This window comes from Planctomyces sp. SH-PL62 (assembly GCF_001610895.1).
GTDB lineage: Bacteria > Planctomycetota > Planctomycetia > Isosphaerales > Isosphaeraceae > Paludisphaera.
Genome location: NZ_CP011273.1, coordinates 4,840,070 through 4,955,021, shown reverse-complemented (window position 1 = coordinate 4,955,021; position 114,952 = coordinate 4,840,070). Strand labels below are relative to the sequence as shown.

General features: G+C 68.3%; 96 protein-coding genes, 2 tRNA genes and 2 pseudogenes (2 of these 100 cut by a window edge). 54 read left to right on the top strand and 46 right to left on the bottom strand.

Annotated elements, in window-relative coordinates; translation table 11 throughout:
- The 6 genes from VT85_RS19105 to VT85_RS19085 all read right to left on the bottom strand — a co-directional run.
- Window positions 1-467 carry the 5' portion of an LptF/LptG family permease gene (locus tag VT85_RS19105; RefSeq protein WP_068418963.1) on the bottom strand. 706 nt of this gene lie to the left of the window's left edge, so the window shows 467 of its 1,173 coding nt (coding positions 1-467); the start codon lies at window positions 465-467; its stop codon lies beyond the left edge, outside the window.
- Window positions 468-497: 30 nt separating this feature from the next.
- Complete coding sequence (locus tag VT85_RS19100) at window positions 498-1,715, bottom strand: LptF/LptG family permease (protein ID WP_197490881.1); 1,218 nt, start codon at window positions 1,713-1,715, stop codon at window positions 498-500.
- Between the two features lie 125 nt (window positions 1,716-1,840).
- Window positions 1,841-3,142 carry a PLP-dependent aminotransferase family protein gene (locus VT85_RS19095; protein ID WP_068422310.1) on the bottom strand — a complete coding sequence of 434 codons (1,302 nt, stop codon included), beginning with the start codon at window positions 3,140-3,142 and terminating at the stop codon, window positions 1,841-1,843.
- Window positions 3,143-3,299: 157 nt separating this feature from the next.
- On the bottom strand, window positions 3,300-3,650 hold the full coding sequence (locus tag VT85_RS28660) for a hypothetical protein (RefSeq protein WP_197490880.1): 351 nt from the start codon (window positions 3,648-3,650) through the stop codon (window positions 3,300-3,302).
- Window positions 3,632-4,222 (bottom strand): hypothetical protein, encoded by a 591-nt coding sequence (locus VT85_RS28655; RefSeq protein WP_197490879.1) that lies wholly within the window; start codon window positions 4,220-4,222, stop codon window positions 3,632-3,634. The genes VT85_RS28660 and VT85_RS28655 overlap by 19 nt, the downstream gene beginning before the upstream one ends.
- 131 nt (window positions 4,223-4,353) lie before the next feature.
- Window positions 4,354-5,613, bottom strand: coding sequence for a beta-ketoacyl-[acyl-carrier-protein] synthase family protein (locus VT85_RS19085; RefSeq protein ID WP_068418956.1), 1,260 nt, complete (start codon window positions 5,611-5,613; stop codon window positions 4,354-4,356).
- A gap of 152 nt (window positions 5,614-5,765) precedes the next feature.
- On the opposite strand from VT85_RS19085, the gene VT85_RS19080 reads away from it, so the two are divergent.
- The gene (locus tag VT85_RS19080; RefSeq protein WP_068418950.1) at window positions 5,766-6,635 is read left to right on the top strand and encodes a fumarylacetoacetate hydrolase family protein; all 870 of its coding nucleotides are present in this window, start codon (window positions 5,766-5,768) and stop codon (window positions 6,633-6,635) included.
- Between the two features lie 105 nt (window positions 6,636-6,740).
- On the opposite strand, the gene VT85_RS28650 is transcribed toward VT85_RS19080, so the two are convergent.
- A complete protein-coding gene (locus tag VT85_RS28650; RefSeq protein WP_068418945.1) occupies window positions 6,741-7,034 on the bottom strand; it encodes a hypothetical protein in 294 nt (97 codons plus the stop codon).
- A gap of 376 nt (window positions 7,035-7,410) precedes the next feature.
- On the opposite strand from VT85_RS28650, the gene VT85_RS19070 reads away from it, so the two are divergent.
- The 4 genes from VT85_RS19070 to VT85_RS19055 all read left to right on the top strand — a co-directional run bounded on the left by VT85_RS19070 (window position 7,411) and on the right by VT85_RS19055 (window position 11,490).
- Window positions 7,411-7,689 carry an acyl carrier protein gene (locus VT85_RS19070; protein WP_068418942.1) on the top strand — a complete coding sequence of 93 codons (279 nt, stop codon included), beginning with the start codon at window positions 7,411-7,413 and terminating at the stop codon, window positions 7,687-7,689.
- A 698-nt stretch (window positions 7,690-8,387) separates the two neighbouring features.
- Window positions 8,388-9,554, top strand: a complete 1,167-nt coding sequence (locus tag VT85_RS28645; protein WP_197490878.1) for a hypothetical protein — start codon at window positions 8,388-8,390, stop codon at window positions 9,552-9,554.
- A 242-nt stretch (window positions 9,555-9,796) separates the two neighbouring features.
- Window positions 9,797-10,483, top strand: coding sequence for a lysophospholipid acyltransferase family protein (locus tag VT85_RS19060; RefSeq protein ID WP_197490877.1), 687 nt, complete (start codon window positions 9,797-9,799; stop codon window positions 10,481-10,483).
- Complete coding sequence (locus tag VT85_RS19055) at window positions 10,480-11,490, top strand: aminoglycoside phosphotransferase family protein (protein ID WP_068418935.1); 1,011 nt, start codon at window positions 10,480-10,482, stop codon at window positions 11,488-11,490. Before VT85_RS19060 ends, VT85_RS19055 begins: the two co-directional genes overlap by 4 nt.
- A 1-nt stretch (window position 11,491) precedes the next feature.
- On the opposite strand, the gene VT85_RS19050 is transcribed toward VT85_RS19055, so the two are convergent.
- Window positions 11,492-12,382: a YmdB family metallophosphoesterase gene (locus VT85_RS19050; RefSeq protein WP_068418932.1), complete on the bottom strand. Its 891-nt coding sequence runs from the start codon at window positions 12,380-12,382 to the stop codon at window positions 11,492-11,494.
- A gap of 168 nt (window positions 12,383-12,550) precedes the next feature.
- Here VT85_RS19050 and VT85_RS28640 point away from each other — a divergent pair, with 168 nt between their 5' ends.
- Window positions 12,551-12,814, top strand: a complete 264-nt coding sequence (locus tag VT85_RS28640) for a hypothetical protein (protein ID WP_197490876.1) — start codon at window positions 12,551-12,553, stop codon at window positions 12,812-12,814.
- Here VT85_RS28640 and rny read toward each other — a convergent pair.
- The 3 genes from rny to VT85_RS19030 form a co-directional block, all read right to left on the bottom strand.
- On the bottom strand, window positions 12,771-14,315 hold the full coding sequence (rny, locus tag VT85_RS19040) for a ribonuclease Y (protein ID WP_068418927.1): 1,545 nt from the start codon (window positions 14,313-14,315) through the stop codon (window positions 12,771-12,773). The genes VT85_RS28640 and rny overlap by 44 nt on opposite strands.
- Before the next feature lie 312 nt (window positions 14,316-14,627).
- The gene (locus VT85_RS19035) at window positions 14,628-15,194 is read right to left on the bottom strand and encodes a DUF1579 domain-containing protein (protein ID WP_068418924.1); all 567 of its coding nucleotides are present in this window, start codon (window positions 15,192-15,194) and stop codon (window positions 14,628-14,630) included.
- Window positions 15,195-15,344: 150 nt separating this feature from the next.
- Window positions 15,345-17,300, bottom strand: a complete 1,956-nt coding sequence (locus VT85_RS19030; protein WP_068418921.1) for an esterase/lipase family protein — start codon at window positions 17,298-17,300, stop codon at window positions 15,345-15,347.
- Window positions 17,301-18,285: 985 nt separating this feature from the next.
- On the opposite strand from VT85_RS19030, the gene VT85_RS19025 reads away from it, so the two are divergent.
- The 3 genes from VT85_RS19025 (at window position 18,286) to VT85_RS19015 (ending at window position 23,477) form a co-directional block, all read left to right on the top strand.
- Window positions 18,286-19,467, top strand: coding sequence for an HlyD family efflux transporter periplasmic adaptor subunit (locus tag VT85_RS19025; RefSeq protein ID WP_082858726.1), 1,182 nt, complete (start codon window positions 18,286-18,288; stop codon window positions 19,465-19,467).
- Window positions 19,468-19,497: 30 nt separating this feature from the next.
- A complete protein-coding gene (rbbA, locus tag VT85_RS19020) occupies window positions 19,498-22,260 on the top strand; it encodes a ribosome-associated ATPase/putative transporter RbbA (protein ID WP_068418919.1) in 2,763 nt (920 codons plus the stop codon).
- Window positions 22,261-22,352: 92 nt separating this feature from the next.
- The gene (locus VT85_RS19015) at window positions 22,353-23,477 is read left to right on the top strand and encodes an ABC transporter permease (RefSeq protein WP_068418915.1); all 1,125 of its coding nucleotides are present in this window, start codon (window positions 22,353-22,355) and stop codon (window positions 23,475-23,477) included.
- Here the strand turns inward: VT85_RS19015 and VT85_RS19010 are convergent.
- From VT85_RS19010 to VT85_RS18995, 4 genes are all read right to left on the bottom strand, one after another.
- The gene (locus VT85_RS19010; RefSeq protein ID WP_197490875.1) at window positions 23,467-24,255 is read right to left on the bottom strand and encodes an ABC transporter ATP-binding protein; all 789 of its coding nucleotides are present in this window, start codon (window positions 24,253-24,255) and stop codon (window positions 23,467-23,469) included. The genes VT85_RS19015 and VT85_RS19010 overlap by 11 nt on opposite strands.
- 40 nt (window positions 24,256-24,295) lie before the next feature.
- A complete protein-coding gene (locus VT85_RS19005; protein ID WP_082859011.1) occupies window positions 24,296-25,171 on the bottom strand; it encodes an ABC transporter permease in 876 nt (291 codons plus the stop codon).
- Window positions 25,172-25,323: 152 nt separating this feature from the next.
- On the bottom strand, window positions 25,324-27,195 hold the full coding sequence (locus tag VT85_RS19000; protein ID WP_068418907.1) for a thiamine pyrophosphate-binding protein: 1,872 nt from the start codon (window positions 27,193-27,195) through the stop codon (window positions 25,324-25,326).
- 172 nt (window positions 27,196-27,367) lie between these two features.
- Window positions 27,368-28,198, bottom strand: a complete 831-nt coding sequence (locus tag VT85_RS18995; protein WP_068418904.1) for a sugar phosphate isomerase/epimerase family protein — start codon at window positions 28,196-28,198, stop codon at window positions 27,368-27,370.
- 249 nt (window positions 28,199-28,447) lie between these two features.
- On the opposite strand from VT85_RS18995, the gene VT85_RS18990 reads away from it, so the two are divergent.
- Window positions 28,448-28,945 (top strand): 3-hydroxyacyl-ACP dehydratase FabZ family protein, encoded by a 498-nt coding sequence (locus VT85_RS18990; RefSeq protein ID WP_068418901.1) that lies wholly within the window; start codon window positions 28,448-28,450, stop codon window positions 28,943-28,945.
- Window positions 28,946-28,986: 41 nt separating this feature from the next.
- Window positions 28,987-29,619 carry a tRNA (guanosine(46)-N7)-methyltransferase TrmB gene (gene trmB / locus VT85_RS18985; RefSeq protein WP_068418898.1) on the top strand — a complete coding sequence of 211 codons (633 nt, stop codon included), beginning with the start codon at window positions 28,987-28,989 and terminating at the stop codon, window positions 29,617-29,619.
- A 146-nt stretch (window positions 29,620-29,765) separates the two neighbouring features.
- On the opposite strand, the gene VT85_RS18980 is transcribed toward trmB, so the two are convergent.
- Entirely contained in the window at window positions 29,766-31,361 is a 1,596-nt protein-coding gene (locus tag VT85_RS18980) for an amidophosphoribosyltransferase (RefSeq protein ID WP_068418894.1), read from the bottom strand.
- Window positions 31,362-31,695: 334 nt separating this feature from the next.
- Here VT85_RS18980 and proB point away from each other — a divergent pair, with 334 nt between their 5' ends.
- The 16 genes from proB (at window position 31,696) to VT85_RS18900 (ending at window position 49,869) form a co-directional block, all read left to right on the top strand.
- A complete protein-coding gene (gene proB / locus VT85_RS18975) occupies window positions 31,696-32,883 on the top strand; it encodes a glutamate 5-kinase (protein ID WP_068422307.1) in 1,188 nt (395 codons plus the stop codon).
- Window positions 32,884-33,131: 248 nt separating this feature from the next.
- Window positions 33,132-33,911, top strand: a complete 780-nt coding sequence (locus VT85_RS18970; RefSeq protein ID WP_068418888.1) for a hypothetical protein — start codon at window positions 33,132-33,134, stop codon at window positions 33,909-33,911.
- A gap of 331 nt (window positions 33,912-34,242) precedes the next feature.
- A complete protein-coding gene (locus VT85_RS18965) occupies window positions 34,243-34,671 on the top strand; it encodes an NADH-quinone oxidoreductase subunit A (RefSeq protein ID WP_068418884.1) in 429 nt (142 codons plus the stop codon).
- Window positions 34,672-34,769: 98 nt separating this feature from the next.
- The gene (locus VT85_RS29310; RefSeq protein ID WP_409999951.1) at window positions 34,770-35,360 is read left to right on the top strand and encodes an NADH-quinone oxidoreductase subunit B; all 591 of its coding nucleotides are present in this window, start codon (window positions 34,770-34,772) and stop codon (window positions 35,358-35,360) included.
- Window positions 35,357-35,890 (top strand): NADH-quinone oxidoreductase subunit C, encoded by a 534-nt coding sequence (locus VT85_RS18955; RefSeq protein ID WP_068418878.1) that lies wholly within the window; start codon window positions 35,357-35,359, stop codon window positions 35,888-35,890. The genes VT85_RS29310 and VT85_RS18955 overlap by 4 nt, the downstream gene beginning before the upstream one ends.
- A gap of 72 nt (window positions 35,891-35,962) precedes the next feature.
- Window positions 35,963-37,183: an NADH dehydrogenase (quinone) subunit D gene (nuoD, locus tag VT85_RS18950; RefSeq protein ID WP_068418876.1), complete on the top strand. Its 1,221-nt coding sequence runs from the start codon at window positions 35,963-35,965 to the stop codon at window positions 37,181-37,183.
- Between the two features lie 74 nt (window positions 37,184-37,257).
- Window positions 37,258-37,797, top strand: coding sequence for a complex I 24 kDa subunit family protein (locus tag VT85_RS18945; protein ID WP_068418873.1), 540 nt, complete (start codon window positions 37,258-37,260; stop codon window positions 37,795-37,797).
- 68 nt (window positions 37,798-37,865) lie between these two features.
- The gene (nuoF, locus tag VT85_RS18940) at window positions 37,866-39,269 is read left to right on the top strand and encodes an NADH-quinone oxidoreductase subunit NuoF (protein ID WP_068422304.1); all 1,404 of its coding nucleotides are present in this window, start codon (window positions 37,866-37,868) and stop codon (window positions 39,267-39,269) included.
- A gap of 56 nt (window positions 39,270-39,325) precedes the next feature.
- Window positions 39,326-41,071: a molybdopterin-dependent oxidoreductase gene (locus VT85_RS18935; protein ID WP_068418870.1), complete on the top strand. Its 1,746-nt coding sequence runs from the start codon at window positions 39,326-39,328 to the stop codon at window positions 41,069-41,071.
- A gap of 75 nt (window positions 41,072-41,146) precedes the next feature.
- A complete protein-coding gene (gene nuoH / locus VT85_RS18930) occupies window positions 41,147-42,199 on the top strand; it encodes an NADH-quinone oxidoreductase subunit NuoH (RefSeq protein ID WP_068418869.1) in 1,053 nt (350 codons plus the stop codon).
- Between the two features lie 69 nt (window positions 42,200-42,268).
- Window positions 42,269-42,859: a NuoI/complex I 23 kDa subunit family protein gene (locus tag VT85_RS18925; RefSeq protein ID WP_068418866.1), complete on the top strand. Its 591-nt coding sequence runs from the start codon at window positions 42,269-42,271 to the stop codon at window positions 42,857-42,859.
- Window positions 42,860-42,936: 77 nt separating this feature from the next.
- Window positions 42,937-43,815, top strand: coding sequence for an NADH-quinone oxidoreductase subunit J (locus tag VT85_RS18920; protein ID WP_068418863.1), 879 nt, complete (start codon window positions 42,937-42,939; stop codon window positions 43,813-43,815).
- 76 nt (window positions 43,816-43,891) lie between these two features.
- Window positions 43,892-44,359: an NADH-quinone oxidoreductase subunit NuoK gene (nuoK, locus tag VT85_RS18915; RefSeq protein WP_068418859.1), complete on the top strand. Its 468-nt coding sequence runs from the start codon at window positions 43,892-43,894 to the stop codon at window positions 44,357-44,359.
- 68 nt (window positions 44,360-44,427) lie between these two features.
- Window positions 44,428-46,452, top strand: a complete 2,025-nt coding sequence (gene nuoL, locus VT85_RS18910; RefSeq protein ID WP_068418856.1) for an NADH-quinone oxidoreductase subunit L — start codon at window positions 44,428-44,430, stop codon at window positions 46,450-46,452.
- 62 nt (window positions 46,453-46,514) lie between these two features.
- Window positions 46,515-48,218: a NuoM family protein gene (locus VT85_RS18905; RefSeq protein ID WP_068418853.1), complete on the top strand. Its 1,704-nt coding sequence runs from the start codon at window positions 46,515-46,517 to the stop codon at window positions 48,216-48,218.
- 40 nt (window positions 48,219-48,258) lie between these two features.
- Window positions 48,259-49,869, top strand: coding sequence for an NADH-quinone oxidoreductase subunit N (locus tag VT85_RS18900; RefSeq protein ID WP_082858725.1), 1,611 nt, complete (start codon window positions 48,259-48,261; stop codon window positions 49,867-49,869).
- An 84-nt stretch (window positions 49,870-49,953) separates the two neighbouring features.
- Here the strand turns inward: VT85_RS18900 and VT85_RS18895 are convergent, their stop codons facing one another.
- Entirely contained in the window at window positions 49,954-50,352 is a 399-nt protein-coding gene (locus VT85_RS18895; protein WP_068418850.1) for a VanZ family protein, read from the bottom strand.
- Between the two features lie 320 nt (window positions 50,353-50,672).
- On the opposite strand from VT85_RS18895, the gene VT85_RS18890 reads away from it, so the two are divergent.
- The 4 genes from VT85_RS18890 to VT85_RS18875 all read left to right on the top strand — a co-directional run bounded on the left by VT85_RS18890 (window position 50,673) and on the right by VT85_RS18875 (window position 55,829).
- On the top strand, window positions 50,673-52,445 hold the full coding sequence (locus VT85_RS18890) for a S26 family signal peptidase (RefSeq protein ID WP_068418847.1): 1,773 nt from the start codon (window positions 50,673-50,675) through the stop codon (window positions 52,443-52,445).
- A gap of 217 nt (window positions 52,446-52,662) precedes the next feature.
- Window positions 52,663-53,244 (top strand): RNA polymerase sigma factor, encoded by a 582-nt coding sequence (locus VT85_RS18885; protein ID WP_197490874.1) that lies wholly within the window; start codon window positions 52,663-52,665, stop codon window positions 53,242-53,244.
- 4 nt (window positions 53,245-53,248) lie between these two features.
- Window positions 53,249-54,220 carry a hypothetical protein gene (locus VT85_RS18880; protein ID WP_068418841.1) on the top strand — a complete coding sequence of 324 codons (972 nt, stop codon included), beginning with the start codon at window positions 53,249-53,251 and terminating at the stop codon, window positions 54,218-54,220.
- 187 nt (window positions 54,221-54,407) lie between these two features.
- Window positions 54,408-55,829, top strand: coding sequence for an arylsulfatase (locus tag VT85_RS18875; RefSeq protein WP_068418838.1), 1,422 nt, complete (start codon window positions 54,408-54,410; stop codon window positions 55,827-55,829).
- On the opposite strand, the gene VT85_RS18870 is transcribed toward VT85_RS18875, so the two are convergent.
- The 6 genes from VT85_RS18870 to lysS form a co-directional block, all read right to left on the bottom strand.
- On the bottom strand, window positions 55,826-56,365 hold the full coding sequence (locus tag VT85_RS18870) for an NUDIX hydrolase (protein WP_068418834.1): 540 nt from the start codon (window positions 56,363-56,365) through the stop codon (window positions 55,826-55,828). The genes VT85_RS18875 and VT85_RS18870 overlap by 4 nt on opposite strands.
- 1 nt (window position 56,366) lies before the next feature.
- A complete protein-coding gene (locus VT85_RS18865; RefSeq protein WP_068418831.1) occupies window positions 56,367-56,828 on the bottom strand; it encodes a universal stress protein in 462 nt (153 codons plus the stop codon).
- A 27-nt stretch (window positions 56,829-56,855) separates the two neighbouring features.
- Window positions 56,856-57,722 carry a branched-chain-amino-acid transaminase gene (gene ilvE, locus VT85_RS18860; protein WP_068418828.1) on the bottom strand — a complete coding sequence of 289 codons (867 nt, stop codon included), beginning with the start codon at window positions 57,720-57,722 and terminating at the stop codon, window positions 56,856-56,858.
- Between the two features lie 63 nt (window positions 57,723-57,785).
- Window positions 57,786-58,496 carry an ABC transporter ATP-binding protein gene (locus VT85_RS18855; RefSeq protein WP_068418825.1) on the bottom strand — a complete coding sequence of 237 codons (711 nt, stop codon included), beginning with the start codon at window positions 58,494-58,496 and terminating at the stop codon, window positions 57,786-57,788.
- A 74-nt stretch (window positions 58,497-58,570) separates the two neighbouring features.
- Window positions 58,571-59,989, bottom strand: coding sequence for an ABC transporter permease (locus VT85_RS18850; RefSeq protein ID WP_068418822.1), 1,419 nt, complete (start codon window positions 59,987-59,989; stop codon window positions 58,571-58,573).
- Between the two features lie 93 nt (window positions 59,990-60,082).
- Complete coding sequence (gene lysS, locus VT85_RS18845; protein WP_068418819.1) at window positions 60,083-61,615, bottom strand: lysine--tRNA ligase; 1,533 nt, start codon at window positions 61,613-61,615, stop codon at window positions 60,083-60,085.
- A gap of 241 nt (window positions 61,616-61,856) precedes the next feature.
- On the opposite strand from lysS, the gene VT85_RS18840 reads away from it, so the two are divergent.
- Both VT85_RS18840 and VT85_RS18835 read left to right on the top strand, forming a co-directional pair.
- Window positions 61,857-64,943, top strand: coding sequence for a PVC-type heme-binding CxxCH protein (locus VT85_RS18840; protein ID WP_197490873.1), 3,087 nt, complete (start codon window positions 61,857-61,859; stop codon window positions 64,941-64,943).
- Between the two features lie 176 nt (window positions 64,944-65,119).
- Window positions 65,120-66,136 carry an aldo/keto reductase gene (locus tag VT85_RS18835; protein ID WP_068422300.1) on the top strand — a complete coding sequence of 339 codons (1,017 nt, stop codon included), beginning with the start codon at window positions 65,120-65,122 and terminating at the stop codon, window positions 66,134-66,136.
- 34 nt (window positions 66,137-66,170) lie between these two features.
- Here VT85_RS18835 and VT85_RS18830 read toward each other — a convergent pair whose 3' ends face one another.
- From VT85_RS18830 to VT85_RS18820, 3 genes are read right to left on the bottom strand one after another with little or no spacing between them, the layout of a single operon-like run.
- Entirely contained in the window at window positions 66,171-67,631 is a 1,461-nt protein-coding gene (locus VT85_RS18830) for a DUF1501 domain-containing protein (protein ID WP_082858724.1), read from the bottom strand.
- Window positions 67,632-67,642: 11 nt separating this feature from the next.
- Window positions 67,643-68,320, bottom strand: coding sequence for a Uma2 family endonuclease (locus tag VT85_RS18825; protein ID WP_068418815.1), 678 nt, complete (start codon window positions 68,318-68,320; stop codon window positions 67,643-67,645).
- Between the two features lie 52 nt (window positions 68,321-68,372).
- The gene (locus VT85_RS18820; RefSeq protein ID WP_068418812.1) at window positions 68,373-70,679 is read right to left on the bottom strand and encodes a DUF1549 and DUF1553 domain-containing protein; all 2,307 of its coding nucleotides are present in this window, start codon (window positions 70,677-70,679) and stop codon (window positions 68,373-68,375) included.
- Between the two features lie 135 nt (window positions 70,680-70,814).
- Here VT85_RS18820 and VT85_RS27795 point away from each other — a divergent pair, with 135 nt between their 5' ends.
- Complete coding sequence (locus VT85_RS27795) at window positions 70,815-71,918, top strand: ABC transporter ATP-binding protein (protein ID WP_068418809.1); 1,104 nt, start codon at window positions 70,815-70,817, stop codon at window positions 71,916-71,918.
- A 24-nt stretch (window positions 71,919-71,942) separates the two neighbouring features.
- Here VT85_RS27795 and VT85_RS18810 read toward each other — a convergent pair whose 3' ends face one another.
- The 3 genes from VT85_RS18810 to VT85_RS18800 are packed head-to-tail and all read right to left on the bottom strand — an operon-like array spanning window position 71,943 to window position 74,919.
- Entirely contained in the window at window positions 71,943-73,058 is a 1,116-nt protein-coding gene (locus tag VT85_RS18810; protein ID WP_068418806.1) for a glycoside hydrolase family 18 protein, read from the bottom strand.
- Window positions 73,059-73,095: 37 nt separating this feature from the next.
- A complete protein-coding gene (locus tag VT85_RS18805; RefSeq protein WP_068418803.1) occupies window positions 73,096-73,956 on the bottom strand; it encodes a rhomboid family intramembrane serine protease in 861 nt (286 codons plus the stop codon).
- Between the two features lie 27 nt (window positions 73,957-73,983).
- Window positions 73,984-74,919, bottom strand: coding sequence for a phage holin family protein (locus VT85_RS18800; RefSeq protein WP_156512952.1), 936 nt, complete (start codon window positions 74,917-74,919; stop codon window positions 73,984-73,986).
- Window positions 74,920-75,101: 182 nt separating this feature from the next.
- Here VT85_RS18800 and VT85_RS18795 point away from each other — a divergent pair, with 182 nt between their 5' ends.
- From VT85_RS18795 to moaA, 4 genes are all read left to right on the top strand, one after another.
- Window positions 75,102-75,962, top strand: coding sequence for a hypothetical protein (locus VT85_RS18795; protein WP_156512951.1), 861 nt, complete (start codon window positions 75,102-75,104; stop codon window positions 75,960-75,962).
- A gap of 499 nt (window positions 75,963-76,461) precedes the next feature.
- The gene (locus VT85_RS18790; protein WP_082858722.1) at window positions 76,462-77,346 is read left to right on the top strand and encodes an NTP transferase domain-containing protein; all 885 of its coding nucleotides are present in this window, start codon (window positions 76,462-76,464) and stop codon (window positions 77,344-77,346) included.
- 28 nt (window positions 77,347-77,374) lie between these two features.
- Window positions 77,375-77,791, top strand: a complete 417-nt coding sequence (locus VT85_RS18785; protein WP_068418796.1) for a molybdenum cofactor biosynthesis protein MoaE — start codon at window positions 77,375-77,377, stop codon at window positions 77,789-77,791.
- Between the two features lie 73 nt (window positions 77,792-77,864).
- Window positions 77,865-78,866 (top strand): GTP 3',8-cyclase MoaA, encoded by a 1,002-nt coding sequence (gene moaA / locus VT85_RS18780; RefSeq protein ID WP_068422293.1) that lies wholly within the window; start codon window positions 77,865-77,867, stop codon window positions 78,864-78,866.
- Window positions 78,867-78,898: 32 nt separating this feature from the next.
- Here the strand turns inward: moaA and VT85_RS18775 are convergent, their stop codons facing one another.
- Together VT85_RS18775 and menC are read right to left on the bottom strand one after the other, a co-directional pair.
- Window positions 78,899-79,837, bottom strand: coding sequence for an amidohydrolase family protein (locus tag VT85_RS18775; protein WP_068418793.1), 939 nt, complete (start codon window positions 79,835-79,837; stop codon window positions 78,899-78,901).
- A 24-nt stretch (window positions 79,838-79,861) separates the two neighbouring features.
- Window positions 79,862-81,007: an o-succinylbenzoate synthase gene (gene menC, locus VT85_RS18770; protein ID WP_197490872.1), complete on the bottom strand. Its 1,146-nt coding sequence runs from the start codon at window positions 81,005-81,007 to the stop codon at window positions 79,862-79,864.
- A gap of 193 nt (window positions 81,008-81,200) precedes the next feature.
- Between menC and VT85_RS18765 the strand changes: the two genes are divergently transcribed.
- The 4 genes from VT85_RS18765 (at window position 81,201) to VT85_RS18750 (ending at window position 83,198) form a co-directional block, all read left to right on the top strand.
- Complete coding sequence (locus VT85_RS18765; RefSeq protein WP_068418790.1) at window positions 81,201-81,626, top strand: YkgJ family cysteine cluster protein; 426 nt, start codon at window positions 81,201-81,203, stop codon at window positions 81,624-81,626.
- Window positions 81,623-82,108 (top strand): hypothetical protein, encoded by a 486-nt coding sequence (locus VT85_RS18760; RefSeq protein WP_197490871.1) that lies wholly within the window; start codon window positions 81,623-81,625, stop codon window positions 82,106-82,108. The genes VT85_RS18765 and VT85_RS18760 overlap by 4 nt, the downstream gene beginning before the upstream one ends.
- Before the next feature lie 197 nt (window positions 82,109-82,305).
- Window positions 82,306-82,689: an HU family DNA-binding protein gene (locus tag VT85_RS18755; protein WP_068422285.1), complete on the top strand. Its 384-nt coding sequence runs from the start codon at window positions 82,306-82,308 to the stop codon at window positions 82,687-82,689.
- 275 nt (window positions 82,690-82,964) lie between these two features.
- On the top strand, window positions 82,965-83,198 hold the full coding sequence (locus tag VT85_RS18750; RefSeq protein ID WP_068418787.1) for a hypothetical protein: 234 nt from the start codon (window positions 82,965-82,967) through the stop codon (window positions 83,196-83,198).
- 135 nt (window positions 83,199-83,333) lie between these two features.
- On the opposite strand, the gene VT85_RS18745 is transcribed toward VT85_RS18750, so the two are convergent.
- Complete coding sequence (locus tag VT85_RS18745) at window positions 83,334-84,236, bottom strand: alpha/beta hydrolase (RefSeq protein WP_068418784.1); 903 nt, start codon at window positions 84,234-84,236, stop codon at window positions 83,334-83,336.
- A 287-nt stretch (window positions 84,237-84,523) separates the two neighbouring features.
- Between VT85_RS18745 and lpxA the strand changes: the two genes are divergently transcribed.
- Window positions 84,524-85,348, top strand: coding sequence for an acyl-ACP--UDP-N-acetylglucosamine O-acyltransferase (gene lpxA, locus VT85_RS18740; RefSeq protein ID WP_068418781.1), 825 nt, complete (start codon window positions 84,524-84,526; stop codon window positions 85,346-85,348).
- 34 nt (window positions 85,349-85,382) lie between these two features.
- On the opposite strand, the gene VT85_RS18735 is transcribed toward lpxA, so the two are convergent.
- Window positions 85,383-85,658: a hypothetical protein gene (locus VT85_RS18735; protein ID WP_068418778.1), complete on the bottom strand. Its 276-nt coding sequence runs from the start codon at window positions 85,656-85,658 to the stop codon at window positions 85,383-85,385.
- Between the two features lie 223 nt (window positions 85,659-85,881).
- Here VT85_RS18735 and VT85_RS27790 point away from each other — a divergent pair, with 223 nt between their 5' ends.
- The 6 genes from VT85_RS27790 (at window position 85,882) to VT85_RS18705 (ending at window position 90,243) form a co-directional block, all read left to right on the top strand.
- The gene (locus VT85_RS27790; protein WP_068418775.1) at window positions 85,882-86,454 is read left to right on the top strand and encodes a hypothetical protein; all 573 of its coding nucleotides are present in this window, start codon (window positions 85,882-85,884) and stop codon (window positions 86,452-86,454) included.
- 75 nt (window positions 86,455-86,529) lie between these two features.
- On the top strand, window positions 86,530-87,030 hold the full coding sequence (locus VT85_RS18725) for an anti-sigma factor family protein (RefSeq protein WP_068418773.1): 501 nt from the start codon (window positions 86,530-86,532) through the stop codon (window positions 87,028-87,030).
- Window positions 87,031-87,043: 13 nt separating this feature from the next.
- On the top strand, window positions 87,044-88,111 hold the full coding sequence (locus VT85_RS18720) for a hypothetical protein (RefSeq protein ID WP_068418771.1): 1,068 nt from the start codon (window positions 87,044-87,046) through the stop codon (window positions 88,109-88,111).
- A 13-nt stretch (window positions 88,112-88,124) separates the two neighbouring features.
- A complete protein-coding gene (gene ribD, locus VT85_RS18715) occupies window positions 88,125-89,312 on the top strand; it encodes a bifunctional diaminohydroxyphosphoribosylaminopyrimidine deaminase/5-amino-6-(5-phosphoribosylamino)uracil reductase RibD (protein WP_231871410.1) in 1,188 nt (395 codons plus the stop codon).
- 90 nt (window positions 89,313-89,402) lie between these two features.
- Window positions 89,403-90,077, top strand: coding sequence for a redox-sensing transcriptional repressor Rex (locus tag VT85_RS18710; RefSeq protein ID WP_197490870.1), 675 nt, complete (start codon window positions 89,403-89,405; stop codon window positions 90,075-90,077).
- A gap of 95 nt (window positions 90,078-90,172) precedes the next feature.
- Window positions 90,173-90,243: transfer RNA gene (locus VT85_RS18705), tRNA-Gln, on the top strand.
- A 156-nt stretch (window positions 90,244-90,399) separates the two neighbouring features.
- Here VT85_RS18705 and VT85_RS18700 read toward each other — a convergent pair.
- The 8 genes and pseudogenes from VT85_RS18700 to VT85_RS18665 all read right to left on the bottom strand — a co-directional run.
- Window positions 90,400-91,899, bottom strand: a pseudogene (locus tag VT85_RS18700) (response regulator); the annotation flags it as partial.
- Window positions 91,896-92,474, bottom strand: coding sequence for a chemotaxis protein CheB (locus VT85_RS18695; RefSeq protein WP_068418765.1), 579 nt, complete (start codon window positions 92,472-92,474; stop codon window positions 91,896-91,898). The gene VT85_RS18695 and the pseudogene VT85_RS18700, both read right to left, overlap by 4 nt.
- The gene (locus VT85_RS18690; protein WP_068418762.1) at window positions 92,471-93,298 is read right to left on the bottom strand and encodes a CheR family methyltransferase; all 828 of its coding nucleotides are present in this window, start codon (window positions 93,296-93,298) and stop codon (window positions 92,471-92,473) included. The genes VT85_RS18695 and VT85_RS18690 overlap by 4 nt, the downstream gene beginning before the upstream one ends.
- An 18-nt stretch (window positions 93,299-93,316) precedes the next feature.
- Window positions 93,317-96,421, bottom strand: coding sequence for a response regulator (locus VT85_RS18685; protein WP_068422280.1), 3,105 nt, complete (start codon window positions 96,419-96,421; stop codon window positions 93,317-93,319).
- Between the two features lie 333 nt (window positions 96,422-96,754).
- Window positions 96,755-97,936, bottom strand: a complete 1,182-nt coding sequence (locus VT85_RS18680; protein WP_068418759.1) for a M24 family metallopeptidase — start codon at window positions 97,934-97,936, stop codon at window positions 96,755-96,757.
- Window positions 97,937-98,116: 180 nt separating this feature from the next.
- The gene (locus VT85_RS18675; protein ID WP_156512950.1) at window positions 98,117-98,968 is read right to left on the bottom strand and encodes a hypothetical protein; all 852 of its coding nucleotides are present in this window, start codon (window positions 98,966-98,968) and stop codon (window positions 98,117-98,119) included.
- Between the two features lie 282 nt (window positions 98,969-99,250).
- Window positions 99,251-99,832 carry a PEP-CTERM sorting domain-containing protein gene (locus tag VT85_RS28635; RefSeq protein WP_068418753.1) on the bottom strand — a complete coding sequence of 194 codons (582 nt, stop codon included), beginning with the start codon at window positions 99,830-99,832 and terminating at the stop codon, window positions 99,251-99,253.
- A 589-nt stretch (window positions 99,833-100,421) separates the two neighbouring features.
- Window positions 100,422-100,495, bottom strand: a tRNA-Met gene (locus tag VT85_RS18665).
- Between the two features lie 188 nt (window positions 100,496-100,683).
- Between VT85_RS18665 and ettA the strand changes: the two genes are divergently transcribed.
- Window positions 100,684-102,357 (top strand): energy-dependent translational throttle protein EttA, encoded by a 1,674-nt coding sequence (ettA, locus tag VT85_RS18660; protein WP_068422277.1) that lies wholly within the window; start codon window positions 100,684-100,686, stop codon window positions 102,355-102,357.
- A 74-nt stretch (window positions 102,358-102,431) separates the two neighbouring features.
- Here ettA and VT85_RS18655 read toward each other — a convergent pair whose 3' ends face one another.
- Window positions 102,432-103,277 carry a methyltransferase domain-containing protein gene (locus VT85_RS18655; protein WP_156512949.1) on the bottom strand — a complete coding sequence of 282 codons (846 nt, stop codon included), beginning with the start codon at window positions 103,275-103,277 and terminating at the stop codon, window positions 102,432-102,434.
- Between the two features lie 369 nt (window positions 103,278-103,646).
- Here VT85_RS18655 and VT85_RS18650 point away from each other — a divergent pair, with 369 nt between their 5' ends.
- A complete protein-coding gene (locus tag VT85_RS18650; protein ID WP_068418747.1) occupies window positions 103,647-104,693 on the top strand; it encodes a YsnF/AvaK domain-containing protein in 1,047 nt (348 codons plus the stop codon).
- Window positions 104,694-104,903: 210 nt separating this feature from the next.
- Here VT85_RS18650 and VT85_RS18645 read toward each other — a convergent pair whose 3' ends face one another.
- Window positions 104,904-106,373: a RecQ family ATP-dependent DNA helicase gene (locus VT85_RS18645; protein WP_068418744.1), complete on the bottom strand. Its 1,470-nt coding sequence runs from the start codon at window positions 106,371-106,373 to the stop codon at window positions 104,904-104,906.
- A gap of 589 nt (window positions 106,374-106,962) precedes the next feature.
- Here VT85_RS18645 and VT85_RS18640 point away from each other — a divergent pair.
- The 3 genes and pseudogenes from VT85_RS18640 to VT85_RS30070 all read left to right on the top strand — a co-directional run bounded on the left by VT85_RS18640 (window position 106,963) and on the right by VT85_RS30070 (window position 110,786).
- A complete protein-coding gene (locus VT85_RS18640) occupies window positions 106,963-107,817 on the top strand; it encodes an EF-hand domain-containing protein (protein ID WP_068418742.1) in 855 nt (284 codons plus the stop codon).
- A gap of 288 nt (window positions 107,818-108,105) precedes the next feature.
- Window positions 108,106-109,764: an FAD-dependent oxidoreductase gene (locus VT85_RS18635; RefSeq protein ID WP_068418739.1), complete on the top strand. Its 1,659-nt coding sequence runs from the start codon at window positions 108,106-108,108 to the stop codon at window positions 109,762-109,764.
- A 123-nt stretch (window positions 109,765-109,887) separates the two neighbouring features.
- A pseudogene (locus VT85_RS30070) lies at window positions 109,888-110,786 on the top strand (alpha/beta hydrolase).
- Here the strand turns inward: VT85_RS30070 and VT85_RS18625 are convergent.
- The 3 genes from VT85_RS18625 to VT85_RS18615 form a co-directional block, all read right to left on the bottom strand.
- The gene (locus VT85_RS18625) at window positions 110,749-113,151 is read right to left on the bottom strand and encodes a hypothetical protein (RefSeq protein WP_156512948.1); all 2,403 of its coding nucleotides are present in this window, start codon (window positions 113,149-113,151) and stop codon (window positions 110,749-110,751) included. The pseudogene VT85_RS30070 and the gene VT85_RS18625 sit on opposite strands and share 38 nt — an antisense overlap.
- 152 nt (window positions 113,152-113,303) lie before the next feature.
- Window positions 113,304-114,698 (bottom strand): MFS transporter, encoded by a 1,395-nt coding sequence (locus tag VT85_RS18620; RefSeq protein ID WP_068418733.1) that lies wholly within the window; start codon window positions 114,696-114,698, stop codon window positions 113,304-113,306.
- A 129-nt stretch (window positions 114,699-114,827) separates the two neighbouring features.
- On the bottom strand, window positions 114,828-114,952 hold the end of the coding sequence (locus tag VT85_RS18615) for a glycosyltransferase (RefSeq protein WP_068418730.1). It continues 1,033 nt past the right edge of the window; 125 of the gene's 1,158 nt are visible here — the last part of the coding sequence; the start codon falls outside the window, past its right edge; it ends in the stop codon at window positions 114,828-114,830.

The following is a 114,952-nucleotide window of genomic DNA, read 5'->3' as shown; positions in this document are numbered from 1 at the left end:
CCGCGCGAGTCGTAGGGCGTCGACAGCACGGCGATCGTGCTGGTGCCGTCGTCGGCGTGCGACTTCTGCAACTCCTCGGCGTAACGGGGGATGATCAGCTCCTGATTGGCGATGGACAGGAAGCTCACGAGGATCGAGCAGACGACCACCGGCCGGATGATCCGGTTCGTGCTGATCCCCGCCGCGAGCATCGCGATCTGCTCGTTGGCGCGCTGCATCCAGGTGACCGTGAAGATCGCCGCCATCATGCTGATGACGCCGCCGAGCTTGTCGAAGTACTCGGCCTGACGGATCAGGTAGTACCGGCCCATCGCCGACATCAGCTGGCCGAAGCCGACGGTCCGCTTCGTGAACTCATCGACGTTCGAGAACGCGTCGAGCACGATCCAGAGGCCGACGAACGAGATGTAGCAGGTGATGTAGGCCTTCCCGAAGGCCCAGAACCGCTGTCGATCCAGGATTCGCACGACGCGTCCCTCCCTCCCGGCGGAAGCCGATCAATACTTGATGATCCGCGGATACACCCAGCCGGCCAGGAGCGCCAGGACGAGGTTGCTGATCCAGAGCGCCTTGTACGGGGCCATCGTCCCCTCCTTCCCCATGTTGATGCCCAGGAGCATCAGCGGGTAATAGAGGCCGATGATCGGCAGGAAGCAGGTCATGAAGGCGCTTAGGAAGTCCCGCTTGGCGAACCGGATCCCGATCGGCGCGCCCAGGACGACGAACAGGAGGCTGCCGAAGGCCATCGACGTGCGGAGCTGCTTCTCGGTCTCCAGCTCGTCGCACTTCTTCTTCCAGTGGAGGTTTTTGGCGAAGACCTCGTGGACGTCCCCCCACTTGACGTCGCCCATCTTGCCGGCGGCGAACAGCAGGCCGACGCCGATCGCCTCGCGTCTGCGGTCGTTCGCGAGGTGCTCGCGGGCGTTCGCCAACTCCTCGTTCAGCTCGGCGTTGGTGTGCTCCTGGATCGACTTCACCGCGAACTCCCCCTTCTTCTCGGGGAACGGGATCTCGAAGGTGTGGCCGCTCTCGGGGAGGAGCGTCACCTCCTGGGCGCCGCCGTGGTTCTGCGCCTCCGCCCCCTCCAGGTAGACGACGACGACCTTGCGATCCAGGTCGAACCGGAGCCGGGCCGTCTTGGCCTGGATGGTCCCCGTGTAGGTGTAGCCGCCGTCCGGCAGCGGCTTCTTCTGCTTGAAGGTGGGCTGGATCAGCACCCGGTCCTCCACGTCGAGGACCTTGATGAAGAACGGGCTCCCCGGCAGCGAGAACTGCTTGTCGCGCTTGAGGAACTTGTAGACGACATCTTCCAGGTCGCGGAAGAGGACCATCTTGGCCTGGTGGGCGCTGGCGGGGATCCAGGTCCGGCTGAGCTGCCAGAGGCTGACGCTGACCACGGCGCCGAGCAGGATAGTGGGCCAGATCACGGTCATGACGCTGAGGCCCGCGGTCTTGACCGCGATGATCTCGTTGTCGCCGGCGATCCGCCCGTAGACCACGGTCACCGCGAACAGCAGCGAGACCGGCGTGGTGTAGGGGAGGGTGCTCGGGATGATGAAGGGGACCAGGTGGAGGATGTCTCGCGGGGAGAGCATGTGGCTGTTCATGGCCTCGGCGGCGACCATGAAGAGGACGAAGATGCCCGTCATCGTGATCAGCGCCATGGCGAAGGCGCGGAAGACCTCTCCCCAGACGTAGCGTTGAAGGATACCCAAGTCGAGACCTCCCGGTTCAGCGTCCATGCCCCCTGGGGATGGGCTCGTTCTGCTCCACGGCTCGCGTCTTCCGACGGCCTCCGCATCCGGGCGGGGGCCGATTCGGGCGAGCCTCCGTCCGTCGCTCAGGCCGGCCCTTCGGGCGAATCGAGCGTCTCGCGGACGGCCTCGGCGAGCCGCCGGGCGCCTTCCGCCAGCGCGGCCTCGTCGGGGACGCCGTAAGTCAGCCTCAGGTGGTTGCGAGGCGGCGCGGACGGTTCCGGGGCGAAGGCGAACTCCCCGGGCACGTAGATCACGTCTTGCTCGAGGCAGCGTCGGAACAGCGGCCCGTCGAATCCGGTATCGACCGACTCCGGCAGCGTCATCCAGACGTAGAGCCCGCCGTGGGGCCGCGTCCAGCTCACGCGGTCGCGAATCGGCTCGAAGTGGCGTTCCAGGGCCTCCAGGAAGACGTCCCGCTTCCGGGCGTAGACGCCCTTCAACCGCTCGACCTGGCGGTCGTACTCGCCGTTGGCGAGGACCAGACGGATCAGCTTCTGGATGAAGTTCGAAGTCCCGAAATCGTGGTTCCCCTTGAGCGTGAGGACGGGATCCACCAGGCCGCCGGGGAGCACGCCGTAGCCCAGCTTCATCCCCGGGCTGTACGTCTTGCTGAAGGTCCGGGCCAGGATCACCGTCTCCCCCTCGGAGTCGAGGCTCCAGAGGCTGTCGGCCTCCTTCGAGTCGTAGGAGAGTCCGTGGTAGGCGGAGTCCTCCAGGAGATAGATGCGGTGGCCCGCCTCGTCCGACCAGCGCCGGACCAGGTCCACCAGCGGCTTGCGACGCTCGGCGGCCAGGCTGATCCCCGTGGGGTTCGAGTGCTCGGGGATCGTGTAGACGAGTTTGACCTTGTCGAGCGAGCCCTCGGCGCGGAGCCGCTCGAAGGTCGCTTCCAGGGCGTCGATCCGGAGCCCCTGGCCGTCGATGGGCGTGCGGATCGCGCGGGCCCCTCGGGTCTCCAGGGGGCCGAGGAAGACGAAGTAGGTCGGCGCCTCGACGATCACGACGTCGCCGGGGTCGAGGAGCGCCTCGCCGACGAGGTAGATGAGCTGGGCGGACCCGGTGGTCAGGATCGTCCGATCCACGGCCCGCCGGTAACTGCCGGGGGGGACCCCGTGCTGGACCTCCAGCCGTTCGATCAGGATCGCCCGCAGGGCCTCGTCGCCAATCGTCGTTCCGTATTGCAGCGCGGCACGCCCCGCCGGCGCGTCTCCCAAAATCTGGGCCGCGGCGAGGGCCGTGGTCTCGACCGGGAGCGACTGCTGGTCGACGAATCCCGCCGCCAGGGACACGATCTGCGGACGCTCCAGCGCGAGCTTGATCAGGCTGCTGATCGAGGGGGCGCTGGTCCGGGCGGTCGCCGCGCTGAGATGGATGGGTCGTGTCATCTTGGATCGAATCGGCTTCAAAGGGGCGGTCGGGACGGGTTCGAGGGTACTCTACCGGCGGGCGAGGGCCTGTCAAGCTCGCCTGCACTCGCGGCGGCCTGGACCGGGTCCTCGCCGATCGGACACGCCCGAGCGGCCGTGGGTTCGTCCGCAGGCGTCAGGCCGCGGCCTCCTCCCCATCCCAGAAGAGATACTCGTTGCTGTCCGCCGGGTGACGCCGGATCTGTTCCTGAAGGAGTTCCAGGAAGCCCTGCACGTGGGCGCCCGCCTGGTATTCGTCCTGGGCGTCGCGCGGCAGGACGAAATGGGGACGGAATTCGATGTGGTAGCGGGAGTCTTCCCCCATCCGGCAGAAGACCACGACGATCGGCGCCTGGGTCATCGCCCCCAGGCTGATCCAGGTCGTCGAGAAGCGGTAGGGGCGGTCCATGAACCGGGCCTCGGCCGTGAGCTGGCCGCTCCAGCGGACGTCCCCGGCGAGGAAGAGCATCAGGCCCGACTTGAGCACGCGGGCCGCCCGCAGGATGCTGCTGGCGGAGTCGGTCGGGCCGCTCTTGCGGGAGATGAACAGCTTGTCCTGGCTGAGCGGCCCTCGCGTTCGAATCGCGAGGCCATGAACCGCGACAGGCTTCGCGGCCGCTCCATGTACAGGCGGAGCGGATAATCGTTGCGATAGAGCCAGTGGGCCGGCAGCATGTGCGCGCCGAAGTGGCTGGTCAGGACGATGCAGCCCTTGCCGAGCGCCCGGGCGGCGTCCAGATGCTCGCGGCCCTCGACGTCGAACATGGCCAGGGCGCGGGAGTCGGACGCCACGTCGACGAGCAGGTCGCGGGACCGCCAGAGGATGTGATTCCCCGCGAGTCGGTTGCTCACGGCGGGGACGTCCCAATCGCAGCCCAGCACTCGCCCCCCGCGCTCGACGGCCTCGTCGAACCGGACTCGCAGGCCCTTGTTCCACCGATGCTCGAAACGCCCGATCCCCGAGACGATCCGGGCCGCCGTGGGGAGGGGGAGCAGCCGGACGACCGGCAGCGCCCCTCGCAGGAACCTCTTTCGGATCTTGACTCCGCGTCGATCCATCGACGTCACCTCGTCCTTGGCCGCGCAGGGCCGCCGCGCGACGTCGCCGTGACGTCCCGAGCCGACCGGGCAGCGCCGGAGTTTGTCACGCCTCGCCCTCGCTGGCAACGCCAAAATCCTGGGGCCGTCGCTCAGTCGCGAGGGCGGCGGAGCACCAGGACGTTGTTGGTCCCCCCGAATCCGAACGAGGCGCTCATCACCGTGTCCAGGCGCACCGCCCGAGCCTGGTTCGGGACGTAGTCGAGGTCAAGCTCCGGGTCGGGCAGGTGGTTGGCCGTGGGCGGGACGATCTGATCGCGGAGGGCGCGGAGGCAGACGGCGGCCTCCACGGCTGAAGCCGCGCCGAGGGTGTGGCCGATCGCCCCCTTGATCGAGCTGACCGGCAGCCGTCGCGCGTGGTCGCCGAAGACCTCCTTCAAGACGCCTGTCTCGACCTGATCATTGATCGTGGTGCTGGTGCCGTGGGCGTTGTAGTAGTCGACCTCCCCGGGCGCGACCTCGGCCTTCTCCAGCCCGAGCGTGAGGCAACGTCGGATGCGGTCGGGGCTGGGGGTCGCCATGTGGAAGCCGTCGGAGTTGACGGCGTAGCCCGCGAGTTCGGCCTGCGGGGTCAATCCCAGCCGATCCAGGGCCCGCCTCGTGGCGAGGACGACCATCCCCGCCCCCTCCGACATGACGAACCCCGCGCGGTCCCGGCTGAAGGGTCGGCTGGCCTGGGAGGGGTCCGCCTCGGCGCGGTCGCCCGGTTTGGGGCTGAACAGGGCCTTCATGGTCGAGAAGCCGTTGACGATCGCCGGCGTGAACGCGCTTTCCGCCGCGCCGCAGAGGGCCAGGTCGGCGTCGCCCGCCTTGAGCATCATCGCGCCCAGGATGATCGCGTGGGCGCCCGACGCGCAGGCGTTCGCCGGCGCGACGCCCGGCCCATACAGCTTCAACTGCTGGGAGATCTGCCCGCCCGCCTGATTGATCAGCAGGCCGGGGACCAGGAACGGGCTCACCGACAGGTCGGTCCGCTTCCGCATCCGGGCCTGCTGGGCTTCGAGGAAATCCATCCCGCCGAACGCCGAGCCGACGGCCACCGCGACCCGCTCGCGGTCGATGCGGTCCTCGACTCCCGGCATCCCGGCGTCGGCCCAGGCCGCGCGGGCCGCCGTCATCGCCAGCGACAGGAACCGGGCCGAGAGCCTCGCGAACTCCCGGTCCTCGGTTCGCGAGGCCGGCCCCAGGTCCTCGACCAGGCCGGCGACGTCCTGGAGATACTGCCCGCGATCGAGCGAGGCGTGCCGACGAATCCCCGACTCGCCGGCGATCAGCGCCCGCCAGGTGGCGTCCATGTCCTTGCCCAGGCAGGTGATCGCGCCATGCCCCACCACGTAGACCCGTTCCGCCATCGTCGTCTCGCTCCCTCGACCGATTCGATCCCCGACGTCCCGTCGCCTCGGCCCGCCGGCTTGCTGATTTCCCGTCCCCGATGATCGTATGATGGCGGCGTCGTCCGCAAGCCGATCCCCTTGCCGCCTCTCCCGTCCGAGGGACCCGAGCCATGCATCTCGTCAAATTCGCGACCGACGCCGATCCGACGCCCCGAGTGGGCCTGTTGCAAGCCGGAGAGGTGGCCCCGCTCGGGGCCGGGCCCTCCCGTTTATCGGAAATCCTCCACGGCGTCGACCCGGCCGCCACGGTCGCAGGGCTGGCCGACCGGGCCGTCGACCGCTTGAAGCTCGACTCGATCCGGCTGCTCCCGCCGATGGACCGTCAGGAGGTCTGGGGGGCGGGCGTGACCTATGAACGGAGCAAAACGGCCCGCGAGGAGGAATCGCGCCAGGCCGCGACGTTCTACGATCTGGTCTACCGCGCCGAGCGGCCGGAGTTGTTTTTCAAGGCGACGCCCCATCGGGTCGTCGGGCCTGGGGAACCGATCCGCATCCGTCGCGACGCCCGCTGGACCGTCCCCGAGCCCGAGCTGGCGCTCGTCCTGTCGCCGAAGCTCGAACTGGTCGGCTTCACGATCGGGAACGACGTCAGCTCGCGGGACATCGAGGGGGAGAACCCGCTCTATCTGCCCCAGGCGAAAGTCTATGACGGCTGCTGCGCCCTGGGACCGGCGATCATCCTGGCGGCGTCGATCGCCGATCCGAGCGACCTGGAAATCCGCCTGGAGATCCGACGGTCGGGCGAGATCGCGTTCGAGGGGAAGACCTCGACGTCACGGATGGCTCGACGATACGAAGACCTGATCGCCTGGCTCGGTCGGGATCAATCATTCCCCGAGGGGGTGATCCTGCTGACCGGGACCGGAATCATCCCGCCCGACGAATTCGCCCTGAGATCGGGCGACGTGGTGCGGATCGAGATCGAGGGGCTCGGCAGGCTCGAGAATCCTGCTCTGGCCTGCGGCGAGGCCACCAGCTGAGATTCGCGAGGCCCCCGCCCGGGTCGGGCCTTGAGATGGAATTCGGGGGTCGGAACGACCCCCGAACGGTTTTGATTCTTCGCGGACCGAGTCCGACGCCCAAGCTCAGGGGGTCTTGGGCTCTTCGGCCTTCGGCTCCTCGACCTTCGGCGCTTCCGCCGGGGGAGCTTCGACCTTGGGCTCCTCGACCTTCGGCTCCTCGACCTTCGGCGTCTCCGCCGGGGGAGCTTCGACGACCGGCGGCACGTCGACCTTGGGGGTCTCGGCCGGCGCGGTGGCGGCGGGCGGGGTGGCCGGCGGCGTGACGACGGGCGGGACCTCTTCGGTGTTGCAGCCGGTGATCGCGAGGCAGAGACCGAACGTCGAGGCCGAAAGAAGAACCTTCAATCCCATCTTCATCGTGATCTCACTCCTACGTTGGGGGGGTGGCGGTCGAGGACGTCGATCATCGACGTGGCCGGAACCTTGCGGCGCCCGCTCGCCACGAGTGCGTGACGGCCTCGATTCGCCTTAAGCCGGGTCCATTCTAGTGAGCCCTCGGAGGCCCTTCAACGACCTACCGACCTTTCGAAAGAAGTCTCTTTTTCAAGGGTTGCATCGGGTTGCGACCGACGCCTCAGCCTCCCCGGCGGCGCCTCCTCGGGATCCCGACCGCCCGTCGGGCTCGCCGAGTTGGCTTCAAGATCGGGCCTCGGCGGTTCCGATAACCAGCGATGCGTTTCTCGATGGAGTCGCAGGTGTTTCGACGGTCGCCCTTGTGGGCAGGAGGTCTCTCGTGATCCAATCGCTGGCAGCCGCGAACACATTCGAGGGGGCGATGGCGACCGTGTCGGACCTGATCCGATCGGTCTCCGAGAAGGCGCGGTCCAAGGTGATCACCGCCGACACCCTCCTCCTCGAAGACCTGGCGCTCGACTCGCTCGACGTGGTGCGGGTCGTCATGCTGATCGAGGATCGCCACGGCGTGAGCATCGATCTCGACGTCGTGGCCGACATGAAGTCCGTCGCGGACCTCGCCCGCGGGCTGGTCCAGGAATCCAGGTCGGCGGCCTGAAGCCGTGACCGGCGGCGTGACCCCCCGGTAGAACGGACGCGCCGCCCCCCCCACCGCCCCTTAGCCATATCTGGCGGAATTCCGGCGCGACGTCGGTCGCGTCGACCTCTTCCTCCCTTCCCACCATCCTGCCCTGGGGCTCGATCGCATCCCCCCATGCGAGAGCCTGCGAATCTCGACGTGTCGGCCTTCCCCGACGGTCCGTGTCGAGTCCTCTCGAACGGGCGAAATCCACGACTCGTCGCGATCGGCTGAGCCGTCTCTAGGGCCGTCGATGACGACGGTCGTGCGGATTGTCGGCCGCGTGTCGATTGTTTCAATTACATGGCCGATTGTAAAAACCTCCCTGTGAGGCTAGGCCAGGCTCAGATCGGGATCGCGGATGATTTTGAGTTTTGACCGTGAGCGTCGATGGACGTAAACAGCTTGACGAAAGGAGTTTCCGGACTCGTTCGGAAAGCTGGTTCTTGGGTTTGGCCGAAAATCAGCTCGTCTCCCGGCGTTTCGGCCCGCTCGTTGCTAGAAGAGAGGAATGTCCTGCGGAACGGCACGACGAGGACGTCGGTGCGAGGCTTCCGCCGGAACGGCCATCAAAGCACCCGGGGTCGGCGATAAGGCCAGCGGCGAATGGCTGATAGCAAACAGATCGGTCGAGCCGTTCATGGATGACGGCTTGAAGGCTGAACAGGGAGGTTCGCATGAATGGAATCAGGACGCTGACAGGTGGGATCGCGGCATGGGTGGCCCTGTCCTGCTCGGCTGCGGCTGCGCCGTTGTCCTGGTTCGATTCTCAAGCCACGTTGACCGCCTGGTATGCCAATCAGTTGAGTACCGCGGGCAACATCTACGCCCCGCCGACCTCCGCCAACGCGATCACGAATCTGCCGGCGAGCTTTTACTATCGCCCGACAAGCCCCCCCGTCGCGGCACCGGTCGCCGCGCCCGTCCCCGTCTCCGCGGCTTTGATTCCGGTCGCCGCCCCCGCGATCCCGAACGTGGACAAGCCGGTGATCTCGGCCGCCGCGGTCTCCTCGACGATCAACGCCACGCCGGCCGCCCTCACGTACACCCGACAGCCGACCTTCGGGGCCACGACCTCCACGGCTGACGCGTTCATCAACCTGGGGGGCCAGCCCTACGCCGAGGCCTCCTCGCTGACCGTGGGCGACCCGAAGCCGTGGTATCAGAGCCCGGCCGCGATCGCGGCGTTCGGCGGCACGCCCACGGCGGACCAGCAGGCGGGCTTCGCGAACGACGTTCTCAGCAAGGTGGAGCGGACGTTCCAGCTCAGCGGGATCGACGTCAAGCTGACGAGCGACCCGGGCGTTCCCGCCTCGCACATGATGAGCGTCGTCTCGGGGGCCTCGTACAGCGCCAACCCCGACGCGATCGGCATCACCAGCGTCGGCGACGACGGCTTCAGCTTCATCGACAAGCTCAACTACGCCAGCAACGCCGACCAGCTCTCCTGGGCCGTAGCCCACAACGTGGCGCACGAGCTGATGCACGCCTTCGGCGTCGGCGACCATCCCGACCAGACCGGCGACTACATCGACGCGGCGGTCGCCAACTGGAATCTGCTGACCGACCCTAACACCAAGTTCAGCCCCGCGGCCGTATCGCTGATGAAGACCCTGAGCAACGGCGCCAGCTCGGAGACGGTCGGGGCGGAGCTGCTCAAGACCGGCCTCCTGGCGGCCCAGTGCGGCTGTGGGTTCTGCGACTCCATGACGGGGTTCGGCATCGACGGCGCCCAGGTCCTGGCCTCGGCCGTTCCGGAGCCCTCCACCGTGGCCGTCTGGATCCTGGCCGGGCTTGGCGGGGGGCTGACCCTCCGGCGTCACGGTCGTCGGCAGGCCGCCTGATCTGCATACCCCTCGTCACCGGCCGGCTTCGCCCTCGTCCGGCTCTTGACCCAGGCCCCTGGAAGATGGTCCGATGAGGGACGTCCATAATATGGAACGTCCCTTGTCACGTTTATCCAACCGGCTGTGCCGTCATGAGCGTCTGGGTCCCGATCGGTCTGACCATCGTACTCCTCCTGATTCCCGCCTTGTTGAGCCCCGGCCGACGTCCGTCGCCTCGCGTCTCGAGGCCGGGTGAGATCGTGCCGAGCCTCCTGCCCATCTGGTGGCTGACCCGCTTCTACACCCGATCCTTGCACCGCCTGCGATCCAACGGCTGGGCCCCGCTCCCCGAACGCGGGGCGGCCATCCTGATCGCCAACCATACCTGCTGCATCGACCATCTCCTTCTGCAATCGCGATGCCGTCGGGTCCTGGGATTCATGATCGCCAAGGAAATGTACGATCTACCGATCGTCCATTCGTTCTGCCTCCTGACGGAATGCATCCCGGTGAATCGCGACGGCCGGGACATCCAGGCGACCCGCGCCGCCCTGCGGACGTTGGCGGAGGGGAAGGTCCTGCCGATCTTCCCTGAAGGTCGGATCACGCCCGAGTCGGGCCGAAGGCTCGGGCCGATGAGGGCGGGGGCGGCGTTCATCGCGGTCCGGTCGGGGGTTCCGGTCGTCCCCGCGTTCATCTCGGGGACGCCGGCGACGATCGACATCGGCCCGGCGCTCTGGTCGCCGTCGCGCTCTCGCGTCATGTTCGGCGAGCCGCTCGACCTCTCCGACTTCCACCCGTCCCAGGCCGCCGATAAAGACGTTCTCGCGCGCGTCTGCGAGCGGTTCGATCAGGCCCTCCGCGATCTCCAGGAGCGGAGCTTCCGCGAGTTCGGCGGGGTCCCGGCGCGGATCGAGGAGCCTGCCGGGATGGGGCCGGTCGAGTGACCCCCCTCGGACTCGTCGACCTGTTCGACCGCTATCCTCCCTCCGAACGCCCCCTCGAATCGCCCACTGCGCTGAGCGCCGCCGGCGGCCTCAGCGGCTCGCTCCTCTGGCGTTACCGATCGACGAACGGCGACCGCCTGGCCCGCGCCTGGCCGCCGACGACCGGGCTCGATCGCGTCGAGAGGATCCACGCCTGGCTTCGCCTGCTCGCCGATCTCCCGTTCGTCCCCCGGCCGATCCACATGCTCCTCGGGGAGACGGCGGTCTCGCTGAGGGGCTGTTGCTGGGAGGTGGTCCCCTGGCTTCCCGGCGCCGCCGTCGCCGGATCGCTCCCTACCGCCGCCAGGGTCCGCGCCGCCTTCGGGGCGCTGGCGGAAGTCCATGTACGGATCGCGCGGGTCGACGCCCGTCACGGCGAGAGTCCCGGCCTGGCCGTCCGTCGGGACGAGCTGGACCGCCTGGCGCGGGGGGGCTTCGAAGCGATCGCAAGGGCCCTGGAAGCGCGATCGGACGACTCGCTTGCGGGGCCTGCGTCCACCTGGCTGGAGCTGGCGCGTCGTGTCGCGCCGGTGGTTTTGGCGTCGACGTGGAAGGCGAGTCGGGCCGCGCTCCCGTTGCAGCCTTGCCTCCGCGACGCCCGTCCGGAGCACTTCCTCTTCGTCGGCGACGCCCTGACCGGCCTCGTCGATTACGGGGCGATGGACGTGGAGTCCGTCGCGGCCGACCTGGCCCGGCTCTGGGGGGAGTGGCTCCCCGGCGGCGAGGGCGAGGCGTTGCGCGCCGAGGGGCTCGCGGAGTATCGGCGGATTCGGCCCGTGGGAGCGGCGGAGCTTGAGGCGGCCGTCGCGTTCGAGGAGCTGGCCGACGTGCTCATCGCCGAGCGCTGGATTCGCTGGCGGTATCTCGAAGGCCGTCGATTCGACGACGAACGGGCGTTCGACGACGGGATCGCCCGAGGGCTCTCGCGGCTTCGAGGGCTCGCCGGCCGACGCGGCCTGGGAGCCTGATTCAGCCGCGAGGCCCTATCGGTCCCGAGCCGGAAGGGTCGGCGAGTTGGTCGGCCGCGCCGGTGAGGATCCGCCGCGCCTCGTCCTGATTGATGCTCACGCGCTGGATCGCCAGGGCGCGGCCGCTCTCGGGGTCGATCGAGATCAGGGCGCCGTTCAGCCGAGGGTCGCCGGTGGCCACGTCGAAATGGGTCGGGACGGAGGAGAGCGTCGCGGCCAGGACTCGGTCGTAACGTCGGCCCAAAATCCCGTCGTGAGGCCCACTCATGCCGACGTCGCTCTGGAAGGCCGTGCCGCCGGGGAGGACCTGCTCGTCCGCCGTGGCGACGTGGGTGTGGGTGCCCAGGACGGCCGAGACGCGGCCGTCGAGGTAGCGACCCAGGAGTTGCTTGTCGCTGGTGGCCTCGGCGTGGAAGTCGACGAAGACGACCCGGACGCCGGGGCCGATCTGGTCCAGGAGCCGGTCGGCGGCGCGGAAGGGACAGTCGACGGGCTTCATGAAGGTCCGCCCCAGCAACGAGAAGACGGCCACCGTCGTGCCGTCGCGGGCCTCGACGATCGCGAGGTCCGGGCCGGGGGCCTCGGGGGGCAGATTGGCGGGCTTGAGGACCCGGTCCGATCGGTCGAAGACCTGATGGATCTCATCCTTGCGGTAGACGTGGTCCCCCATCGTCAGGACGTCGGCCCCCGCCTCGGTCAACTCCTCGAAGCAGCGCAGGGTGAGCCCCGAGCCCCCCGCCGAGTTCTCGGCGTTGCAGACCACCAGTCCGATCCCCCATCGCGGGATCAGCCTGGGGAGCAACTGCGCGACGATCTTGCGACCCGGGGCCCCGACGACGTCGCCGATGAACAGGATCTTCAGGGGGGACTTGCGTGCCGGATCGGTCGCCATGGGAACCTTCTCGATCGATGAAGACGAGGCCTCTGGAGTCGGTTTCGGATGTTGCTCTTTGGATGCCTTGACCTGTCGGACGATCCGTCGCGCGTCGGGATCTCGAACCGTCGATCATCGCATGACGAGGCCCGGCCGGGAAGCGTCGTGCAGGCGCGGAACCGAGCGATGACGAGGTCCGTCCAACAGGAGGCCAGGCTCCGACGGCGGGCCGACCGACGGCGGGCCGACGTGTACGTCTCGACCCTCCGGCGGTACGTCGAGGCGATGGGGGGGAAGCTCTCCATCACGGCCGAGTTCCCGGACGGTCCGCCCGTCCGGGTCAAGCAGTTCGGCGACTGGCGCCGAGAGCCGGACGAGGGCGGCCCCGAGCCTGTCGGGGGGGCGTTCAGCGGGCGTATTCGACGTTTCGGGTCTCGCGGAGGACGGTGACCTTGACCTCGCCGGGGTAGGTCAACTGGGACTGGATGGCCTTGGCGATCTCGCGGCAGAGGGTCGCGGCGGAGGGGTCGTCGACCTGTCGGCTGTCGACCATGACGCGGACTTCGCGGCCGGCCTGGATGGCGTAGGCCTGCTCGACGCCGGGGAATCCCAGGGCGAGCGATTCCAGCTCCTCCAGGCGGCGGACGTACTTCTCCAGCGTCTCCCGGCGGGCTCCGGGCCGGCTGGCGCTGACGGCGTCGGCGGCGGCGACGAGCACGGTGTAGGGGGCGTCGACGCGGAGGTCGTCGTGGTGGCCGAGGGCGGCATGGGTGACCTCCTTGCCCTCGCCGTAGCGCCTGAGAAGCTCGGCGCCCACGGCGGGGTGGCCCCCTTCCATCTCGTGATCGGCCGCCTTGCCGAGGTCGTGCAGGAGGCCGCAGCGGCGGCCGAGGGCGCCGTCGAGGCCGATCTCCTCGGCCATCATGCCGGCGAGGAAGGCCACCTCGATCGAGTGCCGCAGGACGTTCTGCGAGTAGCTGGTGCGGAACTTGAGCTTGCCCAGGTAGTCCAGGATCTTGTCGTGGAGGCCCACGACGTCCACCTCGCGGGCGGCGTCGCGGCCGACCTTGCGAATGTGCTCGTCCATCTCGTCGTGGGTGTCCTTGACGATCTCCTCGATGCGGGAGGGGTGGATGCGGCCGTCCTGGATGAGCCGTTCCAGGGCGAGCTTGGCGACCTCCCGGCGGACGTTGTCGAAGCCGGTGACGATCACGACGCCGGGGGTGTCGTCCACGATCACGTCGACGCCGGTCGCCTTTTCGAAGGCCCGGATGTTGCGGCCCTCGCGGCCGATGATCCGGCCCTTCATCTCGTCGTTGGGGATGTCGACGGTGCTGACGGTGATCTCGGCGGTGTGGGACGCCGCGAAGCGCTGGATGGCCACGGCCAGGATCTCGACCGCACGCTCCCTGGAGGTCTCCCGCACCTTGGCCTCGTGCCGGAGGATCCGTTCGCCCGCTTCGCCCCGCAGGTCTTCCTCGACCCGGGCCAGCAGCAGCTGACGGGCCTCCTCGGGCGCGAGGCCGCCGATCCGTTGCAATTCCTCCAGGCGTCGGGCTTCGAGCCGATCCGTGGCGAGCCGACGCTCCTGGATCTCGGATTCCTGATCGGCCTGGCGGCGGCGGACGTCTTCGAGCTGCCGTTCCTTGTCGTTGAGGAGGTCGAGCCGCTGGTCCAGCAGGTCTCCACGCTTTTCCAGCCGGCGTTCCTGCTCGCGGAGGTCGCGCCGGGTCTCCTCCATCTCCGCTTCCAGGGCGTGGCGGTGGCGGAGCGCGTCCTCCTTGGAGGCGAGGTCCGCCTGCATCCGGATGGTCTCGGCTTCGCGGTGGGCGTTGCTGAGGATCTGTTCGACGAGCCCTCGGGCGGTCGTCGCCCGGTGCCGGGCCGAAACGTAGAAGGCGGCCCAGGCGCCAAGGACTCCCAGGATCAGCCCGATCAGGCCTCCAGTCATCTGTCCGTACACGCCGGCCGGCCTTTCCAGGTCTGATTCGCGACGACTTCCGTCCGGTCGAGCCGGCGTCCGGTCACCCTTCGGGCCCGACCTTCGATGGAGGTCTCGCTGAAGGGACGGGAGGGGGCGAGCCCTGGGCGAACCACGGGGCGAGTCCGACTCCGCAAGCGCGGAAGGCTCGGACGCGCGTCTGCGCGGAACGACCCCCGCGTCTGATCGACGCCCGAGGCCCGGCCTCTACTTTATCAGAAGGGCGGGGCGGGTCAATCGCCCGCCGATCCGCCCCCGCCCCCTGCCTCGCGGGGGTCGCGGTCATTTGGCCCTGCGACGATAGGTCATCTGGAGGATCTTGAGATACTCCCCCTGGGTCTCGTCGTTCTTCAGGAGGAACGTGAATTCCCGCTCGTCGTCCCCCTTGAGGACGGTCACGGTCTTCACGTCGTAGGGTTTGCCGGTGCGGGGGTCTGTCGACTTGCCGAAGCTCGTGAGGGTCTTCGCGGCCTGGTCGTAATCCCCCTCCAGGATCATCATGTGAGGGTCCGTCGAGTCGACCCAGACGTCGATGAATTTCTTCTTGTCCGGGTCGTATCCGCTGATGCCCCGCCCGGTGAAGGAGTGGCCCGCCATCTCGCCCTCGAACTTGCTGAGGATCCAGAGGCCGCCGGGCATCAGCGTGATCTCCTCCACGCCCTTCGAGGTCTCGGGGGGGCCGTCGGGCCCCTGGGTCCAGACCTTGACTTCGGCGTCCCACACGCCGACCTCCTTGGCCATTTCGCGATGCTCGGCGGTCGGCTTCGCGGCCTCCTGCGCCTCGATCGTCCCCGCCATGGCAGCCAGCCCCAGGAGCGTCCCCGAGAGCATCCGCAGCGTCGTCTTCATGCTTTCCCCTCGTGAGTGGTGTTCGCAAGAACAGATGACACGGAGGGGACTATGCGGTCCGCCTGACGATTTGTCCAGTCGGTTCCGCCCCCGCCCGTCGTTTTCCCGGAAAGAGGTTCGACGGGGAGGGGGGATTCTTGAGGCGCGGCGTCAGCGGGGCAGGGCGGGGAGATCCGAGAGGGCGTCCGCGGCCGAGGCCGGGGAGGCGACGGCCGGCGGTTCGGCCGGGTCGCGGGAGTCGGCGGGGTCCGCGAGGCCCAGGTGCTCCTGAAGAATCCGCCGGACCTCGCGGATCGCCAGGGCGTCTTTCTGGACGCCGTGGTCGGACCGGACGATCTTCTCGGAGGCCGCCCCTTCCAGGTGGGAGCTGCGATAGGGGACGACGCCGTCGGTGGTCTGGCGGCGGTCGTCGGGCCGGATCGAGCCGATGATGGAGTGGAAGACGACGCCGGCGGCCGGCTGCATGTCGAGGATCGCCATCAGGATGGGGGAGTCGGTCGCCAGGGTCTCGATGCTGGATGGGAACCGTCGGAAGCGGCGGTTGAAGGCGTCCGGGTTGTCCTTCACAAGCTGGCTGAGGAGCTTGTGGATGTAGTCCGGGTCCGAGATCAGGTTCGTGCTGACCCGGCCGATCACGCTCCGCGAGAGGTCCGAGCCCCGGTGGGGAGTGGCCAGGAAGACGACCCGTTTGACGAACGGCAGGGGCTCGAAGAAGAGGAGCTTGCGGAGCTGGGCGAGGACGTCGGGCGGCCCGAGGATGTCGTCGAAGGTCTGGTCGGAGTTGAGCTGCCAGAGTTGTTCGCCGCTGGAGACGACCATGCAGTGGCTGAGCAGCCCGCCCATCGAGTGTCCGAGGAGGACCATGCGGTCGAAGGCCGGGTCGCGGCCGTCGGGGTCGTAGGTCGCCTTGGCTTGCGCCAGGGCGTCGCGGAGATTGGCCGCGGCGATCGGCAGGGGGACGCCGGTGGGGTACATGTAGAGGAAGAACTGGTAGCGGTCCCGGATGTCCGGGTCGCGCTGAAGCTCGTTCAGCATGGGGATCCAGGCGAGCGGGCTGCTGATGAGGCCGTGGACCATGACGACCGGGATCTTGCCCGGCTCATAGGGGCGGATCATCAGGAGGTTGGCCCGCTCCAGGAGTTGCTCGGGACGAATCAAGCCCGACCAGCGGAAGCGTTCCAGGTCGGTGTTGGACCACATGTAGGCCAGCGGGGTGGTCAGGTCGATCTCCAGCGCGATCTGGTTTCCGGGCTCGCCGACGACCTGGTACTGGATCGGGTCGACGAGCTGGAGGGTGCACTGGCGGACCTGATCGACGGCCTCGCCGGGCTCGCGGAGTCGCGAGTCGGGGACGAGGAACGCCGTCAAGGGGAAGGCCATCTCGGCCGGATAGAACTGCTCGTTCGCCGGGCGGTCGGCCTGCTTCGGGTCGCTCTCGCGGACCGCGATCAAGGGGACGCCGATGCCGTACTGGTTCCGGCTGGTCGCCAGGCCGCCGACCTCGTAGTCGCTGGTGGGCAGGAGTTTGTGGATGTCCGCGGCCTTCCAGGGGGAGTCTCGGAGCGAGACCTGCAACTCCTGCTCGCGGTCGCCGGCCTTCAGCTTGATCTTGCCCTGAGGGTCGATCGGGTTCTTGGACTGGGCGGCCCGGATGATCCGTTCGAGGCCCGCGTTGTAGATCTCGCAGGCGAGCCGGTAGCGGGGGTCGGCGGGGGCCCGGCCGCCGGCCAGTTCGGGGTCGAACAGGTAGTCGTACGCGTAGGCGACGGCGTCCTGGTAGCGTCCCACGGCCACGGCCTTGCGCCAGCGGTCGTTCTTGCAGCCGTCGAGCCAGGAGAGCTCGGCCAGGGCGTAGACGATCTCGGCGCTGGGCTGGGCGCGGGCGAGCTTCTCCAGGCTGAGGAGCGTGTGCTCGACGTCCTTCCGGTAGCGTTTCTCAAGGTCATAGCGGCGGAGGGTTTCCAGCGTACGAGGGCTGGGCCGGTCAATCCCGGCGACGCTCTGCTGGAACGCGGTGAGCCCGCGATCTCCGCGAGCGGCCTGGATCGTGATGTCCGACCATCCCAAGAGCGTGGAAGCCGTCAGAACGAGATGGGCGATCGACATGTCGGGTCACTCCCTCGACCCCTGCGGCGGCTCTATTCGGGCGGCAAGCCGGCGACCGTTGCACCGGGGCGGACTCGCCGGTCCCGGAAGGCGGATCATGCCCGGCGGCCCGGTCGCGGTCAATGTCAGGTCGAGAAGCCGGAATCGCCCCCCGGCTCCCCCGCGATCCCGACGTCTGGCTTCGATTGGGTTCGTTTTCGGTGCGGCGCCTCCTGTCGGGACTCGTGGAGTCCCGGTTACCAGGCCCTCGCGGGGGCCGGCGATTGGGTTCGTTCGGTCGTTTTCGTCGGCGGGCCTCCTCCCTGCGTCCGGTCCGGTTTTGCGACGATTCCCGCCCCCGTCGTCGACGGCCGTCGACGACGGAATGGGTTCGATTGCAAGTCGGAATCGGCCCATTATTCGGCGGAAACTGTTTGTGGCAAGAGGCTTTCGGGATTTGGTCGATTGGCTTCGTTCGGCGGATTCGGGTCTCTCGTCGCGCGTTTCGGGGCGATCGCGTGGACGCCGTCTCCCCGGCGGGTCCGCACGTCGACCCAGGATCGATTGGGTTTGATCGCGCCTCGATTCTCGACGGGCCGAAATTCCGGGCCGAGTTTTGGAAACGGGGAGTACGGTGGAGTAGATTGGGTTCGTTCGGCGGATTTTCAATGGTCGGGGAGTGCCGCGCCCGAGGGCGGACTCTCGGGCGGTCACGAAACGGCGAATTGCCAAGGAGCGTCGGCGGCGTGCGCGCACGCCTCCCTTCCTTGACATTACGACCGATCCGCCGATTAGCGAGAACTCCCTCGGATCGGCCCTGGGTGGGACGTCGACAGCCTTCGGCGCGCCTCCGGGACGGGCGGCGGGGCGGTTGCGATTTTCAAGGCGCGGTTGCACAATTCAAGGTCGACTCGTCCGGACGTCGGGCGTGGCGGGTGGTCGGGTCCACTCGCCGTGGGACGTCGAATCGACGTCGGCCTGCCGACAGACGGGATGAAGGTCGCTCATGCGTAGGATGCTGGTTCGAACGCTGATCGTGGCGGCCCTGGTCGCGGTCGGGACGGCGGCCTGGTACGCCTACCAGGCGCAGCTCCGGAAGAAGCTGCCGGCGGGCATCGTCTCGGGGAACGGCCGCGTCGAATCGGTCCAGGTGGACGTGTCGGCCAAGTACCCCGGTCGCGTCGTCCGGATCTTCGCCGAGGAGGGCGACCTGGTCCGCAAGGGCCAGGTCCTCGCCCAGATGGACACGGACGAGCTGGAGGCCAAGCTGGCGAGCGGCAAGGCCAAGATCGCCGAGGCCCAGGAGAACGAGAACCAGATCAAGGCCGAAATCGTGGAGCGGGAGGCCATCGTCCGCTATCAGAACCAGGAGTTCGCCCGCAACCGGGAGCTTTTCAGCCGTCGCGTCGTTTCACGCGAGGAGATGGAGAAGTCGCAGACCAAGCGCGACATCAGCGTCGCCGCGGTCGACTCGGTGAAGGCCAAGCTGCAGGTGAACATGCGGACGATCGAGGCCGCCACGGCCGATCTCCAGGACGTTCGCGCCAAGCTCGCCGATTCCACGCTCCTCTCCCCCGTCAACGGCCGCGTCCTCTATCGACTGGCGCAAGAGCGCGAAGTCCTCGGGGCGGGGGGCAAGGTCTTGACCCTCGTCAACCTCGACGACGTCTACATGGAGATCTTCCTCCCCTCGGACGAGGCTGCGCGGATCGAGATCGGGGCCGAGGCGCGGATCAGGCTCGACGCCTACCCGGACTACTCGGCGCGGGCCAACGTCACCTTCGTCTCCCCGGAGGCCCAGTTCACCCCCAAGCAGGTGGAGACCCGAACCGAGCGCGACAAGCTGATGTTCCGCGTGAAGCTCAAGGTCCCGGAGGAGCTGATCCTCCCCTACATCGAGAAGATCAAGACGGGCGTCCGAGGCGTCGGCTACGTCAAGCTCGACCCCGCGACCCCCTGGCCGGCGAACCTCGACCGCCGCTTCCCGCAGGTCGTGGCGGACGAGGCGGCCAAGGCGAAAACCGCGCCCGAGCCGGCCCCGAAGCCCAAGACGGAACCGACCCCGGTCGAACCGCCGAAGCCGGTCGACGCCCCCAAGGAGGGCGGACCCGAGGCGAAGCCGTCGGCTCCGGAACCGGCGCCGGCATCGGCACCGGCTCCGACCTCGGAACCGAAACCCTCGATCTAGCCTGACTAGCCCCGGAGGAGGGGACCGCTGATGGCAATCGGGGAGGCACCCGTCGCGACGGTCGACTCGGTCGTCCACGCCTACGATCGTTCGACGCGGGCGCTCGACGGCGTGACGGTCGAGTTCCCGTCGGGCTGCATGATCGGGCTGATCGGGCCGGACGGCGTCGGCAAGTCGACGCTCATGGGCCTGGTGGCCGGTTCGAAGCGGATCCAGGGGGGGCGGATCGTCGTGCTCGGCGGCGACATGGCGGACGTCGGGCATCGTCGCGACGTCTGCACCCGGATCGCTTACATGCCGCAGGGGCTCGGCAAGAATCTCTATCCCGAGCTGAGCGTCTACGAGAACATCGACTTCTTCGCCAGGCTGTTCGGCCTGTCGTCGGCGGAGCGTCGGGCGCGGATCCCCGCGTTGCTCCAGGCGACGGGGCTGGGGCCGTTCCCCGACCGCCCCGCGGGCAAGCTCTCCGGGGGGATGAAGCAGAAGGTGAGCCTCTGCGCCTCGCTGATCCACGATCCCGACTTGCTGATCCTCGACGAGCCCACGACGGGGGTGGACCCGCTCTCGCGCCGCCAGTTCTGGAGCCTGATCGACGCCATCCGCGAGTCGCGCCCGACGATGAGCGTGCTGGTCTCGACGGCCTACATGGACGAGGCCCAGCAGTTCGACTGGCTGATCGCGATGGACGCCGGCCGGATCCTGGCGACGGGGACCGTCGCCCAGATCCTGGAGCGCACCGGGACCGAGGATCTCGAGGAGGCGTTCGTCGAGTTGCTCCCCGAGTCGGTGCGCGGCGACCGGAAGCGGCTGACGATTCCGCCGCGGGTCGAGGTCGAGGGGCCGCCGGCCATCGTGGCGAAGGGGCTCACGAAGAAGTTCGGCGACTTCACGGCCGTGGACGCCGTCACCTTCACGATCCCGAAGGGGGAGATCTTCGGCTTCCTCGGCTCGAACGGCTGCGGCAAGTCGACCACGATGAAGATGCTGACCGGCCTCCTGCCGGCGACGTCCGGCGAGGCCTTTCTGTTCGGCGAGCCGGTCGACGCGGGGAGCCTGGAGGTCCGCAGGCGCGTCGGCTACATGTCGCAGGCGTTCTCGCTTTACGGCGAACTGACCGTCTCGCAGAACCTCTGGCTGCACGCGAGGCTGTTCCACCTCCCCCCCGGCGAGGTCCCCGGACGGATCGACGGCCTGGTCGAACGCTTCGGCCTCCGGCCCTACCTCCACCACTCGTCGGAGGAGCTGCCGCTGGGGCTTCGCCAGCGGCTCTCGCTGGCCGTGGCCGTGATCCACGAACCCGAGATCCTGATCCTGGACGAGCCGACCTCGGGCGTCGACCCGATCGCGCGCGACGGCTTCTGGGAGCTGCTGATCGATCTTTCGCGGCGGGAGTCGATCACGATCTTCATCACGACCCACTTCATGAGCGAGGCGCTCCGGTGCGACCGGATCTCGCTGATGCACGCGGGGAAGGTGCTGGCGTGCGACGCCCCGGTGAAGCTGATCGAGGCCGTCGACGCCCCCGACCTGGAGTCGGCGTTCATCACCTACATGGAAATGGCCATCGGCGAGGGCGCCGGATCGGGCCAGGACGAGGAAGCGCGCGCGGCGCTCGCCTCGGCCGTCGCGGGCGATGCGAGCGCCGCTCACGCGACCGGGAACGCCTACCTCAGCCCGCGACGGCTCCTCGCGTACAGCCGTCGCGAGACCCTGGAGATCCTCCGCGACCCGGTCCGCCTGGCGTTCGCGTTCGTCGGCTCGATGCTCCTGATGGTGATCTTCGGCTACGGCATCACGACCGACGTGGAGGACGTCCGCTACGCGCTGCTCGACGACGATCAGACCCCCGCGAGCCGGGGCCTTGACGAGGCCTTCGGCGCGTCGCGGTCCTTCCTCCGGCTCCCCCCCGTCCAGTCCCCCGACTCGGGCGACGAACGGCTGAGGTCCAACGACCTCTCCCTGGTTCTGGAGGTCATGCCCAACTTCGGCCGCAACCTGAAGCGAGGCCAGGAAGCCGAGGCCCGCGCCATCATCGACGGCTCCAGCCCCTTTCGCGCCGAGACCATCAAGCAGTACGCCGAGGCCACCCACCTGACCCACATGGAGGAGGTCTATCGCACCGAGTTCGCCGGCGAGACGTTCGCCGCCACGTCGAGCGTGCAGGGGCGTTACCGCTACAATCCGACCTTCGAGAGCATCTACGCCATGGCGCCGAGCGTGCCGCCGATGCTCCTGATCCTGATCCCGGCGATCCTCATGGCGGTGAGCGTGGCGCGCGAGAAGGAGCTGGGCTCGATCGTCAACTTCTACGTCTCGCCGACCTCCCGGCTCGACTTCCTGATCGGCAAGCAGCTCCCGTACATCGCGATCGGGATGATCAATTTCGTCCTGCTGTCCGCGGTGGCGGTCCTCCTCTTCGGCGTGCCGATCAAGGGGAGCGCCGCCGCGCTCATGCTCTGCTCGCTCCTGTACGTCACGGCGACGACGGCGCTGGGGCTGGTGATCTCGGGGATCACGCGATCGCAGGTCGCCGCCGTGTTCGTCACGACGATCGTCACGATGGTCCCGACCGTCCAGTTCTCGGGGATGCTCCAGCCGGTCTCCACGCTCGTGGGATCGGCGCGGGTCATCGGCTCGGTCTGGCCGACCACGTACTACATGCACGCCAGCGTCGGGGCCTTCACGAAGGGCCTGGGCCCGAGGCTGCTCCTGTACGACGCCCTGGTGCTGGCGGCCTTCGTCCCGGTCCTGATGCTGGTCGCCCTCGCCGCGCTGCGCCCCCAGGAGGAGTAGGCCGTCGAAGCGGAACAGGTCCCTCGAAAGGTCGTCCGGCCGAACCGGCGAGGGTCGAGATCGAAGCCCATTAACCCAGGTCAGGCCGCAACGTGGAATCGCTCGCCAACATCTTCTGGCTCGGCGTCAAGGAGCTGCGGAGCCTTCGCAGCGACAAGGTGCTCGTCCTGTTCGTGATCTACGCCTTCACGGCGTCGATCTACACGCAGGCGCGGGGGACCTCGTCGGAGGTCTACAACGCCTCGATCGGGTTCGTCGACGAGGACGGCTCGGCGCTCTCTCGCAAGCTGTTCCAGGCGTTCTACCCGCCCCGATTCCAGAAGCCCGTCCTGATCCGCTCGGACGAGGTGGACGAGGCGATGGACTCGGGCCGGTTGATGTTCGTGGTCGAGATCCCGCCCCGGTATGAGCAGGACCTGAGGGCGGGTCGGCAGGCCGAGGTGCTGGTCGTCGTCGACGCGACGGCCATGCTCCAGGCGAGCATCGGCGCGTCCTACATCCAGAACATCATCTCCGGCCAGGTGGCCGAGTTCCTGTCCCGATCCGACCCGAATTTCCGCTACCCCTCGCGACTCGTCGTCCGCAAGGCGTTCAACCCCAACGGCGACACCTCGTGGTTCAACAGCATCGTCGCCATGATCAATCAGGTGACGCTCCTGACCACGGTGCTGACGGGCGCGGCGCTGATCCGGGAGCGCGAGCACGGGACGATCGAACACCTGCTGGTGATGCCGCTGACCGCCTTCGAGATCGCCGCGGCCAAGATCTGGTCGAACGCGCTGGTGATCCTCGCGGCGGTGTGGGCGTCCCTGCTGATCGTGATCCGGGGGGTGCTCCAGGTGCCGATCGCGGGGTCGCCGTGGCTGTTCCTGGGGGGGGTGATCCTCTACCTGTTCTTCGCCACGGCGCTGGGGGTGTTCCTGGGGACCGTCGCCCGGACGATGGCCCAGTTCGCGCTTTTGATCATCCTGATCCTGATCGTGCTGCAACTCCTCTCGGGGGGCTCGACGCCGGTCGAGAGCCAGCCGGAGGCGCTCCAGCGGATCACGTATCTCCTCCCGTCGCGGCACTTCGTCGCCTTCTCGCAGTCGATCATCTACCGGGGGGCGGGGATCGGGGCGGTCTGGCCGGACTTCCTGGTCGTCACGCTGGTCGGCGCGGGGTTCCTGGCGTTCAGCCTGCAACGGTTCCGGCGGTCGATCGCGGTCAGCCGCTGACCTCGGCGGCCGGGGCGGCGGCGGCGGGCTCGGGGGCGCTCACGGATTCGAGGTAGGCGTCGAGGATCTCGTCGATCGGTCCGTCGCCGACGAGTCGGCCCTTGTGCATCCAGAGGCCGCGGTCGCAGAGCTCGCGCAGGGTGCTCAGCTCGTGGGAGACCAGGATGACCGCGTGGGAGCGTTCCATGACGCCCCGGATGCGTTCCTTGGCCTTCTCGCGGAACGTGGCGTCGCCGACGCCCAGGGACTCGTCGACCAGCAGGATCTCGGGGTCGATCTCGGTGGCCACCCCGAACGCCAGGCGGGCGTACATGCCGCTGGAGTAATACTTGAGCGGGAGGTCGGCGAACTCGCGGAGGCCGGTGAACTCGTGGATGCCGTCGACCTTCGCCAGCATCTGCTTGCGCGAGAATCCGAGCATGGCTCCGTTGAGCAGGATGTTGTCGAAGCCGGAGAGCTCGGGGTTGAAGCCCGCCCCCATCTCGATGAGCGGGGCGACCATCCCCCGGACTTCGAGGAGGCCGCTGGTGGGGGGGTAGATCTTCGCCAGCAGGCGCAGCAGGGTGCTCTTGCCCGCGCCGTTGGAGCCGACGACGCCGATCCGCTCGCCGCGACGGATGCGCAGGTCGATGTCGCGCAGCGCCCAGAACTCGGAGTTGGGGACCTGGCGCTCGCGGCGCAGGAGCAGCTCCAGGAAGGCGCGCTTGAGGGTGTAGGTCTTGTCGGAGTAGTTGACGAACTTGAGGGAGACGCCTCGGAGCTCGATCAGGGGGTCCACGGCTTTGATCCGATCCTTCCGAAGACCCCGGCTCCGGCCCTCAGAGTCGGAAAACCATCTTGTCTTCGTTGGACTTGAACGTGGCATAGCCGATCCCCAGACTGGCGGTCGCCAGGGCGGCGGCGGTCAGCACCAGGCTGAGCTGCGGCCAGGCCCCGTCGCACAGGATGTCGTGGAAAATCTCGATGAAATAGAAGGCCGGGTTGAGCCAGAACCGCCACTGGAGCGACTCCTTGAAGTCGCCCGCGCGGTAGATGATCGGGGTGGCGAAGTACCAGGCCTGGATGAAGACGCCGACCAGATGGCCGCAGTCGCGGAAGAAGGTGTTGGCCGTCGCCACCAGCAGGCTCAGCCCGAGCGTGAAGGCGAAGTAGAGCGCGATCGCCACCGGCAGGAAGATCATCGAGATCGACGGCCGCGCGCCCAGGGGCACCATGATCAGGAAGAGCGCGACCAGCGAGAGGACGCTCGTCACCAGGTTGATCAGCACCCGGACCAGCGGGAAGACCAGCTTGGGGATGTAGATCTTCCGGATCAACACCTCGTTCATGATGATGCAGACGGCCGACTCGCCGATCGACCCGGCCATGAAGGTCCAGGGGACCATCCCGGCCAGGAGGTAGAGGCTGTAGCTGCCGCTCCCCGGCGGGGGGGCCGGCATCAGGTTCGAGAAGACGACCGAGAGGACCGCCATCATCAGGAGCGGGTTGATGAGCGTCCAGAGGAAGCCCATGAACGACCGCTGATAGCGGACCCGAAGCTCCTGGACGACCATGTTCTGGACGACCGGCCAGAACCGGACGAGCTCGCCCCGGTCGTTGTCCAGGCGGCGGCGCCAGACCTGGGACCATCGCACCGACGGGGGCGCGGGGAAGGACTCCCCGGCCTCGGTCGTCGTTTCGTTGCAGACGTCCATGTTCACGAGACAACCGTCTCCCTGCCTCGGACCGCGACGAGGCCCGTTCGTCCCCTGGCCCGACCGGGCGGATCTTACGAGGAAGCCGGACTTCGCGGAAGAGCAACCGTCGGGGCCCGGCCGACCTTCCGCGAGCCGGTCGATCCGCGCGGTCAGTCGTTGTCGTCGCGAGGGGTGACGGCCCGGACGCCGACGCGGGCGGCCAGGCGGACCTTCTCGCGGTTGGGCATGTCGCCGATGTACTTGGCGCGGAGGGCGTTCAGCCAGCGGATCTCGCGGCCGTCGTAGCTCACGAGGACGTGGGTTAGGGTCGGCCCGGCCAGCCCGAACGCACGCTGGATGCCGGGGACGACGTCGGCGTTGGTGGCGATCTGGTTGTAGCCGACGCCGACCGCGGCGGCGAACGCCGCGTAGTCGATCCGCGCGATCTCGGTCGCGGTGGTGCGGCGGTAGAGCGGCTCCTGGAGCATCTGCATGTAGTGGTAGGCGCCGTCGTCGAAGACGAAGAACTTCACCGGCAGCCCCATCCGGGCGGCCGTGGACATCTCCATCGCCGACATCAGGAAGCAGCCGTCGCCGGTGACGCAGACGACCCGCCGGTCCGGCCGGACGCGCTGCGCGCCGATCGACGCCGGGATCGCCCAGCCCATGCTCTGGTTGTCCGCCGGGGTGAAGTACCGGCGAGTCCCCTGGACCTCGACCGCCTCGGAGGCCCAATGGGTCGACGCGGTGACGTCGACGAACACCAGTTCCTCGGGGCCGAGGACGCAGCGCATCTGGCTGAGGAAGAACATCGGGTCGACGCACTGGGTGATCTGCTGGGTGCGGGCGACGCAGCGGTCGACCTTCCGCAGCCTGTCGATCTTGCCCCAGAGCGCCGGGTCGGGGGGCCTCCGGACGGCCGCGGCGTCGCCCAGGAGCCGATCGAGGAAGACGCGGGAGTCCGACGCCAGGCAGTGGCTGGTCGCCATGTTCTTCCCCAGGTTCTGGGGATTGACGTCCACATGAACGACGTCGATCTTGGGGAGGGCGTAGTTCGCCGTCGAGACCTCGCTGTAGCGGACGCCGACGGCCAGGACGAGGTCCACGTCCTTGAACGCCTTCTCGGCGGCGCGGGTCCCTTGCTTGCCGTAGCCCCAGCCCACGGCCAGGGGGTGGGCGTCGGCGATGACTCCCTTGCCGCTGACCGAGGTGGCCACCGGCGCCTGGAGCATCTCGGCGACGGCGGTCAGCGACGGCCCGGCGTCCACGCAGCCGAGCCCGGCGTAGATCCCGATCCGCTTCTTCCTGTCCTGAAGGTGGCCGACGATCCGCCGATACGCCGCCTCGTCGAACGGCGACGGCATCGGGGGAGGGGGGGCCTGGTCGTAGTCCCAGACCTCGCTGAAGAAGGGGTAGGGGATCACGACGCCGACCGGGCCGGGCTCGCCCGCCTGGGAGAGCCGGAAGGCGTGGAAGATCGTCCCGGGGATCTCGGCCTGGTGGCGGACGACGAAATGGGCCTTCACCACCGGCCGCAGCAGGGCCTCGTTCGCCAGGCCGTGGACCTGCCCGATGGGGGCGTCGGCCGAGCGGTCGATGTCGGTGATGATCGCCACCAGCGGGATTCCGTCGTAAAGGGCCTCGCCGAGCCCCGTCAGGCAGTTCGTGAGGCCGGGGCCGGGCACGACCGAGAAGGCGCCGGGGACCCCGGTGGCGCGGGCCGCGGCGTCGGCCATGACGCTGGCGGACGCCTCATGCGCGACCAGCATGTACGGGACTTCATAGGCCTTGAAGGCGTCCCAAAGCTCGTTGTTCTGCGCGCCGGGGATGCCGAAGACGCAGGGGACGCCCTGGCATCGGATGGCGGCGGCGGCCGCCTGGGCGCCGGTCATGCGGCCCCGGACGCCGTCGCGATGGGCCTGGCGGCCCAGCTCCACGCGGCCGGCCGCGGAGGCTTCGGGCGTCTGGGTCGCGGCCGCGACCGCCCCCGCCGCCACGGCCGCAGTCCCCATCGCCTGGCGACGGTTGAGCTTCGGCGTCATGTTCCGACTCCCTTCGGATAGTTCCGTCCTTGTCGAGACGCGCCCCGATTCCACGGGACGTACGCCTCGCGCATCCCTGCAAGGGATTTATCGACTCGATCGGGCCGCCGGCTCGTCTCGGGCCGCACCGGTTTCGCGGGCCCCGGCGCACGATCCGCACGACCGGCCCAGGTTACCGGGGCGCGGGGCGGACGAACGGCGCGAGGACTTCGGGTCGATACTGCGAGCGGTCCTCGCGGATTCGCCGGATGCACTCCAGGACGATCGGGCCCCGGTAGCCGATCGCGTCGAGGGCGCTGAACCAGGAGGGCCAGTCGATCGTGCCGTGACCGGGGGGATGATGGGAGTCCTTGCCGCCGTCGTTGTCATGGACGTGGGTGGTCGTCAGGAGGTCGGCGGCGGCCAGAGTCTCGCCGACGGCGTCGGCCGAAAGATGGGCGTGGGCCACGTCGAGGGTCAGGCCCAGCTCGACGCGGGACAGCTCGCGGACGAGCCGGGCGAGATCCCCCATGCGGCTTCCGGGATGGACCCCCGGCGGCATGTTCTCGACGGCGACGACCAGGCCCGTCCCCCTCGCGTGGTCGGCCAGCGCGGAGAGCCCGCGGGCGAGGGCGTCGCGGCGGGGCTCGCGGTCGGCCTCGTCGGAGAGCCCGCCGGGATGGACCACCAGCGTCCGGCCCCCGGCGGCGGCCAGCCAGTCGAGACAGCGCCTGAGGTCGTCGACGGACGCCTCATGGACGCTCGGCTCCGGCGAGCCCAGGTCGACCCGATCGGCCCGGATCGACTGGCCTCCCCAGCATCCATGGGCGCTGTGGAGCGTGAGACCGCGATCCGCGACCTGGTCGCGGAGGAGCGTCGGGTCGGGCTCGACCTTCCAGAGCGGGAGGATCTCCAGGACCTCGGCGCCGATCCAGGCGGCGAGGTCGAGTTCGGCGGCGAATGGGGCTCTCGGGTAGCCGTAAACGACCATCGTCCCCAGCACGCGACGGACCACTTTCACCATCCTTCGCCATCGTTCGGGCCGGCCGCTCGGGGGTGGTGATACCTCTTGTCGAACCGTCTCCCGCGAGTCATGATAGCAGCGAAATGGCTCCCGACCATCGCTTTGCTTTTTGCCGACCACGCCGAATGGGGCTGGAGGGGCCTTCGACCGACCCGCAGAGGGCCGATGCGCCCGGCGATCCCGGCCTCGCGTCGGTTTTGCTCGCCTCGGGTCGACGTTGCGTAGAGCTAGAGAAAGGAAACCCGCGTAATGCCTCCCGCGCCCCTGCTCGACCCTGAATCGATCGACACCGCGAAGGTCCTGCTCGACAGGGACCAACTACGCGAGGTCAACCCCCAGCGGTTCGAGATGGAGCAGCTCACGGCGATCGTGCTCATCGACGAGGCGGAAAAGCTGATCGTCGGCTATAAAGACGTCCTGCCCGACGAGTTCTGGGTCCGCGGCCACATGCCCGGCTATCCGCTCCTCCCCGGCGTGCTGATGTGCGAGGCTGCTGCGCAGCTCGCGAGCTGCTATTGCGTGAGCACCCACCTGATCAAGGAAGGTTTCGTCGGCTTCGGCGGGATGGAAGACGTCCGATTTCGAGGGCAGGTGCGGCCTGGAGACCGCCTGCTCCTCATCGGCAAGGCGACCCGCCTGCACCGCCGCCAGACCATCTTCGACGTCCAGGGTTTCGTGGGGGGCAACATGGTCTTCCACGGCCGGATGATCGGAGTCAACATGTCGCAGCAAGACTCCGCGAGCTGACCGCCCCCGCCCGTCCCTCCCGTCGCCGAAGATTGCCCCTCATGACACGCCCTCGCGCCGATCTCGACGTCTCTTCCGTGCTCCTCGACCCCCAGGGCTTCCCCGGCGACGAGCCGTTGCGCTGGGCCGAACTCTTCGGCGACGACCGCCCCGTCGTGCTGGAGATCGGCTCGGGGAAGGGACTCTTCCTGGCGAACGCGGCGTCGAAGCGCCCCGACCACGGCTTCTTCGGGATCGAGATCGCCAAGAAGTACGCCCGGCTCGCCGCCGAGCGGGTCGTGAAGGCGGGCCTGACCAACGTCCGCATGTGGCCCGGAGACGCCGGCGCCCTGATGGCGCGGCGGACCCTCGCCGCGAGCCTGAGCGAGGTCCACGTCTACTTCCCGGACCCCTGGTGGAAGAAGCGGCACAAGAAGCGCCGGGTCTTCAACGAGACTCTCCTCGGCTCGATCGCCAGGGCCCTCCGGCCCCAGGGCGAGCTGCACGTCGCGACCGACGTGGAGGAGTACTTCGGCGTGATCCGCGAACTGGTGGCGGGCGACGCCCGGTTCGTGGAGATCGACCCCCCGCCGCTCGGCGAGCCCGAGAGCGACAGCGACTACCTCACCAACTTCGAGCGCAAGTATCGCATCGAGGGGCGGCCGGTCTATCGGTCGAGCTACCGCCTGGCGTGATACCAAAAGGCTTCGGACGGACACGGGTTCGGGGACGAATTCGTGGCACCCGAGCGTCGCGACGCCGGCGCGACGGCGAAACGCGAAGGCCCCGGGAAATCCCGGGGCCTCGCTCGCTGTTCGGGTTCGCGGGATGATCCGCGTCGTCAGGAGGTCGCGACGGCCGTCTCGTAGGCCCGCTTGCGGGCGGAGGCGCCGGCGGCGTCCGGGTTGCATTCGATCTGGTAGAGGTCGCGGCCAGTCTCGGTGGGATAATCGCCGGTGATGCAGGCGCGGCAGAGGCGGTCCGGGGCCAGGCTGACCGAGCGGGCGATCGAGTCGACGGGGAGATAGCGGAGGCTGTCGGCCCCGAGTTCGCGGGCCATCTCGGCCTGCGCCTCCTCGGAGACGATGTAGCGTTCGCCGTCGAACTCGGCGTACTTGGTGGCGAACAGCTCGTTCCGCGTGGACATGTCGATGCCGTAATAACACGGCGCGATGATCGGCGGGCAGGCGACGCGGAGGTGGATTTCGCGGGCGCGGCCGCGGTCGCGGATCTCGTGGACCAGGGCCCGCATCGTCGTGGAGCGGACGATGCTGTCCTCGACCAGCAGGACCCGCTTGCCGGCGAGGACCTCGGGCAGGGGGGTGTACTTGAGGCGGGCCTTGGCGGCGCGGTCGGCCGTCCCCTCGATGAACGTCCGGCCGACGTAGCGGTTGCGCATCAGGCCCTCGACCGAGGGGAGCCCCAGAGCGAAGGCCATCGCGTCGGCCGCGGCCTTGGCGGTGTCGGGGACCGGGACCACGATGGTCCCCTCGTCGAGCGGAACCGTCTCCAGCCGCGCCATCTCCTTGCCCAGGCCGGCCCGGCTGAGGTAGACCGAGCGGTCGTCGAGCGTGCTGGCGACGTTGGCGAAGTAGATCCACTCGAAGAAGCAGTGCGCCTGGCGGGGCGAGGGGGCGTAGCGCTCGATCCGGAGGCCGGACGCGTTGGCGATGGCGATCGTGCCGGGCTCCAGCGAGTGGATCTTCTGAAATCCCAGGTTGGCCAGCGGGGAACTCTCGCTGGCGACGGCGAACAGGGGGCCGTTCTCGGCGATGCAGAGGGGGCGGAACCCCAGCGGGTCGCGGGCGACGACCAGCTCGCCGTGGGCGGTGATCAGGACGATGTTGTACGCCCCGTCGAACCATTCCGAGAGCCTCCGGAAGATGCCGACCCAGTCGGGGTCGACGTCCTCGTTCTGCAGCTCGTAGGCCAGGGCGTGCATGATGATTTCGGTGTCGGTGTCCCGCTTGAGGTGGTAGTCCCCCTTGGAGAGCAGCTCTTCCTTCAGCGTCTTGTAGTTGGCGAGCTGGCCGTTGAAGGCGAAGGCGAACCACTTGGTCCGGCGGCCGTGGTCGCGCTCGAACGGCTGGGCGTTGTACCGGTCGTCGCCGCCGCAGGTGGCGTAGCGGACGTGGCCGATGGCGATCGGGCCGTCGACGCCGGTCATGATCGATTCGAATTCGGACTTGTGATTGAGGCGGAAGGCCTCGGCCACCGTACCCAGTTCCTTGTGGACCCGGATCAGGGCGTTCCGGTCGGGCCGGAAGCTGGCCATTCCGGCGGCGAGCTGGCCGCGGTTCTGCATGTCCAGGAGCATCCTCGGCACCAGCCGGGCGACGCTGTTGACGTCGCCGGGAATGGGGCACAGCGGCGAGGCGGCCGCTCCCGGAGCATGAAACACCGCCGCAACGCCGCACTCATGGTGAAGCTCACCCATATGAGGTGGGATCCCTGATTCGGCCCCCGGAGGGCGGGACCGTCGAGTTGTAGTGGTGGAGAGACGACGTCCGAGGAGGAGACGCGGGCCCGGTTTCATCTAGGCCGCCGCCGACCCGTGATTATAATAGTGACGGCGGCTTCCGACAACCTTCACCAACAGGGTCGTTGGGAATTCAGGCGGCACGACGAGGGGAAACGGACGACTCCTCCCAGCCTGTCGATCGAAGCCGCGGTCCCGTTGCCAGGACGCACCGTCGACGGTGCGGAATGAGAGCCTACCCTTGAAGACGAAGACCGACGCCGGGCGGCCGTCCCGGCCCTGGACCACGCGCATGGTCGACGAAGCCGCCGCGATCCCGTCCCCGACGCCGAGCACGCCGCCGGTCCGCGACCTGGTGCGCGACGAGGTGGTCCTGTCGGCCCAGACCTGGGTGGTCAAGGTGGGGACGAGCGTCCTGGCGGGGCGAGACGGGCGCCTCGACCTGGACCGGATCGACCACCTGGCCGAGCAGATCTGCAAGATCCTCGACACCGGACGGAAGGTCGCCCTGGTCAGCTCGGGAGCCGTCGGCGCGGGGATCGGCCGGCTGGGGCTCAAGGGGAGGCCGGACAACCTCCGCCAGCTCCAGGCCGCCGCCGCCATCGGCCAGTCCTACCTCATGCGTTGCTACGACGAGGGGATGCGTCGGCGGGGGCGCAACGCCGCCCAGGTCCTCCTCACGCACGAGGACTTCGACGGCCGGGCGCGCTATCTGAACATGCGGAACACGCTCCACGCCCTCTTCGAATGGAACGCGGTCCCGATCATCAACGAGAACGACACGATCAGCGTGGACGAGATCAAGTTCGGCGACAACGACCGCCTCGCCGCGATGGTCGCCAACCTGATCCAGGCCCAGCTCCTCGTCATCCTGAGCGTGGTCGACGGCCTTTACCTGACCGATCCCGCCAAGCCGGGCCCGGCCGAGGTCGTCTCGTGCGTCCCCCAGATCGGCGACGAGGTCATGGCCCTCGCCTGCGGGGGCCGCAGCGCCCTGGGGACCGGCGGGATGCAGAGCAAGCTGGCGTCCGCCAGGCTCGTCACCCAGGCCGGCGGCTCGGTCGTCATCGCGTCCGGGACCCGCCCCGAGCCCCTGACCCGAATCCTGGCCGGCGAGGAGGTCGGCACGCTGTTCCTCGCGCACGGCAGCAACCACCCCGCCCGCAAGCGCTGGATCGGCCTGACGGCGCGGCCCCGAGGCCGGATCGTCGTCGACGCCGGCGCCCGCAAGGCGCTGGAGACCGGGATGCGAAGCCTGCTGGCGATCGGCGTCGTCGAGGTCGTCGGCGAGTTCGAGAAGGGGGACGTGGTCGCGGTCTGCGACCCGGAAGGCTGCGAGTTCGCCCGCGGCCTCTCGAACTACGACGCCAAGGACGCCCGCGCCGTCCAGGGCCGACACTCGCTCGAGGCTCGGGCCTTGCTCGGCCCGTCGATCTATGACGAAGTCGTCCACCGCGACAACCTGCTGCTGATCCTCTGACCCGATCGAGCGACCCTCCCCGGCGGAACGACCGGCCGGACCGGGCCTCCCGGCGCCGCATTCGCGAAAGAGCCGTACACCCCGACGGGGAGAGCGGCCGATGTTCAGGGCGAGTCGGGATCGGCTTCCGCGCGAGAAGCCGTCGCGCACGACGGCTTCTCGCAGGAGTCGGCGACGCGTACAATCCAAGGGACGCGTCGATTCGACCCAGCCCGTCCCCGGCGAACCGATCGGTGGTGAGGCCCGTCATGATCTCGACACGACTGTACGAACTCGTCCGCCGGCATCTCCCGACGCTCCTCGCGCCGGCCGCGCTGCTGCTCCTTTCGGCCCTCCCCGGGAACGCCTCCGGCCAGGGATTCGGGCCCGACCCGTTCCGGCCCTACAACTCCCAGTACGACCCCTACGTCTTCGGGGTCGCGCCCGGGGCCTACGACGCCGGCGGCAACGCCACCCTCAACCGCGCCGGCGTGCGCAACGCCAACCAGTTCCAGAACTTTCTGGAAGGGCTCGATGAGCGGGGCAACCGCTACGATCGGGCGAACCGGGCCTACGACCGCGACTACAACCGTTTGTACAAGCCCAACTCCAAGGCCGACGCCCGCTTCGAGAACCGTCGCAACGAAGTCAGCGACGTCTATTTCCGCTATCTCCGCGAGAAGGACCCGCGCAAGCGCGCGGCCCTCTTCAAGGAGTACACCCAGGCCCAGAATCGTTCCGCTCGCGGACTTTCCGACGACCCGAACGCCCGCGGGGGGCGGCGGGGCCGAACCGCCGTCGACGATGGGCTGCCCGTCGCGCCGCCGCTCGATCCGGTGCGAGGTCGGGCCGAAGCCCCCGCCCCCGCGCCGGCGCTCCCGGGCGAGGAATCCCCACGCCCGCCCGATTCCCCCCGGTCCCGACGGTCCAATCGGCCCGCCGCCCCCGCCCCCCCCGCGACGACCGGCCCCGCCCCCTCCGAGGTCCTCGATCGGGCCCTGCGATCGGACGACGCGACGGTCCCGCCGGCCCCGCCCCTGACCCCCTGAACCCGTCCCGGAGAGCTCGCGACGAGCCCGGCGAAGGCCCGTCGGGCCGCCCCGGAAATCTCTAGAGCGTTGACGGTAGCGAAACGGACCTTACAATTGGGTCCGAGACATCAAGACGCGGTCCGTGCGGATCGCATCCCGAGCTCCATCGTCGTACACGACAGCCCTGCCTGTCGGACGTTGGATGCGGATCCGGGATGCGATAACGGCGACGTCCCGATCGGGGACGGCCGATTCCGACGCGAAGCGCGTCTTTTTTCGGCGGGGACTTTGTGAAACCCTTCACAAGGTCGACCCGACGATCCATCGTGCGGGGGTCCTTCCAGAGACGATGAGCACCGACTTCACGCCGATCTTCCTGTTCCTGGCGATCGCCGTCGGCACTGGGTTGAGCATGCTGGTGCTCAGCGCGTTGCTGGGGCCTCGCAAGGAGACGCGGGTCAAGCAGATGCCGTACGAATCGGGCATGGACCCGATCGGCGACGCCCGCCAGCGATTCGACGTCCGCTTCTATCTCGTCGCGATCGCGTTCCTGCTGTTCGACGTCGAGCTGCTGTATCTGTACCCCTGGGCCGTCGCCCAGTGGAGCGCCGAGCCGGCCCTGGCGGCGTCCGCCGCCGCGGTGGCGGGGACGACGGTCGCGGCCGGGGTGCCACCGCTGTTCCGGGCCCTGGTGTTCTGCGAGATCATGGTGTTCGTGGCGATCCTGACGGCGGCCTTCGCCTACGCGTGGAAGAAGGGGGTCTTCGAATGGCGATGAATCCGTCGACGACGGCCGGCGGCCCGCGGGCCGGCTCCGACCTGATCGTGACGCCCGCCGGCGAGCCCGAGGTCCCGGAGAACGTCTTCCTGACGACGATGGACTCGGTCGTGAGCTGGTGCCGCAAGTACAGCCTCTGGCCGATGCCGTTCGCCACCGCCTGCTGCGGCATCGAGCTGATGGCCGTCGGCGCCAGCCGATTCGACATCGCCCGATTCGGGGCCGAGGTCATGCGGTTCAGCCCCCGCCAGTGCGACCTGATGATCGTCGCCGGCCGCGTGGCCATGAAGATGATGCCCGTCCTGCAGCGGATCTGGCTCCAGATGCCCGAGCCCAAGTGGTGCATCAGCATGGGCGCCTGCGCCAGCACCGGCGGGATCTTCGACACCTACGCCGTGGTCCAGGGGGTCGACCGCTTCATCCCGGTCGACGTCTACATCCCCGGCTGTCCCCCGCGCCCCGAGCAGATCCTCCGGGCCCTGATGGACATCCAGGGGAAGGTGCAGAAGGGGGGGACGACCTTCGGCAACGAGGGCCTTCCCGAGCTTCGCGCCCGCGAGCGTTACATCCTGGCCCAGCGCGAGGCCGAGCCCGGCGCCGGCATCGCCGCCGAGCGCGGCGACGAGGACCGCTTCGGTTACCGACTCCCCGGCGGGCCGTCGCAGCTCGGCCTGGAGGAGACCCGATGAGCACCGTCGAAGCCGCCCCCGCCGGCGCGAGCGAGACGATCCTGGCGACCCTCTCCGCCCACCTCGGCGAGGAAGCGTTCTGCGTCTCCCGGTTCCGCGACAACATCCGGATCTTCGTCGCCAAGGAGCGGCTGATCGAGGTGTTGACCGCCCTCAAGGATCGTTGCGGCTGCAACTACCTGTCCGAGCTGGGAGGGGCCGACTATCTCGGCTACCCCGGCCGCGTCGGCAGCCGTTTCGAGGTCCACTACGTCCTTCGCAACCTCGACGCCGGCGGCTTCGTGGTCGTCAAGGCGGGGGTCGACGACCCCGATCCCACGCTCCCTTCGGCCTTTCCCCTCTGGAAAGGGGCCGACTGGCTGGAGCGCGAGGTCTTCGACATGTACGGCATCCGATTCGAAGGCCACCCCGACCTTCGGCGGATCCTCATGCCCGACGAATTCGCGGCTTACCCGCTCCGCAAGGACTACCCCCTGCGAGGCCGAGGCGAGCGCCACAACTTCCCCCGGCTGACCCGGGAAGAGTCCTGAGGCCGACGGCCCCCGTCGCCGGTCCGCATCGAATCGACGACTTTCCCCCAAGCGAGGCCTGAGAGAGACGTCATGCCGGTCCACTTGCTCGACGAGCCCGAACTGGAATCCGAGGCCAGGCAGGCGACCTGGACTTTGAACTTCGGCCCCCAGCACCCGGCCACGCACACGACGCTGCGGCTGATCCTGGAGCTCGAGGGTGAGCGGATCGTCAAGGCGACCCCCGACATCGGCTACCTGCACTCGGGCTTCGAGAAGCTCGGCGAGCACCTGAACTACAACCAGTACGTCACGATCGTCGACCGCAAGAACTACATCAGCCCGCCGATGAACGAGGTGGCCTGGCACCACGCGGTCGAGACCCTGCTGGGCCTCGAGCTGACCCCGCGCTGCCAGTACATCCGGGTGATCATCGGCGAGCTGGCGCGGATCTCCGACCACCTCCTCTGCACCGGGGCCGCGGCGCTCGACCTGGGGGCGTTCACGGCGTTCCTGTTCGCGTTCAACCTCCGCGAGCAGATCTACGACGTGTACGAGGAGATGTCGGGCTACCGGTTCCATCCCGGCTACACCCGCGTCGGCGGCGTCCTGTACGACTTCAACGATCGCGTCCTCGACCGCGTCCGGAAGGTGCTGCACTCCTTCCCGAAGGTCTTCTCGGACATGAGGAAGCTCCTGTTCCGCAACCGGATCTTCCTGGACCGGATGCGGGGGGTGGGGACGCTCAGCAAGGCCGACGCGATCGCCTACTCCTGCTCCGGCCCGATCGCCCGGGCCAGCGGCGTCCACTGCGACCTCCGCAAGGACGCCCCGTACCTGGCGTATCCGGACTTCGACTTCGAGGTCCCGTACTGCGAGGAAGGGGACTGCTGGGCCCGGTTCATGGTCCGCATGGAGGAGATGCAGCAGAGCGTCCGGATCATCGAGCAGGCGATGGCCAAGCTCCCGTCGGGGCCGGTCAACCTGCCGATCGCCGACAAGCTCAACCTGCCGGACAAGGCGACGACCTACAACAGCATGGAAGGGCTGATCCAGCACTTCGAGCTGGTGATGCCCAACCGTGGGTTCGAGACGCCGGTGGAAGAGGTCTACGCGGCCGTCGAAGGCCCCAACGGCGAGCTGGGATACTACCTGGTGGCCGACGGGACGGAGTTCGCCTGGCGGGCCCGCACCCGTCCCCCCTCGTTCATCCATTTCTCGGTCTTCCCGCACATCATCAAGAACCACATGCTCGCCGACGTGGTGGCCGTGCTGGGGAGCCTGAGCATCATCGCCGCCGAGCTCGACCGCTGAGCGGGCCGGCGCCGCGTGGGAATGGAGCAAGATCGAACCCGGCGAACCCCGCCGAACGCAAGGAACCCCGTCCGATGGCAGCCGAAGCCCCGCCCCGCCCGCCGCAGCGGATCGCGCTCCTCACGGAGCCGCTCCGGGAGAAGATCCGTTCCCTCTTCCCGCGCTACCCGAGCAAGCGGGCCGTGACCCTGCCGGCGCTGCACCTGGTGCATGAACACCTGCGTTGCGTCCCCTTGCAGGCGATGACCGAGATCGCCGAGCTGCTGGAGATCGCGCCGGCCGAAGTCCACGACACGATGAGCTTCTACGGCTTCTTCCCGCAGGCGCCGATCGGCGACGTCCGGGTCTGGGTCTGCCGTTCGCTCTCGTGCATGCTTCGAGGGGGCGACGAGCTGCTGGGCCACGCCTGCGAGCGGCTGGGGATCCACCCCGGCGAGACCACCCCCGACGGCAAGCTCACCGTCGAGTTCGCCGAATGCCTGGGGATCTGCGACCACGCCCCCGCGGCCCTGGCGGACGACGGCCGGGTCTACGGCCCGCTCGACGAGGCGGGGGTCGACGCGATGCTCGACGAGTTGAAGAAGGGGCGGCGCGACGAACCGCCCCGTGCGTGACCGGAGACCGGTCCGACGCCCCCGGACGCCCCGAATCGATCGCCGACGCCCCAGGAGATCCCAAGCCCGTGGCCACGTTTGAACCCGTCCTCAGCCGCAACTGGAACGTGCCCGACGCCCGCTCGCTCAAGGTCTACGAGTCGCGCGGCGGATACCAGGCCGCGCGCAAGGCGCTGACGACGATGGACCCCGACGCCGTCGTCAACCTCGTCAAGGACTCGGAGCTGCGCGGTCGCGGCGGCGCGGGCTTCCCGTGCGGGCTCAAGTGGACGTTCCTTCCGAAGGATCGGAAGGAGACCCTGATGTGCGTCAACGGCGACGAGAGCGAGCCGGCGACGTTCAACAACCGCTACCTCCTGGAACGCGACCCGCACATGTTCCTGGAGGGGATCCTGATCTCCTGCTTCGCCACCCGGGCGTCGACGGCCTACGTCTACCTCCGGTTCGAGTACATCGAGGCGACCCGGATCATCGAGGAGGCGATCGCCGAGGCGCGGGCCGCCGGCCACCTCGGGAAGAACGTCTACGGCAGCGGCTTCGACCTGGACGTCTGGGTCCATCGGGGCGCCGGGGCCTACATCTGCGGTGAGGAGACGGGCCTGATCGAGAGCCTGGAGGGGAAGCGGGGCTGGCCCCGGATCAAGCCCCCGTTCCCGGCCATCGAGGGCGCCTTCCGCAAGCCGACGGTCGTCAACAACATCGAGACCCTCTGCTGCGTCCCCCACATCGTCGAGCGGGGGGCGTCGTGGTTCAAGTCGATCGGCACCCCCAAGAGCTACGGCCCGAAGCTCTACACGGTGTCGGGCCACGTCGAGAAGCAGGTCTGCGTCGAGCTGCCGCTGGGCGTCACCTGCCGCGAGCTGATCGACGACCACGCCGGCGGCGTCTGGAAGGGGAGGAAGGCCAAGGCGGCGGTCCCCGGCGGCATCAGCATGGGCCTCCTCTCGGCCGACGAGCTGGACACCCCGCTCGACTTCGAGAGCCTCCGCAAGCCCGGCTGCCTGGGCCTGGGGACGGCGGCCGTCACGGTGATCGACGACCACACGCCGATCATCGACTACCTGATCAACACCGCCCGGTTCTTCGCGCACGAGAGCTGCGGCCAGTGCACCCCCTGCCGCGAGGGGACGGCCTGGATGAGCAAGACGATCCACCGCATCAAGAACGGCGGCGGCCGGGTCGAGGACCTGGACGTGATGCTCCACCTGGCGAACAACCTGGGGATCATCCCCGGCACCACCATCTGCGGCCTGGCCGACGGCGCCGCCTGGCCGATCAAGAACGCCCTGGGCAAGTTCCGCGGGGAGCTGGAAGAGTACATCCGGACCCACCAGACCCCGGGCGCCGGGCCGACCCCGCTGCAGCTCGACATCGCCGCCGGCCGCCGCGTCGACCTCGTCCAGGTCGGGAACGCGATCGCCGCCCCCCCGCCGGCCGCCGCCCTCCACTCGCCGGGACGGCCGACCGCCTGAGGACGACGGACCGCGACGAGCCTTCCCCATACAAGCCCCTTGGACCGGAACGAACGATGGCCACGATCCTCATCAACGGCGCCGAATACCCGATCCCCGAGGGGGAGAAGCTCAACGCCATCCAGATGGCCAAGCGGGTCGGCGTCGAGATCCCCTACTACTGCTGGCACCCCTCCCTGTCGGTCGTGGCCAACTGCCGCATGTGCGAGGTCGAGGTCGGGGCCAAGGACCCGAAGACCGGCGAGGTCAAGATGATGCCCAAGCTCGTCCCCGGCTGCCAGACGCCGGCCAAGGACGGGACGGTCCTCGTCACCGACAGCCCGAAGGTGCAGGAGCACCAGCGGATGATCATGGAGATGCTCCTCCTGAACCATCCGCTCGACTGCCCGGTCTGCGACCAGGCCGGCGAGTGCGGGCTTCAGGACTACAGCTACCACCACGGCCAGTCCACCCACCGCTTCCTCGAGGAGCGGATCGTCAACCCCCGCAAGGACGTCTCGGACCTGATCCAGCTCAACCAGGACCGGTGCATCATGTGCACCCGCTGCGTCCGGTTCACCCGCGAGATCACCCAGACGGCCGAGCTGCAGGTCACCCGCCGGGGGAGCCACGCCGAGATCGCCACCTTCCCCGGCGTCACGCTCGACGACAACCCGCTGGCCGGCAACGTCGTCGACCTCTGCCCGGTCGGCGCCCTGCTCGACAAGGACTTCCTCCACAAGCAGCGCGTCTGGTTCCTCTCCAAGCACGACTCCGTCTGCACCCGCTGCTCGACCGGCTGCAACATCAGCGTCGAGGAGAACAAGGGGAAGGTCTGGCGGGTCAAGCCCCGGAACAATCCCCACGTCAACGACTACTGGATCTGCGACGAGGGCCGCTACGGCTACAAGAACGACGCCGCCCCCGAAGACCTGCTCGAGGCGAACTACGCCCTCAAGGGCGGCGACCACGTCGCCGTGGCGATCGACGAGGCGGTCAAGCTCGTGGATCGGGGGCTCAAGCAGGCCGTCGTCGACGGCCGCCGGATCGCCGGCGTCCTCTCCCCCTTCCTGACCGTCGAGGAAGCGTACCTGATGGCCCGGTACCTGAAGGGGGTCGCCGCCGACGCCGTCCTGGCCGTCGGCCCGGTGACGATCCGCGGCGAGGACCAGACCTTCACCCCCGGAAAGACCGAGGGACGCTCGGGCGACACCACCTTCCTGGTCCCCCGGCCGTTCACCATCCACGCCGAGAAGGCCCCCAACGTCCGGGGCGTTCGGGCGGTTTTGGAGCACGTCCAGGGCTCGGTCGTCGAGTACGACGACATCCTCAAGAAGGTCGAGGCCGGCGAGGTGGGGGCGCTCTACGTCGCGTCGGGCTCGCCCGAGGAGTGGATCGACGAGGCGACCGCCTCGGCCGTCCGCGACAAGGTGGGGTTCGTCGTGGTCCAGGACTCCCGCATCAGCGCCCTGGCCCACAAGGCCGACGTGGTCCTCGCCGGCGGCACCTACGCCGAGAAGGCCGGCAGCTATGTGAATGCGGACGGCCGGATCCAGTACGCCGAGGCGTCGCTCCCGCCCCGCGACGGCTCGCTGCCGGATCTCGACCTGTTCGCGATCCTGCTCGACCGCCCGGGCGGGCCTGCGAGGTCGGGCGACGTGCTGGCCGAGCTGGCCGAGACGGCCCCGACGTTCGCCGCGGCGAAGGGGGGGGCGCTCCCCGAGTACGGGGCGCCGCTGGATCCGTCGGCCCCCCGCGAGGACGGGCCGCCGCCGTTCGTGGACGCCTGGTACGCGCCGATGGGCGCGGCCAAGTCGCGTTGAGTCGAGGTCGGGCGAAGGTCGGGCGGAAGTTGATCGGGTCGGACGGCTCCGGGACGATGCGGCAAGGGTGAATTTATGACGATTTGGGTGTTGATCGGGATCCTCATCAAGATCCTCGTGATTGTCGGGGTGACTCAGGGGACGGTCGCGTACCTGATCCTCGTCGAGCGGAAGGTCGCCGCGTACGCGCAGGACCGGATCGGGCCCAACCGCTGCGGCAGCCAGTTCGGGCTGCCGGCCGCCCTGCTCCAGCCCCTGGCCGACGGCGCCAAGATGCTGCTCAAGGAGGACGTGGTCCCGAAGTACGTGACCAAACCCCTCTACATCCTGGCCCCGTGGATCGCGATCGTGACGGCGATGATCGGCTTCGCCGTCGTGCCGTTCGGCCCCGTCGGCCCGGGCCAGATCATCGACTTCCAGATCGCCCCCAACGTCGACATGGGCCTGCTCTACGTACTGGCGGTCGGCAGCCTGGCGGTCTACGGCGTGATCCTCGCCGGCTGGGCGTCGAACAACAAGTACGCGTTCATCGGCGGCATGCGGTCGAGCGCCCAGCTGATCAGCTACGAGATCCCGCTGGGGATGTCGATCCTGGGGATGCTGCTCATTGCCGGCTCGCTCGACATGAACCAGATCATCGCCTGGCAGAGCAACAACGTCTGGGGCGTGTTCGTCCAGCCGCTGGGCTTCATCCTGTTCTTCACGAGCGCCTTCGCCGAGACCAACCGCCTGCCGTTCGACCTTCCCGAGTCCGAGCAGGAACTGGTGGGAGGCTTCCACACCGAGTACTCGGCGATGAAGTTCGGCATGTTCTTCCTCGGCGAGTACCTGCACATCATCACGATCAGCTTCATCACCGTGATCATGTTCTGGGGCGGCTGGCACCTCCCGTTCCTCGGCCTGACGCCGGAGTCGAACAGCCTGCTCAGCACGGTGCTCAAGGTCGGGATCATCACCGGCAAGGTGTTCCTGGTCATCCTGTTCATCATGTGGATCCGCTGGACGCTCCCCCGGTTCCGGTACGACCAGCTGATGGACCTGGCGTGGAAGTCGATGATCCCGCTGGCGCTCATCAATCTGGTGGCCACCGCCGGCGTCGTGCAACTGGTCCGGACGTACTGGAACTGAGCGGCCCCGGCGCTCGCCGAGTTGAATTCCACGCCCCGCCGCGGCGGGACCGCAAGGAGCCCTAGGAACGTGCGAGTCGACGACCCGAAACTCAAGAAGATCGAGCCGCCGAAGATGACGCTGGGGGACCGGTTCTACCTCCCCCAGGTGGCCGCCGGCCTCGCCGTCACGGCCAAGCATATCTTCGGCGTCGCCTTCCAGGACACGGCGATCACCGTGCAGTACCCCGAGGTCCAGCACGTCCCGAGCCCGGTCTACCGGGGCGTGCACCGCCTCAACAAGGACGAGGAAGGGCGGCCCAAGTGCGTCGCCTGCATGCTCTGCGCCACGGCCTGCCCGGCGCACTGCATCGACATCGTGGGGTCGACGGCCCCGGAGTCCTGGCCCGACCGCGAGAAGTACCCCGAGAGCTTCGTCATCGACGAGCTGAGGTGCATCTACTGCGGGATGTGCGAGGAAGCCTGCCCCGTCGACGCCATCGAGCTGACTGGGCTGTACGACCTCACCGGGCTTTCCCGCGAGGAGATGATCTTCGACAAGACGAAGCTCCTTTCGGTCTTCGACGTGACCCGCGACGCCGAGCCGATGCGATTCACGACGCCGCCGCCGCCGGCCGACTCGTCGGCCGCGACCCAGGCCCTCGAATCCCCCATAAGTTGATCCATCGAGGCCGACGCATTCCAGGGGGCCGAGAGACACCCCGCCCGACCCTTTAAACGACCAGGCGACGAAGTCCCATGACGACCGGCTCCTTGATCCTCGCGACGATCGGCATCCTCCTCGGGGCGACCGGGACCTACCTCCTGCTCCCGCACCGCCGGGGCGAGGCCAAGGCTCGGACGATCTACATCCTGGGCGCGACCTTCGCCGGCCTGGGGCTCCTGGGCTTCCTCGCCCTGCTCTCGCCGCCGGCGCTCTCGCCGCTGGCCGACCTGGTCGCCGGGTCGTTCTTCTACGTCTTCGCCGGCGGCGCGCTGGGCTGCGGCGTGATGACCGTGACCAGCCGCAACCCGGTCTACAGCGCCCTCTGGTTCGCGGCCGTCGTCGTCTCGGTCGCCGGCCTGTTCCTCCTGGCCGACGCGCAGTTCCTGGCCGCCGGCTCGGTCATCGTCTACGCCGGGGCCATCATCGTGACGTTCCTGTTCGTCATCATGCTGGCCCAGACCGAAGGCCGGGCCGTCTACGACCGCGCGGCGCGGTCTCCGGGCCGGGCCGTGTTCACCAGCTTCCTCCTGCTGTGGTCGCTGGCCTACTGCCTGGCGAGCATCCAGGGGACGCCGAACGGCCCCCCCGTCGCGGGCGACGCGCCGACGCCCGAATCCCGACTGGTCCGCGGTCGCGAGATCGCGGCGTTCTACCAACTCGCCGAGACGAACGAGGCCCGCAAGGCGCTCGAGCGGACGCTGAGGCCGACCTCGGCTCTCCACGCCGACGGCGACCTCTCGAAGCCGAAGCCGAACGTCGCCGGCCTGGGCGAGGCGCTCTACACGGACCACCTGCTGACGGTGGAGCTCGCCGGGTCGATCCTGTTCGCCGCCCTGATCGCGGCCGTGCTGATCGCCAACCCGAAGCGAGCCGACGCCGCGCCGGGCGCGCCTCCGAACGTCGAGGCCTGACCCGGAACCGGACCCGATCGATCGATCGCCGACGCCCCCGCGACGCACCTTTTCCTGGAACCCGCTGGAAGAAGCCATGACCGACCCGTTCACGATCGAGCTGCTGAGGAACTACCTGCTGGTGGGCGCGGCGCTCTTCGCGCTGGGGATGCTGGGGTTCATCGCCCGTCGCAATCTCATCGTCATGTTCCTGTCGGCCGAGATGATGCTCCAGGGGGTGGCGCTCTCGCTGGTCGCCTTCGGCCGCTACCACGGCAACTGGAGCGGCCAGGTCTTCACGATCGTGATCCTGACCATCGCGGCCTGCGAGGCCTCGATCGCGATGGCGCTGGTGGTCGTGCTGTTCAACCGGCGGTCGTCGCTGGACGTGACGCTCTGGCAGGACGTCCGCGAGCCCGGCGTGGACACGACCGACCTGGCCGACCAGGCCGCCGAGGCCGCGCCGGTGGACGGGACGGCGGGCGTCGAGTCGTATCCCCAGCTCACCCCGGCCGGCATCGAGCCGGCCCATCCGATCCAACCCTGGACCGAGCGCCGTCGCTGAGGCCGGACGCCGGGGGCGTCCATCGACGATTGCGAGACTGGCGAGTCGAAACAAAGAGGAGCGGCGACGTGTCGGGTTTCTTCGTGCAAAACGTCTGGCTGATACCCTTCTTTCCGCTGCTCGGCGGGCTGATCGCGGGGCTCGGCGCGCGTCGGTTCCGGTTCGACGCGGCGATCCCGGTCGCGATCGGCGTCGCGCTGGCGTTCCTGGTCTCGCTGGGGGCGTGGGCCTCGGCCGGTCCGGAAACCACCGTGCTGGTCTCCAAGTGGATCACGGCCGGTTCGCTCGTCGTCCCGCTGGAGTTCCGGGTCGACGGGCTGACCACCCTGATGCTGTCGATGGTCACGTTCGTCTCGACGCTGGTGATCGTGTTCGCGTCGGGCTACATGCACGGCGATCCGGCCTACCCCCGGTTCTTCACCCTGATCGGGCTGTTCGTCTTCTCGATGACGGGCCTGGTCCTGTCGAACAACTACCTGCTGACCTACGCCTTCTGGGAAGGCGTGGGCGTCTGCAGCTACCTCCTGATCGGGTTCTGGTACACGAAGCCCTCGGCCGCCGCCGCGGCGCTGAAGGCGTTCATGATCAACCGCGTGGGAGACGTCGGTTTCGCGCTGGCGATCTTCTGGCTCTGGACGATCGTCCCGAACCACGACCTCAGCTACCAGAACGTGCTGGCCGAGGGGACGCTGAACGGCTTCTCGGACGCCGCGAGGATCGGGATCCCGCTCCTGCTGTTCTGGGCCGCGACCGCGAAGAGCGCCCAGCTCCCGCTCTACGTCTGGCTGCCGGACGCGATGGAAGGCCCGACCCCGGTCTCGGCCCTGATCCACGCCGCGACGATGGTCACGGCGGGCGTCTACCTCATCGCCCGCTCGACGCCGCTCATCGCCCTGGCGCCGGAAGTCCAGTTGACGATCGCGATCGTCGGCTGCGCGACGGCCCTGCTGGCCGCGCTGATCGCCTTGACCCAGAACGACCTGAAGCGGGTGATGGCCTACTCGACGGTCAGCCAGCTGGGGTACATGTTCATGGCCCTCGGTTCGGGGGTGGGCTCGGTGGCGCGGCTGGCGATGGTCGCGGCGATGTTCCACCTGTTCACCCACGCGTTCTTCAAGGCGCTCCTGTTCCTCGCGTCGGGGAGCGTCATGCACGCGATGGGCGACGTGATCGACATGAGGCGGTTCCGGGGCCTTCGCCATCGCCTGCCGTACACCTGCGGCACCTTCGCGATCGGCGGCCTGGCGCTCGCGGGCGTCTTCCCCATGGCCGGATTCTGGAGCAAGGACGAGATCCTGCTCGCCCTGGAATCCGCCCCCCACGCGGCCGAACACCTGCATCTGACCTTCGGCTGGGTGTACAAGGTCATCTACTGGCTGGCGATCCTGACCGCCTTCCTGACCGCCTTCTACACCTTCCGCGCCTTCTTCATGACCTTCTGGGGGCCCGAGAAGCTCCCGAGCCCGGACGATCCCGAGGCCCCGCCGGTCGACGACCACGCGGCCCACGGGCACGGCCACGGCCATGACGACGCCCACGGGCACGGCGGACACCACGTCGGCGAGGAGTCGGCGCCGATCATGACGATCCCGCTCATGATCCTGGCCGGGTGCGCCGTCCTGGTCGGCGTGGCCTTCGGGCCGACGGGCTGGTTCGAAGGGCATCTGCACCACACGCTCGGTTTCGAAGGCCTGCCCGAAGGCGAGCACGCGTTCAGCTGGGGGACGGCCCTCATCAGCACGATCGCCGCGCTCGCGGGCATCGCCCTGGCGTATCGCCTCTACGCGGCTCCGAGCCCGGTGCCGTCGCGGATCGCGGCGTCGATCAAGCCGCTGTATCGCGCCTCGCTGGACAAGTTCTACGTCGACGAGATCTATCACGCGACCGTGATGAAGTTCGTCCAGGGTTTGGCGGCGGTGTGCCGCGTCCTGGACGTCCGACTGGTCGACCGGCTGGTCGAGGGGGTCGCGCAAGTCCCCCGGCTGGCCGCGAAGGACGTGCTGTCGAAGTATCAAAACGGCCTCATCCAGTTCTATGCGGCGGCGTCGGCGCTCAGCGTCGCGGTTCTGCTCCTGGTGCTGCTCTTTTCCTGAGGACTCACGACCGACCCGCGAGGGCGACGGCCGAGCGGCGAAGGCTTCCGAGGATGGTTTCGATGGCGACACTGTTGGCGGTCACCGTTTTCCTCCCCTTGATCGGCGCGCTGGTGCTGGTGCTGACGCCCGGCCTGGACAAGGGGGCGTCGCGTCGAATCGCGCTGGGTTTCAGCCTGGCGTCGCTCGCCGCGTGCCTCGTCCTGCTGGCGGGCTTCGAGCCCGCCGTCACGACCCCCCAGTTCGCCTACGGGCCGGACGCGGGGCCGTACGGCCTGAGCTGGCTCGACCGCCCGGACGTCCGCTTCGCGCTGGGGCTGGACGGCCTGTCGATCTGGCTGTTCGTGCTCACCGGCCTGCTGATGATCACGGCGGTCCTGTCGTCCTGGGAGTCGATCTCGGACCGGGCGCCGCTCTACTACGCGTTCCTGCTGGCGCTGGAGACGGGCCTGCTGGGGCTGTTCGCGGCCCTGGACGTGGTCCTCTTCTACATCTTCTTCGAGTTCACCCTGATCCCGCTGTTCTTCCTGATCGGCCTCTGGGGCGGCCCGGAGCGGCAGCGGGCCTCGGTCTACTTCTTCCTGTACACGCTGGCGGGGAGCCTGCTCACGCTGCTCGGGGTGATCGCGCTGGTGGTCGTCCACATGCAGTATTCGCCGGACCATCAGCTGACCTTCTCGATCCCCGAACTGACCCGGGGGCTGGCGAGCTTGCCCTGGCCGGCCTGGTATCAGGTCGATTCCTGGACCAGCCCGCAGGTGCTCATCTTCCTGCTCCTGTTCGCGGGCTTCGCGGTCAAGGTCCCGCTCTTCCCGTTCCACACCTGGCTGCCGCTGGCGCACGTCGAGGCGCCGACGGCCGGCTCGATCGTGCTCGCCGGCGTGCTGCTCAAGGTGGGGAGCTACGGCCTGATCCGCTTCAACCTGGGGATGACGCCGCTGGGGGCGGCGGCCCTCTTCCCGCTGCTGGCGACGCTCTGCGTGGTGGGGATCATCTACGGGGCGCTCGCCGCGTTGGCGCAGACCGACATGAAGCGTCTGGTGGCCTACAGCTCGGTCAGCCACATGGGCTTCATCGTCCTGGGCATGCTGGCCATGAACGACACCGGGCTCAACGGGTCGATCATCCAGATGGTGAACCACGGCCTGACGACCGGGGCGCTCTTCGCCTGCGTCGGCATCCTCTACGACCGATACCACACCCGCGAGATGAACGCGATCGGCGGGATCTGGCACCGGTTCCCGCTCCTGGCCTTCTTCTTCATCTTCTCGTCGATGGGGGCCGCCGCCCTCCCCGGGCTGAACGGCTTCGTCGGCGAGTTCCCGATCCTGGTCGGCATGTTCGCCTACAGCTGGAAGGCGGCCTCGCTGGCGACGCTCGGCATGATCCTCGGCGCCTTCTACCTGCTCCTGCTGCTCCGCCGCGTGGTCTTCGGCCCGCTGGTGGAGCCGGTCGCTCACGGTGAAGGCGAGGGGGACGGCCACGGCCACGGCCACGGCCATGCGGAAGTCCGGCCGCTGGGGTGGTACGAGATCGCGTCGCTCGCGCCCCTGGCGGCCATGATCCTCTACATCGGCCTCGTCCCCGAGCCGTTCTTCGCGAGGATCCGACCGGCGGCCGCCGACATCGTCCAGATCATGAACGCGGAGCAGGCCAAGAAGGCGGAGGCGGAGGCGGTCGCCGAGACCGTTCCCGCCGACCCCGCCCCGAACGCCGCCGCCCGGATCGAGGCGGCCGTCTCGATGCGGACCCCCGAATCGCGCTGATACAGACACCCGACGTAAACGCTTAAACGGAAAGCCGGAGATGACCCTTCAGCTCGCCTATCGGACGGTCCAGGAGACGCTCCTGGTCCTGTCGCCCGAGATCCTCCTGCTGGCGGTGGCGATCGTCATGATGACGGCGGCTCCGTTCGTCCGCGTCCCTCGCCGGGGATGGTGCGGCCTGTCGGCCGTCGGGCTGGTCGCGAGCCTGCTCGCACTGCTGGCCTCGCGGGACGTCCACCCCGACGTCTACATCGGCGCGGCGTTGAATGACGCGCTGTCGTTCTACGTGCGGCTGTTCGTGATCCTGACCGGGCTCGTGCTGCTCGGCCTGGCGCATCGCGAGCCTCCCGACGACCGCGCCGCGGAGTTCTTCGGCTCGTTCCTGATGATCCAGGCCGGGACGATGCTCGTCGCCGCGTCGAACGACATGATCCTGCTCTTCGTGGGGCTGGAGCTGGTCAGCATCCCGACCTATCTGCTGCTCTACCTCTCGCGGCGGACGGCGTCCACGCAGGAGGCGGTCACCAAGTACTTCTTTCTGAGCATCTTCTCGTCGGCCCTGCTGCTGTACGGGTTGACCTTCCTCTACGGCCTCGCGGGGACGACGAACCTCAAGGCCCTCTCGGTCCTGACGGCCTTGCCGTACGTCCCGCAGCTTTCGCTGGGATTGCTGGCGGTGCTCTTCCTGATGGCGGGGCTTTGCTTCCGCGTGGCAGCGGTGCCGCTCCACTTCTACGCCCCGGACGTGTATCAGGCGTCGCCGGTGGTGATCGCCGCCCTGCTGTCGTGGGTGCCGAAGGTCGTCGGCTTCGTGGCGATGATCCGGGCGCTGACGTCCGTGTTGGCGTTCAAGGGGCTGGACGACCCGCTCGTCCACAAGACGGTCTTGCTCTGCTGGATCATCGCGGTCGCCACGATGACCCTGGGCAATTCGGTCGCCTTGCTCCAGGCCGACCTCAAGCGGCTGTTCGCTTACTCCTCGATCGCGCATGCGGGCTATCTCATGGTCGGGGTGACGGCCGCCTTCGCGGGGGGCTCGCACGGCTCGTCGTTCTACTTCGGCGTGGAGGCGGTGCTGTTCTACCTGGCGGCTTACGCCTTCATGACCCTGGGGGCGTTCGGCGTGATCCTGGCGCTCCGCAAGCCGGACGGCCGGCCGGTCACGACGATCGGCGACCTGTCGGGCCTGGGCTGGAGCCAGCCGATCGTGGCGCTTGGGATGACGCTCTGTCTCCTGAGCCTCAGCGGCATCCCGCCCCTCGTCGGCTTCTTCGGCAAGCTCCAGATCTTCGCGTCGGTCTTCTCGGCCGCCTCGGGAGACGAGGCCTGGTCGCTCCAGCTGCTGGCCATCATCGGCGTGCTCAACGCCGCTGTGGGGGCTTTCTACTACCTGCGGATCATCGTCCTGATGTACTTCAAGACCCCCTCGGAGTCCGTGCAGGCCGTGGGGGGCTGGCCGGTGGCGCTGGCGACCGGCGCGTGCGCCTCTCTCTGCCTCGTGTCGGGGATCTATTCCACCCCGATCTCCCGCGCCTGCCGCGCGGCGGCCGTCGCGGCCAACGTCCGACCCATCCCGGAGAACCACGACGCCCCCGCCGTCGTGGTGGGGGCCCGCACCGAAGCGTCTCCGACGGGAGCGGCCCGCGACTGACTCAGGGGACGTGCGCGACCCATGAGGGTCGAACCGGCACGCCCCAACGCTCTCCGAACGTTTTCTCGCACCAAGGGGGCCTGATCAGGCCCCCTTGGCTTGCGCCACGACGGCTTCTTCGACCCGCTCTCTCCCGAAGACCCCGAAGTAGGCGATCGAGCCCAGGGCGATCCCGAGCAAATCGAACAGGCCGTCGTCGATGTCGGCTTCACGGTTCACCACGGGCATGAGCTGCCCCAACTCGGTGATGACGGCGATCGCCAGGCCGGCGAGTACCACGAGGGCGAGACGCTTTCGGACCGGGGCGGCCTTCAGCCAGAGGAAGGCGAAGCCGGCGAACAGGCCGGAGTGGGCGACCTTGTCCAGATTCGGGATCATGAAGCCGCCTTCCCCGCCCGCCTGGTCGACGATCGTGCGCGGCATCCAGCAGAGGACGAAGATGAGCAGGGTCCAGCCGATCGCCGCATAGAGCCAATGTCGCATAATCCGTCCTCGTGGGAATCACTCGCTCGCACGCGCCGAACGGCGTCGGCGTCGTCCCGGAGAGTCGCGATCGCGTCTCCCCCGGCGTCATCCATTCTATCCAATCGCTTTCGGTTTCTTCTGCTGCCGATCGCCCGATCCGATGTCTCGACTAGAGGGGAGATCTCCGGGCGTGAGCCGCGGCCCAGGGCCGATGGGTTGACGGCCCGCGGGCGGGAGGTGCTCCCACGCGCCCATCCCGCATACCGATCGTCGGCGTCGCCTGGTATCTTCATCGAGACGGCTCCCTAATCTTGACGAGATTTCGGCGAAGGACTTCCATGGCGCGATCCACCACCGCGACGTCCTGGCGTGCGTCGCCATCACAGGGCCCGGCCGAGGGCGACGACGAGGAAGCGGCCCGTCGGGAGACCCGACGGAACCGGCGGGAGTCGATCGAGTCGCTCGTCGTGGTCGTCGTCGGCTTCCTCGTCTGGAGCCTCGAAGCGGAAGGCTTCGTGATCCCCACCGGCTCAATGGCCCCGACCCTGCTGGGCCGCCACAAGGAGGTCGAGTGCCCCGAGTGCGGCTGGACCTATCGCGTCAACGCCGACTGCGAGGTCGAGGCCGTCGGTGCGGGGGGACGGACCGGACTCCGGGTGACCTGGGGCGTCTGTGAAAACTGTCGGTTCTCGGCGCGGATCGATGACCGGCCCAGCTTCGCCGGCGACCGCATTTACACGGTGAAATCCGACGTCGCGATCCCGCTCGTTCCGGGCCTTGGCCGCGTGGAGCCGAAGCGATGGGACGTGACGGTTTTCAAGCTCCCGGAAGACCCGACCGTCCGCTACATCAAACGGCTCGTCGGCATGCCCGGGGAAGTCCTGCGGATCAAGCAGGGGAATCTGTGGCGGAGCGACATCGACGACGGCGAGGCTTTCGAAATCCTGCGCCGGCCTCCCGAGGAGTCGCTCCAGGTCAACATCCCCGTCCACGACGACACCTATCGGCCGCGCCGTCTGGCCTCCGACCCTCGGTGGCGACGCTGGACGTCCCTGGGGGGATGGGAGGAGTCGACGCCGGGGATCTATCGGGCCGCGTCCGACGAAGGATGGGACGAGCTTCGCTATCGGCACGTCGTCCCCTCGCCGGAACAGTGGGAGGCGCTCGCGGCGGGCCGCGAGCCGGACGATCCCCCTCAGCCGACCTTGATCACCGATTTTAGCTCGTTCAACACCGACCTCGCCCCCCAGAACCTGCCGCAAGTCCGTTTCGTCACGCGTCCCTGGTTCCAGCCCCACTGGGTCGGCGATCTGGCGCTTTCGCTCCGGCTCGACGTGGCCGGGCCTTCGGGCCGGGTCCGGATCGAGCTGATCGAAGCGGGCGTGTCGAATCGCTGCGAGATCGACCTGGCGACGGGAGAGGCCCGCATCTTCCACGGCGACGACCCCCTGGGGGAATCTCGGCCGACCGCCGTGAAGGAGCGGGGGTCCTTTGATCTGACCTTCGCCAACATCGACGATCGGCTGACCCTCTGGGTGGACGGCGTCCGTCCCTTCGGCGACGGCCTGGCGTACGGATCGGGCGAGGGCGATGCGTACCTGACCCCGACCGTGGACGATCTGGAACCGGCCCGGATCGCCGTGAGCGGAGCCGAGGTCGCGGTCGGCGGGCTTGTCCTCAAGCGCGACGTGTACTACACGCAGTCCCCCGGCGACCCCGATTCGGACGACCTGCTCGACTACCGGGGCCGACCCCCTCGCGACCTCTTCGCGCTGCTCGCCGACCCGTCTCGGTACGGCGGCCTTCGATGGCGGACGCCCCGTGATTATCCGATCGAGGCGGGCCGTTACATGATGCTGGGGGATAACAGCTCGTGGAGTCGCGACGGCCGGGCCTGGACGCGGGTCGACCAGACGACCCCCACGGCGCCCGACCGGGGCTGGGACGACTCGGGCCGGGAGAGCTGGGAAGTTCCCCGGGCGCTGGTGATCGGTCGCGCGTTCGGCGTCTACTGGGCCCACATGCGGCCCGTCTGGCCGCGATTTCGGTGGGGTCCGGACCTGGTCCTGCCGGCGAGACCTAACGTGGAGGCCGTCCGCTGGATATACTGACGGGGCCGCCGGAATCGAGCGGCGGCGTCGATGCGGGCACGGCCGCAGGTTGACGGTCGCGACTCGACGACCGATCATTCAGCGAGCCGATCCACGCCCCTCGGGGATGCTCTTGGAACTCAGTTTGAACCTTAGGTCGCGACGGTGCGTAACTATGGTCAAGGTCATCGGCACGGATTCGGCGGAAGGCCTCGCCCATCAAACGGACGAGGAACTGATGCGCCGGTATCGCGAAACCGGTGACGAGGACGTCTACAACGAATTGGTCCATCGCTACGAGCGGGAGCTTTACCGCTACCTGGCGCGATACATGGGCGACCCGTCGATGGCGGAGGACGTGTTCCAGAACACGTTCCTCCAGATCCACCTCAAGCGTGGGTTGTACGAGGACGGACGCCCGTTTCGACCCTGGCTTTATGCGATCGCCACGCATCAGGCCGTCGACGCGCTCCGGAAGGCGGGGAGGCATCCGACCGTGAGCCTGGACCAGCGCCTGGCCGCCTCGCAGGGGGAGTCCGACGCCGGTTCGCTGCTGGACATGCTCGTCAACGACGATTCCGGGCCGCTGGCCGATCTCCAGGCTCAGGAACGTCGGGAGTGGGTGCGAGAGAGCGTGGAACGCCTGCCCGACACCCTGCGTCAGACCCTGATCCTCGCCTACCACCAAGACCTGAAGTACCGGGAAATCGCCGAGATCCTCAAGATTCCCGTGGGAACCGTGAAATCGCGCCTTCATGCAGCCCTCGCCAAGCTCCAGCAGATGGCCAGGGTCGCCAAGCGGGACGGGAAAGAAGATTGACGCCATGAACGCCGACGAACTGCTTGATTTCGCTCTCGGCCAGCTCGACGACCCGCGGCGACGAGCCGTCGAGGAAGTCTGTCGGGCGGATCCGGAAGTCGCGGCCAGGATCCAGCGGGCCCGACACGCCATCGACGGCCTCCTCGACGACGGCCATGACGTCGCCCCGCCCCCCGGCCTTGCGAGCCGAACCGTCTCCTTCGTCGCCCAGAATCGGGCCGCCGCACCCTCGATCCTCGACTACGCCCCGATGCGGGTCCCGTTCCGCTGGGCGGACTTCGCCGTCGCCGCCAGCATCTTCGTCGCCGGCGTCCTCACGTTGATGCCGGCCGTGCAGCGCTCCCGAGAGCGGATGAATCAGGCGGGCTGCGTCTTCAACCTCCAGCAGCTCGGCAACAGCCTGGGGCAGTACGTCTCGACCCATCAGGCGTATCCCTCGCCCCCGGACGACCGCGGCGACGCCCAGAGCGGCCTCTTCGCGGCCCTCTTGCAGGATGGGGGTTTCCTCCGCGACGTCTCGCTCCTCGACTGCCCCTACAACGGCCGTTGCGACTTGCAGCACGCCCGCCGGATGGAATCCTTCGAACAGGCCGACGCGCTGAGCAAGCAGGACCCCGCCCAGTTCCAGAAGATGGTGTGCTGGGACTACGGCTACAATCCGGGCTATCGCCACGCCTCGGGACGGCTCGGTCCCGTATCGGCCCGCCCCGCCTCGATGATCCCGATCGTGGCCGATCAGCCCCCCAACGCCGCCCACCTGGGCGACGTCGGCCGCAACAGCCCCAACCACTTCGGCGCCGGCCAGAACGTCCTCTACAGCGACGGCGCCGTCCGCTGGCTGCCGACCCGCCACGTCGGCCCCGACGACATCGACGTCTATCTCAACAACGCCCGCAAGGTGGAGCCCGGGGTCCACGAGCGCGACTCCGTCATCCTTCCCCGCGACCATCCGTTCGGCATCTCTCAGGGACGCTGAACCCCGAAGCCCGAACGAATCCCTGGAGACTCCACGCGACGCGGCCCCTCGGCCGCGTCGCTGGCTTTCGAAGGCGCCGCTCGCCGCCAGCCGAGACAGGGGTCTTGAGCGGGGCCCCGGCGAGGGATATGGTCGCATCCTCATCCGTCGCGTCCGGCGGGGTCGCCGTCGTCTGGGGAGACGTTCCATGCGGGGTCGCTCGACGTTCGCCTTTCTCATGGGCCTCGGCCTGACGCTCCCCACGGCTTCCGCAGGGGTCGATCCGGCCCGGCCCAACGTGGTCGTCGTCATGCCGGACGATATCGGCCATGGGGATTTCTCCATCAACGGCAGCCCGATCGTTCGCACGCCGAACGTCGACGCCTTCGCCCGCGAGAGTCTGCGGTTCACCGGCTTCCACGTGAGTCCGACCTGCGCGCCGACCCGCGCCGCCTTGCTGACGGGGCGGCACGAGTTCAAGTCCGGGGTGACTCATACGATCAACGAACGCGAGCGTCTGGATCTGAGGGCGACGACGTTCGCCCAGGTGCTCAAGGCGAACGGCTACGCGACGGGCATCTTCGGCAAGTGGCACCTCGGCGACGAGGCCGAGTACCAGCCCGAGCGTCGCGGGTTCGACGAGACATTCGTCCACGGCGGCGGGGGCATAGGCCAGTCGTATCCGGGGAGTTGCGGCGACGCGCCGGGCAACACGTATTTCGATCCGGCGATCCGTCGCAACGGCGTCTTCGAGAAGACCAAGGGGTATTGCACCGACGTATTCTTCGACCGGGCTTTGGCGTGGATGGACGCCCGTCGGAGAGCCGCCGCCCCGTTCTTCGCCTTCATCACGCCGAACGCCGCGCACGTGCCGCTCCAGTGCCCCGAGGACTATGCGAAGCGGCACGCGGACGAGGTCTCCGAGGACGTCGCCCGGTTCTACGGGATGATCGAGAACATCGACGACAACTTCGGGAAGCTGACCTCGGCCCTCCGGGACTGGGGCATCGAGCGCGACACGCTCGTCATCTTCCTGACCGACAACGGCGGGACGCTGGGCGTCCCCATCTTCAACTCCGGCATGCGAGGGCGGAAGGTCGAGCCCTACGAGGGAGGGACGCGCGTCCCCTCGTTCTGGCGATGGCCCGCGGGCGTGCAGGGGGGGCGGGACGTGTCGGGGCTGACCGCGCACGTCGACGTCTTCCCGACGCTCGTCGAGATCCTGGGCGTCGAGCCGGGCGAGGAGGTCCGCGGCCAAGTCGAGGGGCGGAGCCTCGTCCCCTTCTTCCGGGACCGGCCGGTCGACTGGCCCCGACGGACGCTGGTGACCCACGTCGGGCGATGGGGGCGCGGCGAGGTGGCGGCGTTCAAGTTCCGAGGCGTCTCGATCCGCGACGATCGCTTCGCCCTGGTGAACGACGCCGAGCTTTACGACCTCCAGTCCGACCCTGGCCAGAAGTCGAACGTGATCGCCGACCATCCCGAGGTCGTCGAGCGGCTCCGGGCCGAGTACGAGACGTGGTGGGCCTCGATCCACCCCGGCCTGGTGAACGAGGACGCCGTCGGTCCCAAGATGAATCCCTACCACGAATGGTACTGGGAGCAGTTCGGAGGCGGCCCGAAGTCCTAGTCTTCGCCCCCCTGGCGTCTCGCGTCGCAGAGGAGGATGGCGAGCATCGTCTTGGCGTCGCTGATCCGGCCGTCGTGCACCATGGCGACGGCCTCGTCCCAGGGGACGATCCGGTTCTCCAGGCGTTCATCGGGTTGGTGATCGGTGGGGCCGGGGGTGAGGTCCTCGCAGAGATACAGGAACATCCGCTCGGTCAGGATGCCGGGGCTCACGTGCCACTCGCGGAGGAACGTCACCTTCCCGGCGCGGAAGCCGGTCTCCTCGGCGAGTTCGCGAGGCGCGGTCCGCTCGGGCGTCTCGCCCTCGTCGATCGTCCCGGCGGGGATTTCCAGGAGCGTTTCGCCGATGGCGTGGCGAAAGTTGGCGATGAGGCAGACGTGGTCGGGGTCGACCATCGGCACGAGCGCGACGGCTCCTCGATGGATGACGACCTCACGCTCGGCGAGGCCGCCGTCCGCCAGGCGGACGGGCTGCATCGCGAGGTCCAGCTTGGTCCCTCGGTAGATCACCCGCCGCGGGGGGAGCGGTTCGGGCACGTCAGGAGGCCCCCGACGGGGCCGTCCGTACGGTTAGGACGGGGCAGGGGGCTTCGCGGACGATCCGCTCGGCCACGGAGCCGAGCAGGACGTGGCTCAGGCCGGTCCGGCCGTGGGTGGCGATGACGATCAGGTCGGCCTTGATTTCGGCCGCGTGGTCCACGATCGCCTCGGCCGCCACGCCCCAGCGGATGGCGGTGGTCACGCTTTTGGGCGTCCCCCACTCGGGCTTGATCACCGTCGCGAGGGCTTCCGTGGCGCGTTTCTCATCGTCCTCGTAGTACTGGGCGGGCATGACGGGCATCAGCAGCGGATCGGGACCGGCCGGCACCATCTCGGAGAGGACGTGGATGACGTGCAACTCCGCCTGGAAGCGCTCCGCCAGCCCGCAGGCGTAGCGGAGCGCGTCCTCGGAGTGCGAGCTGAAGTCCGAGGGCGCCAGGATTCTCGCGAAGCTGATCATGGCAGGGTCCTAGCGGACGCGGGTCGATCAGGCGGGGCCTTCGTGGACGAGCCGGCCGAACCGCTGGCGAAGGTCGCGGGTGATGGGACCGGGCTTGCCTTCGCCGAGGGGCCTGCCGTCGCATTCGACGACCGGGATGACCTCGGCCGCGGAGCCGGTCAGGAAGCACTCGTCGGCGGTGTAGACGTCATAGCGGTCCATGGTCCGCTCGACGACCTTGTACCCCGCCTCGCGCGCCAGGTCCATGACGGCCGCGCGGGTGATCCCCGCGAGGATGCCCGAGTCGATCGACGGGGTGTGGAGCTCCCCCTTGTGGACGACGAAGATGTTGTCGCCGGTGCACTCGGCGACCTCGCCCTTGTGGTTGAGCATCAGGGCTTCGAGGCAGCCGGCCAACGCCCCCTCCATCTTGGCGAGGATGTTGTTCAGGTAGTTGAGCGACTTGACCCGCGGGTTGACCGTGTTCGGGTGGCTCCGGATCGTCGCGGCGGTGACGATCTTCAGGCCGTGCTCATACAACTCCTCGGGATAGAGGCTGATGAGGTCGGTGATGATGATGACCTGCGGGTCGGTCGTCTTGCGAGGGTCGAGGCCCAGGCTTCCCGAGCCCCGAGTGACGACGACGCGGATATAGGCGTCGGTGAGCTTGTTGGCGGCGAGGGTGTCGACGATCGCGGCGGCCATCTCCCGCCGCGACATCGGGATCTGCAGGTGGATCGCGACGGCCGACGCGAACAGCCGATCGACGTGTTCCTCCAGGCGGAAGACCCGGCCTGAATAGGAACGAATCCCTTCGAAAACTCCGTCCCCATAGAGCAGGCCGTGATCGAAGACGCTGATTTTGGCGTCAGCTTTGTCGTAGAGCTTGCCGGCGATGTAAACTTTGGGGCTCATACGGCCTTCCCGCTCCCGCGCCGCGTTTGGGCCGCGACATCACGCACCCGTTATCGGTTGGACTCAGACCAGCGCGGGGACCCATTCCTCGATTCGCCCTTCCGCAAGCCGAACGACCCGGTCGGCCTGGTTGGCGATCTGTTGATCATGCGTGACCAACATCATAGTCAGGCTCCGTTCCTTATTCAAGTCGCGGAGCAGCTCCAGGACCCCCTGTCCGGTGGCGGCGTCGAGGTTCCCCGTGGGCTCGTCGGCCAGGAGGACTTCGGGCCGGCCGACCAGGGCCCGGGCGATGGCGGCGCGCTGCATCTCGCCGCCGGAAAGCTCGGACGGGTGGTGGGTCAGGCGGTGGCTCAGGCCGACGCGTTCGAGCATCTCCTCGGCGTCGCGGCGGATCGTCTTGCGCTGCTTGATGTAGGCGAAGAGGCCGGACCGGATCAGGTGCGGCATCATCACGTTCTCCAGCGCGGTCAGCTCCGGCAGGAGGTGGTAGAACTGGAAGATGAAGCCGAAGGTCTGGTTGCGGAGCAGGTCGCGCTCGCGGTCGGGGCGGTCGTCGATCCGGCGGCCGTCGAGCAGGACCTCCCCCGCGTCGGGCTGGTCGAGCAGCCCGAGCAGGTGGAGCATGGTGCTCTTGCCCGAGCCGCTCGCCCCGATCACGGCGACCAGCTCGCCGCGGGCCGCCTCCATGTCGACGCCGTGGAGGACGGGGACCTCGATCTTCCCCTTCCGGTAGCTCTTATGCAGGCCGAAGGCCGCGATATGAGTCGTCATCGTCCTGGTCTTCCGTGTGGGTCCGGGTCGGAGGATTGGAAAGCGACGCGGCCGGCGCGGGGGCGCCGGGAGGGTCATTCGAATCGAAGGGCCTTGACCGGGTGCATCCTGGCGGCGCGTCGGGCGGGCCAGATGCTCGCCCCCACGGCGATCACGAGCGCCCCGATGACGATGGCGACGACCGTGTGGGTCTCGACGAGGGTCGGGATGCGGTCGAAGTAGTAGATCGAGTCGTCGAAGACCTTGTGCTTGAGGATGACGCTCAGCACCTTCTCGATCTCGTTGATGTAGTGGACGAACAGGAGTCCGCCGACCATCCCCACGCCGCTCCCCACGATCCCCAGCAGCAGGCCGTAGCCCAGGAAGATGTTGCGGACGCCCGAGGTGGACGCCCCCAGGGCCTTCATGATCCCGATGTCCCGGGTCTTCTCGACGACGATCATGGAGAAGATCGCCAGGATGCCGAAGCCCGCCACCGCGATGATGAAGAAGAGCAGGATGTTGAGGATGCTCTGCTCGATCGCCACCGCCGCCAGCAGCGGACCCTGCTTCTGCTCCCAGGTCCAGACCCGGAACTGCATCGGCGCGAGCCGCTCCAGCCCGAGCTGGAGCCGGTCGGCCAGCCCGTCCAGGTCGGCCCCCTCGCGGATCTTGATCTGGATCTGGTTGACGGCCCCCTTGCCGTCCTCCCGGATCAGGTTGCGCGCCCGCTGGAGCTGCTCGAGGGGGACGTAGACGTGGGTCGAGTCGTACTCGCTCATCCCGCTCTTGAAATAGCCGACCACTGTGAAAGCGTCGAACCCCGGCTCCGGGACCTTGCCGTGCTTGGGGAAGGCGAGCGAGATCTTGGACCCCATGCCGGCCAGGTAGATGTCTTCCTTGCCTTGCCCCATGTGGTAGGTCGCGATCGCGTAGCCGACGATCGCGCCATGGGTGGGGACCTGCTCGTCCTGCTGCTTCTCCAGGTACTGGCGGGTCGCGTCCATGAAGGGGTCGGGCTCCTCTTGCTGGAGCTCGCGGAGCCGCTGGCCGGCGGGCGATCGAGCCTTCAGTTCTTCGGAGACCTCGAACGACGGCGGGATCTGTTTCCCTTCCTGGTCGAACAGGTGCTCGGCGAAGTCCCCGGTCCTGGCCCGATCCATGGGATGGACGCCGATGATCTGGACCGGATGGGTCCGGGAATCCGCGCCGATCTTGAAGCGCATGATCCCCGGCGTCTCCATGGTCGGGGCCATGGCGAGGACGTCGTCGCCGCCGACGTCCTTGATCCGGGCCATGACTTCCTCGTAGTTGAAGAAGCCCTCGAACGAGCCGGATTCGACGATGATGTCGGCGAGCACGCCGTGGAGGCGGTCGCGCATCTTGTCGGCGAACCCGGCCATGACCGAATTGACGACGATCATCGTCGCCACGCCGAGCGTGACGCTGATGATGCTCGCCAGCGCGATGTAGCGGGTGCGGAGATACCGCCAGCAGAGCAGGTACTTGTACACGAGGCCACTCCTTCCCTGGAACCAGCCTTCGGACCAAGGCGGCGACCGCCGCCCGCCTTCGTCGACGTTCGAATCGCGGACGGTCGGATCAGATCAGATTTCGGACTCGTCGTCCTCGGCCGCCGCCGGCTCGCCCGCCGCGGCGGCTCGGGCCGACAGTGGGCGCATCAGCGGGAACAGGACGACGTCGCGGATGCTCGACTTGTTCAGCAGGAGCATGCAGAGGCGGTCGATGCCGATCCCCAGGCCGCCGGCGGGGGGCATCGCGTTCTTGAGGGCCATGACGAAGTCCTCGTCCATCTTGGCCATCGAGTCTTCCTCGGCCTGGCCGGCGAGCTGGCCCCGGAAGAGCTGCTCCTGCAGATACGGGTCGTTCAGCTCGGTGTAGGCGTTGGCCAGCTCGATGCCGTCGATGTACAGCTCGAACCGCTCGGCGAGCCTGGGGTCGGACGCCTTCCGCTTGGTCAGCGGGCAGATGGCCGCCGGGTAGTCGATCACGAAGATCGGGCCGGCGAGGGCGTCCTCGACGGTGGCCTCGAACAGGTCGCTGATCACGACGTCGCGGTCGCGCCCCTTGGTCGCGATCCCGGCCGCCTCGGCGCGGGCCTTGACGGCCTCGTAGTCGTCGGGCTCGACGCCCGCGTGTTCGCGGAGGAGGTCCAGGTACGCCCGGCGAGGCCAGGGGGGGGTGAAGTCGACCGTCTTCTCGCCCCAGGGGCGCACATGCCCGCCGCCTAGGGCCTGGATCGAGGCGCAGATGAGGGCCTCGGTCAGGTCCATCATCGAGTGATAGTCGCCGTAGGCCTGGTAGGCCTCCAGCATGGTGAATTCGGGGTTGTGCTTGGGGCTGATCCCCTCGTTGCGGTAGACCCGGCCGATCTCGAAGACCCGCTCCATGCCGCCGACCAGCAGCCGCTTGAGGTACAGCTCCGGGGCGATCCGCAGGAAAAGCTCGATGTCGAGCGTGTTGTGGTGGGTGACGAACGGGCGGGCCGCGGCGCCGCCGGCGATCGACTGCATCGTCGGCGTCTCGACCTCGACGAACCCGCGCTCCTCCATCACCTTGCGGAACGTTCGGACGATCGTCGAACGGCCCAGGAAGGTCTGGAGCGACTCGGGATTGGCGAACAGGTCGACGTAGCGGCGGCGATACCGCATCTCCAGGTCGGTCAGCCCGTGCCACTTCTCGGGAGGGGGCGTCAGGCTCTTGCCCAGGAACGTCAGGGCTGTCGCGAAGACGGTCAGCTCGCCCGTCTTCGTGTAGCCCAGGGTCCCGTCGACGCCGATGAGGTCGCCCAGGTCCAGCAGGTCGACCAGGCTCCAGGCGAGGTCGCCCACCTGCTTCTTGCCGACGAAGACCTGGATCCGCTCGGTCCAGTCGCGGACCTCGAGGAAGACGACCTTCCCCTGCCCGCGACGGAGCATGATCCGGCCGGCGATCCGGACGGCCGGGCCGGGCTCGGCGACCTCCCCCTCGGCCGGCTTGGGATAATCGATCGCGCGCACGGCGGCGATGGCCCGGTGATCGTCGAACCGCTGGCCCCAGGGATCGATCCCCAGCTCGGCGATCTTCTTCAGCTTCTCAGCCCGCACCGCTTCCAGGCCGTCTCGCGACTCGTCGGACATCTCGCCGCCTTAATCCTTCATTTTTTTCGACTTCGGGAAACTTGAGGCAAATTGTAGTGAATAGGACGAACGGGTCAACGGCAACCGGCGCTCCAAACGAATGCGCCGCGTTGCGGGGGCTTCGTCGTCCTCCCGTTCCGATCCGTCCGCGCCCCTTGATTTTCGGCGAGGTTGCGTCAAGCTAGGTAAGATATCCGCTCGGCCGTCCTCGTTGATCCCTCTCCCGCGACGGAGCGTCTTCATGCCTTTTCCGCGTCTCGTGCCCGCGCTCGCGGGGCCGTCGATGGTTTTCCTCGCTGCGTTGGTCCCGCTCTTCGGCCAGGAGCCCGCGCCGGTCGAGAACGTCTCGACGTTCGATCCCCGGTCGCCGGAAGAGGAACGCAAGGCCCTGCACGTTCCGCCAGGCTTCGAGGTCCAGCTCGTCGCGGCCGATCCCGACATCCAGAAGCCCCTGAACCTGGCGTTCGACGATCGCGGACGGCTCTGGATCACGGACACCATCGAATACCCGTACGCCGCGGCCGAGGGCGCGAAGCCTCGCGACACGGTGAAGATCCTGTCCGACTTCGGGCCCGACGGCCGGGCGCGGAAGATCGAGACCTTCGCGGACGGCCTGAACATCCCGATCGGGCTCCTCCCCCGGCCCTCCGCGAAGGAGGCGCTGGTCCACAGCATCCCGAACATCTGGCTGCTCAAGGACTCCGACGGGGACGGCAAGGCCGACGTCAAGGAGCCGCTGTACGGGATCTTCGGCAATCGCGACACCCACGGGATGACCAACAACTTCACCTGGGGATATGACGGCTGGATCTACGCCTGCCACGGCTTCTCGAACGATTCCGAGGTCGCGGGACAGGATAAGCAGGCGATCAAGATGAACTCCGGCAACACCTACCGGATGCGGCCCGACGGCTCCCACGCCGAGTACGTCTCGCACGGCCAGGTCAACCCGTTCGGGCTGGCCTTCGACGAGATGGGATATCTCTATTCGTGCGACTGCCACAGCAAGCCCCTCTACCAGCTGATCCGGGGGGGCTACTACCCCAGCTTCGGCAAGCCCGACGACGGCCTGAACTACGCCCCCGAGATGGTCACGCACGACCACGGCTCCACGGCGATCTCGGGCATCGTCAGCTATCAGGCGAACCAGTATCCCGAGGAGTATCGGAAGACCGTCTTCATCGGCAACGTGGTCACCAACCGGATCAACCACGACAAGCTCGAATGGGACGGATCGAGCCCCAGGGGGATCGAGCAGCCGGACTTCCTCTGGAGCGAGGACAACTGGTTCCGCCCGGTGGACCTGGAGCTGGGACCCGACGGCGCGATCTACGTCGCGGACTTCTACAACCGGATCATCGGCCACTACGAGGTCCCGCTGACCCACCCCGGCCGCGACCGCACCAGCGGGCGGATCTGGCGGATCGTCTACAAGGGGTTCGACGGCCGCCCGGCGCCTTCCCCCGAGGCCGTCGACCGCACGACGGCCGGCGTCGAGGCCCTGACGGCCGACCTGGCCAGCCCGACGCTCCCCGTCCGCACCGCCGCGGCCAATCAGCTCGTGGAACGGGGGGGCGAAGAAGCCGTCGCCCGGCTCCGCGAGATCCTGAGCCATGATTCGAGGCCGACCCCCCAGCTCGTGCACGCCCTCTGGGTGCTCGAACGGCTCGGCAAGCTCGACGACGAGACGTTGCTGCGGGTCGCCCGGACGCCCGCCGAGCCGGCCGTCCGCGTCCACGGCCTGCGCATCCTCGTCGACCGCCCGACGCTCGCACCGGCGACCCGCGCCTTCGCCATGGCCTCGATCGAGCACCCCGACCCCCACGTCCGCCGGGCCGCGGCCGAGGTCCTGGGGGCGCATCCCGAGATCGCCTTCGTGCGGCCGTTGCTGCGATTGCGGCAGTCGACGACCGCCGAGGACACCCACCTGGTCCACGTCGCGCGGATGGCGCTTCGGGACCAGTTGAAGGACGATTCGATCTGGTCCCGGATCGCCGCCTTGCCGCTCAACGACAAGGACCGTGCCGACCTGGCTGACGTCGCGGTCGCCGTGCCGGCCGCCGCGCCGGCGGCGTTCCTCCTGACCCACATCCAGAACTTCCCCGAGAGCCCGGAGAACGTCGCCCGCTATATCCACCACGTGGCCCGCTACGGCGCCGCGGACCTCGCCCCCGCGCTCTCCGAGCTGGTGGCCTCCGGCGACCCGGACCCCCGGCGTCGCCTCGACCTCCTCAAGATGATCCAGCAGGGAATGCAGGAGCGGGGGACCGGGACGCCCGCCGAGGTTCGCCAGGCGGCCCTGGATCTCGTCTCGGCGTTCCTCGGCTCCAAGAACGGCGACGATGTGAACGCGGGGATCGAGGCCGTGAAGGGGTTCCAGCTTCAGGAGGCCATCCCCGGCCTGGAAGCCGTCTTCGGCCGCGAGGATCTCCCGGAGAGCCGCCGCGCCGAGGCCCTCGCGGTGATCGCCGCGCTCGACATGCCGGCCGGTTTGGCCCGCCTGAAGGGGGCGCTCGACGACGGCCGGCTGTCGCTCCCGCTCCGCGAGGCGGCGGCCGTCGCGCTCGCGAACATCGAGAAGCCCGAGGCGCGGGAGGCGGTCCTGGCGTCGCTGGCGATCGCTCCCGAGGCGCTCCAGTACACGGCCGCCGCGGCGCTCGTCCGCCGCAAGGACGGGGCCGAGGCGTTCCTGGCCGCCGTCGCCGCGGGCAAGGCGTCGGCCCGCCTCCTCCAGCAGCGTCCGATCGTGATCGGCCTGGAAAACGCCGAGATCCCGGACGTGGCCGATCGGATCGCCACCCTGCTGGCCGGGCTCCCGCCCGCCGACGAGCAGCTTCGCGCCTTCCTGGACCAGCGCCGCGAAGGGTTCCAGAACGCGACTCATGAGCCGACCGCCGGCGCCAAGGCGTTCGAAGTCCGTTGCGGCGTCTGCCACCAGATGGAAGGCAAGGGGGCCCGCGTCGGCCCGCAGCTCGACGGCGTCGGGGTCCGCGGGCTCGACCGGCTGCTCGAAGACGTCCTCGATCCCAATCGGAACGTCGACCAGATGTTCCGCACCACCATCCTGGCCCTCGGCGACGGCCGCGTCGTCAGCGGCCTGCTGCTCCGCGAGGAAGGCCAGGTCTTGGTCCTCGCCGACGATCAGGGCCGCGAGGTCCGAATCCCCCTGGAGGAGGTCGAGGAGCGAAAGGTGGTCCAGCTCTCCCCCATGCCCGCCGACCTCGCCCGGCAGATCCCCGAATCCGAGTTCTACGACCTGTTTTCGTATCTGTTGGGCCGGACCGAACAGAAGCCGGAGCCGACGCCCACGCCGGAACCGGGACCTTGAGCGAGGGACGACGTACCGGCTGGATCTGGAGCCGGGCGAGCGGCGCGGCGATCGCGTACAATCGCGTCGACGAACGACGGGCCGGACGCGGCTGCGGTCCGCGATTTGCGGGCGTCGAGAGGGGAACTCGCACGCTCGCCGCGCGAAGCCCTTGGGCCTTACCAGGAGAAATCGCAATGAATCCCTCGAACAACCTCCATCCCAATCGACGCGAGGTGCTCCAGGTGGGAGCCGCCGGCTTCGCCGCGATGTCGCTGGGCGCGTCGCTCGTCGCCTCCGAGGAAGCCAACGAGCAGGGCGTCCCCCTGCGTCCGCTCGGCAAGACCGGCGAGAAGGTCTCGCTGCTGGCGCTCGGCGGCCACCATTGCACCCGGGCCAGGGAGGAGAAGGATTCCCTCCGCCTGATCCAGCGGGCGGTCGACGAGGGGATCACCTTCCTCGACAACGCCTGGGACTACCACGACGGCGGCGGCGAGGAACGCATGGGGAAGGCCCTTGAAGAGGGCAAGCTCCGCGACAAGGTCTTCCTGATGACCAAGGTCTGCGGTCGCACCGCCAAGGAAGCCCAGTCCAACCTGGACGACAGCCTCCGGCGGCTCCGCACCGACCACCTGGACCTCTGGCAGTTCCACGAGATCAATTACGACAAGGACCCGGATCGGGTCTTCGCCGCCGAAGGGGCGATCGAGGTGGCGCTCAAGGCCAAGGAGCAGGGGAAGGTCCGGCACATCGGCTTCACCGGCCACCGCAACCCCGAGGTGCACCTCAAGATGCTGGCCAAGCCCTACGACTGGGCCACGGTCCAGATGCCGCTCAACGTCCTCGACGGCACGTTCCGCAGCTTCCAGAAGCAGGTGCTGCCGGTCCTCGTCGAGCGCGGGATCGGCGCGATCGCGATGAAGAGCCTGGGCGGCAACGGCGGGATCGTGAGCAACGTCAAGGTCCCCGTCGAGCAGGCGCTCCGCTACGTCCTCTCGCTGCCCATCTCGGCCCTCGTCTCGGGTATGGATTCGGAGGAGATCCTCGAGCAGAATCTCAAGATCGTCCGGAACCTCAAGGCGATGGCCCGCGACGAACTAGCCGCGCTTGAGGACAAGTACAAGGCCGCCGCCAGCGACGGCCGGTACGAGGGGTTCAAGACGACGAAGAATTACGACGGCCCGGTCCACCAGAAACAGCAGCAGGTGGGCTGATCGATCGATCGACCGAGCCGAAGTCGGCCGGGCCTCAGGCCAGCAACGGCGTGAGGACCCGACCGGCGACGTCGGTGAGGCGTTCGTCCCGGCCGCTGTGCAGGTGCGTCAACTTCAGGTGATCGATCCCCATCAGGTGGAGGATCGTCGCGTGGATGTCGTTGACGTGCGCGCGGTCGGCGATCTGGTTCAGGCCGATCTCGTCGGTCTCGCCGAGGATCGTCCCCCCCTTCACGCCGCCGCCGGCCATCCACATGGTGAAGCCGGTGGAGTTGTGGTCGCGGCCCCGCCCGCCCCCCTGGCGGACCGGGGTCCGGCCGAACTCGCCCCCCCAGACCACCAGGGTCTCGTCGAGCAGCCCGCGCTCCTTGAGGTCGGTCAGGAGGGCGGCGACGGGCTGGTCGGTCAGGCCGCACATCTTCTCATGGTTGGCGTCGATGTCGTCGTGCGCGTCCCACTGCATGGCGACGGGGCCGCCGCCGGAGTAGAGCTGGACGAACCGCACGCCGCGCTCGACGAGCCGGCGGGCGAGCAGGCAGCGGCCGCCGAACTCTGCGGTTCGCTCGTCGTCGAGGCCGTACATCGCCTTGGTCCGGGCCGATTCGGTCGCGAGGTCCACCGCCTCGGGCGCGGCGCTTTGCATCCGGTACGCCAGCTCGTACGAGGCGATCCGGGCGGAAAGCTCGGTGTCGGCCGGGTCCAGCCCGCGCTCGTTCATGTCCCGGAGCAGGTCCAGGACGCGACGCTGGCGCGACGGATCGAAGCCGCGGGTGGGCTTGAGATTGACGATCGGCGCGGGGCCGCCGCGGAGGAGGGTCCCCTGATGGTGGGCGGGGAGGAAGCCGGCGCCCCAGCAGGGCGCGCCCCCTTCGGGCGTCCCCTCGGGCTGGGTCATCACGACGTACGACGGCAGGTCGTCGCTCTCGGAGCCCAGGCCGTACGTCACCCAGCTCCCGAGGCTGGGATACCCCGTCAACACCCGCCCGGTCATCATCTGGTACATGGCCGGGGCGTGGATCACGCTGTCGGCCACGCACGAGCGGATCAGGGCGATGTCGTCGGCGTGCTTGTGCAGGTGGGGCACGAGGTCGGACATGTCCATGCCGGACTCGCCGTAGCGTCCCCATTTCCGCTTCGACGCCAGGCAGAGCGGGTCGCTCTCCAGGAACTGGCTGTGGATCTTGCCGAAGCTGGGGGGGAGCGGCTGGCCGTCGAGCTTGGCCAGCATCGGCTTGGGGTCGAACAGGTCCATCTGGCTGGGGCCGCCGGTCATGAACAGGAAGATGCACCGCTTGGCCCTGGCCGGATGGTGCCCGGCCTTCGCCGCCAGCGGGTTCGTCGAGCCGTCGGCCTTCGCCGACCGCTCTAGCAGCGACGCCAACGCCAGCAGGCCGAAGCCGTTCCCCGTCCGCTTCAGCCACTGGCGGCGGTTGAGCGGGTCGATCTCCGGGGCCGTGACGCCGGGGCCGGGACAGGTGTTCGCATGAGGAAACATGAATGAGGGCCTCAAGAGATCGCCGGGGCGTCTCGAGTTTCGTCGAGCTCGCCGAACAATTCGGCGAGCGACAGGCGGAACCCGGGAAGGATGTCACGGAGCTCGATCACGTCCGTCTCGCGGTAGGTCCGGGGCTGGGCGGCCTCGCGCTCGTGGATCACGATCGTTCGCTCCACGGGGTCCACCATCCAGACCGATTGCGTCCCCGAATCGAAATACAACCGCCGCTTCCGACTCATCTCGGCCGGCGTATTGCTGGCGCTCAGCACCTCGACCGCCAGGTCGGGGCTGACATCCGCGATCGCCTCTCTCCCCACCCGGCCGCCTGGATACCGGCCCCAGCTCACGAAGGCCACGTCCGGGACAAGGACCACTCCGGGGGCGACCCGATACGGGCCGTCGGCGACCGTGGTGACGCCGAGCTTCCGACTCCGGACGAACGCGCGGATCATGGCGTGGATCGCCCCGGCGATGATCGACTCGACGTGCCCCATCCCCTTCTCCACCAGGACGCCGTCGACCAGCTCGCAGAGGACGCGTTTCTTCTCGTTGACGGCGATCGCGTCCGCCTCGGTCGCGGAGCCGGGGGGGGGCTTCATCAGGATGCGGGCCGGGGCCACGCCGCCCAGCCGGTCGATCAGGTCCTGCATCGTCTCGGGCTCGATCCCGATTTCCGTTTCGACGGACATGGCGACTTTCCCCTCGGCCTTCGAATCCCTGCGGACGATCGCGGCGGGGCCCCTACGGAATATACAGGAATTCGTTGCTGTTGATGAGGGCCAGGGCGAAGTCGTCCCAGGCGGCGGCCTCGCCGTAGGTGGAGCGCTGGCCGTCCAGGAACGTCGTCGCGTGCGTCAGTTCGTCGTCCGAAGGGGCGCGGTTGAGGACCACGGTGTAGGCGCGTCGGATCCGGTCGGCCGGGGAGCCGGGGGCCTCTCGGTGGAGGCGTTCGGCCAGCGCGTGGGCGCGGTCGAGGGCCATATCGCCGTTGAGCAGATTCAGGGCCTGGAGCGCATGGGTGCTCGTCTCGCGTCGGGGGCAGGACGTCTGGTTGTCGGGCGCGTCGAACGACTCCAGCAGCGGGTAGCGGACGTTCCGTTTCTTGAACAGGTAGATCGAGCGGCGGTGATGCTCGGTCGGGTCGGGGTCGACGGGCCAGAGGTCGACCTCCTCGGCCTCGGTGAAGATCAGGTCCTTCACCTCCTTCTCTAGCGGGGCCAGCACGCCCGGACCTCCCGATTTGAGGTTCAGCTCCCCAGAGACGGCCAGCAGGGCGTCGCGCAGGCCCTCGGCGTCGAGCCGGCGGCGGTTCATCCGGCCGAGCAGCGAGTTCTCCTCGTCCAGCTCCGTCAGCTTCGGGATCGGCCGGCTCGACTGGCGGTACACGGCCGACGTGACCATCAGCCGGTGCATCGGCTTGAGCCGCCAGCCGTCGTCGATGAGTCGGGCGGCCAGCCAGTCGAGCAGCTCGGGGTGCGAAGGGGGTTCGCCCCGGACGCCGAAGTCGCTGGGGGTCATGACCAGGCCTCGGACGAAGTGATTCTGCCACAGCCGGTTGACGATCACCCGGGCGACCAGGGGGTTCCCCGAATCGGACAGCCAGCGCGCGAGCGCGGCGCGACGGCCGCTCGACGTCTCGTCGCCCTGGATTGACCCCTCGGTGAAGGCGTCGGGACGCTGCGAAACCAGGATCACGCCCGGGGGCCGGGGCTCGACGCGCGGGCCCTTGCTCAGCGGGTCGCCCCGACGGTGGACGAACGAGTCGGGCGGGGTCGCCGATCCATCGGTCAAGGCCATCGCGTGTGCGGGAGGGCGGGGGAGGGTGCGGGCGATCTCGTGGATCCGCAGCTTGAGCGACTCGCGGCGCGCGAAATCTTCCGGGTTCTTCGAGACGGCGTGGGCGACGTCTTCCCAGGTGACCCGGATCGAGTTCGCCAGGCCGTTGGCGATGCGGACCTGCTCGGGCGTCCGCTCCTTCTCGGGAATCGCCAGGAGGGCGTTTTCCTCGGCGGAAAGCATGGCCCGCCGCTCGGCGGCGATCGCCTCGCGATACGGAGCCTCGAGCGTCGCCATCTCCTGCTTGAGGGGCGCGGTCTTCGCGTCGATCGCCTTTTTCGCGGCCTCGAAGGCCTCGACCTCGGCCGGTTCGGCGAGGGAGGGCTCCGTCAGCTCGCTGGCGGCGAAAAACGCCTGGAGGCGGTAGTAATCGGTGGTGGGGATGGCGTCGAACTTGTGGTCGTGGCAGCGGGCGCAGCCGATCGTGAGGCCGAGGAAGACGGAGCCGACGGTCGCGGTGATCTCGGTCAGCTCGTTCTGGCGCCGGACCTCGGGGATGATGTTGCCGCCGACGACCTCGCGGGGGCCGGATCGGCAGAAGCCGGTGGCGATCAGGGCGTCGCGGTCCCCCCTGGCGATCTCGTCGCCGGCGATCTGGAGGGCGACGAACCGATCGTACGGCATGTCGGCGTTGAGGGCGTCGATGACCCAGTCGCGATAGCGCCAGGCGTCGGGGCGTTCGGCGTCGAGTTCGAAGCCGTTGGAGTCGGCGAAGTGGGCCAGGTCGAGCCAGTGCTGGCCCCATCGCTCGCCGAAGCGGGGGCTGTCCAGCAGCCGGTCGACGACCCGTTCGTAGGCGTCGTCCCGGTCGTCGGCCAGGAAGGCGGCGGCCTCGTCCGGGGTCGGCGGGAGCCCGGTCAGGTCGAACGTGACGCGGCGGAGCAGCTCGGCGCGGTCGGCCTCCGGCGAGTGGGGGAGTTCGGCCAGCTCCAGGTCGGCCAGGATGAAGCGGTCGATCGGGTTGCGGATCCACCCCGATTCCTCGACCTCGGGGGGCTCGCTGGGCTCCAGGGGCAGGTAGGCCCAGTGGTCGCGCTGATCGGCCGAGAATTTCTCCAGCTTCGCGAGCGGGGCGGGAGCGCCCGCTTCGCCCTCGGGATCGTCCCCCATCGCGGTCACGCAGGCGGCGACGAGGGTGATCCAGGCCGTCGCATGCGCGGCGAGTCGCTTTCGCGGGGTCGCGACGCGGGGGCCGAGGCTAGGCGAACGCATGACGCTCCATCCTCCCGATCGATGCAGGCGCGGACTTTCGCTCGACACGATGGTATTGTGCGGAACGGCCGCCGAACCGGCAAGCAACAATTGTTTGACGCCGAGCGGTCCGGGCCGACGGGGGGCGGGTTATTCATGGCGTCGATCGAGCTTCGAGGGGTCTCCCGCCGGTTCGTGGCCGGAGGCCCGGCCGCGCTGGACGGGGTGGACCTGGCGATCCCGGACGGCGAGCGGTGGGCGATCCTCGGTCCTTCGGGGTCGGGGAAGACGACGATTCTGCGGTTGGTCGCGGGGCTGGATCGGCCCACCTCGGGGAGCGTCTGGTTCGACGGCCGGAGGATGGACGAGGTCCCGCCGCACCGTCGCGACGTCGGGATGGTCTTCCAGAATCCCACGCTCTATCCTCACCTGGACGTTGCCGGGAACCTGGAGTTCGGCCTCCGGTCGCGGGGCGTCCCCCGCGGCGAGCGTCGCCGGCGCGTCGCCGAGATCGCGGCGTTGCTCAGGCTGGACGGCCTGCTCGCCCGCTCTCCGGATGAACTCTCCGGCGGGGAGCGCCAGCGGGCGGCCATCGGCCGGGCCCTCGCGCCTCGCCCCGCGGTGCTGCTGCTCGACGAGCCGTTCTCCAGCCTGGATTTACCGCTCCGCACGACGCTGCGGCGCGACCTCGTCGACCTCCACGATCGGCTCCGGCCGACGTTGATCCACGTCACCCACGACCAGTCGGAGGCGCTGTCGCTGGGACGTCGGGTCGCCCTCATCGAGCGCGGCCGGATCGTCCAGGTGGGGAGTCCTCGCGAGATCCACGACCGACCGGAAACGCCGTTCGTCGCCCGGTTCGTCGGCAATCCGCCGATGAACCTGATCCCCTGCGAGGTCGGCCTCGGCGACGACGGGAGCCTGGAGGTGATCCTGGATCCCAGGCACAGCATCAGGTCGACCGTGACGATCCCCCCGCTGGGGATGACGAGCGGGGAGCGTCGCCGGGTTTTGATGGGCTTCCGGCCCGAGCATGTCGCGATCAGCCCGGGCGTCCCCTCGTCGTCGACTTCGGGGGGGACCTGGGAAGCCGCCGCGACGATCCGACGCCTTGAGGACCAGGGGGACGCCCTGGTGATTATGCTGGATCTGGCCGGGGCCGTCGTCCTCGCGCGCCTTCCGGGGGGGGCGGATTTTCGCGAAGGCGAGGCCGTGACGGTCGGCGTCGATCCCGGACGGGTCGTCTGGTTTCCCGCCTGAGATCCTCCGCCGCCTCTCGTCGCGTCATTTCGGGGCGGCTCGTCCCGCCTCCCACGCCTGATGCGCGGCTTGCTGGAGCGGGTTCGAGCCGTCGGGGAGCCGATCGCCGTCCACCTGCCAGAAGAAGACCCCGCGGAAGCCCCTGGACATGGCCCAGTCGGTCTTGAGGCGGATCGACTCCGCGTCGTCGAAGCCGATGACCTTCTTGCCGTCGGGCGAGGTCAGCCAGGGAACCTTGGTCTCGTCGTCCCAGGTCCGCTTCCAGCCCTCGGCCAGCCGCTTCACGGCGTCCTTGTAGTTCACGTCGAATGGCTTCTCGGAGCTTCCCTGGATCGACGTATAGGGTTTCGGGACGTGGAAGCCGCGGCCGTACAGCGGCAGGCCGACGGCGAGCCGGTCGGCCGGTACGCCTCGCTTCTCCAGGAAGTCGAGCATGGCGCGGGCGGTCGACCCGCCGTTCGGCCCGTCCTGGGACGAGGCGAACAGGGGGGCGTTGTGGCCAGCCCTCGGGCTCCACGCGCCGGCGAAGTCGTAGGTCATCACGTTGATCCAGTCCATCGTCTCGACGAGGAAGGCCGGATCCAGTCGGCTGAGCGTCCCGAAGTTGGACGAGGCCGCCATCGTGACCAGCATCTCCCGGCCCTTGGCCTTTCCGATCGCGTCGAGCCGCTTGCGGAAGGTCCGGGTGAGGCGTTCGAAGCCCGGGACCTCGTTGTCGGCGTCGGGATATTCCCAGTCCAGGTCGATGCCGTCGTAATCGAACTCGTCGACCAGCTTGACGACGGCCTCCACGTACCGGGCCTCCGCTTTGGGATCGGCGACGATCTCGCGGAACTGGTCGTCCCAGCCCCATCCCCCCAGGGAGACGAGGACTTTCACGCCGGCCGCGTGGGCTTCGGTCGTGACCGCGCGGCTGGGGACGCTCCGATTCGGGTTGAGCCGGCCATCCCCCCCGGCCGTCACGAAGGCGTGGCAAATGTGGGTGTAGAGGGCGTAGTTCAGATCCTTCGGCGGGCCGAAGAGATAGCCGACGAAGACCTTCTCCCTTTTCGGCTCCTCGCCTCGCGACGTCGGTGAGAGGAAGAGGGTCAGGGAGGCGAGGACTGCGGCCGTGATCGAGAAGCGGGAGAATCGGGACATCGGTCGGCGGGCTCCGTGGCGAAGGGTTCGGCGGGCCTCAGAAGAGTCTCGGCAGGAAATAGACCGAGGTCGCGGCGAGGGCCGCGAGGGCGGCGGCCAACTGGATCCGGGTCGACGCCGATCGGGCGTGTTCGCGGCGGTCGGCGAGGATCGCCGGGGGGAGGGTCGCTCCCAGGAGAAGGCCCCCCAGCAGCCCGCCCAGGTGGCAGGAGTTCGAGACGACCGGGTTCAGCAGCCCCAGCGCGAGCGTGTAGGCCGACCAGATCGCCAGCACCAGGCCGACGCGACGGTCGCGCAGCTCGATCTCCTTCCGGTGCGCGAAGGCCAGGCCGATGACGGCCCCGCCCAGGCCGAAGATGGCGCCGGAGGCCCCGACGGTCGGGACCGGCCCCGTCATGGTGAGCAGGCCGCCGGTCACGCCGCAGGCCGTGTACAGGAACAGGAACGACGCCCAGCCGAAGGCATGCTCGCAGGCCATCCCCAGGATGAACAGCATGATCATGTTGCCGATCAGGTGGTCCGGGCTGGCGTGCAGGAAGCCGCCGGAGATCAGCCGCCAGAACTCGCCCCCCAGCGCCGCGTCACGCTGCATCGCCCCGGAGTCGATGACTTCCTGGAGCCCGTCGAGGCCGCCGATCATCAATTGTCGAGCGAAGAAGACGAGGCAGGCCAGGATGATCAGGATGGTCGCCGGCGGGAACGGGCTCATCCCGGCTTCCAGGTCGATCCGTTCGCGATGGATCATGTCGTCGCGGATCGTCAGGACCTCATCCTCTTCCTCGCGCTCGTAGGGTAGGGCGAAGTCCTCGACCGGGGCGTGAGGGGGCTCGGCGGGCACGGTCCACGACGGGACCTCATGCGGCGGGGGGAAGGCTTCCAGCTCCTCGTCGGGTTTCATCGATCGACGGTCCTCCCGAGGTCGGCTTCAGCGACGCTCTCCGGTGTCCAGCAAGACGCCGAGGGCGATCCCGATCCGACGGTCGATGCGCGGCGGGCGATCGCGCGACATGTCCAGGACGTAGCTGTCGACCAGCGTGAACTTGCGGTTGAACTCGCCCCGGATCTGTTCGTTGCCGTCGGGCGTCGGCGTCACGAAGACGAAGTTCGTCCGCAGGGCGCCGAACAGCGGGCCGAGGAACCGGCGCAGCAGGGAGAGGATCAGCGAGTCTTCCTTGGCGATGAACAGGGGGAGGCCCTCGGCGTCGGCCACCGTCCACTTCTTGCGGAAGATGTTGGAGAGCTGGTTCTTGCGGATCCGGGCCAGCACCTTGGAGTCGGGGCGGCAGACGGTGAAGGTGGTCGTGAAGAGTTCGAATTTCCGGTCCTGGAGCACTGCCAGCAAGAGCTCCTCCTTGGTCTCGTCCGCGTAGAAGTGGATGTGTCGCTTGGGCGACAGCTTGACCGCCGCGACGATCGTCAGCCCCACCGCGATCGCCAGCCCGATCAGGCCGACCACGCCGCCGACCCAGGGGAGCTCGGTCACCTCATGGAGCGCCGCGGCGAGGAGCACGAAGAGGATCGCCGCGAAGATGAAGGTGAAGGCCGCACCGACGACCGCGCCCACCTGCCGGAGGAGTCGGGCGGGCCGTTCGATGTAGAGGATCGGCCGTTTCCCCTCGTCGCTGACGACGTACTTGGACGAGATCGCCATCATCTTCTGGCGCATCAGGAAGCGGTCACGCTGGAAGGCCGGGTGGAGCGCCGCGTGCTCGCCCTCTTCCTCGTCGAAGGGCTCGGCCGAGGCGTAGACGACCTCCTCGATCGGCACAACCTGGACGTTGTCGCAATCGGGGCAGCGGATCTTCTTGCCGGCGAACTCGTCCTTGAGGACGTAAGTCCTGCCGCACAGGGTACACGTCACCGACACGGGCATCGATTGGTCTCCGGAGTCGGCCCGTCGTCCTCCGAGGGCCCTCGGCCAGGCCTTGACTCGGCGTCGATGATCGCGCCGTCGACGCATGAAAGCAAGACTCCACCCGCCCTCCCTTCTCCGGGGTCGTCGTGGAGAAACCTCCACGCGGAAGTGTCGGCCGGGATAGAATCGTGGAGTGCCGATGTGACGAGGCTCAGACCTCGGAGACCGCCGCCATGCCGACCCGGATTTCCATCGTCCCGCTGGCGTCTCTGGCCCTGGGACTGCTGCTTGGCGCGACGACCGCCGGCGCGCAGCAGGGGGGGCGGGACCCGGACGCGGCCCTGACCGATCTCGGGCTCTCGCGCGACAGGTCGCGATACGTCTTCGCCGAGGATGAGCGGGCGGTGCTGGCGAATTACCACGATGCGAAGAAGGCCGTGGGGGAGCTTGAGAAGGCGCAGGCGAAGCTCCTCGACGGGGAGGCCCTGGACCAGCAGGTCGCCGCGCTCCAGGCCGAGGAGCGGCAGATGCGCGCCGAGATCGGGTCGCTGAGATCCGCCGGCGGGGGCTCCCGCTATGGCGGACGGGCGGGCCGGAACTGGTATCGGAATCAGGCGAACGCCATGATCCGCCAGCATGAGGCGTACGTCGGGCAGCTCCGATCCCAGATCCAGCGGGCGACGAAGGCCAAACCCAACCCCAAGCAGAAGCAGCTCGCGGACCTCGAGGCGCGGCAAGCTCGCAACCGGGCCGAGCAAGCCGCGAAGGACGTGAACTCGGCCTACGACGCCCTGGTCGAACGCTACGAGCAGGCCCGCGCCAACCCCGCCGTGCTGAAGGGCCTGGAAGACGCCGGGCGAGCCCGCAAGATGGGATTCCAGCTCGGCCCTTCGGAGGCCGCCGACAAGGCGGGGCGATGGGCGAAGTCTGTCCTCCGCATCCACCCCAAAAAGCCGACGAGCCACAAGGCCGCCGGGGCCGCGACCGGCGCCGTGCCGAAGTCCGGCGACGATTTCGGCCCCATCGAGAAGGCTCGCAAGGTCCCCTGACCCGATCGGATGGATCGACCTGGACGGAGGGGACGCCTTCAGGTCCCCCGGGCGGTCGGCGATTGGCTTCGATTTCGCGGCCGCGGAACGAACCCATTTGACGCAAGTTATTTGTTGGTATTGATTTGCATGTGAATCGCCTCGCCCGGAATTGGCTTCGTTCGGCGTTTTCGATGCGTTCGTCTCACGCATCCCGGTGTCACGTTCCCTGGCGATCGGCCATGCGCGCACGGGCGCCTTACTGGAGAGGATGCGCCCGTTTCGTCGATCGGGGAGGAGATTCGCGTAGAGGGCGAGGGGGGGCGCGGCGAGGGCCGACGCCCGGCGGGGTCGGATTGTCGGCGAGCCGGAACTGCGATAGGGTGACGGGACGCGAACGATCCGGGGCAGGTTTCCGGGCCGCATGTCGCTTCGAGATCGTCGTCGGTGCGCAGCGACGGAGCGGGGGACGCCCGCCGCACTCTCGGCCTCGCGGCCGCCAATTCCGGGATTCGACGAGATGAGCCCAATCGACCCGACGATCGCCGCCATCGTCCCCGCCGCCGGCGCGAGCCTGCGCATGGGGCGCCCCAAGCTGCTCCTGGAATTCGGCGGGCGGCCGTTGATCGCCAGGGTCGTCGAGGCCCTGCTTGCGGCCGGCGCGCAACCGGTGGTCGTCGTCGCGCCCCCCGAGGACGCCCCCGAAGGCCCCGCGATCATCCAGGCCGCCGTCGACGCCGGGGCCGACGTCATCGTGCCGGAGTCGCGGCCGGCGACGATGCGGGAATCGGTCGAGCTGGCCGTCGTCGAACTGGGCTGGTCGGAAGACCCCCCGGCGGGCTTCCTCCTCACGCCCGCGGACAGCCCGAGGCTCGACGCCTCCCTGGTCGGCCGCCTGATCGCGGCCTGGCGCGAACGTCCCGACAGGATCGTCGCGCCGACGTTCGACGGCCGGCGCGGCCATCCCATCATCCTCCCCTGGCGTCTGGCCCTGGAGATCGCCGACCTGTCGCCCGACGAAGGCGTCAATGCGCTCGTCGCCGAGTACGCCTCGGAGGTCGACGAGATCGCCTTCGAATCGGACGCGATCCTCGTCGACCTGGACACCCCCGAGGATCTTCGACGGCTGGAAGACTCGCCCGCCGCGGGGACCACGACGAGGACCGTGCGATTGTTCGCGATCGCCCGTCAGCTTGCGGGGAGCGGCGAGGTCGTCGTTTCGCTGGACGAACCGGCGACGGTCGCCGACCTGCGTCGCGCCCTGGTCGAGCAGCATCCCGCGCTGGGGGCGATCGCGGAGCGGGTTCGGATCGCCGTGGATGACGAATACGCCGATGACGCGGCCGCGCTCCGTCTCGGCGTGAGCCTCGCGCTGATCCCCCCCGTGAGCGGCGGCGGGGGCTGAACCTTTTCGGATCGAGGTCCGTCCCGACATGGTCGAGATCACCGAAACGCCCCTGGATCACGCGGCGCTCACGGAGCGCGTGCGGCATGTGAACGCCGGGGCGGTGTGCACGTTCCTGGGCACCGTCCGCGAGATGACCGGCGACCATCGGACGGTGGCGATGGAGTACGAGGCCTACCCCGAGATGGCGCGCAAGGAGCTGGACAAGCTGGAGGCCGAAGCCCGCCGCCGGTGGCCGCTGATCGAGGTGGCCCTCGCCCATCGGATCGGTCGGCTGGACCTGGGAGACGTGAGCGTCGTCGTCGCCGTCAGCTCCCCCCATCGCGGCGATTCGTTCGACGCCTGCCGATGGCTCATCGACACGCTCAAGGAGTCGGTCCCGATCTGGAAGCGGGAGCGTTGGGACGACGGTCGCGAGGAGTGGATCCATCCCGGGCTCGATTGATCGCGAAGGCGGCCCGCCCGGTTGGTACAATGATCCGGTGGCCCTCCGCAACCCCTCCGAGACGCGCCCGACCATGACCCCCACTCCCGGCCGACTGGTGGACTCGTTCGGACGGGTCCACAACAACCTGCGCATCAGCGTGACCGACCGCTGCAACATCCGTTGCGTGTACTGCATGCCGGAGAAGGTCGAATTCATGCCCCGCGATCAGCTCCTCCGCTTCGAGGAGATCGCCCGGTTCGTCGAAATCGTCGCGCCCCTGGGCGTCGACAAGATCCGCCTGACCGGCGGGGAGCCGTTGCTCCGCAAGGACCTGGACGTCCTGGTGCGGATGCTGGCGGCGATCCCGGGGATCGCCGACGTCGGCCTGACCACCAACGGGATGCTGCTGGCCCCGGCCGCCGCGAAGCTCCGCGACGCCGGCCTGGAGCGCATCAACATCAGCCTGGATACGCTCGACCCCGCGCGGTTCGAGCGGCTGGCCCGGCGGCGGGGGCTCGACGACGCGATCGAGGGGGTGTTCGCGGCGAAGCGGGCCGGGTTCGCCCCGATCAAGCTGAACGCCGTGATCATCCGGGGCTTCAACGAGCAGGACGTCGCGCCGCTGGCCCGGTTCGCGCGCGAGCACGCGCTGGAGATGCGGTTCATCGAGTACATGCCGCTCGACGCCGGCCACCTCTGGGAGCGCGAGAAGGTCTTCTTCGCGCACGAGATCCTCGACGTGCTGGCCCGCGAGGTCGGTCCGCTCGCCCCGGCGGCCGACGGCGACCCTCGCGCCCCGGCGATGGATTACGACTACCTCGACGGCGGCGGGCGGGTCGGCCTGATCGCCTCGGTGAGTCGGCCGTTCTGCGGGAGCTGCAACCGACTCCGGCTCACCGCCGACGGCAAGCTCCGCAACTGCCTCTTCGCGCTGGAGGAGACCGACGTGAAGGAACTCCTGCGCGGGGAAGGCCCCGCCGAGGAAGTCGCGCGGGCGGTCGCCGCCTCGGTCTCCGCCAAGTGGGAGGGGCACGAGATCAACACCGCCCGCTTCATCCAGCCCGACCGACCGATGCACTCGATCGGCGGCTGACCCGCGCGTCCGCCGGTTCAGGTCAGTTCAGGTCAGGTCAGCCGGTAGACCCGGATCGCGTTGTCGTGGAAGAGCTTGCGGCGGCGGTCGGCCGGCAGGTCCTTGACGATCAGCGCCAGGGCGTCGAACCACTCCTTGAGCGGGGCCCCGAGCGTGCAGACCGGCCAGTCGCCGCCGAACAGGACGCGGTCCGGCCCGAAGGCGTCCAGCATGTGGTGGATCACCGGCGCGAGGTCGTCGGGCTTCCAGGACCGGCCCTTGGCGGAAGCGATGATCCCGGAGACCTTGCCGACGACGTTCGGCAGGGCCGCGATCCGGTCGATGTCGCGCTTCCAGACGGCCAGGTCGTCGAAGAGCGGGGGGTTGCCGCAGTGGTCGAGGACGAACGACGTGTCCGGCGCGTTCCTGACGAGGGTCGCCGCGTCGGGGATGTCGGCGTGCCGCATGCAGAGGTCGAAGCTCAGGCCCAGCTCGCCGAGCTTGCGGACGCCCCGGACGAAGTTCGGTTGCAGGCAGGTGCCGGCCGGGGTCGAGCCGTGGAGGACCTGACGAACCCCCTTGACGGCGGGGTCCTTCGCCAGCGGTTCGATGTAGGCCGCGAATCCGTCGTCGGCCGGTCGTCCGCCGATCACGGCCCCGGCGAAGACGTTGCCGGGGTCTCGACAAAGCTCGATCGCCAGCTTCGCCTCCTGCTCGAACTGGGAGGGGGCGGCGTCGATCTCCAGGTAGACGGCCTTCACGACGTCGATCCCCGCCGACGCCTGCTTGTACTCCTGCCATCGCGCGTTCCGGTTCAACTCGCCCGCGCCCGCGAGCCAGGGGGGCTGGAGCTTGTCGAGATCCCAGATGTGGACGTGGGAGTCGACGACGGGCTCCGTCGCCCCGGCTTCGGCGGCCAGGCCGGTGGTCCCGGCGGCCGCTGCGGCCGCGGCGGCGCTCCATCCCAAGAATTCGCGACGGGTCGGCTTCATGCGGTCGGCTCCCGAGGGATCAGGTCAGGCGGTGACGTTGCGCGTGAATTCCTGCTGGCGGATCTGGTAGCGGCGGAGCTTCTGGGGATCGATCTGGACCCCGACTCCCGGGCGGTCGGGGACGGTGAACAGCCCCGGCGAGTCCATCTCAAAGGGGGGGGCGACGTAATCGTCGACGAACCACCGCGCGCTCGGTTGGAGGTCGGTCGGGTACTTGCAGTTGGCGAGCGTCCCGAGGTGGACGCCGTAGGACTGGCCCAGCCCGAACTCGGCGGTCGACCCGACCCAGCAGGCGATCCCCCGCTGGAAGCAATGGTCGTGGATCGCCCGGGCCGGCCCCAGCCCCCCAAGGCGCTGGATCTTGAGGTTCACGATCCGGCCCGCGCCAAGTCTGACGGCCTCGGCCGTCGACTCGAAGGATTCGGCCGTCTCGTCCAGGCAGATGGGGGTCGTGAGCACGGACTGGAGTTCGGCCATTTCGGCGACGGCCCCTCCCGCGTAGGGCTGCTCGATCATCAGGAGGTCGAGCTCGTCGAGCGCGCGGAACAGGGGGGCGTCGGTCGGGGTGTACGCGCCGCCCGCGTCGACCACCAGTTCGACGTCCTCGAAGTGGCGACGGACCGCGCGGGCGAATTCCAGGTCGCGACCCGGCGCGATCCGCAACTTCACGCGGCGATAGCCCTCGGCCAGATGGGCTTCGACGGCCTGGAGCAGCTCGACCACCGAGGGGTACAGCCCCAGGACCAGCCCGGATTCGACCCCCATGCCGATCTGGTCCTCATCGGCCCCGAGGAGCTGGGCGACCGTGACGTGGTGTTCCTGCCCCAGCAGGTCCCAGAGCGCGGTCTCGGCCCCGGCCGTCGCGATCGGGCCGGCGCCCCACGAGGCGGCGGCCTCGCCGATCCGCTCGGTGCAATCGACCGAGAGGCCAAGGAGCCGGGGTGCGACCTTCTCGGTCAGATCCGTCCAGCATCGGTCGACGGCGTCGCCCCCCTCGTTCCGGGGGAGCGGAGAGGCTTCGCCGTGCGCGAGCCCGGAAGACGTCTCGAGCGATACCAGGAGGGCGTCTTTCACGCCGGCTTCCTCGGTCGTCTCGGGCCAGCAAGACTTCATCGGGATCTGGATTCGCGTCACGACGACCCGTTCGATCGGGCTGGTGGATGTGAACACGAGGCGGGTCCTCCCTCAGATCCGAAATGCGTCGGGGTCGCCGGGCGACGCCCATCCGCGTCGTCCAGCTTATCACAACTCCAGCCTTTTCAAACCCTTGGAAACGCTCGAATTGCCGGGAGCGGGAGCGGTTTGTTAGACTGTTCGGGTGAATCGTGGCGACGAGAACGGATCAACAGCCGATGGGTCAACTATGAGTGGTCGTCCAGCCGCCGAGCCCTGGTATCGGGACGGCCTATCGTTCACGTGCACGAAATGCGGGGCCTGCTGCACCGGCGCGCCCGGCTACGTCTGGGTGACGGCCGAGGAGATCGCCGAACTCGCCCGGCATCGCGGCGAGACCCCCGACGCTTTCTCGATGCAGTTCGTACGCCAGGTGGGGCGGCGATACAGCCTGATCGAACGTCCCGGGGGCGACTGCATCTTCTGGGACGCCCAGGCCGGCTGCACGGTGTATGAGGCTCGCCCCATCCAGTGCCGCACCTGGCCGTTCTGGCCCGAGAACGTCGAGACCCCCGAGGATTGGGAGGCGGTCACCGAGATCTGCCCCGGCTCCGGAAAAGGGCGACGCTACACGGCCGACGAGATCATCACGTCGATCGGGATGGTCCGCTCATGAATGGGGGAACGGCCGGGGAGTCCGAACTCGACCTCGCAGGCCAGGCGAGGGGGCCGCTGGCGATCCTCTATCGCGAGCTTGACGCGGCCGTGTCCGAACTGGGCCCGGTTTGCCGGCTCAGCGGCCGTTGCTGCCGGTTCGAGGAGTACGGCCACACCCTGTTCCTCTCCGCCCCCGAGGCCGCCGTGCTCCTGGCCGACGCCCCGCCCCCCGTCCGACCGCTCGACGAGGGTCGGACCTGCCCCTGGCAGGACGCGCAGGGACGATGCACGGCGCGCGAGGCTCGGCCCCTGGGCTGTCGCGTCTATTATTGCGACCCGCGCTTCGACGAGCACGCCCCGCGACTGACCGAACTCTTCCTGGGCCGACTCAAGGCTCTCGTCGACGAGCGGGGGTGGGCCTGGGACTACGCGCCTCTGCATCGCCACCTGCGCGAGGGCGTCGCACGCGGCGAGTTCACGCCGCCGCCGCCGGCTCCCTGATCCCGATCGCGGGCGTCGACGGCCGCGGCCGGGCGCGTCGGCGGAGCCGCCCCGGTTCGGGGCTGGAACGCCCTGGAGATCCTGCGCCGCTCGTGCTGTACATGGGTTTTTCCTTGACACTAATCCATGCGGCTAATACATTTGAGACGTTCCAGCTCCTCAAGCGAGCCGCCCGCGCCTTCGTGGAGATCGCCGCCGTGACGAAAAAAGAGATCGTGAAAAAAATCTCCGATGACATCGGACTCACGCAGCTCAAGACCAAGGACATCGTTCAACGGACGCTGGACGCGATCATCCAGACCCTGGTCACCGAGGGGCGCATCGAGCTTCGCAACTTCGGAGTCTTCGAGGTCAAGCGACGGGCCCCTCGCAAGGCGCGGAACCCTCGGACCGGCGACAAGGTCTTCGTCCCGTCCAAGAACGTGGTGACCTTCAAGCCGGGCAAGGAAATGGAAGAATTGGTGCGAAAGATGAATCCGGATGATCTTCCGCTATTGGAAGACGCCGCCGATGCCGATGTAGAAGGCAACGGACCCGTGAAGCCGGTTCCCGAGACCCAGGCGCGTCACTCGAAGGACTGAGGCCCTCCGCGACCTCTCTCCTCTCCGCGAGACGCGACGCCCGCGTCCCCGAACTCGTATCGAGGGGGGAGGCGGAAGTCGATGCCGAACCGGGGTTTCGGGGGCCGGGCGAAGTGCCCGGGACGGTCCCACAAGCACCGTCCGACCCTGAGCGAACGGGATTTTCGGCTCGAGCCGAGGGTGGACGCCCCGGTGATGAGTCCACGGATCGGAACCACGCAAGGATTGCGCGGCGCGACCGATTCGCGTGATACCGAAGGCGGGAGGAGCCCGACATGCGAAAAATTTTGGCGGCCTTGGCCATCCTGGTCGCCTCCCTCGCACTGTTCGAGGGATGTGCGCCGGTGCCGCTGCCGCGATATGCAGCGTACAAGCCCCGGCGAGTTGAGCAATTGCTCAACGAGTCCGAAAACCTTCGACAGGCGGGGGACGACTGGGAGCGGTTCTGGCTGCTCGACCAGCCCTCCCATATGACGCCGTTCCGCACCCACGGCGGCCTTGGGCCCTGATCCACCCTCAGCCCAACCGACTTACGACGTGACGATGAGGCCGGCCCCGGCGACTCCCGAGGGCCGGCCTTCTTCATGCGCCGAACCGGAAGTGAAGGCGGCGGCTCAGGATCGGCCGACGCCCCCCCGACCTGCTCAGGGGCCCAGGTTGTCGTCGAAGAACCGCGAGATCAGGGCGACGTAACGGCGCGGGTCGGATCGGTAAGCCTCGACGTGCTCGACACCCGGCAGGAACGCCGTCAGGCACGCCGCGCCGACGGCGCGGCCCAGCGATCGGGCCTGGGCGACCGGGACCGTCGAATCGGCCTCGCCGTGGATCAGCAGCATCGGACGGTCGCCCCAGGCCGCCGCCGCCGCGATCGGCACGAGGTCCTCGGTGCGCAGGCCGTAGAGCAGCCGCGCGCAGGCCAGGATGCCGGGGTTGAACCAGGAGGGGAGCCGGCTGTGCTTGCTGAGCTGCCCTTCCAGGAGCCGAGGGAGGTCGCCGTAGGGGCTGTCGAGGACCGCGATGCGGATTGCGGGATTGACGGCCGCTTCCAGGACCAGCGTCGCCGCCCCCATCGAATAGCCGAGCCAGCCGATCCGGTCCTCCTCGTACCCCTCCCCCCGGGCCCAGTCCAGGACGGCGCGAAGGTCGGCCCGCTCGCGACTCCCGAGCGAGAGCCGCGCGGAATCGCTCTGCCCGTGGCCGCGAAGGTCGAACAGCAGCACATCGTAGCCGCGCTCGTGCAGGTCTCTCCCCAGCGCGGCCATTTCGGGCCAGGCGCTCCACATGCCATGCACCAGCACGATGAGGCGGCGTGGGTCGCCGGTGACGAGCCGCCATCCTCGAAGCGTCAGGCCGTCCCGCGTCCGGGTCGTCCAGGGCTCGGCGTCCTGGCTCACGCGGCAGGGGTCGATCCTGAGGGGATGGTTGGTCGGCCGTGTGAGGAGTTCGGCCGTCACGCAGGAGATCGCCAGGTACGTCAGGGCCAGGAGCATCGCGCCCGCGCCCGCGAGCGCGAGCCGGGTGAGCCGAATCCGAGGGCGGGCCATCATCCGCGTCGCCTCCTATCCGCGCCGATCGCGGCGGCGCGTCCCTCGGCCGCCCTGGGCGAGTCTACCGAACGCCAACCGCGCCGAACAGCGGAAACGCGGCGGTGCGCGGGCTCCGACCTGCTCGCCGGGGCGAACGGCCGGGGCCGTCCGGCGGCCTCTTTCGCATCCCGAGCCACCCTCGCGCACGGCGTCTTTGGCTCAAGCGGCAAAACCCCACAGACCGATGAAACCCCTCGGCGAGGGCAAGTCGGCGGAGCGGTTGGGCGCTGATCGAGAGGAGCAGGACCATGGCACTGGCCTTTTCGGAAACCGTCCACGCGACGGCTATTATCGATCCCGAGGCGGTGCTCGCACCGGACGTCCAGGTGGGGCCGTACGCGATCATCGAAGGGTCGGTGCGGGTCGGCCCCGGTTGCGTCATCGAGGGCCACGCCTGCCTCAGCGGCCCCCTGACGATGGGACGCAACAACTTCGTGGGCCACGGCGCGGTCCTCGGCAAGAGCCCGCAGCACCGAGGCTATCGCGACGAGCCGACCGGGGTCCGGATCGGCGACCACAACGTCTTCCGCGAGTTCGTCACCGTCCATCGGGGCACAGTGCAGGGGGATCGCGTCACCACGATCGGCGATCACAACCTGTTCATGTGCAGCTCCCATATCGGCCACGATGTCCGCGTCGGCGACCATTGCACGGTCGTCAACAATGCGCTCGTCGCCGGCCACGCCGTCCTGGGTGATTCGTGCATCCTCTCGGGCAACACGGCGGTCCAGCAGCGGGTTCGGGTGGGCCGCCTGGCCATGCTCGGAGGGATGGGCGCGTCCTCGAAGGACATTCCCCCCTTCATCCTCCAGCAGGGCTACAACTGCGTGACCGGGCTCAACCTCGTCGGGCTGCGACGGGCCGGCTCCTCGAATCAAGCGATCAACGCGCTTCGACAGGCTTTCCGGATCCTCTACCGGGAAGGTCGGCCGATCTCCGCGGCCGTGGAGCGCATCTCCGGCGACCTGGGCGAGTTTCCCGAGGTCGCCGAGTTCGTCGAGTTCGTCCGCGAATCGAAGATCGGCATCAACCCCGCCCGATCGAGCGACCGCGAGAACTACGAGATCCAGTAAGCCCCGCCCGGACCCGGCTCGAGACGAAACCGGGTCAGCGCTTCTCCTCAAGCTGCTTGCGAACCCGATTGAACTCCTGCTCGTCCAGTTCGCCTTCCATCCACGCCTGCCGGAAGGCGTCGAGGAGCTCCTCGGGCGTCGCCGGGTCGATCTCCTCGTGAGCCTCCTGCCACGACCGATAGGCCAGGACGCCCGCCCAGATCATCGCGACCACCAGCGCCGCCAGCCCGCCGTAATAGGAGAAGAGAACCGAGGGGCCGAAGGCCAGCAGCCCGAGACCGCTCGCGAGGTCGAGATTTCCAGAGCCCACCTTGGTGTCCTCCCTATCCGCCGGCCCGGCCCGATCGTCACCTGTCGAGACGCACGCTTGGCCCGGGCGGTTCGGTCGATTATACTAGGTAAATGAGCCGGTGCGCGGGAATCGACCCGTCGGGATCCGCTTCGGGTCTTGTCGGACGTCGATCGCGGCCGAACACTGATCTTCAGGAAGAGGATTTCCGCTCGTCGTTTTTCTGAGGAACAGGGGTGCTCCCATGATTCACCCGAAGCTCCGCGGGTCCGCATGGCTGCTGCTCGGACTTGGGATCCTTTCGGCGCCGACCGCGGCGAAGGCCCAGCTCGGCATCGGCGACATCACGTCCGACCCCTTCACGTTCTACTACGCCTACTACCTGCCGAACCAGCAGATGCAGGCGATGCGGCCCCGCGCCGACGACTCCATCAACCAGGCGGTCCAGCAGCGTCAGTACTACGCCGCCACGTCGAAGCCCAGGCTGTACGACCCGATCTCGCCCTACACCGAGCAGCCGTACGACCCGCTGCGGCCCTACTCGCAGCAGCAGGGACGGGAACGCTCCGCCAACCCCTACCGCTTCGCCCAGGATCCCTCCAATTCCGACGGCTCCGGACCCTCGCTCTACTACGGTCGGGCGACGCAGTATTTCCCCACGCTCCGCACCGGTCGAGGCCCCAACGCCACGGTCGCCAGCGGCGGCCGTCGAATGGGAAGCGGACGCCGCGGCGGCGGAATGGGAATGGGCGGCATGGGCGGCATGGGCGGCATGGGTGGCATGGGCGGCATGGGCGGCATGGGGATGCCCGGTTGATTCAACGCTGTCTCAACGTCTCTGCACGCCGTGGAGCGAGCCTCATCGGACTTGAATGGTGGCGGGGGATTCAGAATGTCGTCCGGGCCTGAGCATCAGAGACTGAGGCCGGAGGAGCGTGCGAACCTCGTCGCCTACATCGACGGCGAGTTGAACGAGGCGGAGTCGCGAGCCCTTTCCACGAAGCTCACGCACAGCCCGACGGCGCGTCGCGAGGTCGACCTGCTCAAGAAGACCTGGGAGGTGCTCGACCACCTCCCCCGTCCTCACGTCAACGAGGAGTTCCACGAGCGGACCCTCAGCTATGTTCGTCAGGTTGAGATCGGCGCCGGGGCGCGGCTGGCGCCCCTGGCCGGAGCGGCGTCGACGGCCTTGAAATGGGCGGCGTGCGCGCTGATGGTCGTGGCCTGCGGCTCGGGCGGCTACGTCGTCGCCCGGCACCTCTGGCCCGATCCCGACGAGCGGATCATTCGCGAACTCAGCCTCGCGGAACATCTCGACGAATACCTGGAAGTCGGCGGGTTCGAACCCCTCGAAGCCCTGAAGAACTCCCCCGAATTCGGCTCCGGCCGCTGAGCAGGGCTTCTGCATGATCGGCAACAGGTCCAGCCCGCCTTATCCCCGTCTCGCCGCCGTGGCTCTCGGCCTGGTCGCGGTGGCGCTCGCCGGTGCCGGGACGCTCGCGCTCGAAGCGAACCGGGCCCGGTTCCTGATGATATCCCCCCTCGATCGGCAGGAGCTTCGCGAGGCCCTCCGCCGCTTCGATCTGAGGTTGAACGACGACGAACAACGGGCGGTCCGAGCGCTGGACGAGCGCCTGAACGCCATGCCCGAAGCGGAGCGCGACGAGTATCTCGTGGTGCTGCGCCGGTATCACAACTGGCTCCACCAGCTTCCCGAGCGAGTCCGCGACGATCTCCTGGCCGTGCCCGTCGCCGGCCGAATGGCGCGGATCCGCGAGCTTTCGGCGAAGTATCCGCCCCCGGACGGGGAGGCTCGCTCGCCCCTGGACTTCGTCCAGATCGGCGGCACCGGCCCGTTCGAACTGGCGGCCCTGGTCAAAGCCTGGTTCGCGCTCTCGCCCGCGGATCGCAAGCAGGTCGACTCTCTCCCCGCCGGCGACCGCAAGTCGGAACTCATCCGCCGAGGTCGCGAGCTCAAGATCCCCCGCGAGCTGAAACCGGACGATTTCGACGAGGCGCGGTGGATGTCCGAGGTGGAGACGCGAATCAAGGAGCTTCGAGGTCCGGCCGGCGGGCCGCGAGACTGGATCGCCCGGATCGAAGGGAAATTCGACCAGGCCGGGCCGCTCGCCGCCGAAGGAAATCCGCGGCCTCGGCCGTTCCTGCGACGGCTCGCGGCGAACCTCTACGTCCAGGAGCACGCCCCGGAGCATCCCGTCGACCCGACCCGCCTGGCGGCGTTCTTCACCGCCACGCCCCCCTGGATCCAATCCACCTTCAGCGCCTTCCCCAGCGACGAGGTGCGGCGGCGGCTTTCCGTCATCTATCGCATCGTCTTCCCCTTCCCTGAGGAATACCGTGCGACCGCTCCGACGCCCGCCCCGAAGCCGCTCCCGACCGTGACGGAGCCCGCGGCGGCGCCGCCCAAGGCCGCTCCCGCGCCCCGGCCGTCGACCGGCGCGACGCCGTTCTGAACGAGGCCGACCCATGAACATGCGAGCGAATCGCGACGTGAACGAGTCGGCGCGTGCGCGGGCGTGGATGGGACGGGCTCTCGAGGAGGCCGCCCGCGGGCGCGGGCGGGTCGAACCGAATCCGATGGTCGGGGCCGTGGTGGTGCAGGGCGACGAACTCGTCGCCGTCGGTCATCACGGCCGTTTCGGCGGGCCGCACGCGGAGGTCGTCGCTCTGGAAGCGGCGGGGGGGCGTGCGCGCGGGGCGACGCTCTACGTCACGCTCGAACCGTGCTGCCATCACGGCAAGACCCCGCCGTGCACCGAGGCGATCCTCGGCGCCGGGGTGTCGCGAGTGGTCGCAGCCCATCGCGACCCGTTCCCGAAGGTCGCCGGCGGGGGTCTGGCCCGGCTGAGGGCGGCGGGGGTCGAGGTCGTCGTCGGCGCGGGGGCGGAGGCCGCCCTGGCCCTGAACGCCCCCTACCTGAAGCGGCTTTTCACGGGCTTTCCTTATGTGATCGCCAAGTGGGCCATGACGCTGGACGGCAAGACGGCCGTCGCCGGCGGGGACAGCCGTTGGATTTCCTCGGCCGAATCCCGGTCTCTCGTGCATCAGGTCCGGGGTCGGATGGACGCCATCCTGGTCGGGGTGGGAACCGTGATCGCCGACGATCCTCAACTCACGGCGCGGCCTCCCGGTCCCCGCACGCCGGCCCGCATCGTGCTGGACTCCCGGGCGCGCACCCCCGTCGATTCCACCCTGGTCCGCACGGCGCGCGAGATCCCCACGATCCTCGTGGTCGGCGGTGACGCCCCGAGCGACGCCGTGAACCGACTGCGGGAATCGGGATGTGAGCTTCTGATCGACCCCGGGGCGGAGCGGCCTTCGTTGGATTTCCTGCTCGGCGAGCTGGGCCGGCGGGGTATGACGAATTTGCTCGTCGAAGGGGGCGGCTTCGTCCTCGGCTCCTTTCTGGACCAGGGCCGAGTCGACGAGGTCGACGTCTACATCGCGGCCCTCCTCGAAGGGGGCGACCACGCCCGGACCGCCGTGCGCGGGCGGGGACGAGCCCTGATGTCCGATTCGCTCCGGCTCAGAGACGTCCGAAGGTCGTTCGTCGGCGACGACGTCCGGATCCAGGGGGAGGTCCCGGCGGCCTGGCGCGAGGCGATGGACAGGTTGTCCGAGCCGGCTCCTCCGGACGAGGCCGATCCGTCTTGACCGGTATGGTGTCAAACCGCTAGACTCCATCGTGGCGATGGCATGGATTTTGCCCTCATAAGGGCTTGTCTTCCTTCGGAGATGCACCTCGTGAATCCTTCACGAAACGGGCATCCGAACGCGAAGCCGGCTCCCAAAGCCGTCGTGGGCCGGGTCAGCCTGTATCTTCGTCAGCTCGAATCGCTCCAGCGCGAGGGCCTGACCAAGACGTCCAGTCACCAACTGGGCGAGCCGTTCGGGATCAAGAACGCCCAGGTGCGGAAGGATCTCGCATTCTTCGGCCAGTTCGGGCGTCCCGGCGTCGGTTACGACGTCACCGATCTGATTCTCGTCCTCAGGCGAATCCTGGGGGTCGACAAGGACTGGCCGCTGATCCTGGTCGGGCTCGGCAACCTCGGCCGGGCGCTGCTGCGTTATCGGGGATTTCAATCGCGGCGGTTCCACATCGTCGCGATCTTCGACACGGACCCGAGAAAGGTCGGCCAGGTCCACCAGGGGGTGCCGGTGGAGCCGCTCGACGAGTTGGCCCGGAGCATCACGGCCCACAAGGTCAGCCTGGCCTTGCTTTGCGTGCCGGCGGAGGCCGCGCAGGCGGTCGCCGACCAGATGATCGACTCCGGCATCCGCGGCATCCTCAACTTCGCCCCCGTGCCGCTCGCCGTCCCCCCGCGCGTCAGCGTGATCGCCGTCGACCTGAGCATCCAGCTCGAGAACCTCGCGTACAAGGTCCAGGGCTCGCTCGACGGCGTCTCCTGGGCCGGTTGAGCGTCCCGGCCCGGCTGGAATTCGGCGATGGCCGGGCCTTCCCGGCGTCCTCGTCTTCCCCAAGGCGGGATCGATGGTTAGAATGCGAGGACGATTACCCGGTGGTGAAACGGTATCACAACAGGTTTTGGTCCTGTCTTTCCAGGTTCGAATCCTGGCCGGGTAGCTTCTTCCCCTCCCTGGACTCGGGCGTCTCCCTGGTCGCGGCTCTCGCGACCTCGCCCTCGGGAACGGCCTCGCGATGCGAGGCGCGGACGTTTCTCAGCAACCGCATGAGCTGATCGATCTCGACCGGCTTGGTCAGGTGGTGATCGAAGCCCGCCTCAGCCGCGAGGGCGCGGTCGGATTCCTGTCCGTAGCCGGTGACGGCGATCAGCCGCAGCGAGCGGCCGAAGGGCTCCGCGCGGAGGTGCCTCGCCACGTCGTAGCCGCTCATCCCCGGCAGGCCGATGTCCAGGACCACGACGTCGGGGCGGCGACGGCGGGCCAGGGCGAGCGCGGAGGGGCCGTCGTGCGCGACGACCACCTCGTGACCGTTCAGCCGGAGGAGCTGGGACATGGCGAGGGCGGCGTCGGAGCTGTCGTCGACGACCTGGACGAGGAGCTTGGAAGACTCGTCCCGCGTCGGGGCGGTCGCGGGGGCGAGGCTCGCGGCGCCGCCCGCGAGGGGAAGCCGCGCGGTGAAGGTGCTGCCGTGGCCGAGGCCCGGACTCTCCGCGTGGATCTCGCCGCCGTGAAGCTCGATGAGCGACTTCACGAGCGTCAGTCCGATGCCCAGCCCCCCTTCCGAGCGGGCGATCGAGCGGTCCCCCTGGGCGAACAGCTCGAACATCCTCGGGAGCTGATCGGGGGCGATGCCGACCCCGGCGTCCTGCACGCTGATCGACAGATGGCCGTCGGCGACGTGGGTCGACAGGCGGATCTTGGAGGCGTCGCCGGAATACTTGGCGGCGTTGGTGAGCAGGTTGACGATCACCTGCTCCAACCGCGTCGGGTCGACGTCGACCATCGCCTCGCCGTGGGCCAGGTCGACGGTCAGTTCGTGCTTCCGTTCGCGGACCAGCGGCGTGACCGAGGTCACGGCCTGTTCGAGGATCGTCCTGGGATCGACCACCTGCTTCTTGACGCGGATCTTGCCGTGGTTGACCCGGGAGACGTCCATCAGGTCGTCGATGAGGCGTGAGAACGTCTTCATCTGGTTCTCGATGACCTGCTTCGCCCAGTCGTGGTGGCTCCTCGCGTCGCTCCGCTTCCAGAGCTGGACGGCGCTGGAGACGGCCGAGAGCGGGTTTCGCAGCTCGTGGGCGAGCATCGCCAGGAACTCGTCCTTCAGGCGGTCGGTCTCCTTGAGCCGCTCGGCGTGCCGCCGGGTCTCCTCCAGGAGCCTGGCGTTCTCGGCGAGGGCCGCCTTGAGGTCGTCGCGCTGGCGGGCCAGTTGGAAGAAGACCTCCACCTTGCTCCGCAGGACGTCGGGCTCCAGGGGCTTGCCGAGGAAGTCGACGGCCCCGGTCTCGTAGCCCCGGAACCGCCGCCGCTGGTCGGCGCTGCCGGCGGTGAGGAAGATGATCGGGACGCGGCGGGTGCGCTCGGCGCCGCGCATCAGCTCGGCCAGTTCGAAGCCGTCCATGCCCGGCATCTGGACGTCGACGAGCGCCAGCGCGACCTCGTGCTTCAGGAGCAGCTCGAGCGCCTCGGGCCCGGACCTGGCCTTCAGCAGCGTCACGCCCTCGTGGCGCAGCAGCGCCTCCAGGGCGACGAGGTTCTCCTCCAGGTCGTCGACGAGCAGGAAGTAGACGGGGACGTTCGGAGTGTGATCGGTCATGTCGGGTCCACGATACCAAGAAGTCGCTCGGCGATCGCCTCCAAGCTCAGTCGCCGGGCTTCGGGGCAGGCGTCCAGGGCGGCCTGGGGCATGGCCGACGCCAGGGCCAGTCCGGGTTCCTGGACCAGGGCGCGGCCGCCGGCCTCGCAAATCGCCCGCAACCCTCGTGAGCCGTCGCCGTTCGCGCCGGTGAGGACGACGCCGACGAGGCCGGGGCCGTAGGCCTCGGCCGCGGTCTCGAACAGGACGTCGATGGAGGGCCGGGAATATCGGACGGGCTCCTCGCTGGAGAGCGAGAGCCTGCGATCGGTCTCGACGAGCAGGTGATAGTCCGGCGGGGCGAGGTAGACGGTCCCGCCGGTGATCGGTTCCTTGTCCTCGGCCTCCTTCACGGCGATCCGGCACCGTCGCCGGAGGAGGTCGAGCATCAGGCTTTCGCGGTCCGGCGGAAGGTGGACCACCACCAGGACCGGCAAGGGATAATTCTCGGGCAGGGCCGGGAGGATGACGGAGAGCGCCTCGAGCGCCCCGGCCGACGTCCCCACGGCCACGGCCTCGGCCCGGGGGTTGCTCATGGCTCGCCTCGCTTCTGATAGATCCGCTCGCCTCGGATGAAGTCGGTGAAGGCCTCGGCGTGACTCGAGAAGTGCAGGCTCTCCTTGGAGCCGAGGCCCAGAAAGCCCTTCCGGGGGAGCGAGTCCTTGAACAGCCCGATCGCCCGGTCTTGCAGTTCGCGGTCGAAATAGATCAGGACGTTGCGGCAGGAGACGAAGTGGACCTCGGCGAACACCTGGTCGGCCGCCAGGCTGTGGTCCGAGAAGACCACGCGACGTCGGAGGCTCTTGTCGAAGACCGCCCCGCCGTAGGCCGCGGTGTAGTAGTCGGAGAGCGACGACTTGCCCCCCGACCGGCGGTGGTTCTCGGTGAACAGGGGGATCCGTTCGAGTTCGTAGACCCCGGACTCGGCCCGCCGGAGCGCCTCGGGGTTGATGTCGGTGCCGTAGATGAGCGTGCGTTCCTCCAGCCCTTCCTCCCGGAACAGGATGGCCAGGGAGTAGACCTCCTCCCCGGAGCTGCAGCCGGCGACCCAGACCCGCAGCGACGGGTACGTCTTCAGGTACGGGACGACGTGCTCGCGAATCGCGCGGAAGTAGTCCGGGTCGCGGAAGAGCTCGCTGACCTGGACGGTGAGGTAGGAGAGCAGTTCGGGCAGGACGGCGGGCTCGTGCAGCACCCGATCCTGGAGCTGGGAGAAGCTTCGGCAGCCGAACCGCTCGCGGGCCTGCCGGAGCCGACGCTTGAGGGACGCGGGGGAGTAGCCCCGGAAGTCGTAGTGATACCTCCGGAGCACGGCCTCCAGGAGGAGGCGGAACTCGATGTCCTCGCTGGAGTCCTGCATGGTCGTCCGGTCTCCTGGTCAGCGGGGCATCCACACGCGGACGAGCGAGAGGAGCTTCTCGACGTCCAGGGGCTTCGCGACGTAGTCGTTCGCGCCGGCGGCCAGGCATTGCTCCTGATCGTCCTTCATCGCCTTCGCGGTCAGCATGATGATCGGCAGCTTCCGCCACTCCGGGCGCTTGCGAAGCTCGGCGACGGCGGTCAGGCCGTCCATCTCGGGCATCATGACGTCCATCAAGACCAGGTCGATCCGGTCGCCGGCCGCCCCCAGCGAGTTCTCCATCGCCTCGATCGCCTCGAGGCCGTTCCTCGCGATCTGCACGATCGCCCCCCGGGGTTCCAGGACGCTCGTCAGGGCGAAGACGTTGCGGACGTCGTCCTCGACGATCAGGATCCGGCGGTCTTCCAGGGCGGCGTCGCGGCTGCGCGCCTTCTCGAGCATCCGCTGATGCTCCGGCGGCAGCTCCGAGACCACCTGGTGCAGGAACAGCGTGACCTCGTCCAGGAGCCGTTCGGGGGACTTCGCCCCCTTGATGATGATCGACTTCGAGTAGCGGCGGAGCTTCTGCTCCTCCTCGGAGGAGAGGTCTCGGCCGGTGTAGACGATGGCCGGCGGGAAGGAGTAGGCGTCCTCCCGGCTCAGGGTCTCCAGGAGCGAGAAGCCGGAGGCGTCCGGCAGCGAGAGGTCGAGCACCATGCAGTCGAAGGTCTCCGACCGGAGCTGCTCCAGGCATGCGGCGGCCGACATCGCGCCCACGGTCTCCACGTCGTGCGAGCTCAGGAGCCGACGCAGGCTGTCGAGCTGGACCGGATCGTCCTCCACCAGCAAGACCCGTCGGAGTCGGCGGGAGAGCCGCGTCTCGAGCTGGCCGAGGGCGTGGGCCAACTCATCTCGCTTCACCGGCTTGAACATGTAGCCGACCGCGCCCAGCGCGAGCGCCGTCTGGGCGTAGTCTCCCGCCGAGACGACGTGGACGGGGATGTGCCGGGTCCGGGCGTCGTGCTTGAGCCGGTCCAGGACCGAGAGGCCCGACTGGTCGGGAAGTCCGACGTCGAGCACCACGGCGCTCGGCACGTACTGCACGGCTACCGCAAGCGCCTCCTCCGCCGTGGTCGCGATCAGGCACTGGAATTTCAGCTCGTGCGCGAGGTCCGCCAGGATTCGCGCGAACGGCTCGTCGTCCTCGACCACGAGGATGACGCGGGCGTTCCCCGTGAGCCGCTCCCGATCGTCGTCGATTCTCCGGGGGCGGGGGGGGGGGGCGGAGCCCGGCGTCGAGTCGTCCAGGAACCTCCGGGGGAGGGAATCCCAGTTCGATCGCGAGTCGGTTGCGGAGTCGGCGAAAGCCCGGTGGGCGACGGGCGACGGACCTGGGGCGGGCCGGGAGGCGACCATCCCGGCGTCGTAGGCCGCGGGTAGGCTGACCGTGAACGTGCTCCCCCGGCCCGGCTCGCTTGCCAGCCCGAGTTCGCCCGCGAGCAGCCTCACCAGTTCTCGCGAGATAGAGAGCCCCAGCCCGGTCCCGCCGTATTTCCGGTTGGTGGTCCCGTCCGCCTGGCGGAACGCCTCGAAGATCACCTCTTGCTGGGCGGGAGAGATGCCGATCCCCGTATCGACGACTGAGAATTCCACGCGGCCGTCGGCGGCGGGGGAGACCCCGAGCGTCACCTCGCCGCGCTCGGTGAACTTCATCGCATTCGCCAACAAGTTCTTCAACACCTGTTCGAGGCGCTGGCGATCCGTCTCGATCGCGGCGGGGCAGCCGTCGGCGATCCGGGTCGAAAACCGCAGGCCCCGCTGGGCCGCGATGGGCTCGAACGTGCGGGCGAGGCCCTGGACCATCTCGGCGATCGGCATCCTCTCCGCCTGGACGTCCATCCGGCCCGCCTCGATCTTGGACAGGTCGAGGATGTCGTTGATCAGCTTCAGGAGATCGTTGCCGGCCGACTGGATCGTCTGGGCGTATTTGATCTGCTCGTCGGTCAGGTTTCCCTGGAGATTGTCGGCGAGGAGCTTGGAGAGGATGAGCGACGAGTTCAGCGGCGTGCGCAGCTCGTGCGACATGTTCGCCAGGAAATCCGACTTGTACCGGCTGGCCTGCTCCAGCTCGCGGGCGCGGAGCCGGAGGTCGGCCTGGGTCCGGGAGAGGTCGTTTCGCTGGCCTTCGAGGAGCTGGGTCTGCTCCTCGAGCTGGGTGTTGGTCTGTTCCAGCTCCGTCTGCTGCAATTCAAGGCGGGCCTGAGACTCCTTGAGCGAACGGCTCTGTTCCTCGAGCTCTTCGTTGGAGACCCGGAGTTCCTCGCCCTGGGCTTGAAGCTCTTCGGACTGCCGCTGGGTCTCTTCCAGCAGGTTCTGGAGATGCGCGCGATAGCGGGCCGAGCGGATGGCGACGCCCACGGACTCCGACACCCGGTCCAGGAACTCGGACGCCGAGGCGTCGATCGGTCGGAAGAAGCCAAGCTCGATCACGCCGTTCACCACGCCGTCCGCGGAGGTGGGAGTGATGACCAGGCCCCGCGGCGTGCCGCGTCCCAACCCCGAGCCGACCGTGATGTACCCGTCGGGCACGTCCTCGATCAGGAACGTCCGGCGATCCTTGACCGCCTGGCCGAGCAAGCCGTCCCCCCACTTGAATGTCGCGGGCGAACCCCCTTCCGCGGAGACGCCATAGGTCGCGAGGCGATGGAAGTCAGCCCCTTCGCCGGTATAGGCGACCCCGGCCTGGGCGTCGAGATACTCCGCGAGGAATCGAAGCAGGCTCTCGCCGAGCTGCTCGATCCGTTGATCCCCTCGCATCGCCACGCTGAGCCGGGTCTGGCCGACCTGGAGCCAGTCGTGATGCCTCACCCGCCGCTTGTTGCGGATGAAATGGTAGCCGACGACGGCCTTGATCCATAGCGTGACGACCCCGAAGCTGCGGTTGATCCGAACCACGTCGCGGGAGACGACCCCCAGGTCGGACGCGAAGTAGGCGATGATCATCAGCAGCGTCGCGACCGCGGCCGCGATGACGGGGACCGAAGGACGCCAGACCCAGAGCGTGAACGCCACGGGGACGAGATAAAGGACCCAAACCGACACGCCCAACGGTGACGCCAGGTCCAGCAGGAAGATGATCGTCATCGCCAGGACGATGGCCGCGTACAGCCAGGGCGAGTCGTCCGGGTCGAGCCGGATCACGTGCTTCGGACTCTCGCCGGGTCTTGCAGCCGAACCGGGGATCTCGCCCTCATCCCCCGAGCTTCTCTCCTCGATACCCACGCTCAACTCCGTACCATGGCCGAGGAGATTCCTCCCTCGTGCGGACCTGTTCTCGCCGGGCTTGGATCGAGGAGTATAGTCGGCCCGAGGCTGGCGCGGCAACCGCGGCCACGATCCGGAGGACGAGCGGGGATCTCGGTTCGGTGGTCTTGAGGCGGTCTTGGGTGGGAAGGCTCGGTCGTGGTCGGGCTCGAATCAGGCGAGGACGGGGACGACCGCCCGCTGCAACCCTCCGGTGACATGGACGGCGTTCTCGGCGTCGATGAACACGTTGACTTCGCTCCGAATCCCGAACTCCTCGAAGTAGACGCCGGGTTCGATGGAGAAGCAGGTCCGAGGGAGGACCAGTCGCTCGTCGTGGGTCTCCAGGTTGTCCATGTTGGCACCGTTGCCGTGCACCTCCTGGCCGATGTTGTGCCCGGTGCGGTGGATGAACCGCTCCTCGTATCCGGCCCGCCGGATCACGTCGCGCGCGGCGTCGTCGACCTCGAAGCCGTGGAGCGGTCGGCCGGATTGGAACGCCTCGCGGACCCGGTCGATCGCGGCGTCCCTCGAGGCAGCCACGATCTTGAAGACTTCCTCATACCTGGAGGGGACGGACGGCCCGACGTACCCCACGCGGGTCAGATCGCTGTAGACGGAACGCGGCTTCTTGAGCTTGCCCCAGAGGTCGATGAGGACGAAATCCCCCGACCGGATCGCCGCGTCTCCGCCGGCGGACGGCTCGTAATGGGGATCGCCGCTGTGGGTTCCCACGGAGACGTTCGGGGGGCTGTAAGTCGTCAGCCCTTGCCGCTCGAAGTGGTCGAGGATGGCGGCTTGCACCTCCGTCTCGCGGACCTCGCCCCCGCCTCGCGTGCGGTCGGCGATCAATCGCCAGGCCAGGTCGAAGGCGGCCGTCGTGACTTTCTCGGCCTCCAGGTGCATCCGCCACTGATCGTCGTCCCAAACGGCTTCGAAAACCTGGATCAGATCCCCGGACGACGCGACCTCGACGCCCAACTTGCGCACGTATTCCAGCGTTCCGCCGTCCACCTTGGATACATAAGGGTTGGAAATTTCCGGAGCATATTCCATCGCCACGCGACGACCGGCGCTGAGAAGGTTCCGCAGACCCTCCTCGAGACCATTCCACGAGCGGTAGATGATCTTCTCGCCCGGCAAGTGATCGAGGGCCTTGCTCTCGATCGCGTGGACCAGTTTCCGTGGCTCGCCGGACGCCGGAATGAAGTAGAAGAATCGCCTCGAACCGGGAGGGACGGACTCCAGGTCCAGGATGCGTCTCGCGGGGAGATTGTTCCCCCGGAAATCATAGAGCAACCATCCATCCGCCCCGAAATCCTGAAGTCGCTTCTGAATCGCAGGCAGGTCGAACATGGTGCGCGCTCCCAGGGGCGAACGACGGATTCGGCTCGCGGGAATCCAAACCCCGGCCGGTCGACGATCAGAGCCGCCAGGGTACTCGGGCCTGTCCTCGGCGGCCAGAGGAGAGGCCGCCTGGGGGAGATTCTCGCGATTTCGTTCGCCCACACAGACCTTGCGGCTCCGCGAGCGTGATCAGGCCCCGCTGCGGGAGCGTCGTCGGCCCCGAGGGATGGCCGCGAGGTAGAGGAGCGGAGGGAAGAGAAGCAGCGTGAGCGAGGAGGGTTCCGGCACCACGGTCGTCGGGAAACCCTGACGGAGCGTCCAGGCGCTCGGCGAGAAGGTCGAGGCGTCGCCGAAGGCGACGTCGCGAGCGAAGGCTTCACTCAGCGCGTCCAGATCGACGGCTTGCTGAGCCAGATCCCTGAGCGTGACGGCGGTCGCCCCGAGATTGTAGGAGAATCCCCAGACGAAACTCGTGATCGCGAAGATATCCCGGTCGTCGCTCGAATTGGCCGTATCGAACGGGGCGAGAGGGTTGGAAGGCCCCTCCACGGCCACGAGGGTCAAATTCCAGACCCCGCTGAACGACTCCACGAGTCGCGCAGGATTGTCCTGGAACGGGAGAGTCCCCGAGATCGGGTCGTAACGGTTGACGTAGAAAGGCGATCCGTCCCCGACCGTCTTACCGTCGGCGAGCCGCGTTCGATCGATGTAGGTGACATCCGGCTTCTGCCAGGAATCGGAGACCTGATAGGCTGGGTCCGTGGAAGTGACGGTCTGAATCCAACGATACTCGTATCCCGCAGGCAGTCCCAGTGCGCCGCCGGGGGTGAAGACGCCCTGGATGGCCGCCCCGCGAACCAGCCCCGAGGGGGTGTCGGTCGCTTCTCCGTGATAGACGTTGACGGCGAATTGTCCCAGGCTCTTCCCGTCGATGGCGACGTCGAAGACCGAATCGCCCTTTGCCGAGCCCAGCCCCATAGCCAAGATCACCAGAGGAAGCGCGAGCAGGCAGGAAACCCGCGAGGGCGTGGCGGTCGTCATGGATTTTGGTCCTGGAGAACCGATCGGAGGAAGCTTCGAAGGCCTGGTCCCGGGAGCAGGATCGCAGCGGGAGGTGGGTCGATCGTTGCGGCGATGCGGGAACAGGGGCCGGTTGGTTGCGACGAGGGCGTCGACCGATCAGGGAACGGCCTGGCTGGACGCCGAAACGACCGCAGGGGCCTCGGCGAGTCGACTGATCCTACCAAAAAATCGGGCGCCCGATTACGAGAATCGGACGCCCTCTGTTACCTAGGAGCGATCACCGTTCACCGCGATGGCGGGTCACTTGGTGAAGCGCTTCCGGAGGCCGAACAGGCCGGCCGAGGCCAGGCCGATGCCGGCCAGGGCGACCGAGGAGGGCTCGGGGACGACCGGGGTCGGCGGGGCGTTCAGGACGGCCGCGAAGCCGTAGACGCCGTTGTTGAACGTCAGGGTGATGTTCAAGCTGGCGCGGCCGGGATCGCCGGTGACGCCGCCGGCCGGGGTGTAGAGGCCTTCGACGTAGAGGTTCAGGAAGTCGGCCGACTGGGTCACGATGTTGCCCAGATCGGCGACGAACGTGCCGTAGGTGCCGTTCATGCTGAAGTTGAAGCCGGCGGCGGCGGCGGCGATGTCGAGGGTCGCGCCGTCGTTGTCGACAACCGTGCCGGCGGTGATGACGGTGAAGTCGTTCGACCCGTCATCCGTGGCCTGAAGCTTCGGGATGGTGATCACGGCCGTCGGCGAATTCAGGTCGCTGCCGGTGGAGGTGACCTTCCCGAGAACGCCGATCGCCAGCTGACCATTGACGTCAGCGGCCTGGACGGAGGACGTGGCCAGGGCGAGGACGACGCCCGCCAACAGAATGCGATGCAGCTTGATCACTCAGTGTCTCCTTTGCTCTTCTCTTAGGTGACGGTCGGAAACGAGAACGAATCGACCTGCTATTCCGAACAAGCAACGTAACCTAACGAATCTGGACGCCGCGAGTCAAGGGACACAACCTCATTCTCTGGGGACTATTGCAGCCCCGAAGCTTTCCGTTGTTCTCGCGAAACATCGAGGGAGTCGGACCATCGTTCCGCCATCCATGTGCCGATCCGGGAAACGACACGACGGAACTCCTGCATTTCCAGGTGATTACGACGCCGGATGGGCGGTTGGCGGCCAGGCCGGCTCGTCCAGCAAATCTCAGGCCGGCTCCCCGCCTTCCCCGCGGATCGCGGCCCCGCCGGTCGGATCCAGTCCGCGACGCTCGCCCTGTGGATGCACGGTGCCATCACGTCCAGGTTGATCTCTTGAGTGTCTTGCAGCGGAACAAAAGCGTTTGCAACTAGGCACAAACGCAAGTTTATAAAAGCACGAAGCCGTTCCTGGACGGGTGCCGAGGATTGAGGCCGGCGAGGGAGGACAGGAAGTCCCCCCCATCGTGAAGTGGAATGAGGTGGGGCTGCCAAAGGGTGGGAAGGAAAACTACCGGGGTCGGGATTCGAACCCGAGACCTGCGGATTATGAGACCGCCGCTCTGACCAACTGAGCTACCCCGGCGTCGAGGGTGAGTGGGCGGGGAAGCTTGTCCCCCGGGCTCACCTCGGCCATAATCACCCTACCAGACGATCGGGACGGATTCAAGAGCGTCTAGCATGAGATGGACGCTCGAATCGATCCTCCCCGTCGTCACCGGCGCAGTCGTCTCTCTCTTCGTCCTGGATTCGGTCATTCGGAAAGCTCAGGCCATGCCTCCCCAGTACATTTACAGCATCGAGAAATTGTCCAAAGCTCATGGGAAGAAAGAGGTTCTGAAGAACATCTGGCTTTCCTTCTATCCTGGGGCCAAGATCGGCGTCATCGGCGGGAACGGCTCGGGGAAGAGCACGCTGCTGCGCATCATGGCGGGGCTGGACAAGGATTTCGTGGGGACGGCTCGTCCCGCGTCGGGCATTTCGATCGGCTACCTGCCCCAGGAGCCCGTGCTCGACGCCCGCTATGATGTGAAGGGGAACGTCGAACTCGCGGTGAAGCCGGTCCGCGACCTCCTCAATCGGTTCGACCAGATCAATGCCAGGCTGGGCGAGGGGCCGGACGCCGACGAGATGGATGCGCTTCTCGCCGAGCAGGCCGACGTGCAGGACGCCATCGAGGCGGCCGAGGGTTGGGATCTCGATCGGAAGCTCGAGATCGCGATGGAGGCGATGCGACTGCCGGCGGGCGACGCCGACGTCTCGACCCTCTCCGGCGGCGAGCGCCGACGAGTTGCGCTCTGCAAGATCCTGCTCGAGCGGCACGACATCCTGCTCCTCGACGAGCCGACGAACCACCTGGACGCCGAGAGCGTGGCCTGGCTCGAACGCCATCTCCAGGAGCACTCCGGCACCGTCATCCTCGTCACCCACGACCGCTACTTCCTCGACAACGTGGTGAAGTGGATCCTCGAACTCGATCGCGGCCAGGGGATTCCCTGGGAAGGCAACTACACCTCCTGGCTCGAGCAGAAGCAGAACCGCCTCGCACTGGAGGAGAAGCAGGAGAGCACCCGACGCAAGCAGCTCTCGCGCGAGCTTGAATGGGTGCGGATGTCGCCCCGGGCGCGAGTCGCCAAGAACCGAGCTCGGCTGCAGCGCTATGAGCAGCTCGCCGCCCAGGATTACGAGAAGCGCGACGAAGCCGTCGTCATCCAGATTCCCCCGGGGCCGCACCTGGGCTCGCTCGTCGTGGAGGCGGAAGGGATCTCCAAGGGGTTTGGCGATCGGCTGCTGTTCGAGGAAATGAATTTCCGACTGCCGCCGGGCGGGATCATCGGGGTCGTCGGCCCCAACGGCGCCGGCAAGACGACGCTGTTCCGCATGATCGTCGGCCAGGAAGCCCCTGACAAGGGAGTGCTCAAGGTCGGGGATTCGGTCGTGCCGTCGTACGTCGACCAGAACCGGGATTCGCTCAACCCGGAGAACACGATCTTCCAGGAGATCACCGGCGGGCTGGATCAGGTGACGCTGGGCCGGCGGAAAATGCCCGCGCGGGCGTACGTGGCGGCCTTCAACTTCAAGGGGCCGGACCAGGAGAAGCTCGTCGGCAAGCTCTCCGGGGGAGAGCGGAACCGCGTCCATCTCGCGAAGCTGCTCAAGAGCGGCGGCAATCTTCTGCTCCTCGACGAACCGACCAACGACCTCGACGTCGACATGCTCCGCGCCCTGGAGGAGGCCTTGCTGGACTTCGGCGGCTGCGCCGTGGTCATCAGCCACGATCGCTGGTTCCTCGACCGGGTGGCCACGCACATCCTCGCCTTCGAGGGGGACAGCCGGGTCGTCTGGTGCGACGGCAACTTCGAGACCTACGAGACCCAGCGTCACGAGCGCCTCGGGACCGAGGCCGACCAGCCGCACCGGATCAAGTACCGGTCCCTGACCCGCTGAGGCGGCGGCGAGCCTCGCTCGAATTCTAAAAGAGGGATCATGCGATTACGTCTTCGCATGATCCCTCTTTTTCGTCAGCCCGCCTCGCGCGTCGCGACGGCCAGATGGTCGACGCAGACGACGAGGGCGTCGGGATCGTCGACGAGGCGTCGGGGCGATTCCGGCGCGACCAGTTCGGCGAACTCCTCACGGCGAGCCGGATCGAGGAAGGGGGAGACGCGGTCCCGGAGATCGGTCAGGTATTCGTCCAGGAAGCGACGCGTGGGGCGGTCGAAGGGGGCCTGGCGGTTGAACGCGAAGCTCCGGAACTCGCAGCCCGGCAGCCCCGCTTCCCGAAAGACCCGGGGGAGATCGCGGGCGATGTAGAACCGGGCGGGATGGTCCGACCGCTCCTGGAACGCCCGCAGTTCCGCCGCCCGAAGGGCGAGTTCGATCTCCACGGGCCAGGAGAGCGTCACATGATGAAGTTCATCGCTCTCGAAGACGACGACGCGACCTCCAGGACGGGCGAGAGCGGCCATGCGGCGCACGGCCCCGGCCGGATCGGGGAGGCTGTACAGGCTCTGGGCGCACCAGACGAGATCGGCGCGGCCTTCGATCAGCGGCGAATGCTCCACGTCGAGTCGCACGAAGCGAACCCTGTCGAGCAGCGACGCCGAGCGGAGCGCCGCCTCCGCCCAGTGCAGGAACGCGGCCGAGAGGTCGACGCCCAGGACTTCCCCGTCGTCGCCGACGCGCTCGGCGAGCCAACGCGTGTAGCTGCCGTCGCCGCACGCAAGGTCCACGACCCGCGAGCCAGGCGCGAGAGGCACTCCTCGGACCACCCGCCGAAGCTCCGGTTCGAAGGCTTCGTGGTAGGCGGCCATCATCCGAGCGTAGGTGGGCAGTTCATCGGTCGGATCCGCACGCTGGTCTGCCACGCGATTCCTCCTCGTCAAAAATCGCGAACCACCCGGGAGCCGCGCGCCCGGGCGCTCCGCCGATCCGGGGGGGCCGGACTTTCACAAGAGGTTGATGCAATGTGGATGTCGACATGAAATTGATTCGACGATTCGCTCAAGCAAGAAGAATGCCGGAGTTCTTGGTTCGCCCTCAATTCCTCATCGGTCTCGCGACCTGGATTTTCGGCTCCATCCAGCCCTCGACGGCATCCGGTTTGCGACTTGGTTTCGGCGTCGGAGCGAGGGCGAGACCTTGGTGAAGCCGAGGCCCGCCCGGGCGATCCCCGATCGCTCGTCTTCGCTGAATCACCAATTCGCGATACCACGAGGCTAGAGGGAGAACTGACGATGACGACCCGCAAAGATCCTGAGAAGTCGATCGACGTCCCGCCGACCGGCAGCCGGAACCCCGACCCGATCACCGACGCCCCGGGCTCCCACCCGGTCGAGACCGGCATCGGCGCGGCCATCGGCGGCATCGCCAGCGGCGCGGCGATCGGCTCGGTCGCCGGGCCGATCGGTACGGCCGTCGGCGCGGCCCTCGGGGCGGTGGCCGGCGGTCTAGCCGGCAAGGGGATGGGCGAGTTGATCGACCCCACCACCGAGGACAACTGGCTCCGCGAATCCTTCCCCAGCCGCCCTTACGCCAAGGGGCAGACCTACGAGGCTTACGAGCCGGCCTACAAGTACGCCGGCGAGTGTGAGACGAAGCACGCGGGCAAGGCCTACAGCGAAGTCGAATCCGACCTTCAGAAGGGTTGGGACAAGACCAAGCACGCCACCCAGCTGTCCTGGGACAAGGCCAAGGGGGCGGTGAAGGACGTCTTTGACTATCGTTCGGCCAACCGCTACGCCGGCGACGCCTACGACCAGTATGAGGGGCGGCCGTTCACCGAGGTCGAGCACGACCTCAAGGCGGGGTGGGGCAAGACGAAGCACGCCGCCAACCTGACCTGGGACCGGGCCCGGGACACCGTGCGCGACGCCTACGACCGCACGATCCAGCTTCGCGAGGAGCGGCTGAAGGTCTCCAAGCATCCCGTCGAGACCGGCGACGTCTCGGTTCGCAAGGAGGTCGTGACGGAGAACAAGACCGTCACCGTCCCCGTCGAGCGCGAAGAGATCGTCATCGAACGCCATCCCGTCTCGGGCCGCGCCACCGCCGGAGGGATGGGCTCCGCCGGCGCCGGGACCGAAGAGGTCCGCATCCCGGTCAAGCGGGAGGAGATCGAGATCGGCAAGGAGACCGTCGTAACCGACGAGGTCTCGGTGGGCAAGCGGAAGGTCCAGGGGACCGAGAAGGCCTCGGGCACCGTCCGCAAGGAGGAACTCAAGGTCGAGAAGCACGGCGACGTCGACATTGACGACAAGGGCGGAAAGCCCGGCCGACGTTGACACGTCGTCGTCGGCGTCCCGCCGAAGTGACATCCAGATGAAACGAACCGGCCCCGTCGAGGACCCATCGCCACTGGCGAGGGGCCTTCGGCGGGGCCGCTGGCATTTTCGAACGCGAGGACCTTGGCCTTCGCGGCTCGGAGGGCGACGAGACAAAAAAACCGCGCGAGCCGGAAGCGGCTTGCGCGGTAGGGGCGGCCGATTCCCACTTCAAGCGGCCGGGCAGTTGTCGCATCGCCCACAGACGTCTCGCGACTCCTCGTCCCCGAAGTAGTCGAGGAGGGAAGCCCAGCGACACGACCGCAGCCTGGCGTAATCGACGACGCGCTGCTGATTCATGCGATCCACCTCGTCTTTCTCCTCGTAGTGTCGAGCCAACCGCATGAGGTCGTCCAGATCGAGGTCGTCGCGGATCAGGAGGAACTTGCCGGCGAGGTCTTCCTTGATGATCCCTTGATTGCGAAAGAAGTTCAGCGACGTCTTCAGCTTGGTTCGGGGCAGGGGGGAGACGGTCGTCAGTTGCTCGAACGTGGGAGGCTCGCCGCCGAACCGCTTGAGGGCGTGGTGGGCGTTGACCAGGTCTTCGCCCGAGGGATATCGCCCAGCCTGGAAGAACGTATGCAGCTTCCAATCGTCGGCGTGGTGCAAGAGCACGCAGCGTGCGTCCAGGCCGTCGCGGCCCGCCCGCCCGAACTCCTGATAGAATGCTTCGAGCGTCGAAGGGGGATGGGCGTGGATGACGTACCGGACGTCCGGCTTGTCGATCCCCATGCCGAAGGCGTTCGTCGCGACCATGATCGGAACGTCGCCGCTCATGAATCGGTCCTGGCTTTCCTCGCGATCCGCCTTCTTCATCCGGCCGTGATACGTCGCGACGGAAAGCCCCGCGCCGCCGAGCCGCTCCGCGATCTCCTTGACGCTCTTGACGGTCGCCGCGTAGATGATTCCCGAGCCTGACTCCTGTTCGAGGAGGACCTTGATCCGCTCGAACTTGTCGTCGTCGCCGTCGGTCTCAAAGGAGAGGAGGTGGAGGTTCGGGCGGTGGAACCCGGTGTGGACGACCTCGGCGTCCGGGATGTGCAATTGCTTCAGCACGTCGTCGACGACGTCGGCCGTGGCGGTCGCGGTGAGTGCGAGCACCGTCGGCCGTCCCAGATCCTCGATGACCGACCCCAGTGCGAGGTACTCGGGCCGGAAGTCGTGCCCCCACTGGCTCACGCAATGGGCCTCGTCGACCACGAACAGGTCGATCGCGCACTTCCGCAGCAGGGAACGGAACTCGGGCGAAGCGAGCTGCTCCGGGGTCGTATAAAGGAATCCCTGGAAGTCGCGCCCGAGGCGGGCCTCGGCGTCGGCGCGCTCGGCGGCCGTCATGGTGCTGTTCACGGCGATCGCCTCGAAACCGCGGGCCCGCAGGGCTTCGGTCTGATCCTTCATGAGTGCGATCAGCGGACTGACGACGATCGTCGCGCCTGGCATCTCCAGGGCGGGGAGCTGGAAGCAGAGACTCTTGCCCGACCCCGTGGGCATGACCACCAGCGTGTCACGCCCTTCCAACGCGGCCTGGACCACGCGCTCCTGACCGGGCCGAAACTTGCGGAAGCCGAACAGCGATCTCAGACGACGCTTGAGGTCGCCACGTTCCACGCCCCGCGTCGCAACGTCGATAACTTCGGTCATATGACCTCCCGTGGCTCGACCGGGCGGAACGAGATCGGCCCGGGGCGCCACATCCTGGATGAAGCGGATTGATGGAACTGGCAGGTGATCATCGGATGGAAATCGCAAAGGCCGTACCGCCATCCGAAAGCCATGCGACGATCCCCGAGCGATCCCCGCCTACCTCGAAACAACAGGTCCTTGCCCTCAGGCCGCGACGAACCCGCTAGCGTTCTCCCCCGAGTTGCATCGACGCCCGAACGCCCTGATGACGAGGAGGCCCGCCGCTTCCCATCGACGGGGAATCGAATTGCTCCAGACTCCGGCGAGGCCGCCGGTCGAGTGAGTTCATGGCCGATGAAACCCCGGAAACGAGGCCGTCCGATGGGGCGATCGACGAATTTTTATGGTTTCCCGGGCCGTGAGGAGGAGTTCCAGGGAAATCGGCCTCGTTGGTATTGAGATTGCAATAACCCTGTCCCTCGTAGGCGGTCACGGAACTCTAACCTCGACCCCGGCACTGAACGGGAGGCTGCCTGCTCCGAGGTTCGGCATGAGTTTCGTAGCACCACATTCAGGGACGCCCGAAGAGAAAACCAGGAGATACGAAATGCGTAAAGGGAATCCGACCATCTTGGCCATGATGCTCGTCGCCGCCGCAACCATCGGCGTCGCCAGGGGCGATGGTGATAAGTCCGACGGCCCGATCGACAGCCTGGGCGACGTCCAGGACACCGCGAAGATGTTGTTCAAGATGACCGACGTCAACAACGACGGCCAGATCTCCCAGCAGGAAGCCGTAGACGCCGGCAACCTGCTGGTCGGCGGCTTCTTCTTCCGCGCCGACGCCAACGGCGACGGCAAGGTCACGAAGGAAGAGGCGGATCAGGCACGTGAAAGCCTGTTCAATCAGCGACCCATCCTCCGGTTCGTGTTCCAGCGGGCCGAGCAGGAGACCGCCGCGCAGGGGACGAAGCCCGAGATCGACCAGGCGAAGCAGAACATCATGGCCGTGGTCGACACCAACCGCGACGCGGCCATCGACGCGTCGGAACTGCGCCAGGGCGTCCAGAGCGCCGTCCAGGCTCTGTTCCTCGCCGGTGATCGCAACAGCGACGGCAACCTCGCCCCGGCCGAGATCAACGCCGCCGTCGTCGAGATGGGCCGCGCCGGCCTCCAGGCTGGTTTCCAGTCCGCCGACCTCGACAAGAACGGCGCGGTCAGCCGCGAAGAGTTCGACAAGGCGATCATCAACCCGGCCCACGTGGTCTTTCGCGTGCTGGACGCCAACAACGACAGCCAGCTCTCGCCTGAAGAGCTTCAGTCGGGCGCCCGGATCATCTTGAACGAGGTGCGGAATCTCAAGGTCCCCGAGCCGGCCAACTCCCTGCCGAAGCAGGTCGAGCGGGCCGTCCAGGGCGCCCCGGCCGCCGCTCCCGCCGCGGCCCCTGCGCAGCCCAGGTAATCCACCCCTCCAGTTCGTTCCATCGGACGATCCGAGGCTGATAACCCGAGAAGATCGGGCCGGGATCCGCGAGACGTTCCGCACGTCTCGCCGGACCCGGTCCGGGTTCGTTTCGAAGCGAGCCCCACATCGAAAGACGATCGGCGACGGCCCCCGTGAGTCGCCCGACGATGGAATTCGACGGGACGGGAGGGTAGCATGGCGCTTCGACGTCGCACCGCGTCGGCCCTCGATTCTTCCGATCCGGGAGTGAGGAGCCCAGGCCTCCGACGTCACGGAGCCTTGGTCATGAAACTGGTCATCATCGGAGGCGTCGCCGGCGGAGCCTCGGCGGCGACGAGAGCGAGGCGGCTCTCCGAAACGGCCGAGATCGTCATGCTGGAACGAGGTCCCGACGTCTCGTTCGCCAACTGCGGCCTCCCCTATTACATCGGGGGCGAGATCGAGGAACGCGAGAAACTGCTCGTCGCGAAGCCGTCCCTGCTCCGGCAGAGGTATCGCATCGACGTCCGCACCAGGACGGAAGCGATCGCCGTCGATCGCGGCCGGAAGATCGTGACGGCCCTCAACCTGGCGGACGGGTCCACCTTCGAGGAAAGCTACGACGCCTTGATCCTGGCCCCCGGCGCAGCACCCTGGAAGCCCCCGATCGCGGGCGCCGACCTACCCGGCGTCTTCACCCTCCGAAATCTGGAGGACGTGGACCGCATCAAGGCGATCGTCGATCGCGGAATCGAGCACGCGGTCGTCGTGGGAGCCGGTTACATCGGCCTCGAACTCGCCGAGAACTTCCTCAGGCGAGGCCTTCGTACTACCGTCGTCGAGTTGCAGGATCAGGTGGTCCCCGTCGTCGACTGCGAGATGGCGACCCCCATGACCGAAGCCCTCCGGTCACGCGGCGCGACGTTGCTGCTCAAGAACTCCGTCGAGGCGATCCACGCGGCGGGGGGAGGCCTCGTCCTCGACCTGAAGTCCGGCGACAGACTTGAAGCGGGTCTCGTCGTCCTGGGGGTCGGGGTGCGGCCCGAAAACCGGCTGGCCCTGGAGGCCGGGCTGGACGTCGGCCCTCGGGGCGGGATCCAGGTCGACGACCGAATGCGCACCAACGACCCGTCGATCTACGCCGTCGGCGACGCCGTCGAAACGGTGGACTTCGTCACGAGGCGGCCCGCCCAGATCCCCCTCGCCGGTCCGGCGAACCGCCAGGGGAGGATCGCCGCGGACAACGTCTTCGGCCGTGAGAGCCGATATCGGGGGACGCAAGCCACGGCGATCGTCGGCTTCTTTGACCAGACGCTGGCGTCCACCGGGCAGACCCAGAAGGCCCTGGATCGCGATGGATCTGCGTACATCAAGGTTTATGTTCACGCCAACCATCACGCGGGCTATTACCCCGGCGCGAAGCCGCTGTCGATCAAGATTCTGATGGAGCCCGGGTCGGGGAAGCTGCTGGGGGCGCAGGTGGCGGGCTCCGAAGGCGTCGACAACCGGATCAACGTGCTGGCGACGGCCATCCAGGCCGGGATGACCGTCCGCGAGCTGCAAGAGGTGGAACTCGCCTACGCGCCGCAGTTCGGCTCGGCCAAGGACCCGGTCAACATGGCCGGCTTCGTCGCGACGAACATCCTCGACGGCCGCTACCCCCAGATCCAGGTCGAGGAGCTGGACGGAGCGGCCGGCGCCGAGGCCGTCGTCATCGACGTCCGCACGCCGAAGGAGGTCGCGGCCGGCGCGATTCCCGGCGCGGTCAACGTCCCCATCGACGAGCTCCGCGAGCGTCTCGGCGAGATCCCCCGGGACCGCCCCGTGGTGGCGTACTGCCAGGTCGGCATGAGAGGCTACATGGCGACCTTGATCCTCCGGGACGCGGGCGTCGACGCCTATAATCTCGGGGGCGGTTATAAGACCTACCTGCTCCATCATCCTGCATCGAATGACCATGTTTGAAGATCACTCGGCGGGGCGAGATGCGCCGACGAGTCAGGGAGGACGTTCGTGACGGCCCTTGATCCCCAGGTCCGAGAGTTCCTCGACAAGCTGGCGACGGCGGACCTGCCGACCGTCGACCAGATGACCCCGGAGCAGGCCCGCGTCCAGATGGCGGTCTCGGCGCGGTTCCTGGGGGCCCCCCCTCGGGTGACCCGCGTCGAGGATCGGACGATCCCCGGGCCGGGGGGAGACCTCCGACTCCGCGTCGTGACCCCCGTGCATCTGGGCGAAGGCCCGGCGCCGGTCGTGGTCTTCTCGCACGGCGGCGGCTGGGTCGTCGGCGACCTCGCATCGCATGAGAACCTTTGTCGGGCGTTGGCGAACGCCTCGGGGGCGATCGTGGCCTCCGTAGGTTATCGGCTCGCTCCGGAGCACCCCTTCCCGGCCGCCGCCGAGGACGCTTACGCCGCCCTGAGCTGGTTCGGCGAGCACGCGGGCGAGGTCGGAGGCGACCCCGCCCGGCTCGCCGTCTGCGGCGACAGCGCGGGGGGAACCTCGCCGCCGTGTCGGCCCTGATGGCGCGCGACCGGGGCGGACCTCGGCCGTTGCTGCAAGTCCTCGCTTATCCGATCGTCGACTGCGACGCCGAGACCGGGAGCTATCATCGCTTCGGGACGGGCTACCTGCTGACTCGCGACGAGATGATCTGGTACATGGACCAGTATGCCCCCGCCCCGCTCGACCGGAGCAACCCCTACCTCTCCCCGCTGCGGGCGGACGACCTGTCGGGGCTGGCGCCCGCGTTGGTCGTCACGGCCGGGTACGACGTCCTCCGAGACGAGGGCGAGCGCTACGCCGAGCGGCTGAGGGCCGCGGGCGTGCCGACGACGCTCTCCCGCCGCGGAGGGATGATCCACGGATTCCTGCGCCGTTATCCGTTTTTCGATCAGGGCCGCGAGGCGGTCGACGAGATCGCCACGGCCTTGCGCCGGGCCTTCGGCCTCACGGGGCCGAGCCGAGGCGTTGACGGAGCCGGATGAACTTCTCACGGAGCCGTCCCCCGCCCAGGTCCGGGTGGAGGATCGAGGTCCCCTCGATGAGCTGGAGCGCGTCCCGCTTGCGGCCGAGCCGGTAGTACGCCAGCGCCAGCCCGTAGCGGGAGTCGAACCAGGCCGGGCTCCCGGCCTTGAGCTTCTTGATACGCAGCCGCTCCACGTCGATGGCCAGCTCGTTGGCGTCGAGGCGGAAATAAGTGTCGGCCAGGTCCCTGAGGAATCGATCGTCGGCCTTCCGGGTGGAGGGGGTCCAACCCTGGAGGGTGGCCTGCGCGGACTGGGGATCGCCCTGGAAGAGCAGGGCTCGCGCCAGCCGGAAGGTCAGCTCGTTGCGCTCGTCGTCCGTCAGCGACTCGTCCCGGAGGAGGGGCTGGATCACGAGCCTGGCGATCAGGCCCATGCGACGCTGGAGGAGGTCGGTCTCGGAGGCCCCGGCGATCAGGTCGATCTGGCGGAGTGCGTCCAGCAGCGCGGGGCGTTCCGAGGCGACGGCCCACGTCGGGTGCTGCTGCGCCTCGCGCTCGGCCTCGACGTAGCGGCCGAGCTCGGCCAGGGCGATCATCCGGGCGAGCTTCGCCTGGTAACGTCGGGCGTCGGTCAAGCTCGCCTTGGCGGCCTGTTCGGCGGCGTCGCGAGCGGTCGCGGGCTTACCGACCACGGGGACGAGGTTCAGCCTCGCCCGACAGACGAGCAACTCCGCGCGTTCCGCGTCCGGGTGTTCCCGCGCCATCGCCAGGCTCTCGTTCAGGAAGGCCGTCGCCTCGGCGTAGCGCGCTTCGAGCCCCTCGCGCTCCTCGGCGGCGACCTGGGCCTCCAGGGAGTGTCGGTAGCTCTCGCAGGCGGCGGTCCGCGCCTGGATCCAGCGCGGGGAATCGACCGGGACGGCCTTCCAGAGCTTCAACGCCTCCTCGCTCCGGCCTCGCGCCTGTAGCAGCATCCCGAGCATCCAGCGCGCTTCGTTGGAGGTCGGATCATCCGAGAATTCGTGGATGTGTCGCTCCAGGGCCCGCCCGTAGGAATCGGCGTCGACCCCCGCGACCCCGGCGGCGAGCGCCCGCCCCCTCGCCAGCGACTGGAGCAGGCTGGCTTTCGGTCGCGCGCCTCCGGCCTCGCGATCGGCGACGACCTTCTCGAGCACGGCGTCGGCCTCCGAGTAACGGCCGGCCTGGAACAGGAAGCCCCCCGCCCGCAACCGCGACGCGGCGGCCTGGTCGCGTCGACCGAGTCGGTCCGCGCTCGCGGCCGCCTTCTCCGAGGCCCCTGCGGCGGACGTGAGATCTCCGAGGATTTCGAAGCCCTCGGCGATCGCGTCCCAGAGCGGCGGGGAGGCGTCGGCGTCGAACGTCGCGCCGGCGCGGGCGATCGCCGCCAGGGCCAGCCGGAGCTCCGGGGCGTTCGCCTCCCGGAGCGGCTGAATCCGCCGCACGAGATCGTCCTCGATCGTCCGCCGCGGCGCGCGGTCGGCCGGGTCCGCCGCTTTCCACCGGGCCAGGTCGATCCGCACTTGCTGGAGGGCCTTGCCAGGCGGCGGGAGCTGAGAGGCCTCCACCCGCTTTTCAGCTTCGTCGAACAGGGACTGATCGATGAGGATGGGGACGAGCGCGTCCATAAGCTCGGCCTCGGGCGGCGGCGGGACGGCCTTCGCGGCGACCTCGATCTGAGCGGCCGCGTCCGCGAGCTTTCCGGACTGGCGGAGCAACTCGGCCTTCAGCAGCGCGTGGAAGCCGAGGAGGCTGGCCTCCGACGGAGGCTCCTTGAGGAAATCGAGGGCCTCCTCACGTCTCAGGGCGGCCGTGGGCGCCCCCGCGGCTTCCAGGGCGGCTCGATCGGTCAAGGCCCAGGCGAGCCGGAATCGGATGTTGTCGGACAGCCCGCCCGCGGCGCCGCCGACGATCCGGCGGAGGCGGGCGATGGCGTCGTCGAGGGCCGCCGATTCCTTCGCGGTCTCGCCTCCGACGTGCGTCGGAAAGAGGGCTCGCTGATCGTGCCGGGTCCGGGCCTGCGCCCATCGGTACACGGCGGCCTGGAGCCCGAACTCCCGCTTCCGGGGATGGTCGGGATTCTTGCGATCGAACTCGTCGAGCAGTTCGACGGCGGCGTCCCAGCGGCCGAGTTTCGCGTCGAGTCCCGTCGCGACCCGCGCCGAGCGATCCAGGGTCGCGGTCATCTCCAGCGCCAGTTCCTCGCGGTCCGCCAGCTCGAGGGAACGGTCCTCCAGCCGGGCCCGAATCGCCTCCAGATGGCGGCTGGTCTCGTCGGGCTCGGGCCCCTGTGCGCGGGCGCCGCCGATGACAAGGGTCAGCGCGACGGCGACGAGCGATCCCCGGACGATTCGCGATGTGTTCGACACGACGATCCCTCCCCCGCCGAGCGGCCGACCTTGGCGACTCACCATTCCCATCCCAGCGTATCCCAAAGCGTTCGCGGCGACACGACGGCTTCGAAACGGACGGGGGGGCGTCGCGACGCCCCCCCGTGAAAGACTTCCTCGGCCGGAGCCGCTTAGTGGCCGACCGCGCCGGGCTTGGAATGCGACTCGGCGTCCTCGCGGATCTCGCCGATCTGCTCCTCGCGGAAGATGAGCGCGAAGATCCCCATGCACAGCAGCGTCAGCAGAAGCGGGCCCATCCAGATGCCTCGCCAGTTGTGGACGACGGCGCCGTCCACCGTGCTCGCGAAGAAGTCCAGGACGTAGCCGGCGATCGCGCTGCCAGCGACCGTGCCGAGGCCGTAGATCACGAACACCAGGAGCGACTGGGCCGACGCCTTGATGTCCCAGCTCGCCGAACGGTCGACGAACATTTGCGCGACGATGAAGAAGAACCCGAACGCGAAGCCGTGCAGCATCAGCGTGCCGACCATCAACCAGGGGGGATAGCCCAGCGCCGAGAATCCGAACCGGATCGCCCAGGCCCCCATGCCGATCATCATCGTCTTCTTGAAGCCGAACTTGCTGACCGACCAGGGGATGAACAGGACGACCACGGCCTCGGCGATCTGCGAGATCGTCATGAAGGCGCCGACCTGCTTGGGATCGATGCCGATCGATTCGAGGAAGAAGTTCTCGCAGGCGAAGTAGAACGCCAGCATGATCCCCACGAGGCCGGCGACCACGATCAGCACGGCGAACGACCGGAACTTCATCAGTTCCAGGCACTCCAGGACGGCCGACTTCTTGTCGATGGGGTCGGTCTCCTTCGCCGGCGCCGGCGGCGTGTGCGGAAGCGTCAGGCAGTAGACGCCGTACACGACGGAGAAGAACCCGGAGACGCGCAGACAGTCCTTGTAGCTGGGCTCGCCCACGTACGGCAGCGCGAACAGGGCCTGCCAGAGCGGAACGATCGACGCCCGCCAGAACGACAGGAAGTTCTCGAACGGACCGTGCAGGTTCAGGAGGTCGAAGATCGACTGATAGAACGCCAGGCTGTTGTAGTCGAGGTAGGCGGTGAAGAAGAGGCCCGCCGCGATCCAGCCGATCGTCCCCCAGACTCGAATCGAGGGGAAGTGCTGCTGGTTGGCCTCGCCCAGGCTGCGGAACGCCAGCGAGTTGGTCAGCGCCATCGTCGGCATGTACAGGTTGCAGTAGGCCAGCATCAGCAGGAAGATCGGCCAGAAGGAGGTGGCGTAGGCGGCGGCGATCAGCAGCAGCCCGCCGACCGAATGCGCGAAGGCCATGACGCGCTCGGTCGCGAAGTAGCGGTCGGCGAGTTGGCCCATGATGAGCGGGCCGACGACCGACCCGAATCCGTACACGCTGAAGATCCAGCCGATCTCGCCGCCGGTGAGCTTCAGGTCGTTGTTCCCCAACCTCTGGGCGAGCATGGGGAGCCAGATTCCCCACACGAAGTACTGGAGGAACATCATGATCGACAGGCGCACGCGCAGGCCAAGGCTCATCGGTCTACTCCTTCGGTCGCGAACATTCTCACCGGCTGCGAGCTTTCATCGCTGTTCTGGAAAACGACTCTAGCGGCGCGAGGCTTGCGACGCCACCTAGTTCCCGCATCGGTCGAGTCCGGCCACGGCTCACGCCGAGGCTTCGAGCGTCGCGACGACGCGCGAAGCGACGGCGGAGCAGAGGTTCGCCGCGGCATGGGCGTGCCGCAGGCCCGCGCGGCCGTCGTCCGAGCCTTGCTCGACGATGCGGCGCA

What these genes read in the sequence shown, in the direction of transcription:
- VT85_RS19095 (WP_068422310.1), bottom strand. Translation starts at nt 3,142, where the DNA reads ATGACACGACCCATCCATCTCAGCGCGGCGACCGCCCGGACCAGCGCC.
- VT85_RS28655 (WP_197490879.1), bottom strand. Translation starts at nt 4,222, where the DNA reads ATGGATCGACGCGGAGTCAAGATCCGAAAGAGGTTCCTGCGAGGGGCG.
- VT85_RS19085 (WP_068418956.1), bottom strand. Translation starts at nt 5,613, where the DNA reads ATGGCGGAACGGGTCTACGTGGTGGGGCATGGCGCGATCACCTGCCTG.
- VT85_RS19080 (WP_068418950.1), top strand. Translation starts at nt 5,766, where the DNA reads ATGCATCTCGTCAAATTCGCGACCGACGCCGATCCGACGCCCCGAGTG.
- VT85_RS28650 (WP_068418945.1), bottom strand. Translation starts at nt 7,034, where the DNA reads ATGAAGATGGGATTGAAGGTTCTTCTTTCGGCCTCGACGTTCGGTCTC.
- VT85_RS28645 (WP_197490878.1), top strand. Translation starts at nt 8,388, where the DNA reads ATGAATGGAATCAGGACGCTGACAGGTGGGATCGCGGCATGGGTGGCC.
- VT85_RS19050 (WP_068418932.1), bottom strand. Translation starts at nt 12,382, where the DNA reads ATGGCGACCGATCCGGCACGCAAGTCCCCCCTGAAGATCCTGTTCATC.
- VT85_RS28640 (WP_197490876.1), top strand. Translation starts at nt 12,551, where the DNA reads ATGACGAGGTCCGTCCAACAGGAGGCCAGGCTCCGACGGCGGGCCGAC.
- rny (WP_068418927.1), bottom strand. Translation starts at nt 14,315, where the DNA reads ATGACTGGAGGCCTGATCGGGCTGATCCTGGGAGTCCTTGGCGCCTGG.
- VT85_RS19035 (WP_068418924.1), bottom strand. Translation starts at nt 15,194, where the DNA reads ATGAAGACGACGCTGCGGATGCTCTCGGGGACGCTCCTGGGGCTGGCT.
- VT85_RS19030 (WP_068418921.1), bottom strand. Translation starts at nt 17,300, where the DNA reads ATGTCGATCGCCCATCTCGTTCTGACGGCTTCCACGCTCTTGGGATGG.
- VT85_RS19025 (WP_082858726.1), top strand. Translation starts at nt 18,286, where the DNA reads ATGCGTAGGATGCTGGTTCGAACGCTGATCGTGGCGGCCCTGGTCGCG.
- rbbA (WP_068418919.1), top strand. Translation starts at nt 19,498, where the DNA reads ATGGCAATCGGGGAGGCACCCGTCGCGACGGTCGACTCGGTCGTCCAC.
- VT85_RS19005 (WP_082859011.1), bottom strand. Translation starts at nt 25,171, where the DNA reads ATGGACGTCTGCAACGAAACGACGACCGAGGCCGGGGAGTCCTTCCCC.
- VT85_RS19000 (WP_068418907.1), bottom strand. Translation starts at nt 27,195, where the DNA reads ATGACGCCGAAGCTCAACCGTCGCCAGGCGATGGGGACTGCGGCCGTG.
- VT85_RS18995 (WP_068418904.1), bottom strand. Translation starts at nt 28,198, where the DNA reads ATGGTGAAAGTGGTCCGTCGCGTGCTGGGGACGATGGTCGTTTACGGC.
- VT85_RS18990 (WP_068418901.1), top strand. Translation starts at nt 28,448, where the DNA reads ATGCCTCCCGCGCCCCTGCTCGACCCTGAATCGATCGACACCGCGAAG.
- trmB (WP_068418898.1), top strand. Translation starts at nt 28,987, where the DNA reads ATGACACGCCCTCGCGCCGATCTCGACGTCTCTTCCGTGCTCCTCGAC.
- VT85_RS18980 (WP_068418894.1), bottom strand. Translation starts at nt 31,361, where the DNA reads ATGGGTGAGCTTCACCATGAGTGCGGCGTTGCGGCGGTGTTTCATGCT.
- proB (WP_068422307.1), top strand. Translation starts at nt 31,696, where the DNA reads ATGGTCGACGAAGCCGCCGCGATCCCGTCCCCGACGCCGAGCACGCCG.
- VT85_RS18970 (WP_068418888.1), top strand. Translation starts at nt 33,132, where the DNA reads ATGATCTCGACACGACTGTACGAACTCGTCCGCCGGCATCTCCCGACG.
- VT85_RS18965 (WP_068418884.1), top strand. Translation starts at nt 34,243, where the DNA reads ATGAGCACCGACTTCACGCCGATCTTCCTGTTCCTGGCGATCGCCGTC.
- VT85_RS29310 (WP_409999951.1), top strand. Translation starts at nt 34,770, where the DNA reads ATGGACTCGGTCGTGAGCTGGTGCCGCAAGTACAGCCTCTGGCCGATG.
- VT85_RS18955 (WP_068418878.1), top strand. Translation starts at nt 35,357, where the DNA reads ATGAGCACCGTCGAAGCCGCCCCCGCCGGCGCGAGCGAGACGATCCTG.
- nuoD (WP_068418876.1), top strand. Translation starts at nt 35,963, where the DNA reads ATGCCGGTCCACTTGCTCGACGAGCCCGAACTGGAATCCGAGGCCAGG.
- VT85_RS18945 (WP_068418873.1), top strand. Translation starts at nt 37,258, where the DNA reads ATGGCAGCCGAAGCCCCGCCCCGCCCGCCGCAGCGGATCGCGCTCCTC.
- VT85_RS18935 (WP_068418870.1), top strand. Translation starts at nt 39,326, where the DNA reads ATGGCCACGATCCTCATCAACGGCGCCGAATACCCGATCCCCGAGGGG.
- nuoH (WP_068418869.1), top strand. Translation starts at nt 41,147, where the DNA reads ATGACGATTTGGGTGTTGATCGGGATCCTCATCAAGATCCTCGTGATT.
- VT85_RS18920 (WP_068418863.1), top strand. Translation starts at nt 42,937, where the DNA reads ATGACGACCGGCTCCTTGATCCTCGCGACGATCGGCATCCTCCTCGGG.
- nuoK (WP_068418859.1), top strand. Translation starts at nt 43,892, where the DNA reads ATGACCGACCCGTTCACGATCGAGCTGCTGAGGAACTACCTGCTGGTG.
- VT85_RS18905 (WP_068418853.1), top strand. Translation starts at nt 46,515, where the DNA reads ATGGCGACACTGTTGGCGGTCACCGTTTTCCTCCCCTTGATCGGCGCG.
- VT85_RS18900 (WP_082858725.1), top strand. Translation starts at nt 48,259, where the DNA reads ATGACCCTTCAGCTCGCCTATCGGACGGTCCAGGAGACGCTCCTGGTC.
- VT85_RS18895 (WP_068418850.1), bottom strand. Translation starts at nt 50,352, where the DNA reads ATGCGACATTGGCTCTATGCGGCGATCGGCTGGACCCTGCTCATCTTC.
- VT85_RS18890 (WP_068418847.1), top strand. Translation starts at nt 50,673, where the DNA reads ATGGCGCGATCCACCACCGCGACGTCCTGGCGTGCGTCGCCATCACAG.
- VT85_RS18885 (WP_197490874.1), top strand. Translation starts at nt 52,663, where the DNA reads ATGCGCCGGTATCGCGAAACCGGTGACGAGGACGTCTACAACGAATTG.
- VT85_RS18880 (WP_068418841.1), top strand. Translation starts at nt 53,249, where the DNA reads ATGAACGCCGACGAACTGCTTGATTTCGCTCTCGGCCAGCTCGACGAC.
- VT85_RS18875 (WP_068418838.1), top strand. Translation starts at nt 54,408, where the DNA reads ATGCGGGGTCGCTCGACGTTCGCCTTTCTCATGGGCCTCGGCCTGACG.
- VT85_RS18865 (WP_068418831.1), bottom strand. Translation starts at nt 56,828, where the DNA reads ATGATCAGCTTCGCGAGAATCCTGGCGCCCTCGGACTTCAGCTCGCAC.
- ilvE (WP_068418828.1), bottom strand. Translation starts at nt 57,722, where the DNA reads ATGAGCCCCAAAGTTTACATCGCCGGCAAGCTCTACGACAAAGCTGAC.
- VT85_RS18855 (WP_068418825.1), bottom strand. Translation starts at nt 58,496, where the DNA reads ATGACGACTCATATCGCGGCCTTCGGCCTGCATAAGAGCTACCGGAAG.
- lysS (WP_068418819.1), bottom strand. Translation starts at nt 61,615, where the DNA reads ATGTCCGACGAGTCGCGAGACGGCCTGGAAGCGGTGCGGGCTGAGAAG.
- VT85_RS18840 (WP_197490873.1), top strand. Translation starts at nt 61,857, where the DNA reads ATGCCTTTTCCGCGTCTCGTGCCCGCGCTCGCGGGGCCGTCGATGGTT.
- VT85_RS18835 (WP_068422300.1), top strand. Translation starts at nt 65,120, where the DNA reads ATGAATCCCTCGAACAACCTCCATCCCAATCGACGCGAGGTGCTCCAG.
- VT85_RS18830 (WP_082858724.1), bottom strand. Translation starts at nt 67,631, where the DNA reads ATGTTTCCTCATGCGAACACCTGTCCCGGCCCCGGCGTCACGGCCCCG.
- VT85_RS18825 (WP_068418815.1), bottom strand. Translation starts at nt 68,320, where the DNA reads ATGTCCGTCGAAACGGAAATCGGGATCGAGCCCGAGACGATGCAGGAC.
- VT85_RS18820 (WP_068418812.1), bottom strand. Translation starts at nt 70,679, where the DNA reads ATGCGTTCGCCTAGCCTCGGCCCCCGCGTCGCGACCCCGCGAAAGCGA.
- VT85_RS27795 (WP_068418809.1), top strand. Translation starts at nt 70,815, where the DNA reads ATGGCGTCGATCGAGCTTCGAGGGGTCTCCCGCCGGTTCGTGGCCGGA.
- VT85_RS18810 (WP_068418806.1), bottom strand. Translation starts at nt 73,058, where the DNA reads ATGTCCCGATTCTCCCGCTTCTCGATCACGGCCGCAGTCCTCGCCTCC.
- VT85_RS18805 (WP_068418803.1), bottom strand. Translation starts at nt 73,956, where the DNA reads ATGAAACCCGACGAGGAGCTGGAAGCCTTCCCCCCGCCGCATGAGGTC.
- VT85_RS18790 (WP_082858722.1), top strand. Translation starts at nt 76,462, where the DNA reads ATGAGCCCAATCGACCCGACGATCGCCGCCATCGTCCCCGCCGCCGGC.
- VT85_RS18785 (WP_068418796.1), top strand. Translation starts at nt 77,375, where the DNA reads ATGGTCGAGATCACCGAAACGCCCCTGGATCACGCGGCGCTCACGGAG.
- moaA (WP_068422293.1), top strand. Translation starts at nt 77,865, where the DNA reads ATGACCCCCACTCCCGGCCGACTGGTGGACTCGTTCGGACGGGTCCAC.
- VT85_RS18775 (WP_068418793.1), bottom strand. Translation starts at nt 79,837, where the DNA reads ATGAAGCCGACCCGTCGCGAATTCTTGGGATGGAGCGCCGCCGCGGCC.
- VT85_RS18765 (WP_068418790.1), top strand. Translation starts at nt 81,201, where the DNA reads ATGAGTGGTCGTCCAGCCGCCGAGCCCTGGTATCGGGACGGCCTATCG.
- VT85_RS18760 (WP_197490871.1), top strand. Translation starts at nt 81,623, where the DNA reads ATGAATGGGGGAACGGCCGGGGAGTCCGAACTCGACCTCGCAGGCCAG.
- VT85_RS18750 (WP_068418787.1), top strand. Translation starts at nt 82,965, where the DNA reads ATGCGAAAAATTTTGGCGGCCTTGGCCATCCTGGTCGCCTCCCTCGCA.
- VT85_RS18745 (WP_068418784.1), bottom strand. Translation starts at nt 84,236, where the DNA reads ATGATGGCCCGCCCTCGGATTCGGCTCACCCGGCTCGCGCTCGCGGGC.
- lpxA (WP_068418781.1), top strand. Translation starts at nt 84,524, where the DNA reads ATGGCACTGGCCTTTTCGGAAACCGTCCACGCGACGGCTATTATCGAT.
- VT85_RS27790 (WP_068418775.1), top strand. Translation starts at nt 85,882, where the DNA reads ATGATTCACCCGAAGCTCCGCGGGTCCGCATGGCTGCTGCTCGGACTT.
- VT85_RS18725 (WP_068418773.1), top strand. Translation starts at nt 86,530, where the DNA reads ATGTCGTCCGGGCCTGAGCATCAGAGACTGAGGCCGGAGGAGCGTGCG.
- VT85_RS18720 (WP_068418771.1), top strand. Translation starts at nt 87,044, where the DNA reads ATGATCGGCAACAGGTCCAGCCCGCCTTATCCCCGTCTCGCCGCCGTG.
- ribD (WP_231871410.1), top strand. Translation starts at nt 88,125, where the DNA reads ATGAACATGCGAGCGAATCGCGACGTGAACGAGTCGGCGCGTGCGCGG.
- VT85_RS18695 (WP_068418765.1), bottom strand. Translation starts at nt 92,474, where the DNA reads ATGAGCAACCCCCGGGCCGAGGCCGTGGCCGTGGGGACGTCGGCCGGG.
- VT85_RS18690 (WP_068418762.1), bottom strand. Translation starts at nt 93,298, where the DNA reads ATGCAGGACTCCAGCGAGGACATCGAGTTCCGCCTCCTCCTGGAGGCC.
- VT85_RS18685 (WP_068422280.1), bottom strand. Translation starts at nt 96,421, where the DNA reads ATGACGATCATCTTCCTGCTGGACCTGGCGTCACCGTTGGGCGTGTCG.
- VT85_RS18680 (WP_068418759.1), bottom strand. Translation starts at nt 97,936, where the DNA reads ATGTTCGACCTGCCTGCGATTCAGAAGCGACTTCAGGATTTCGGGGCG.
- VT85_RS18675 (WP_156512950.1), bottom strand. Translation starts at nt 98,968, where the DNA reads ATGACGACCGCCACGCCCTCGCGGGTTTCCTGCCTGCTCGCGCTTCCT.
- ettA (WP_068422277.1), top strand. Translation starts at nt 100,684, where the DNA reads ATGCCTCCCCAGTACATTTACAGCATCGAGAAATTGTCCAAAGCTCAT.
- VT85_RS18650 (WP_068418747.1), top strand. Translation starts at nt 103,647, where the DNA reads ATGACGACCCGCAAAGATCCTGAGAAGTCGATCGACGTCCCGCCGACC.
- VT85_RS18645 (WP_068418744.1), bottom strand. Translation starts at nt 106,373, where the DNA reads ATGACCGAAGTTATCGACGTTGCGACGCGGGGCGTGGAACGTGGCGAC.
- VT85_RS18640 (WP_068418742.1), top strand. Translation starts at nt 106,963, where the DNA reads ATGCGTAAAGGGAATCCGACCATCTTGGCCATGATGCTCGTCGCCGCC.
- VT85_RS18635 (WP_068418739.1), top strand. Translation starts at nt 108,106, where the DNA reads ATGAAACTGGTCATCATCGGAGGCGTCGCCGGCGGAGCCTCGGCGGCG.
- VT85_RS18620 (WP_068418733.1), bottom strand. Translation starts at nt 114,698, where the DNA reads ATGAGCCTTGGCCTGCGCGTGCGCCTGTCGATCATGATGTTCCTCCAG.